The following is an 83,936-nucleotide window of genomic DNA, read 5'->3' as shown; positions in this document are numbered from 1 at the left end:
CCTTTCGCAGTTGCGCTTCGCTTCGTTCGCTGTGATCAACTTACGGTGGGACTTGCACCCACAAGAGTGCGCCCATGCTGGGCGCACAAAAAAAGAGCCGCCGCGCAGCCCGCGCGGCGGCTTTGCTTTGCTGCATGGCCCCGGGGCGAGGCGCCCCGGACGTGTGGATCAGGAACCCGACCCGACCTGCTGGATGACGCCATTGGGCGCCACCAGGTAATACTCGGCGCCGACTCCTACCCAGCGCGTGCCCTTGCGCGGCGCCGGCAAATTGTATTGCTTGTAATCGTCGATCACATACTGGCGGTCCCTGAACTCGGCCGGCAGGCGGTCGCCTTTCTTCCATTGCTGCACCTGCATATACGGCGAGCTTTGCGGGGCCGGCGGCGGCGCTGACGCCGCGGGTTCCGTCATCGGCCGGGTGGTCCGGCCAGTGCCTTGCGCCATGGCAAACGGCGCCGCCAGCACGCTTGCCGCCAGCAGCAGGACCGGCATCGCTTTCTTGGTATTCATCGTGATCTCCTTGCGTACGGAAAACCGAACTGCCGGAAGACCCGGACAGCATCTACCAGATTAGTCACAAAAGCGGGAAACCGTGGCATCCGTGGCCCGGCAGCCACGTCCCCGGCGTTCACAATTGTTTGCCCGGCGGCGGCAGGCGCCATGCGCCGCGTGTCGCGGTGGTGGCTAGAATGAGACCCGACGGAAACACTCAGCAGGCGGCGGCCAGGCGCCGCGCCTGCCCGGGCGCGCATGCGCCCTATAAAGTTCCCTGGCCCGCCCTCCGGCCGCGCGATGTTTTGACGCATGCGCGCCCTCGCCGGGGCTTCCAACCACCCCTGCCAGGGAACGACAAGAACAGGGGACTCTCGTGTTGCAAGACGCTGGTCGATTCCTGGCACTGGTCAATCCCGCCATCGCCATCGCATTCTCGCTGTGCTTCGTGCTGGCATGGCGCTATGAGCGCACCCGGCATTACCTGTTGCTGCCGGCTGCCGCGTACGGCATGTACGCGATCGCCATCACCCTGCAGATCGTCTGGTCCCCGCGGCCCGGCGGCGGACAGGCCACGGTGACCGGCCTGCTCTACCTGGGCAGCGGGATGCTGTTGCTGCGCGGCATGCTGGCGCGCATCGGTGCGCGGGTCGATACCTGCGCGCAGGTGGCGTTGCCGCTCGCGCTGCTCGGCGCGATTGCGTGGTTCGACCTGGTGCAGCCGCGGCTGGTGGCGCGCATCTACATCCTGAACGCCGGCATCGCCATGATCCTGCTGCTGGGCATGCCGGCGCTGGCCCGGCTGCGCGCCGGGCGCCTGGCGGACCGCGTGCTGTTCTGGGTCTACCTGGTGTTCGCGCTGCATTTCCTGCCGCGCACCGTGCTGACCGTGGTGCCGGCCGCATCGCACGATGCTGCCAGCTTTATCCAATCGGCCTACTGGCTGTGGCTGCAGGCCACGCTGGGGCTGCTGTTGATGGCACTGGCCCTGTCGTTGCTGGCCGCGGCGGTGCAGGACATCATCGTCGGCCTGCGGCACGAGCGCGACACTGACCCGCTGACGCTGCTGCATACCCGCCGCGGCCTGGCCGCGCTCGCCGTGCAGCAGATCCCGCCGCCGCCCGGGCAGCCGCTCAGCCTGCTGGTGTGCGACCTCGACTACTTCAAGTTCATCAACGACAACTACGGCCACAGCGCCGGCGACGCGGTGCTGGCGCAGTTCGGCCAGATCATCGCCGGCGGCATTCGCCGGCGCGATATCGCGGCGCGGCTGGGCGGCGAAGAGTTTGTCGTGCTGCTGCCCGATACCGCGCCGGACGCCGCACTGCAACTGGCCGAGCGCCTGCGCCATACGCTCGAACACACGCCGATGACGGTACTGCCCGGCGTGCACCGCGTGACCGCCAGCTTCGGCGTGGCGACGCTGCGGCCCGGCGAAGACCTGGATACGCTGCTGATGCGCGCCGACCACGTGCTCTACGCTGCCAAAAACCGCGGCCGCAACTGCGTCGCCTGGGAGCGGGACGAAGCCCCGCAGGCGTCCGGCGCCCTCGCCTGAGGCGGCGCTACAGGCCGCAGCGTAGCGCTTCGAAGCCGGTCGTCCGGATCATGGCGACAAGCGTGAATCGCGGTGGCCTGGAAAGCAGGCATCCAGCACCAGGCCGAGGTCGCCGATGCGGTCCTGCGTCGCCTGCACGGCCCACGCGGCGCCGGCCTCCAGTTCGCGGCACAGCTCCGCCGCGTCGCGCGCGGCATCGAAGTGCGCCAGCGCGCCGCGCATGCGCTGCGCGTGCGTCTGCACCGCGCCCAGGTCGCCGCTGGTGGCCGCCGCAAGCAAGGCATCGAGGTCGGCATACGCGCTCTGCGCCAGCAGCGCGGCGCTGGCTTCGGCGTTATCGCTGGCAAGCGGCGACGCCTGCGCGCACGCAGGCACCAGCTCTTGCAGGCACGCCGCCAGCGCTTGCAGCAGTACCGGCTTGACGAGGCAGCGGTCCATGCCCGCGGCATGGCAGCGACCCGCTTCGCCTGCGCCGGCGTTGGCAGTCAGCGCGACGATGCGCACGGGGTTGCCTGCCGCGCGCAGCCGGCGGCTGAGCGCGTAGCCATCCATGACCGGCATCTGCACATCGGTCAGCACGACGTCAAAGGCCCCTGCCGCGCAGGCCGCCAGCCCCTGAGCGCCGTCGCTCGCCAGTTGCACCGCGCAGCCAAGCCGCTCCAGCTGGCCACGCAGCAGTTGCCGGTTGTGCGGATGGTCCTCCACGACCAGCACGCGCAGTCCCAGGTGGGGCAGCGTTGGCATCGCGGACGGCGTATCGGCGCCGGCAACGCCGCGCGACGGCCGTGAGGAAGTGGCCGGCAACTGCAGCGCAACGGTAAAGCGGCTGCCCTGGCCCGGCGTGCTGTCAGCGGTGATATCGCCGCCCATCAGCCTGGCCAGATGCCTGCAGATCGCCAGGCCGAGCCCGGCGCCGCCGTGCCGGTCCGTGCCCGAAGCATTGCCTCGCGTGAACGGCTCGAACAGGTGTGGAAGCATCGCGCGATCGATGCCGACGCCGGTGTCGGCCACTTCCAGCATCAGCCTGACCTGATCAGCCGAGGGCAGCGGTTCCCGCCACATGCGCAGCGTGACGCGCCCTTGCGCGGTGAACTTGATCGCATTGCGCAACAGGTTGGCCAGCACTTGCCGCACGCGCAGCGGATCGCCCAGCAGCCACGGCACGCCCGGCTGCAGGTCGCAGTCCAGGGCCACGCCCTTGCGCATGGCCAGCGGCTCCTGCGCGCGCGCCACGGTTTCGGCGAGCGCCACCGGATCGAACGGCACCGCGTCCAGCCGCAGCTCGCCGGCTTCGATGCGCGAGAAGTCGAGCAGGTCGTCGAGCAACTGCAGCAGCACGCGCGACGAGGCGGTGATGGTCGCCACCTGCTGGCGCTGCGCCGCGTCCAGCCCGGTCATCGACAGCAGTTCCAGCGTGCCGAGCATGCCGTACAGCGGCGTGCGGATCTCGTGGCTCATCGCGGCCAGCAGGCGCGGGTTGGCGGGGCGCGGCGCGTCGGCCGGCGCGGGGCCCGCGCTGTCGTCGTTCGTCGTCATGGCATTGTCCGGGGCTGCATGCCCGCCTGAGGCGAGCGGAGATATGCCAAGCATAGTCACGCGCGGCCGCGCACGCATGGAATTCGCATCGCGCGCTGTCGATGTCGGACTCCTCCGGGCTTTGCGGCAGGGCATCGACAGCGAAGGGAAACTGCCCGCCAGCAGGTCGGCGTGGCACCAGGCTCAGGTCGAGCCCAGCCGGTCGCGCGTGCGCCGGGCCACATCCTTCGCCCACGGGAACGCGTCCCAGTAGCGGCGCGCAAATTGCTCGATCTCGTCGCGCTGCGTCAGCGACAGGCCGATCATGTCGAGTCCCTCGAGGAACATGCGGCGATGCCGCGCCGACAGCTCGAACGGGAAGTCGCCTACCGGCGTGCGCACCTGCATGGCTTCGACATCGATGCGGATCACGTTGGCGCCGTCGGCATCGGCCGCGTCCATCAGTCGCTCGATCACCTCGCGCGGCAGCATCACCAGCAGCAGCCGGTTGTTCATCGCATTCGAGTAGAAGATCTCGCCGAAACTGGGCGCGATCACGGCGCGGATGCCGAACTGCTGCAGGCCCCATACGGCATGCTCGCGGCTGGAGCCGCAGCCGAAGTTGGCGCCTCCGACAAGGATGCTTGCATCGGCGTATTCCGGCCGGTTCAGCACGAACTCCGGGCGTTGCGCGCCGGTGGCGTCGAAGCGGTGGTCATAGAGAATGCCTTCGGCCAGGCCCGACTTGTCGATGCCGCGCAGGAACTGCTTGGGAATGATCTGGTCGGTGTCGAGGTTCTCGAAACGGATCGCTGCGGCTTTGCCGGTGAGGCAGGAAACTTCAGGCATGGGACAGCTCCAGCTTGCGGACGTCGGTGATCGCCCCGGTAATGGCCGCCGCGGCCGCCATGGCCGGGCTCATCAGGTGGGTGATGGCACCCCGCCCCTGCCGGCCTTCGAAATTGCGGTTTGTGGTGGAGGCGCAGCGCACGCCGTCGGCGAGCACATCGTCGTTCATGGCCAGGCACATCGAGCAGCCGGGCTGGCGCCATTCGAAGCCCGCCGCGGTGAGGATGTCGGCGAGACCTTCGCGCTCGGCCTGTGCCTTCACGGCGCCCGATCCCGGCACCACCATGGCGCGCACGCCCGTGGCGACAGTCTTGCCGCGCACCACGCTCGCGACCGCGCGCAGGTCTTCGATGCGGCCGTTGGTGCATGACCCGATGAAGACGTGCTGGATCGGCGTGCCGGCCAGCGCCGCGCCCGGCTGCAGTTGCGTGTAGGCCAGCGCGCGCTCGACCGAGCGCTGCTGCGCCTCGTCGATCTGGTCTTCCGGGAAAGGAACCTGGGCCGACACCGGCAGCACCTGGTCTGGGCTGGTGCCCCAGGTCACGTGCGGCTCGACCTGGCTGGCGTCGAACACGTATTCCATGTCGAACTGCGCATCGGCATCGCTGTGCAGCGTCTGCCAGTACTGCAGCGCGGCGTCGCGCTGGGCGCCGTCGCCACCGATATCCGGCGCGCGGCGCAGCACGTAGTCGATGGCAGCCTCGTCCGGCGCGATCAGCGCGCCGCGCGCGGCGGCCTCGACCGTCATGTTGCACAGGGTGAAGCGGGCTTCGATGCTCAGGTCACGGATCGCTGAACCGCAGTACTCGACCACGTACCCGCGCGCACCCTGTGCACCGATCGCCCCGATGATGCGCAGGATCAGGTCCTTGGCGGTAGTACCGGGCGGCAGCCTGCCGTCCACGCGGATGCGCATGGTCTTTGCCATCCGGTACACCAGCGCCTGCGTGGCCAGCACGTGCTCGACTTCCGAGGTGCCGATGCCGAAGCCCAGCGCGCCGAGCGCACCGTAGGTAGTGGTGTGGCTGTCGCCGCAGATCACCACCATGCCGGGCCGGATCATGCCGTGCTCCGGTGCCACCACGTGCTCGATGCCCTGCAGCGTGTCGTTGGTGTCGAACAGCGGGATCGCGTGCCGCTCGCAGTTGGCGTGCAGGTTGGTGGCCTGCAGCGCCGACGCCGGATCGGCGATCACGCGGATGGCGCCGGGGTGCGTGGGAATGATATGGCTGACCACGGCCACGTTCTGCCCCGGCACCAGCACGCCGCGCGCCTGCTCGTGCAGGCCGGCGAAGGCCTGCGGGCTGGTGTACTCGTTCATCAGGTGCAGGTCGCAATACAACAAGACGTTGTCGTCGTCGATGCTGGCGACGGTATGGGAATCAACCAGCTTCTGGTACAGGGTGCGGGGTGTCATTGGCTAAAGCCTTGATAACGGTATGACGGTCATTCCGCGGTGATGCCGCGCTGCTTGATCAGGTTGGCCCACACGGGCATTTCTTTCTCGAGCCGCTGGCGTGCGGCCGCGGGCGTGGTAGGCGTCGGCTCGAAGCCTTCCTTGAGCATCCGGTCCCGCGTGGCAGGCGTAGCGAGCGCGGCGTTCAGCGAGGTGTTCAGCTTGTCGATGACCGGCTTGGGCGTGCCGGTGGGCGCGAACACCATGAACCAGGTTTCGAAGTTATAGCCGGGCAGGCCGGCCTCCGCCGCCGTCGGCACGTTCGGCAGCTGGGCGGAGCGCTTCGAACCGGTCACGGCCAGCGCCTTGAGCTTGCCGCCCTGCACATGCTGCTGGGCCGCGGACACCACCGGGAAGCTCATGTCGACCTGGCCGGCAATGGTATCGACCAGCGCCGGGCCGCCGCCGCGATACGGCACGTGGACGATTGACACGTTGGCCACCGACTTGAACAGCTCCGCCGACATATGGAAGGTGCTGCCATTGCCGGCCGAGCCGTAGGTCAGCTTGCCCGGCTGTGCCTTCGCCGCGGCGATCAGTTCCGGCAGCGTCCTGGCCGGGATATTGTTGTTGACCACCAGCACGTGCTGCGAGCTGGCGACCATGCCGATCGGCGCGAGGTCCTTCAGCGTGTCGTACGGCATGCGCGGGAACAGGCCGGGATTGATGGCCAGCGACACCGTCTGCAGGCCGACGGTGTAGCCATCGGCGGGCGACTTGGCGACCGCGTCGACGCCGATGTTGCCACCGGCGCCGGCGCGGTTCTCCACCACGATGGTGCCGCCCATGCTCTTGGCCCAGGCCTCCGCGACCAGGCGCGCGGCGATGTCGGCGCTGCCGCCGGGGGCATACGGCACGATCAGGCGGACGGGGCGCTGGGGATAGGACTGGGCGGCGGCGGTGCCGGCGGTGGCGGCGAAAGCCGCGGCACAGGCCAGCAAGGCAGTCAGGCGGACAAGTTTCACGGGCGTCTCCTGTGGGATGAATTGTTGTGGAAACGATCGTATCATTGCCCATAAGAAACATAATTCAAACACCGTTACTTCTTTAGTTCCTGTATTTCATCAATGGACCACTTCTCCGACCTCGCCTTCTTCCAGTGCATCAACAAGCACGGCAGCCTGGCCGCGGCCGCGCAGGAACTGGGCGTGACGCCGCCCGCAGTCAGCAAGCGGCTGGCCGCGCTGGAGGCGCGGCTGGGTGTGCGGCTGCTGCACCGGACCACGCGCCGCATCAGCCTGACGCCGGAGGGCGAAAGCTACCTGGTCGAAGGCGCGCGCATCCTGGCGGAGATGGAAGCGCTGGAACGCGCTATCGCCGGCAGCAGCAGCACGCCGCACGGCCTGCTGAAGATCGGCGCGACACTCGGCTTCGGCCGCCGTCATATCGCGCCGGCGCTGTCCGCGTTCGCGCGCGCGTTCCCCAGGATCGAGGTGCAACTGCACCTGAGCGACCGGCCGCTCAACCTGGTCGAACAAGGGCTGGATGCGCTGATCCATTTCGGCGAGCTGCCCGATGTACGGCTCACTGCGCGGCTGCTCGCCAACAATCGCCGCCTGCTGTGCGCCGCGCCTTCCTACCTGCACGACGCCGGCGAGCCGGCAAATCCGCGCGAGCTGGCACGGCACAACTGCATCTTTATCCGCGAGGCCGACGAGACCTTCGGCACCTGGCACCTGCGCAACGGCGCGCAGCAGGAAACGGTCAAGGTACGCGGCACCATGAGCACCAACGACGGCGAATCGGCGCTGGCGTGGGCGCTCGACGGGCAAGGGCTGCTGGTGCGCTCCGAATGGGACGTGGCCGAGCACCTGCGCAGCGGCGCGCTGCGCCGCGTGCTGCCGCAGTGGCAGCTGGCGCCGGCGGACATCTACCTGGTGTTCCCCGCGCGCAACCACCGGCCGGACAAGGTGCGGGCACTGGTGGATTTCATGCTGGAGCGGTTTGCCGGCCACCGCTCGCGCGGGCCGGGCGGCACGGACAGTGCGTGGTAGCGGGATAACGCCTGAACGCACTGCTGCGCCCCCGCTCAGAAGGTCTTCGTCAGCGATGCCCGTGGCCCATGCAGCGCCCTCTGGCATTGGCGTACACGGCCTTGTCGGCATTGGTGCCGGGATTGGCCCGGCCTGCCGTAGCGAAGGCATGCTCGATGCCGTCAGTCGACCTGAGCGAAGCCATCCGGCGCAGCGATACGCTGCAACTCGTCGCCACGGCATACCCCCATCTGGATTGGGGCACGAAGAAAAATTAGCCCTTGGTTAATTGCGGCAGCATACAGACATAGTTTCCGTTACCCAGCGCACGAACGGGCAGCGCCTTTCGTCGAGCAGCAATGTATCGTCCAGACAGCATGGGGAGTTTCTACTCCTTGTCCAAGGCCCCGGCAATTGGGACCGGGCCGGCAACTCCGTCGCGGAAGACCACCAAATGTTTGACGACCTGCGAAGTACCGATACCCGTGCCTACATTCCGTTCACAGGCCAAGAGTATTTGGATAGTCTGGATGATGCGCGCGAGGTGTGGATTTACGGCGAGCGGGTACGCAATGTCGCCGACCATCCGGCATTTCGCAATACAGCAAGGATGATCGCGCGGATGTACGACGCCCTGCATGACCCTGCGCGCCACGCCCTGCTTTGCGTACCGACTGAGTGGGGCGGCTTTACCCAACGCTTTTTCCGGGCGCCGCGAGACGTGGCGGAGCAGGTAGCACAGCGCGATGCAATTGCGTGCTGGCAGCGATGCGCTTGGGGCTGGATGGGACGCTCACCGGACTACAAGGGCGCCTTCCTCGCTACGCTCGGCCCGAATGCCGAGTTTTATAGAGGGTATGAGGAAAATGCCCGGCGCTGGTACCGCAAGGCTCAGGAGAAAACCTGGTATCTGGGACATGCCGTGGTCAATCCTCCGGTGGACCGCGAGCTGCCGCCGACCGCCACCTCAGATGTCTACGTGCGGGTGATCCGCGAAGATGATGCCGGCATATACGTGAGCGGGGCGAAGGTCGTTGCAACCGGCTCGGCGTTGACGCACTACACCTATGTGGCGAACGTTGACGCCACACCGGCGAGCGGTTCCAAGTTCATCGTGCCCACCAACGCTCCGGGGCTGAAGTTACTGTGTCGCGCCTCGAACGAATTCCGGGCTGCGGCTCTGGGCAGCCCGTTCGACTACCCGCTATCGTCGCGCCTGGACGAGAACGACGCGATCCTGGTGCTGGACAATGTTTTCGTGCCTTGGGAAAACATCTTGATGCACGGTGAAGTGGCATCGGAGGCCGCGCTGCAGTCCGGCTCCGGCTTCCTCGATCGCGCGTCGCTACACGGCTGCACGCGTGTTTCGGTCAAGCTGGACTTTGTCGTCGGCCTGCTTGCGCGAGCACTGGAAATCACGGGCACGCGTAACTATCACGGCGTGCAGGTCCAACTCGGCGAGGTCATCGCCTGGCGCAACGCCTTCTGGGCCCTGTCGGATGCCATGGCCAAAAGCGACGTGTCGTGGCATGGCCATGTCCGCCCTGCTCCGCATTTTGCCGGTGCGTATCGCGTGCTGAACCAGGAAGCACTGCCACGAGTGCGGAATATCATCGAACAGGTCGTGGCGAGTGGGCTGGTCTACCTTAACTCGCATGCGCGCGACTTCAACGTGCCGGAAATCCGTGTTCACCTGGACAAGTATCTGCGCGGGTCTGGTGGCGCCGGAGCGGAGGAGCGGGTGAAGGTGATGAAGATGCTGTGGGATGCCATCGGCACCGAGTTCGGTGGACGCCATGAGCTTTACGAGATCAATTACATCGGCAGCAACGACGCCACGCGCTTGACCAACCTGTCTGGCGCTCAGTGCAGCGGTGATCTCGACCGCATGAAGGCGTTTGCGCGCTCGGCGATGGACGAGTATGACCTGAACGGCTGGACTGTCCCGGACTTGATCAACCCTGACGACGTGAGCGTGCTATCGCGTCGATAAGTCTTCCGGCCGGCCGACTCGCTGACGAGGCACGAAGGGCTAGCCAACACGCCCGGAATGAAAAAGCCCGCAATCAAGCTGGCTCCAGGATGAAACTTTACAAAAGGAAGTAAGGTAGGACCTGGAACGGGGATGCAGCGGGCGATCCAGATCCTCGATACTGAGTCTGCGCTGCCAGCGCTGGAGCCATTGCGCTTCAGTGGTTTTCATACCAGCGGATCTTTGCGCGCAGGCTCTCCACACCGCAGGCAATGCTTACGACCTTCCCGTGTCACAAGCAGGCGATTGCAATCATTCTATTTTTCGACTATATTGGAACTATGGAAACAGATAACGCCCTTGAAGCACTTGCCGCGCTTGCCCACGCGGTGCGGCTGGCTGTATTTCGCCTGCTCGTGCAGGCCGGCCCTGAAGGCCTGCCAGCTGGCCGCATTGCCGAACTGATGGAGATGCCTGCTTCCTCGCTGTCGTTCCACCTCAAGGAACTGCACCGCGCGGAACTGCTGGCAAGCCGCCAGGAGGGCCGGTCGATCATCTACATGGCTCGCTTCGAGACCATGAATGACTTGCTTGGCTATCTCACGGAGAACTGCTGTGGTGGCAATCCGTGCTCGCCGGTATCCCGCTGTTCCGTTGCCTCGGAGTCCTGATCATGAAGCGCTTCCACGTCCACGTCAGCGTGGCCGACCTGCCAGCCAGCATCCGCTACTACTCCGCACTGTTCGCCGCGGAGCCGACCGTCGTCAGGGACGACTATGCGAAGTGGGCGCTGGACGACCCACGCGTGAACTTCGCCATTTCCAATCGCACGGAGAAGCTGGGCGTGGACCATCTGGGGATCCAGGTGGAGACAGATGCAGAACTTGCCGAGATGCAGACACGGCTGGCCAGCGCCAACCTGCCCATGCAGTCTCAGTCCGAGACGAACTGCTGCTACGCGACCTCGAACAAGCATTGGTCGGTTGACCCGACGGGTATCGCCTGGGAATCGTTCCACACGCTCGGCAATGCGCCGACCTATGGGGAATCACGCGATCGTAGCGCCGAAGCCTCCGCATGCTGCGTACCAGTTCAATTGAACGCCGCGCCAAAGCAATCCACCAAGACCGCCTGCTGCTCGCCGGAATCCGGCTGCTGCTGAGTTTTCTCTAACACGCCTCCTCTACCGATTCCTCGGACGAGGAGGCGGCCGTTCGCCCCAACGACCATGTCCGACAAGACTTTTAACGTGCTGGTGCTGTGCACTGGTAACTCCGCTCGCAGTGTCATGGCCGAAGCCCTGTTCAACGTGCTCGGCAAGGGACGCTTTCATGCCTACAGTGCTGGCAGCCATCCGTCCGGCACGGTGAATCCCTTCGCCATCGAGCGCTGCCAGTCGATCGGCTACGACACCTCGGGCCTGCGCAGCAAGAGCTGGGACGAGTTCGCTCTGCCCGATGCGCCCCGCATGGATTTCGTCATTACCGTCTGCGACCAGGCGGCCGGTGAGGTGTGCCCGATCTGGCCGGGCACGCCCATCACGGCACATTGGGGCTTTATAGACCCCGCAGCCATTCAGGGGTCCGACGACGAGAAGCGCAAGGTGTTCGACCAGGTCTTCCGTCAGATCCTGAATCGCGTCAGCCAGTTCGTGAACCTGCCGTTGCACGTACTGGATCGCAACGCTATCCAGAAGGAGATGCACGCGATTGGCGGGCAGCCTGTGGAGTCGGCGGAATGAGCACGTTGCAACGGACTGCCGGGACGGCGCAACTCAGCGCCATTGGCTTCTTCGAGCGCTACCTGACCGTCTGGGTGGGCCTCTGCATCATCGCCGGCATCTTCCTCGGCCAATGGCTTCCAGCCGTCTTCGAGGCCATCGGCGCTTTGGAAGTGGCACAGGTGAACCTGCCGGTCGGCGTGCTGATCTGGATCATGATCATCCCGATGCTGATCAAGATCGACTTCGGCGCGATGGGCCAGGTTGCAGGCCACTGGCGCGGCATCGGCGTGACACTCTTCGTGAACTGGCTCGTCAAGCCGTTCTCGATGGCGCTGCTGGGCTGGATCTTCGTGCGCCATCTGTTTGCCGGCTGGCTGCCGGCGGACCAGCTCGACAGCTACGTCGCCGGCCTGATCCTGCTGGCTGCGGCGCCCTGCACGGCGATGGTGTTTGTCTGGTCCCAGTTGTGCAAGGGCGATCCGTATTTCACGCTCTCGCAGGTGGCACTCAACGACGCCATCATGGTCGTGGCCTTCGCGCCTGTCGTCGCACTGCTGCTGGGCCTGTCGTCGATCACTGTGCCGTGGGACACGCTCATCACCTCGGTCGCGCTCTACATTGTCGTGCCCGTTCTGATCGCACAGGTCATCCGCAAGACATTGCTGGCGCGTGGCGAGGCCACATACAAGCGCGTTGTGGGCGCGCTGGGGCCCTACTCGATCACCGCACTGCTTGCGACGCTCGTGCTGCTGTTCGGCTTCCAGGGCAATGCCATCGTGGAGCAGCCCCTGATCATCCTGTTGCTGGCCGTGCCGATCCTGATCCAGGTTCTGGTGAACTCCGGCCTGGCCTACCTGCTGAACCGCAAGCTCGGGGTGGCCCACTGCGTGGCCGGCCCTTCGGCACTGATCGGCGCGAGCAACTTCTTCGAACTGGCCGTGGCCACCGCCATCAGCCTGTTTGGCTTCCAATCCGGCGCAGCGCTCGCCACTGTTGTCGGCGTGCTGATCGAAGTGCCCGTGATGCTGTTCGTCGTGGGCGTGGTCAACCGCTCGCAGCGCTGGTACGAATCGCACTGAAGCTTCCCATGACCGTCACCATCTATCACAATCCCGACTGCGGCACATCGCGCAATACGCTGGCCATGATCCGCAATGCGGGCATCGAGCCGACCGTCATCGAGTACCTGAACACGCCGCCCGACCGGCAGACGTTGCAGGCGATGATCCGCGATGCCGGCCTCGCCGTGCGCCAGGCAATCCGCGAGAAGGGCACGCCCTATGCGGAGCTTGGCCTTGGCGATCCCGCGTTGACCGACGACCAGTTGCTTGATGCGATGCTGGCCCACCCGATCCTGATCAACCGGCCCTTTGTCGTCACGGAACCTGGCGTACGGTTGTGCAGGCCGTCGGAAGTCGTGCTGGACATCCTGCCGGCGCCGCAGCAGGGGGCCTTCACCAAGGAGGACGGCGAGGCCGTCATCGACGCACAAGGCCGGAGAATCCGATGACCGCGGATTTGCCCAACGTCGTCCCTGCAGTGCTCGATACGCCAGACCTCCGCAAGCTGGAACCGGCACGCGTCAGCACCGACCCGCCACGCATCCTGCTCCTCTACGGCTCGCTGCGCGAGACGTCCTATAGCCGCCTGCTGGTCCAGGAGGCCGAACGGATTCTTCAGCACTTCGGGGCGGAGACACGCGTATTCGATCCGCGCGATCTGCCGATGGCGGACAGTGTGCCCGCTGATCACCCGAAGGTAGCCGAGTTGCGCAAGCTCTCCGAGTGGTCGGAAGGCCAGGTGTGGTGCAGCCCCGAGCGCCACGGCACGCTGACGGCCGTCTTCAAGAACCAGGTCGACTGGCTGCCGCTGGAGATTGGCGGAATTCGCCCGACGCAAGGCCGCACGCTGGCCGTGATGCAGGTGTGCGGTGGCTCGCAGTCCTTCAACGCCGTCAACGCGCTACGCGTGCTGGGGCGCTGGATGCGCATGGTGACGATTCCGAACCAGTCGTCGGTCGCCAAGGCGTACCAGGAGTTCGACGCCAACGGCCGCATGAAGCCGTCGTCTTACTACGACCGCGTGGTTGACGTCATGGAGGAGCTCTACAAGTTCACCCTCCTGGTGCGCGACCGCAGCGATTACCTCACTGACCGATACAGCGAACGCAAGGAAGCCGCGCCGGCCAATGCCACGGCGCTCGCTGCGGCCGCCATGAACTACGAGAACGAAGCCCAGACCGGCAACCGATAGCGGCGAAGCGGAATGCCGGCGCGCATTCACGTTCATGCGGACTCAACCGCACCCTGTTCGGATTGACACTCCGCTTCCTGACGGGAATCTCATACTTCGCCGGGGATCCGTCTTCGAATCTTTCCAATGCACCACCGTCCATAAGGTACTGAGCAGAATCGGGATAGGAGCGGACCTCGCGGCCCGGCCCCTCCCACACCACCGTGCATACGGGTCCGTACACGGCGGTTCGGTCTAGTTAATCGGTTTGCGTACTAATGATGGAAGTCCCAGTTCGTCGAAGTACCGATTAGGCAGGGCCATGTTGAGTGCGGGACTGCAGCTTAGTCGCCATGGCCCGTGTGAACTCCCCACAGTTTGGGCGCTCAGGTCGGGGCCAATGCCGCGGGCCCGCAGTTCTCGGAACCTTGCCGGGCTGACCTTCCACTGCTTCCAGAGGAAACAGCGCAGGCGTCGGCGCAGCCAGCCGTCGAGTTCGCGCAGCGTGCTTGGCAATTCACTGAAGCCAAAGTACCCCGCCAGCCAGTCAGGAAGCGGCGTAATTCTGCCACCATCCGCTCAAGGCCGATCCCGCGTGAGCGGCGCGTCAGTTCCCTTACCTTCGCCTTGAATCGCCGCACGGATTGGGGCGCAATCACACGCCACACTCGCGAGGTAATTCGAAAGCTGAAGCCAAGGAACTTCCGCTCCTCGGGCGGTGCTACTGCACTTTTCGAATCGTTGACTTTCAACTTGAGCTTATTGCTGAGGAAGGCTTTCAGCCCGCTCATCACCCGCTGGCCCGCCCGCTCGCTATGCACGTAGACATTGCAGTCGTCGGCATAGCGTACGAAGCAGAGCCCGCGTCGCTCCAGTTCCCGGTCAAGATCGTCAAGCAGCAGGTTGGAGAGCAACGGCGAGAGCGGGCCGCCTTGCGGCGTCCCTTCCTCCGTGGGGCCAACCAGCCCCTGCTCCAGTACCCCCGAGGTCAGGAAGCCACGAATCAGCTTCAAGACCCGCTTGTCGCTCACTCGCCTCGCCACCCGGCTCATCAAAAGATCGTGGTTCACCCGGTCAAAGAACTTTTCCAAGTCGAGGTCTACAACCCATCTGCACCCCGACTCAATATGGCCCTGTGCCCGAGCTACCGCCTGGTGCGCTGAGCGCCCCGGGCGGAAGCCATAGCTGGCATCCGAGAACGTCGGATCCCACTGCCGTTGCAGCACCTGCATCGCCGCCTGCTGGATGAATCGGTCCCTCGCCGTTGGCACACCCAATTTTCTGATGCCGCCGTCCGGCTTCGGTATCTCGACCCGCCTCACAGGTTGAGCCTTGTAGGTACCGCTTAGCAGTTGCTCCCGTAACTCAGCCCAGTGCGACTTCAGGTACGCCGGCAGCTCTTTGACGGTCATCCCGTCTACCCCCGGCGCGCCCTTGTTCGCCTTCACCCTCTTCAGTGCCTGCCTCAGGTTCTCCGGTTCACAGATTGCCTCCATCAGTCGGTCGCTTACCGACGGGCTTTCAGGCTCGGAGTTCGCCGCCATGGATTCAGCCCCTCGAGGGCCGGGCGCCGAGGCTTCACCCCTTCTCCCTTGCTCAAGGTCGCGGTGCGTTTTCTGCTGCGCTTCCATATCGAGTTCACCGGCTTACTTGCCGCTCTATTCCGTTCAGGCCTTCCGGCGTCGCCGCCGTACTATGCCCTATGCTGACTCCTGCCTAGCGGTCAATGGCCCTTGCGAGTCATTCAGTCCTGATTTCAGGACACCAAGCAGGCCTCCCGAGGTAATTCCAACCGCCTTCACCACACACCTGCCAGATTTACCATCCCGGCTCTTGATGGCTATGGACTTCGCGATCACTTGCTCGCTCGTCCAGCCAGGTAGGCCTCGTATCTGGTTTCTGTTCGTCAGGTCGTGGCTTTGTTCCACGCTTCCTTCAGACCCCGCCTCGCGACGACGCCCTTGCGCTTCACTAATCCTTCACCACCATCAGGTTGGATAGGGGACTTGCACCCCCGAGCTGTTGGACATGCTCGGCACACAGGAAAAACCCCGCACAAAGGCGGGGCTGGTCCTTACAACTACTGCTTGCACAAGATTAGAACGGAATATCGTCGTCCATATCCTCGAAACCATTCGACGGCGCCTGCTGCGGGCGACGAGCGCCGCCACCAGCCTGGCCGCCGCCCTGGCCGCCCTGGCCGCCCTGGCCGCCACGGCCGCCACGGCCGCCGCCGTAGCCACCACCGCCACCTCCCTGCGATTCACGGCTGTAGCCACCGCCACCACCGCCGAAGCCGCCTTCATCGCCACCACCACCGCCGCCCTGGCGCGAGCCCAGCATCTGCATCTGGTCGGCAACGATTTCGGTCGAGTACTTGTCCTGGCCGGACTGGTCCTGCCACTTGCGGGTGCGGATGCGGCCCTCGATATAGACCGACGAGCCCTTGCGCAGGTACTGGCCGGCGATTTCGGCCAGCTTGCCGAACATCGAAACGCGGTGCCACTCGGTGGCTTCCTTCATCTCGCCGGACTGCTTGTCCTTATAGCGATCGGTGGTCGCCAGGCGAAGGTTGGTGACCGCGTCGCCGCTGGGCATGTAGCGGGTTTCGGGGTCAGCGCCGAGGTTGCCGACGAGAATGACTTTGTTGACCGAGGCCATGTGAATGTTCTCCAAAAGCCACGCGCTGTGTTGAAAAGCGTGGCAATACGATGAGGGTGAAGCTGATAGTGTGATCCGATACCGCGCCGGCGGCTACCGTGGCCGGTTGCCTGGTTCAGCACTGCGCCGTCACTGCGGCGCCGCCGGGCGCAGCAACGTAACGAACATCGCGCCGCCCGGCCGGTGTCGGGTGGCGCGATCATGCTAGGCCATTTCCGGCCCGGAAAGCTTTACGGATTGATGCGATGCCAAGGCAACTTCAGGCAGCCGGCGCCGGTGCGGCCTCCTGCCCGCGGGCCGGGGGCGCCTTCATGCTCCAGGCGATTATAAGCCAGAGCAGCAGCACGGCCGCGCAGCCGACGAACACCGCGCTGCGGCCCTCGTGCTTCAGCAGCCAGCCGCCAACGGCACCGCCCAGGAACAGGCCCAGCGCCTGCGTGGTGTTGTACACGCCGAGCGCGGCGCCGCGCGCGGCCGCGGCGTAGCGCGACACCAGCGAGGGCTGCATTGCCTCCAGCACGTTGAATGCGACAAAGAACAGCAAGAGCACGCCAACGATGGCCCACAAGCCATGCACCGCTGCGAACAGCAGTTGCACCGCCGTCATCAGCGCCACCGCGCCGAGCAGCACCGGGCGCACGCGGCCGTAACGCTCCGCCGCCATCATCGGGCCCAGCATCAGCACGAACGACACCAGCACCACCGGCAGGTAGACCTTCCAGTGCTGGTCGAGCGGCATGCCGGCATCGGTCAGCATCGCCGGCACCACCATGAACATGGCCACCTGCGACGCATGGAGCGCCAGCACGCCAACGTTCAGCCGCGCCAGGTCGGCATTGAGCAGCACCTTGCGGAACGGCAGCCGCACCGGGTGCGGCGCTGGCGGCGCCGGGACCAGGAACAGCGTCACGCCGATGGCCACCAGCCCCAGCACCGACATCAGGCCGAAGATGCCCGCCATGCCGATGCTGTGCAGCAGCGGCGAGGCGATCACCAGCGACAGCGCAAAGGTCAGGCCGATGCTGCCGCCGACCATCGCCATCGCCTTGGTGCGATGGCGCTCGCGCGTGAGGTCGGCGATGCAGGCCGTGATGGCCGCCGAGATCGCGCCCATGCCCTGCAGCGCGCGGCCGGCGATGATGCCCGTCAGCGTGTCGGAGAACGCCGCCACCAGGCCGCCGGCGATAAACAGCAGCAGCCCGCCCACCATCACCGGCTTGCGCCCGATGCGGTCGGAGAGCCAGCCCAGCGGGATATGCAGGAAGGCCTGCATCAGGCCATAGATGCCCATGGCCAGGCCGACGCGCTGGGCGTCATGCCCGTCGGGCAGGTTGCGGGCGTATTCGGCGAATACGGGCAGGATCAGGAACAGCCCCAGCATGCGCAGGGCAAAGATGCTGGCCAGCGACACGCTGGCGCGCAGCTCGGTGCGCGTCATGCGTTCGCGGGCGGGAGCCTGGGACGCGCCGGCAGGGCTCGCGTCCGGGGAAGAAGACTGGATCGGCGGCATTGCGATCGTGAGGATCTCTGGAAAGCGGGTCGGCTGGCGGGGCCGGCCGGGTGGCCGTTTTGTGACGGCATCGGCCGGTATGGCCTCTGGCCGGTGTCCGCCCGCCTTCCGGGTCGCCCTGGAAATGAGGCCGGTGACGGCTCCGCGCCGGGGTTCCCGGCATGCGCCCGTTCTGGGCCGGCTACCCCGGAAACCGAAGTTGGGTATATTAACAGGTTTGCTCCTTCGCGCTTCCCGGGTCACCTGGCCTTGCCAGAGGGCCCCCGGGCGTGTGCCCGGATGCGCATTCCGCCGTCGCCAGCGGCAGGAAGTGCCAGCCAGCGCACCTGGACACTGGGGTTTGCCTTTCCTTCAGACAGCCTCGGCCAGCCCGGCCGGGGCGGCCTGCCTGGCGACGACTTTTCGGCATATGGAAGAAATCAAGATCCGTGGGGCGCGTACCCACAACCTGAAGAACATCAATCTCGACCTGCCGCGCAACCGGCTGATCGTGATCACCGGCCTGTCGGGCTCGGGCAAGTCTTCGCTCGCCTTCGACACGCTCTATGCCGAGGGCCAGCGCCGCTACGTGGAGTCGCTCTCCGCCTACGCCCGCCAGTTCCTGCAGCTGATGGAAAAGCCGGACGTGGACCTGATCGAAGGCCTGTCGCCGGCGATCTCGATCGAGCAGAAGGCCACCAGCCACAACCCGCGCTCGACGGTCGGCACCGTCACCGAGATCCACGACTACCTGCGCCTGCTGTACGCGCGCGCCGGCACGCCCTACTGCCCCGACCACAACCTGCCGCTGCAGGCGCAGAGCGTGTCGCAGATGGTGGACGCGGCCCTGGCGCTGCCCGAGGACACCAAGCTGATGATCCTGGCGCCGGTGGTGGTCGACCGCAAGGGCGAGCACTCGGACCTGTTCGACAGCATGCAGGCGCAGGGCTTCGTGCGCTTCCGCATCCGCTCGGGCGGCGGCACCGCGCATGAGGCCGAGGCCAGGGTGTACGAGGTAGACCAGCTGCCCAAGCTGAAGAAAACCGAGAAGCACAGCATCGACGTGGTGGTCGACCGCGTGAAGGTCCGCGCCGACATCAAGCAGCGCCTGGCCGAATCGTTCGAGACCGCGCTGCGCCTGGCCGACGGCCGCGCGCTGGCGCTGGAGATGGACAGCGGCAAGGAGCACACCTTCAGCTCGCGCTTTGCCTGCCCGATCTGCTCGTACTCGCTGCAGGAGCTGGAGCCGCGGCTGTTCTCGTTCAACAACCCGATGGGCGCGTGCCCGAGCTGCGACGGGCTGGGCCAGATCACGTTCTTCGATCCGAAGCGCGTGGTGGCTTTCCCCAACCTGTCGCTGGCTTCGGGCGCGATCAAGGGCTGGGACCGGCGCAACCAGTTCTACTTCCAGATGCTGCAGAGCCTGGCGGCGTTCTACGACTTCGATACCGAGACGGCGTTCGAGGAGCTGCCGGAGAACGTGCAGCAGGTGGTGCTGCACGGCTCGGGCGAGCAGGAGATCCCGTTCACCTATATCAACGAGCGCGGCCGCACCACGGTGCGCGAGCATGTGTTCGAAGGGATCATCCCCAACCTGGAACGCCGCTACCGCGAGACCGATTCCGTCGCCGTGCGCGAGGAACTGGCCAAGTACCAGAACAACCAGCCCTGCCCCGCCTGCCACGGTACGCGCCTGCGAACCGAAGCGCGCCACGTCAAGCTCGGCGAGAACGAGCAGGCGCGCGCGATCTATGAGATCAACGGCTGGCCGCTGCGCGACGCGCTGACCTACTTCCTGACGCTGGACATGCACGGCGCCAAGCGCGAGATCGCCGACAAGATCGTCAAGGAGATCACCGCGCGGCTGAACTTCCTCAACAACGTGGGGCTGGACTACCTGTCGCTGGAACGCAGCGCCGACACGCTGTCCGGCGGCGAGGCGCAGCGCATCCGGCTGGCGTCGCAGATCGGCTCTGGCCTGACCGGCGTGATGTACGTGCTGGACGAGCCTTCGATCGGCCTGCACCAGCGCGACAACGACCGCCTGATCGGCACGCTCAAGCACCTGCGCGATATCGGCAACTCGGTGCTGGTGGTCGAGCACGACGAGGACATGATCCGCGCCTGCGACTACGTCGTCGATATCGGCCCGGGCGCGGGCGTGCACGGCGGCATGATCGTGGCCGAGGGCACGCCGCGGCAGATCGAGGATTCGCCGGCTTCGCTGACCGGGCAATACCTGTCCGGCCAGCGCCGCATCGAAGTGCCGAAGCAGCGTGCCGCCCCGGACGAAGAACGGCTGCTGCGCATCGTCAACGCCAGCGGCAACAACCTGCGCAACGTCACCGCCGAGGTGCCGGTGGGCCTGCTCACCTGCATCACCGGCGTGTCCGGCTCGGGCAAGTCGACGCTGATCAACGACACGCTCTACCACGCGGTGGCGCGCCACCTGTACGGCTCGACGCCGGAGCCGGCGCAGCACGACCGCATCGAGGGGCTCGAGCATTTCGACAAGGTCATCAACGTCGACCAGAGCCCGATCGGCCGCACGCCGCGCTCCAACCCGGCCACCTACACCGGCCTGTTCACGCCGATCCGCGAGCTGTTCGCCGGCGTGCCCGCGGCCAAGGAGCGCGGGTACGATCCGGGCCGCTTCTCGTTCAACGTCAAGGGCGGGCGCTGCGAGTCGTGCCAGGGCGACGGCGTGCTCAAGGTCGAGATGCACTTCCTGCCCGACGTGTACGTGCCCTGCGACGTCTGCCACGGCAAGCGCTACAACCGCGAGACGCTCGAAGTCCTGTACAAGGGCAGGAACATCTCCGAGGTGCTGGACCTGACCGTCGAGCAGGCGCATGAGTTCTTCAGCGCGGTGCCGGTGGTGCGGCGCAAGCTGCAGACGCTGCTGGACGTGGGCCTGGGCTATATCCGGCTGGGGCAGTCGGCGACCACGCTGTCGGGCGGCGAGGCGCAGCGCGTCAAGCTGTCGCTGGAACTGTCCAAGCGCGACACCGGGCGCACGCTCTATATCCTGGACGAGCCCACCACGGGCCTGCACTTCCACGATATCGAGCTGCTGCTCAAGGTCATCCACAAGCTGCGCGACCAGGGCAATACCGTGGTCATCATCGAGCACAACCTGGACGTCATCAAGACCGCCGACTGGCTGATCGACATGGGCCCGGAGGGCGGCGCCGGCGGCGGCCAGGTGATCGCGCGGGGCACGCCGGAGGCTGTGGCGAAGAGCAAGGCCAGCTTCACCGGCAAGTACCTGGCGCCGCTGCTCAAGCGCGGCTGACCTGCTGAGCTGCCGACAGGCCGGGCTCAGTCGAGTCCGGCGGCCGGCAGCACACGCGTGCGCCGCGCCGTGCCGCCCTGCGGCAACTCTATCGCCACGCCGCCACCGCTGTCGGCACCGTGGCCGGTCAACGCGGTGATCACCACCTGGTGCGTGACCATCAGGTAGGGCCCGCCCCGCGGGTCGAGCCCGTCGATCAGGCGCGACAGCTGCTCGACCTGCGCGTCGCGGCGCCGCGCTTCCGCCCCGAAGAACGAATTGAGCAGCGGCTGCACCTGTACCGGTCCCAGGCCAATCAACCGCGCCGTGTCCTGGCAGCGGCACCACGCGCTGCTCCACACCTGCGTCGGCCGGAAGCCGGCCGCCCTCCAGGTCGTCCCCAGCCGCGCTGCCTGCTCGCGTCCGCGCGCATCGAGGTTACGCTGGGTGGCACAATCGGCCAGCCGGAAACCGGGCGGGTCGCCCACGCCCGGGGCGCTGGCATGGCGCAGCACCACCACGACATTCGGGCGCTGCAGTTCGCTCACCGCGATCTCGCCCTGTGATGCCGGAGCGACCTGCGCGGCAGCAAGCGCCGGCACGATGGCAAGCAGGGCAAGCAAGCGGCAAGAGGCAGGCATCGGCTGCTCCGGTGGTGAGCCAATCCCCTCCGGTATAGCAGGCGCCGGCTTGCTTTCGCCACCTCGCGCCCTACCATGAACCGGACGGCGACACGCATCGCACAGGAGCCCCGCATGGAACTCACGGTCGTACCGGTCAGCAAGCCGGAAGCCACCAACTTCATCTTTGGTCACTCGCATTTCATCAAGACCGTGGAAGACCTGCACGAGGCGCTGGTGGGCACGGTGCCAGGCATCCGCTTCGGGCTGGCGTTCTGCGAGGCCTCGGGCAAGCGGCTGGTGCGCTGGTCGGGCACCGATGAGCAACTGATCGACATGGCTTGCGAGAACGCGCGCGCCATCGGCGCGGGACACAGCTTCCTGATCTTCCTGGGCGACGGGTTCTTCCCGGTGAACGTGCTGGGCGCGGTGCGCGCGGTGCCAGAGGTGTGCCGGATCTACTGCGCGACGGCGAACCCGACTCAGGTGATCGTCGCGCAGACCGATGCCGGCCGCGGCGTGGTGGGCGTGATCGACGGCGCCTCGCCGCTGGGGATCGAGACCGAGGCGGATGTGGCGGAGCGCAAGGCGCTGCTGCGCAAGTTCGGCTACAAGCTGTAGCCGTGCCGCTCAATGCTGCGCCGCCTGTACCCGCGTGACGGGCGGCACATCGTCTACCTTCATCCGGCTGCGGTTCAGCACGCCGGCCTGCTCCAGCACCGGATAGGCCGTCGCGCAGAACAGCGAATTCAGCCGCTTCAGCTCGCTGATCACATCCAGGTGCAGCGAACTGGTCTCGACGCTTTCCGCCGTCTGCTCGGCCACGCGCTGCAGGTGGGTGTGGGCGTACTTGCGCTCCAGTTCGCGGAAGTTGGCCTTCTCCGCCATCAGCGCCTGCGCACTCTTCAGGTCGCCGTTGAGGAACACCGACAAACCCAGCCGCAGGTTGGCCACCAGGCGCGCATGCATTTCGGCGATTTCCTCCATGCCCGCTTCGGAGAACATCAGGTTGTGCGCGATCTTCTTGTCCTTGGTATCGAGCAGGATGCGCTCGATGATGTCGCCGGCATGCTCCAGGTTGATGGTCAGCGAGATGATCTCGGTCCAGCGCTGGCCGTCGCGCTCGTCCAGCGCTTCCAGGCTGATGCGGGTCAGGTAGAGCTTGATCGCGGTGTAGAGGTCGTCGACCTCGTTGTCGATGCGGCAGGTGGCGGTGGCCAGCTTGACGTCATTGGTCCGCATCACGCGCAGCATGTTGTCGAGCATCTGCTCGACACGGTCGCCGATGCGCAGCACCTCGCGCGCGGCGTTGGCCAGCGCCAGCGTGGGCGTGGTCAGCGCGGCCGGGTCGAGATGGCGCGGCGTGACCTGGCTGTCGCCGGTATTGCGCCCGGGCAGCACCTTTTCGCACAGGCGCGCCAGCGGCGCCGTGGCGCCCAGCAGCAGCACCGCCAGAGCGACATTGAACAGCAGGTGGAAATTGACGATCAGCCGCTGCGGATCATGGTCGATCAGCGCCAGCAGCTCTTCGGCCTGGGTCAGCAGCGGCAGCGCCACCAGGCAACCCAGCAGGCGCGACAGCAGGTTGCCCAGCGTCACGCGCTTGCCCGGCTGGTTGTTGCCCGAAGTGGTCAGCAGCGCCGAGATGCCCGAGCCGAGGTTGGCGCCCAGCACCAGCGCCAGCGCCACGTGGATCGACACCACGCCGGCCGAGGCCAGCGCGCCGCAGAACAGCACCACGGCCAGGCTGGAATAGCACAGGATGGTCAGGAACGCGCCCACCAGCATGTCCAGCCCCGAGTCGCCGGTCAGCGACGCAAACAGTACCTTGACGCCGGCGGCCTGCACCACCGGCCGCGTGGCGATCGAGATCAGCTCGAGCGCCAGCGTGATCAGGCCCAGGCCGATCAGCACGCGCCCGACGTGGCCGGGCTTGCTGCCCTTCCAGGTCAGGTGGCCGATCACGCCGACGAAGATCAGCAGCGGCGACAGCCACGACAGGTCGAGCGAAAACACCTGCACCATCAGCGCGGTGCCGACGTTGGCGCCGAGCATGATCGCCAGCGCCGGCGCCACGGCGATCAGGCCCTGGCCGACGAAGGAACTGACGATAACCGCGGTGGCGTTGCTGCTCTGGACCAGCCCGGTGACCCCGAGCCCGGCAAGGAAGGCGGTGAAGCGGTTGGAGACGCTGGTCGACAGCACGTGGCGCAGGTTGGCGCCGTAGACGCGCAGGATGCCGACCTTGACGATGTTGGTGCCCCATACAAGCAGGGCAACGCCCGAGAGCAGATGAAGAAGTACGCCCATTGTGCGCCTCAGTGTGACCGGTGCCGAATTACTGCCGGAGGCGGCCCTGCCCGGTCATCGTGTAGTTGTCAATGAGGCATTATGCGCCCGCCATGGGGCAGCGGCAACGGCACAGGGCAAGGGGTGGGGGCACCAGGCAACACATGCCGCGGCACGGCCGCGGCTGCGCTCAGGGCAGCGCGACCTTGATGCCCAGCCCGACGAAGATCGCCCCCGCGGCACGGTCGAGCCAGCGCCCCGTGGCCGGGCGGCGCCGCAGCCATGCCCCCAGCCAGCCCGCGCACAGGCCGAACAGCGAGAACACCACCGCGGTCTGCAGCATGAAGACCACGCCCAGCAGCAGGAACTGCAGCCCGGGATGCGCGGCATCGGCGCGCACGAACTGCGGCAGGAATACCAGGAAGAACAGCGTCACCTTGGGGTTCATGATGTTGCCGAGCACGCTCTGGCGAAACACGCGGCCCAGCGGCACCGCATCGACGTCGCCGCCCTGCGCCAGCCCGCCCCTGGCGCGCAGCGCCTGGATGCCGATCCAGATCAGGTAGGCGGCGCCGGCATACTTGATCAGCTGGAACGCCAGTGGCGAAGAGCGCAGCACCGCCGCCAGCCCGACCGCCGCGATCACGGTATGGAACAGGCAGCCGACCGAGAAACCCAGCGCCGCCACCAGCCCCGCGCGCCGTCCCTGCGCCATGCCGCGCGCGAGCACCTGCAGGTTGTCGGGGCCGGGCGCGACGGTGATCGCGACCGAGGTCAGCAGGAACAGCAGCAGGTCTGGCATTTGGTCTCCGTGTCGATCTCCGTATCGTTCTGTCGGTGAGCGTGGATCAGTGTCCGTCGAAGCGGCACACCGTGAACAGCGGCAGCCCGCCGTCCTGCAGCAGCTTCGAGCCGCCCAGCTCCGGCAAGTCGACGATGGCGGCACCCTCCACCACCGTGGCGCCCAGCCGCTCCAGCAGCTTGCGCCCCGCCATCATGGTGCCGCCGGTGGCGATCAGGTCGTCGACCAGCAGCACGCGGTCGCCGGCCTTGCAGGCATCGGCATGGATCTCGACGGTCGCGCTGCCGTACTCCAGCTCGTATTCCTCGGCCACCGTCTGGAACGGCAGCTTGCCCTTCTTGCGGATCGGCACGAAGCCCAGGTTCAGCTCGTACGCGACGATCGCGCCCAGGATAAAGCCGCGCGCATCGATGCCGGCGACGAGGTCGAGCTCGGCGTCCATGTAGCGGTGCACGAAGACGTCGATCAGCACGCGCAGCGTCTTGGGGTCCTGCAAGAGCGGCGTGATGTCGCGAAACATCACGCCCGGCATTGGCCAGTCCGGCACGGTCCGGATGCGGTCGCGCAAATAGCCGGTGACGTCGCCGAGGTCAGGGGACTGGATGATGGAATCTGCCATAGGGTTCGGAAAAAACAGAAAGCGCGCCTCGCGCGCCGGTGAAACATGCCTGCAACGGCTGCGGTAACGGGTTACCACCCGCGCCGCCGGAGCGGCCAGCACAATGGCCCTGCCGGCTGCCGCCGGACACCCGTAACCATACAGGAGACCGCGATGGCGAAGAAGATACTGATGCTGGTCGGCGACTACGCCGAAGACTACGAGACCATGGTGCCGTTCCAGGCACTGCAGATGGTCGGCCACACCGTCCACGCCGTATGTCCCGACAAGAAGGCAGGTGCCGCCTGCGCCACGGCGATCCACGACTTCGAGGGCGACCAGACCTACACCGAGAAACGCGGCCACAACTTCACCCTCAACGCCAGCTTTGCCGAGATCGACCCGGCCGCGTACGACGCGCTGGTGATCCCCGGCGGCCGCGCGCCCGAATACCTGCGCCTGAACGCCCGCGTGCTGGAGATCGTGCGCCACTTCGCCCAGGCCGACAAGCCCATCGCCGCGGTCTGCCACGGCGCCCAGCTGCTGGCCGCCGCCGGCGTGCTGGAGGGCAAGGGTTGCTCGGCCTACCCGGCGTGCGCACCGGAAGTGAAGCTTGCCGGCGGCACGTACGTCGATATCCCGGTCGACCAGGCGCATACCGACGGCAAGCTGGTCACCGCGCCGGCCTGGCCGGCGCACCCGGCGTGGCTGGCGCAGTTCCTTGCGGTGCTGGGCACGCGGATCGTACATTAGAGCCTTCCGCCACGCGGCGCCGCGCCATCACGGAGCGGCGCGGCATGCACCCGCGCGCCGCTCGCGGCGCAGCACGGAGAGCTTAGATGTGTGAGATCTTTATCCGCGCCAACCCGGCCTCGTACCAGACCCAGGCGCGTTCGCTGCGGCTGCATGGCGTGGCCACCAGCATCCGCCTGGAGAGCCTGTTCTGGGAAGTGCTGGAAGAACTGGCCACGCGCGACGGCATGACCGTCAACCAGCTGATCACGCGCCTGCATGACGAACTGACCGCCCACCGCGGCAGCGAAGCGGTAGCAGGCAACTTCTCTTCCTTCCTGCGGGTGTGCTGCCTGCGCTACCTGAAGCTGCAGGGCGCGGGGCGGATTCCGGCGGACCAGTCGGTGCCGATCCGTTCATTGGACGCGCGCTCAGTGCTGAACGACCTTCCGGAGTCCTGGGTGGAGGCGCGCCCACAGCAAGCGTTTTCCCACTGACTGGCGCCCGGCAAGGCAGTCAGCCGTTCAGGATCCGCATCTCGGCGGCTTCCAGCGCCTCCGGCTGGCCGCGCAGCACGACGATATCGCCCGGTTCCAGCACGGTCTCGGGCTCCGGATCGAAGGCGCGGATGCCGCGCCGGCGCACCGCGGTCACCTCCACGCCGATCCGCTCCAGCCCAAGCATGCCCAGGCGCCGCCCTACCGCGGTCGACTGCGGCCCCAGCGACACGGAATGCAGCCGCACCGAATCGCGCTCGACCATGTCTTCATCGTCGTCGCGGCCGTGGAAGTAGCCGCGCAGCAGGCTGTAGCGCGCGTCGCGCGCCTCCTGCACGCCGCGCAGCACATGCCGCATCGGCACGCCCAGCAGCACCAGCGCGTGCGAGGCCAGCATCAGGCTGCCCTCGATGATCTCGGGCACGACCTCGGTGGCGCCGGCCTTTTGCAGGACGTCCAGCTCCGAATCGTCGACGGTGCGCACGATCACCGGCAGCGCCGGCGCCAGCTCCTGCACGTGGTGCAGCACTTTGAGCGCTGACGGCGTGTTGGCGTAGGTGACGATCAGCGCCGCGGCGCGGTGGATGCCGGCGGCGATCAGCGCCTCACGCCGGCCGGCGTCGCCGTAGACCACGGTGTCGCCGGCGGCGGCGGCCTCGCGCACGCGGTCGGGGTCCAGATCGAGCGCGACATAAGTGATGCCTTCGCGCTCCAGCATGTGCGCCAGGTTCTGGCCGCTGCGGCCGAAGCCGCAGATGATGGCGTGTTTTTCCGTCTGCAGGCTCTGCGCGGCGATGCGGGTCATGTTCAGCGACTGCATCAGCCATTCGTTGGCGGCAAAGCGCAGCACGATGGCATCGCTGTACTGGATCAGGAACGGCGCGGCCAGCATCGACAGCAGCATCGAGGCCAGGATCACCTGGATCAGCACCGGGTCGACCAGGTTCAGGCCGTCGATCTGGTTCAGCAGCACGAAGCCGAATTCACCGGCCTGCGCCAGCCCCAGGCCGGTGCGGATCGCCACCCCCTGGCGCGAGCCGAATACCCGCGCCAGCACCGCGATCAGCACCAGCTTGAACAGGATCGGCCCCACCAGCAGCGCCAGCACCAGCCACAGGTGGTCCAGCACCACGCGGATATTGAGCAGCATGCCGATGGTGACGAAGAACAGCCCCAGCAGCACGTCGCGGAACGGCTTGATGTCTTCTTCCACCTGGTGCCGGTACGGCGTCTCGGAAATCAGCATGCCGGCCATGAACGCGCCCAGCGCCATCGACAGGCCCAGCCGCTCGGTCAGCGCCGCCATGCCCAGCGTCACCAGCAGCAGGTTCAGCATGAACAGTTCCTGCGAACGGCGCGCCGCCACGATGTGGAACCAGCGGCTCATCAGGCGCTGGCCGAGAAAGAAGATCGCACCCAGCGCCACCACGATCTTGACCGTGGCCAGTCCCAGCGCCATCACCAGGTCGCCCGGGTCGCGCGACAGTGCCGGGATCAGGATCAGCAGCGGCACCACCGCCAGATCCTGGAACAGCAGGATGCTGATGATGTTGCGGCCGTGCTCGCTCTCCAGTTCCATGCGCTCGGACAGCATCTTGGAGACGATCGCCGTGGACGACATCGCCAGCGCCCCGCCCAGCGCCACCGAGGCCTGCCACGTCAGCGGGAACAGCCAGTTGAAGGCCCAGCTGGCGGGCACTACCGCCAGCATCGACAGCACCACCTGCGAGCCGCCCAGCCCGAACACCAGGCGCTTCATCGACCGCAGCTTGCCCAGGCTGAACTCCAGCCCGATCGAGAACATCAGGAACACCACGCCGAACTCGGCCAGGTACTTGGTCTGCGCGGTGTCGCTGGCCAGCCCCAGCGCATGCGGGCCGATCAGGATGCCAACGGCCAGGTAGCCAAGCATCGGCGGCAGCTGCAGCATGCGGAAAGCGACCACGCCGAAAACGGCAGCGGCCAGCAGCACCAGGGTCAGTTCCAGCGGTGAGTGCATCAGGATGGTCGGGTAACCGGCCAGGTGCGCGTCCGACCCGGCACGGGCACCCTGCCGGGAAACGTGGCAAGCGCGGTGAATGCGGCAGGCGCCCGGGCGCTTGGAGGCAGCCCCGGACGCCAGCGCATTCGTTGGTATACTTCGACGCCATGATAGCCAATTTCGATGCGGATCGAGCACTCCGGCTCGCCCGCGATACCCTCCAGACCGAAGCCGATGCGGTATCCGCACTTTCGGGCCGACTGACCGATGACTTTGCCCGCGCCGTGCAGATGATCCTGCAATGCAACGGGCGCGTGGTGGTCTCCGGCATCGGCAAGTCCGGCCATATCGGGCGCAAGGTAGCGGCCACGCTGGCCTCCACCGGCACCCCGGCGTTCTTCGTGCATCCGGCCGAGGCCAGCCACGGCGACCTGGGCATGGTCACACGCGATGACGTGCTGATCGCCTTCTCCAATTCCGGCGAGACCGGCGAGCTGCTGTCGATCATCCCGATCGTCAAGCGCATCGGTGCGCGGCTGATCTCGGTCACCGGCAATCCTGAATCGAACCTGGCCAAGCTGGCTGACGCGCATCTGGACGCGGGCGTGGAAAAGGAAGCCTGCCCGCTGAACCTGGCGCCAACGGCAAGCACCACCGCCGCGCTGGCGCTGGGCGACGCGCTGGCCGTAGCGGTGCTGGACGCGCGCGGCTTCGGCGAGGAAGACTTCGCCCGCTCGCACCCGGGCGGCGCGCTCGGCCGCAAGCTGCTGACCCACGTGCGCGACGTGATGCGCACCGGCAATGCGGTCCCCAGTGTCCGCGAGAACACCCCGCTGGCCCAGGCGCTGATGGAAATCACGCGCAAGGGCATGGCCATGACCGCGGTGGTCGATCCCGACGGCCATGCCATCGGCGTCTTCACCGACGGCGACCTGCGCCGCCTGCTGGAAACCCCGCGCGACTGGAAGACCGTTCCCATCGGCGAGGTCATGCACCGCAACCCGCACGTGGTCAACCAGAACCAGCTCGCCGTCGAGGCGGTGCAGGTCATGGAAGCCAACCGCATCAACCAGTTGCTGGTGGTCGACGACGACGACCGCCTGGCCGGCGCGCTGCATATCCACGACCTGACCCGCGCCAAGGTCATCTGAACGGGGCGCGGGCAAGCACACCATGCAGGCACTCATCGCCTCCCTCAGCGGCATCGTCATGCGGCTGCTGCCGCTGCTGCTGATGGCCATCGTCGCCGGCAGCACCTTCTGGCTGGTGCAGATCAACTCGCCCAAGGAAAGCCAGGACACTCAGGCGGCCAAGAAGCACGAGCCGGACTATTTCATGGACCGCTTCTCGGCCACGGAACTGGCGCAGGACGGCAGCACCAAGATCCGCTTCACCGGCGAGCGCATGGTCCACTTCGAGGACGACCAGACCTACGAGGTCACGCGCCCCGCGCTGCGCGCCTATGAACCGGACCGGCCGCCGGTGACGGCACGCGCCGACCTGGGCCGCATGAATGCGGAAGGCTCGGTGATCGACCTGTACGGCAACGGCCATGTGCTGCGCCAGCAGGGCGCCGACCCGTCCAAGGATCCGCAGCTGAGCGCCGCGTCGAGCTATTTCCAGTTGCTGGTCAACGACGACATCGTCAAGACCGACAAGCCGGTGAAGCTGATGCGCGGCCCGTCGGTGATGACCGCGAACGGGCTGATCTTCAACAACGTCACCCGCGAAGTACAATTGCTCGGCAACGTACGCGGCACCATCGTCACCGGGCCGTCCCCGGGCCGTACGCCGGGGCCCTGACCTGGCTGGCGCGGCCGCCCGGCCGCCCGCCCGGACAACGGCCATGCCGCCGCGCGCCCTGCCCGCCCCGCACGACCCGCATCTGCATAATCCGCACCACCACGCCCTCTAGCTACTGCTGCCAACATGACTGCTTCCCTGACGACTTCGTCCCGTCGACATGCCGCCCCGGCCCTGCTCGCCACGGCCATGGCCTTCGGCCTGCTGCTGGCCCAGCCCGCGCTGGCCGAGCGCGCGGACCGCGACAAGCCGATGGTGCTGGAGGCCGACAATGCCAGCTACGACGACGTCAAGCAGATCTATACGCTGACCGGCAACGTGGTGCTGACCAAGGGCACCATGATCCTGAAATCGGATGCGGCCGAACTGCGCACCGATCCCGAGGGCTACCAGTTCGCGGTGGCCACGTCCAAGCCGGGCAAGCAAGCCTATATCCGGCAGAAGCGCGAAGGCGTCGACGAGTACATCGACGGCTGGGGCGACCGCATCGAATACGACGGCAAGCAGGAGCTGTCCAAGCTGATCGGCCACGCGCGCATGGCGCGCCTGCAGGGCGCCAAGATGCTCGACGAGATCCGCGGCGCGGTGCTGACCTACGACAGCCGCAAGGAGTTCTACACGGCTGCCGGCGGCGGCGACAACACCTCGGCCGCCAATCCGTCGGGCCGCGTGCGCGCGGTGCTGTCGCCTCGGCAGGACCCGAATGCGCAGGGTTCGGGCAGCGGCTCGCCGCTGGACCTGAAGCCGGCGCCCGCGCCCGCCAACAAACCCTGACGCCGGGCGGGGACCGCTTCCTCGCCTGAAACGCTGAACGCCAGACTGTGCCAATGACCGATACCGCCACCATCGCCGAAAAGCCTTCCGCCCAAGCCACGGCCGTCCTCGAAGGCGGCAGCACGCTGGTCGTGCGCCACCTGAAGAAGCACTACGGCTCGCGCACCGTGGTCAAAGATGTGTCGCTGGACGTGAAGAGCGGCGAAGTGGTCGGCCTGCTCGGCCCCAACGGCGCGGGCAAGACCACCTCCTTCTACATGATCGTGGGGCTGGTGAACCTGGACGAGGGCGATATCGTGCTCGACGGCGACCACATCAGCAGCCTGCCGATCCACGAGCGCGCGCGCATGGGCCTGTCCTACCTGCCGCAGGAAGCGTCGGTCTTCCGCAAGCTCAACGTCGAGGAAAACATCCGCGCCGTGCTGGAGCTGCAGGTGGAAAACGGCAAGCCGCTGGCCAAGGCCGAGATCGAGCGCAGGCTCGACGCGCTGCTCGACGACCTGCAGATTGCTCACTTGCGCAACAACCCGGCGCTGTCGCTGTCCGGCGGCGAACGCCGCCGCGTGGAAATCGCGCGCGCGCTGGCATCGTCGCCGCGCTTCATCCTGCTGGATGAACCGTTCGCCGGCGTGGACCCGATCGCAGTGGGCGAGATCCAGCGCATCGTCAGCTTCCTGAAGGCGCGCAACATCGGCGTGCTGATCACCGACCACAACGTGCGCGAAACGCTTGGCATCTGCGACCACGCGTACATCATCAGCGAAGGCACCGTGCTGGCCGCCGGGCGGCCCGAAGAGATCATCGCCAACGAATCGGTGCGGCGCGTCTACCTGGGCGAGAACTTCCGCATGTGATGTACTGGCCTGTCCACAGCGGCAGGCCATTGATTCTCCCTGCTTTCGGCCCCATGATCTGGGTGTGGGCCAGCCCACTGCCGGCGTCGATCGAGCCGCGACATTGATAGCAATTTCCGTTCCAACAACGGAAAGATGCGCATAAAATAGGTCGCATGAAACCGTCGCTACAGCTCCGCCTCTCCCAGCACCTGGCACTGACACCGCAACTGCAGCAGTCGATCAGGCTGTTGCAGCTTTCGACGCTGGAACTGCAGCAGGAAGTCGAACAGGCGCTCACGGAAAACCCCCTTCTCGAACGCGAGAACGACTGGATCGAAAGCCCGCTGCGCGTGGCCGCCGATGGTTCGGTCAATGTTCAGAGCGCGCCGGCGCCGGCACCTTCCGAGCCGCAAGGCAATGGCGAGGCGCGCACCGATGGCGCGGGCGACGACGACAGCTACGGCGACAGCAACAGTGGCGAAGACTATGGCGGCGACTGGAGCCTGGACGACTTCGCGCGCCGCCCGCAAGGCGACGAAGACGAGAAGACGCCGATGCAGCTGCGCGAGGCCGAGCCCACGCTGCGCGAATACCTGATGGAACAGCTCACGCCGCTGAAGATCTCGGTGCGCGACAAGGGCCTGGCCATCTTCCTGATCGAATCGCTCGACGACGACGGCTACCTCAGCGCGACACTCGAAGAAATCTGCGCCGAACTGCCGGAAGAGCTCGAATTCGAGATCGACGAAGTGCAGGCGATGCTGACGCTGCTGCAAAGCTTCGACCCGCCGGGCGTGGGCGCGCGCAATGCAGCCGAGTGCCTGGGCCTGCAATTGCGCCGGCTGCAGCACCCGCAGCGCGAACTGGCGCTGAACATCGTGCACAACCACCTCGAGCTGCTGGCGGTGCGCGACTACACGCGCCTGAAAAAAGCCCTGCAGGTAGACGAGCCTGCACTCAAGGCCGCGCACGAGCTGATCCGCTCGCTGGCACCCTATCCGGGCCAGGCTTACAGCCGACCCGAGGCCGACTTCGTCGTGCCCGATGTGTTCGTGCGCAAGAGCGGCAGCGGCTGGATCGCGCAGCTCAATCCCGATGTGATGCCGAGGCTGCGCATCAACGACATGTACGCGCAGATCCTGCGCGGCGCGAAGGGCGAGTCGGGTACCGCGGGCCTGCAGCAGAAACTGCAGGAAGCGCGCTGGCTGATCAAGAATATCCAGCAAAGGTTCGACACGATCCTGCGTGTCTCGCAGGCCATTGTCGAGCGTCAAAAGAACTTTTTCACGCACGGCGAAATCGCCATGCGCCCCTTGGTTTTGCGGGAGATTGCCGATACACTGGGATTACACGAGTCAACCATCTCCCGGGTGACGACCAATAAATACATGGCAACGCCGATGGGTACTTTCGAACTGAAGTACTTCTTCGGCAGCCACGTGTCCACCGAAACCGGTGGCGCGGCTTCATCAACGGCCATCCGCGCCTTGATCAAGCAACTGATAGGAGCCGAAGACCCGAGGAATCCCCTTTCCGACAGTCGCATCGCCGAACTGCTGGGTGAGCAAGGCTTCGTTGTCGCACGCCGCACCGTTGCCAAATATCGCGAAGCCCTGAAGATCCCCGCAGTGAATCTCCGCAAGTCTTTGTAGCCGAGCCCACCGCCTGCCTGGTGAGGCTCTTTCAGAAGGAGAAGCGCTATGAACTTCAAGATCAGTGGACACCACCTTGACATCACGCCGCCGTTGCGTGAGTACGTGGAAACGAAGCTGGAGCGAATCGTCAGGCATTTCGATCAGGTCATTGGCGTTAGCGTGCTGCTCTCTGTCGACAATCACAAGGAAAAGGACAGGCGGCAATATGCGGAAATCAATCTACATCTCAGGGGCAAGGACATCTTCGTTGAAGCGCATCATGAAGACCTGTATGCAGCGATCGACGCACTAGTCGACAAGCTGGACCGTCAGGTACTGCGCTACAAGGACCGCGTGCAAGGCCACGACCGCGAAGCGGTCAAGTACCAGATGGCCGCAGCGCAGATGCAGCAATGAGCGTGCCCGGTGGCCCCGCAGAGGGTTGCTGAATCAAGACTGAACAGGCAAGCCGCGCATAGCGCGGCTTTTTTGCGCCTGCGGCGCTGTGCGCTGTGGCGCCTGCGCAAAGGCGTGTCACCCGTTTGAGACGGAGTGTTCGCAACGGCCGCGGCAGGGTGTATGCTGCGCCATACATGCAGAGCCGCATCCTGCCCGCGCCCGCTTACGGTGCGGACGCCCACCGCGCGGCGCTGCGCTGCACAATCACGGGGAGGCCGCTGCTCTATAATGGCCGGACGCCTCGGCGTTGCCGGCGACCGGCAGCCTCTGAGCCATACTGCCCGGCGGAACGGCGGATCCGCCCGCTAACTGAAATCCTGCGCATCGCCCATGAATCGTTTGGCCAAATTGCTGCCACCCGGCAACATTACCCTCGACGTCAGCGTCACAAGCAAGAAGCGTGTGTTCGAGCAGGCCGGGCTCCTCTTCGAGAACAACCATGGCGTGGCGCGCGCCACTGTGACCGACAACCTGTTCGCGCGCGAGTCGCTGGGCTCCACCGGCCTTGGCGCCGGCGTGGCGATCCCGCACGGCCGGATCAAGGGCCTGAAGCAGCCGCTGGCCGCCTTCATGCGCCTGGCCGAGCCGATCCCGTTCGAATCGCCGGACGGCAAGCCGGTGTCGCTGCTGATTTTCCTGCTGGTGCCGGAACAGGCCACGCAGCAGCACCTGGAAATCCTGTCCGAGATCGCGCAGTTGCTGTCCGATCGCGACATGCGCGAAGGGCTGGCGACCTTGCCCACTTCCGAAGCCGTGCACCAGCTGCTGACCGAATGGCATCCCTGATTCACCGATTGACCTGAACGGGCCGGCACAGACCGGACAGGCGCAGCGCCTGGCACACCGCCCCACACGTCATACCCGCATGGAACTCACCGGCGTCACCTCCCAGTCCATCTTCGACGACAACGCAGCCGACCTCAAACTCTCTTGGGTGGCCGGTCTGGAAGGTGCGGACCGCGCCTTCGACGTGGAATTCGCCCGCGAAGCCACCTCCGCCGCAGACTTGGTGGGCCACCTGAACCTGATCCACCCCAACCGCATCCAGGTGCTTGGCAAGCCTGAGATCACCTACTACCAGCGGCTGGACGACGATATCCGCAAGCGCCAGATGGGCGAGCTGATCTTGCTGGAACCGCCTTTCCTGGTGGTGGCCGACGGCATGGAGCCGCCGCCGGACCTGGAGCTGCGCTGCACACGCTCTTCCACGCCGCTGTTCACCACGCCGGTGTCGTCGGCAGCGGTGATCGACCACCTGCGCCTGTACCTGTCGCGCATCTCAGCGCCGCGCGTGACCATGCACGGGGTGTTCCTCGACATCCTCGGCATGGGCGTGCTGATCATGGGTGAATCGGGGCTGGGCAAGAGCGAACTGGGCCTGGAACTGATCTCGCGCGGGCACGGGCTGGTGGCTGACGATGCGGTTGACTTCGTACGCCTGGGGCCGGACTTTATCGAGGGCCGCTGCCCGCCGTTGCTGCAGAACCTGCTAGAAGTGCGCGGCCTGGGCCTGCTCGACATCAAGACCATCTTCGGCGAGACCGCGGTACGCCGGAAGATGAAGATCAAGCTGGTGGTGCAGCTGGTGCGCCGCAACGACGGCGAGTTCGAGCGCCTGCCGCTCGATTCGCAATACCTCGACGTGCTGGGCTTGCCGATCCACATGGTCAAGATCCAGGTGGCGGCCGGCCGCAACCTCGCCGTGCTGGTCGAGGCCGCCGTGCGCAACACCATCCTGCGCCTGCGCGGCATCGACACGCTGCGCGACTTCATGGACCGCCAGCGCGCCGCGATACAGGCCGATGCGGTCTCGCGCGGCCAGGGCCGCCTGCTCTGACCGGGCCGGACACGCGTTTTCAATTGCTTACAACGGCGGCCTCCCCCGCCGTCAACGCCGACATCCATAGTGCCGTTTTGTGCTGTAATGGGCATCGAGCCCATTACAAGGCCGCCGCCAGCCCCTGACACCGTGCGGCCGTGATGTTTTCCATACCAAGGAGAGCAAGCATGAAGAAACTGATCGCGATGTGCGCGCTGGTCACCCCGCTGCTGGCATCCGTGGCCTTCGCCCAGTCGGCGTCGGCACCGGCGGCCCCGGCAAAGGACGCCGCCAAGGCGCCCACCGCGCAGCAGGAAAAGATGAAGACCTGCAATGCGCAGGCCGGCGACAAGAAGGGCGACGAGCGCAAGGCATTCATGAAGCAGTGCCTGTCGGCCAAGCCGGACGCGGTGCCCAAGACCCAGCAGGAAAAAATGGCGGCCTGCAGCAAGGAAGGCAAGGGCAAGAAGGGCGACGAATACAAGGCGTACATGAAGGAGTGCCTGTCGAAGTCGGCCTGAGGCAGGCCCTCTTCCGAGCAAGCAACGATGGCGAACCGCGAGGTTCGCCATCGTTGTTTCCGGGCCCGCGGTCATCCCGCTGTCATGACGCGGCCATCACGTGATGCTATGCTTCAGTTGCTATGCGCATCATCCTTATCACCGGCATTTCCGGTTCCGGCAAGTCCGTCGCATTGAATGTCCTCGAAGATGCGGGGTACTACTGCGTGGACAACCTGCCGGCGCAGTTCATCCCGGAACTGGTCCGCTACCTGTCCAGCCAGGGCTATACGCACCTGGGCGTTGCCACCGACATCCGCAGCCGCGAGTCGCTCGACCAGTTGCCCGATACCGTGCGTACGCTCGCCGGCGAGCACCAGGTCGAGGTGCTGTTCCTGACGGCCAGCACGGACGCTCTGGTGCAGCGCTACTCCGAGACGCGCAGGCGCCATCCGCTGTCGATCCGCACCGACGGGGGCGTGGTGAGCCCCGGCGGCGAGCCCGCCTTCAACGACACCGCGCTCATGGAAGCGATTGAAATGGAGCGCGAGCTGCTGAGCCCGCTGGCCGAGGCCGCGCACCGCATCGATACCAGCAATGTGCGCACCAATACGCTGCGCAGCTGGATCAAGGAGCTGATCCGCAACGACAGCGAGCGCCTCACGCTGCTGTTCGAGTCCTTCGGCTTCAAGCATGGCGTGCCCAGCGACGCCGACATGGTGTTCGACGTGCGCTCGCTGCCCAATCCCTATTACGACGTGGCGCTGCGCCCGCTGACCGGGCGCGACACGCCGGTGATCGATTTCCTGCAGGCGCAGCCGATGGTGCTGGCGATGGCCGAGGATATCCGCGCCTATGTGGAAAAGTGGCTGCCGAGTTTCATCGCCGACAACCGCAGCTACCTGACGGTCGCCATCGGCTGTACCGGCGGCCAGCATCGCTCGGTCTATATTGCTGAAAGGCTTGCCAACTATTTCCGCGCGCATGGTAATGTGCTGGTGAGACACCGAGAGCTCGCGCCGGCGGGCTGACGCCAAGCGTGCATGCCTGCGGGCATCGGCGGCGCGGCGTATGGTCCGGCGGCGCGCCGTTGCTGCATTCTGGCATCCCACTGCATCCCTTATGCACGCTGGCACCGCATGTCTTCCACCGACCTTTACCGCCCCACCTCGTCCGCCGGGTCCGACCCCGAGCCGCAGACGCTAGACAACCTCCCACTATTCCCGCTGCACACCGTGCTCTTTCCCGGTGGCCGGCTGCCGTTGCGCGTATTCGAGGCGCGCTATGTCGACATGGTGCGCAATTGCCTGCGCGACGGCACGCCGTTCGGCGCCTGCCTGATCGAGAGCGGCGACGAAGTGGCGCGGCCCGGCAAGGCCACCGTGCCGGAAACGGTCGGCTGCCTGGCCGAAATCGTCGACTGCAACATGGAGCAGCTCGGCGTGCTGCTGATCCGTGCGCGCGGGCGCGAGCGCTTCCAGATCATCAGCCACGAGACCCGCGACGACGGCCTGCTGGTGGCGCGTGCCAAAGTACTGCCCGCCGATATCATCGACTGCAAGCTCGAATTGCTCGGCGAATGCCTGGACGCGCTGCGCCGGATCGTGACGCGGCTGCATGCGGAGCAGCCCGACCGGATGCCGTTCGACGAGCCTTATCTGTGGGACGATCCCAGCTGGGTCGCCAACCGGCTGTGCGAACTGCTGCCGGTGCCGCTGAAAGCCAAGCAGATGCTGATGGCGCTGCCCGATGCGGGCATGCGCATCGAGATCGTGCACCGCTACATGCGGCAGAACCACATCGTCTGAGCGGCGCCAGGGCCGCCTTCAGAACAGGCCGCCGCGGGCCTGGTCCTCCAGCAGCCTGCGCACCGGCGCGGGCGTGCCCAGCGCATCGAGATCGTCGAGCGAAAGCCAGCGTTGTGTGGCTTCGGTGGCGCGGTCCTGCACCATCGGGTCGCCTGCGCCCACATCGACGCGAATCGCGCGGATCAACAGGCGGAAGTGCGTGAAAACATGGGTCAGTTCGCCCGCCATCGCGGCGCGCACGGGAGCGCCGTAGGCGCGGGCGTAGTCGAACGCGGCGGCTTCGGCCGCTTCAGCATCGAAGGGCAAGGTTTCGACCGGCATCTCCGGCAGGCTCCACAAGCCGCCCCAGATGCCGCTGCCGGGGCGCAGCCGCAGTAACACTTCACGCTCGCGCCGCACCATCAGCATTACCGTGCTGCGCTCGGGGATCGCGGCGCGCGGCTTGGGTGTGGGCAGCACGCCGGTCAGCCCGTCGCGGCGCGCCACGCAGTCTGCGGACAGCGGGCACGCGCCGGCATCGGCCAGGCACGCCGGCTTGCCGCGCGAGCAGACCGTCGCGCCGAGATCCATCAGCCCTTGCGTATAGGCGACCATGTCTTCGGCCTGGCGCGGGCCCGCTGCGGGCAGCGCGATCCCGGCCAGCTGCCACATGCGCGTTTCCACCGCGCGCTCGCCCGGATGGCCATGGATGCCGAAGCAGCGCGCAAACACACGCTTGACGTTGCCGTCGAGAATCGGCGAGCGCACGCCGGCGCTGAAGGCGGCGATCGCCGCCGCGGTCGAACGGCCGATGCCGGGCAGCGTCGCCAATACCGTGGGATCGGTCGGGAAAACGCCGCCGTGCTCGCTGACCACCTGCATGGCGCAGCGATGCAGGTTGCGCGCGCGCGAGTAGTAGCCGAGGCCGGCCCAAAGCGCCATCACCTGGTCCGCGGGCGCGGCGGCCAGTGCCTGCACCGTCGGCAATGTGGCGACAAAGCGCTGGAAATACTCGATCACCGCGCTGACCTGGGTCTGCTGCAGCATGATTTCCGACAGCCAGATGCGGTAGGCATCGCGCGTGTTCTGCCAAGGCAGGTCGTGCCGGCCATGGACGCGCTGCCAGTTGACGACCCGTGCGCCGAAATCGGGGGGCACGTGGATGTCGGCGGGGATGGCTGCGGTGGCGCGGGAGGCAGACTTGCGGGGCATGGGGTACGGCTTGTGGTGTGGGGACTGGTGGTGGCTACGGACGTTTCGTCACCGCTTGGAGTGCTCACTCTCCCGCTTGCGGGAGAGGGGAGCAAACCAGCAGCGTGCGAACGTTGCCAGCAAAAAAAGCGCCGCTATGCGCGGCGCTACATGATATACCGGCCCGTAAAAACGCTTCCCCTCACGCCACCGCCAGGCTCGCTTGCTCCGCCCCGGTCGCCGGACGCAGCAACCGCTGCGCAAACCCCTCGATCTTCCCGCTGCGCTCATCCAGCCCGTTCAGCACTTCCTCGAGCTGTGCAATTCGGCTTTCCAGCGTATCGGTCGCTTCATGGATGCGCTCGATCGAATCGACGCGCCGGCGCAGCTGCTTCTGGTGCTCGCGCACCTGCGCTTCCAGCGGCGTCATCACCGACTTGAGCCACACCTCGATATCGCGGTTCAGGTCGCGGAAGTTCTCCAGCACGCGGCTGGCCATGGTGCTGAATGCGTTCTGCACCAGCTGCGGCCGCGAGCGCGTCAGCATGCTGACCGTGCCGAAGTGCGCATGCACCAGCCGCAGCGTCTCCTGCAGTTCGGCCACATAGCGCTCGGCGGTGAACTGCATCGGCGCGGGCAGCGTGAAGCCGTGCTCGGCATTGAAGCGCCGGTACATGCTTTCGATCAGCTGGTGCAGCTGGCCGATCTTGTTGTCGGCATCGGCCACCAGCGCGGTCAGCTGGGCGAACAGCGCATCCATGTCCTCGCGCAGGCCGCGGGAAAAGAAGCGTTCCTTCATCTGCTCGCGCGCGGCCCGCATGGTCCGGCGCACGTCGCGCAGCTGCAGGCTCTTGATGATGTCGGCGCTGTGGCGGCCGAACACCAGCCGCAGCGCCTGGAACTTGCTGATGCTCTGCTCGAACTCTTCCTTCTCGGCCTGCACGCGCATCAGCATGTGCTTGACCATCGCGTGGTTCTTGCCACGCAGCCCGCGCAGCTCGAACAGTTGCTCGACGATATCGCGGCGGCGGCTCTGCAGCAGCTGCTGCGCGGCCCGCGCCATGTCCTGCGCCTGGCGGTGGACCTGGTCCGAGACGATGTCGCGCCGCCGCGGGATCAGCTGGTCGGACAGCACGTGCTCGAACTCCGGCAAGCCGCTGCGCCCCAGCAGCGCGTCGTCGTGCGTGACCTTGGCCACCAGGCCCTTCTGCGCCGACACCGGATAGACCCGCGCCTGCTCGATGCCCAGCACCTGCGCCGTGCTTGAGACCTGCCGCCCGATCTCGCCCGCGATCTCGGACGGCTGGCGCAGCGGGTCCCACAGCCCGTCGATCTTGTTGAGCACGGCCAGGCAGCCGCGCCGATGGCCGGCGTCCACGTGGGTGCGCCACAGCTCAAGGTCGCTCTTGGTCACGCCGGCATCGGCAGCCAGCACGAACACCACCACGTGCGCGTCGGGGATCAGGCGCAGCGTCAGTTCGGGCTCGGTGCCGATCGCGTTCAGCCCCGGCGTGTCGAGGATGACCAGCCCCTGGCGCAGCAGCGGGTGCGGGAAATTGATCACCGCATGGCGCCAGCGCGAGATCTCGACCATGCCCTCGGCATCGACCGCATAAGCGGCATCGGGGTCGCTCTCATGGTAGAGGCCCAGCGCCTCGGCTTGCTGGGGCGGCACGCGCACGGTCTGGACCACGTGCTGGAAGGCTTCGAGCATGCCCTCGGGCGAGGACGGGTCCAGCGGCACCGTATGCCAGTGTGCCGAGGGGCCGGCCTCGAGAAAATCCGCGGTCGAGGCGTCCTGAAGCCGGGTTTCGATCGGCAGCAACCGGATGCATGGGGGCTCGGCCTCGTCGTAGCGCAGCTCGGTCGGGCACATCGTGGTGCGGCCCGCCGACGACGGCAGGATGCGGCGCCCGTAGTCGGCAAAGAAGATCGCATTGATCAGCTCGCTCTTGCCGCGCGAGAACTCCGCAATGAAGGCGACCTTGAGCCGGTCGCTGCGCAGCACGTTCTGGATGCGCTGCACGCGGTCGTCGGCCTGCGCGTCGTACAGGTCGTGCTGCTGCAGCCACGACTGGAATTCCGCCAGGGACTGGAGGACCCCCGTTCTCCATGCGCCGTATTGTTCGAATTGGTGGGCGAGCGTTGTCATGAGCTGTTCGGCTGACTCGGTTTTTGCATCGGGGCCGCCGCCGGCGGAGGCGTGCCCGTGTTCCCGCACTGCCGGCCCGCCGCGGTCATCGGGGGAGCCAATCTGTTCCATTTTTGTAACTTTTTATGACTGCGCACACGATACAGGTTTCCACGGCGGTTTTGTGGAATTCGCGTCCCTTGCGGAAGGCATGCGGGCAGAGTGTTGCGCCAAGCCATCGACTGCCGCCGCCGGCGCGCATTGTGCGCCACACCGCGCATCTCAATGGCGGTCGCCGCTCAGTGCTGGCAGTTGGGGCAGTAGAAGGTGGAGCGCTGGCCTTGCACGATCTGCCGCACCGGCGTGGCGCAGACGCGGCAAGGCTGGCCGGCCCGGTCGTAGACAAAACAATCGAGCTGGAAGTAGCCGCTGGCGCCGTCGCTGCCGACGAAATCGCGCAGCGTGCTGCCGCCGCGCTCGATCGCCTGCGCCAGGGTCTCGCGCACCGCCTGTGCCAGCCGGTCGCAACGCGCGCGGCTGAGGCGGCCGGCCGGCGTGGTCGGCCGGATGCCGGCGCGGAACAGGCTTTCCGACGCGTAAATATTGCCGACCCCGACCACGATGCCGCCGGCCAGCAGGACCGTCTTGATGGCAGCACTGCGGCCGCGCGTGTGGCGGTGCAGCCAGGCGCCGTCGAAGGCAGCATCGAAGGGCTCGATGCCAAGCGTGCGCAGCAGCGGGTGGGATGGCAGTTCGTGCTCGGGAAGCGTGGTCCACAATACCGCGCCGAAGCGGCGCGGATCACGGAAGCGCAGCACCACCGGACCCTCGGCGCCCCCGGCACCAGCGGCCAGCACCATGTCGAGGTGATCGTGGGCGCCGGGCGGCGGCGCCTGCGGCAACACTCTCAGCGTGCCGGTCATGCCGAGATGCACCAGCAGCCAGCCGGCCGGTTCGGCGGCATCGTCGCTGACACATTCGAGCAGCAGGTACTTGCCGCGGCGTTCGATCCGGCGCACCACACGCTGCGCCAGGCGGGTTTCGAGGCCCGGCTCGACCGGCCAGCGCAGCCCGCGGTGGCGCACCGTCACCGCTTCAATGCGCCGCCCCACCACGTGCGGCAGCAAGCCGCGCCGGGTCACTTCGACCTCGGGCAATTCAGGCATCGAACCTCTCCGTTGGTTACCGCTCCAAACTCCTGCCGGCCTTGCTGGCCACAGGCCAGCGCGCCAAGCAGCGCATTGTAGCGGCAGGCTACAATGCCCTTATCCATTCCTTCGCCAGCGCGCGCCGGAGCACTAGATACATGTCGGACCTGAAGTTGGACCTGACGCCGGACCTGATGCCGGACGCCACATTGCAAGCCTCCATGTGCGGCATCCCCGTGCACGAGGGCGCATTTACGCGCACGGCAGGCGTCGCGGGAGCCTTTGCCAGAACCCGCCGCCACGCACGTGCGGTGGGCGCCGCGGCACTGCTCGCCCTGGCTGGCGCCGCGCATGCGGCACCTCCGGCCGGCGACGTGCCGCTGCCGCAGCTTGCGCCGATGCAGATCGCAGCCTCCGACGACGCGCGCCCCGCCGCCAGCACCGGCAAGTCGGCACGCAGCCAGCTGCCGTCGCTGGAGCTGACCGACGACATCGTCTATATGGTGCTGGCGGCCGAGATTTCCATGCAGCGCGGCCTGGTCGGGCCGGCCTACCGCACCTACCTCGAACTGGCGCGGCAGACGCGCGACCCCCGCTTCGCGCAGCGCGCCACCGAGATCGCCTTTAACGCGCGCATCCCGCAGCAGGCGCTGGACGCGGCGCGGCTGTGGCGCGAAATCTCGCCCAATTCGCCCGCGGCCGCGCAGGTCCTGTCGACACTGCTGGTGCTGAACGGACGTTGGGACGATGCCCGCCCGCTGCTGCAGCAGCAGCTGGCCGCCGTACCCGCCAGCCAGCGCGGCGACGCCATCCTGCAGATGCAGCAGCAACTGTCGCGCACCAGCGATCCCGCCGGCGCAGCCTCGCTGCTGCAGGAACTGACGCGCAACGATACCAAGCTGCCGGAAACCTACCTGGCGCTGGCGCGCGCGCGCGAAATCGCCGACGACGTGCCGGGCGCGATCACCGCGCTCGACCAGGCGCTGAAGCTGCGCCCGGGCTATGAGCCTGCCGCGCTGATGGCTGCCGAGCTGCGCGCCGAAAAGGAGCCCGACGAAGCCGTCGCCATCCTCAAGCGCTTCCTCGACAAGTCGCCCGAATCGGTCAACGGCCATATCACGCTGGCACGCCTGTACCTGCTGCGCAATGACATGCAGGCGGCCCGGCAAGAGTTCGAGACCTTGCGCAAGGTGGCGCCCGCCGATCCGCGCGTGCCACTGGCGCTCGGACTGACCAGCCTGCAGGCCAAGAACTACAGCGAAGCCGAGCAATACCTGCAGGAGTACCTGCAGCTGGTCGAGAAGCAACCCACGGCAAATCCAGACATCGCCTACCAGTACCTGGCGCAGATTGCCGAGGAACGTAAGGACTACGCCGGGGCGATCCGGTGGCTGGACCGCATCGAGGACATCCGCCTGGCGCCCGCGGCCACCGCCAAGCGCGCGCAACTGCTGGCACGCCTGGGCAAGCTCGACGATGCGCAGGCCCTGTTCGGCGAGATGCTTGCCGATGCCGAGGAAATCCCCGACCCGGGCCAGCGCGCGCAGCGCGTCATGGCGATCCGCCAGGCCGAGGTGGCCACGCTGATGGAGACCAGGGCCTACGACCGAGCGCGCAAGGTACTCGACGACCGCATCGCCGCCGAGCCCGACAACGCCGACTGGATCTACGAGCTGGCCATGCTCGACGAGCGCCAGAAGCGCTACGACAGCATGGAAAAAGGCCTGCGCCGCGTGATCGCGCTGCAGCCGCAGCAGAAGCAGGGCTACAACGCGCTTGGCTACTCGCTCGCCGATCGCAACGAGCGGCTGCCGGAAGCGCGCATGCTGCTTGAACGCGCAACCGAACTGGGCCCGGACGATCCCTACATCATGGACAGCCTGGCCTGGGTCAAATTCCGCATGGGCGAGCTGCGCCCCGCTGCGGACCTGCTGCGCAACGCCTACGCCAAGGCGCCTGAAGCGGAGATCGGCGCGCACCTGGGCGAGGTGCTGTGGCAGCTCGGCGAGCACGAGGAAGCGCGCAAGACGTGGACCGAGGCGATGCGCATCGATCCCGAGAACGAAACCCTGGTCGATACGCTGCGCAGGTACAAGTTCGAGGTGCAGCTGGCCAAGTAACCCCGTAACCCCGTAGCCCCGTAGCCCCGCTTGACTTGCGTTGTCCAGGCGCGGCACGGGATTTCCGTCAGTCCGGCGGCCGCGGCCGCGCGCCGCCGCTCCACGACCATGTCCATGAATCGAACCAGACGCCTGGCACTGCTTTGCCTGGGCGCCCCATTGCTGCTGCAGGCGTGCGCCAGCGTGGCACCGTCGCGCGGCTTCGATGCCGGTGAATCCAGCGCAAGCCGGCAATACACCGGCCGCTTTTCGGCCAACTACCAGCGCTACGGCCGCGACGAAGGCGTGACCGGCAGCTTCCGCTGGGAAGAGCAAGGCCGCAACGTGCGGCTCGACCTGGTCTCGCCGCTTGGCCAGACGCTGGCGGTGGTCACTGCCACGCCGTCCGGCGCCACGCTGGACCTGCCCAACCAGCCGCCGCGCAATGCGCCTGAGGTCGACACGCTGATGGAAGAAGCGCTCGGCTTCGCACTGCCGGTGGCCGGCATGCGTGACTGGCTGCATGGCCGCGCCGCGCAGGGATCGCCTGCGCGCACTACGCGCGACGACCAGGGGCGCCTGTCGACACTGGCGCAGAACGGCTGGACCGTGCGCTACGTCGCATGGCAGGACACGCAGGCCGCAACCGCCGCCGCGGCGCAGCCGCGCCGCATCGACCTCGCGCGCGACTCCGGCGGCAATCCGCTGTCGGTGCGGCTGGTCATCGATACCGAGACGCCATGACCCCTGACCGGACCCCGGCACTGCCGCCGCCCGAACTGCGCGACTGCCCCGCGCCCGCGAAGCTCAACCTGTTCCTGCACGTGACCGGGCGCCGCGCCGACGGCTACCACACGCTGCAGACCGTGTTCCAGCTGGTCGACTGGTTCGACACGCTGCATTTCCGCCGGCGCGACGATGGCATCGTGGCGCGCGTCACGGACGTGCCCGGCGTGCCCGCCGACAGCGACCTCGTCGTGCGCGCCGCGCGCGCGTTGCAGGCGGCCACGGGCACCCCCTTCGGCGCCGACATCGAGATCGACAAGGTGCTGCCGATGGGCGGCGGCATCGGCGGCGGCTCGTCGGATGCCGCGACCACGCTGCTGGCGCTGAACCACCTCTGGGGCCTGGGCCTGTCGCGCGCGGAACTGATGCGCATCGGCCTCGAGCTGGGTGCGGACGTGCCGGTGTTCGTGTTCGGCCGGAACGCGTTCGCCGAGGGCGTGGGCGAGCAACTGACCCCGGTGGAGTTGCCCGAAAGCTGGTTCGTGGTCATCCATCCGAAACAACATGTGCCGACGTCTGAAATTTTTTCGGACCAGCGCTTGACAAGGGATACGCCCGTCTCCATAATTGCGGTCTTCGCTGCTCGCACAAACAAATTCGATTTCGGTCGCAACGACCTGGAACCGATAGCAACAGCGAAGTTCGGCGAAGTTGCCCGAGCCCTGGAATGGCTGAAGCAATACAATCAGCATGCCAGGATGACCGGTTCCGGAGCCTGCGTGTTTGCGCGTTTTCCTGACGCAAAGACAGCGCAGCAGGTTTTGGAAAGGTTGCCTCCCGAATGGGATGGCAGGTGTGTGAGGAGTCTGGCGCATCACCCGCTCGCAGCGTTCGCATAGCAAGTTATCGTTCGGCGCGGTACGGCAGGTAGGTACCACGAAGAACGGCCCGGTTGTGTAGGGGAGTCGCCAAGTTGGTCAAGGCACCGGATTTTGATTCCGGCATTCGAAGGTTCGAATCCTTCTTCCCCTGCCATTACTTCCTATAGTGTCCTAACGGTACACGATATCTTCCAGGTCACCGGCTTCGCCGGTGACACCAAGCTCCCCCAGCAGCAAGACAGGTGCCCCGAATGCGCAGCGAAGGCTTGATGGTATTTACCGGCAACGCCAACCCCAAACTCGCGGAGGCTGTCGTACAGCACCTCGGCATTCCGCTGGGCAAGGCCCAGGTTGGTCGTTTCTCCGACGGTGAAGTCCAGGTAGAAATCCAGGAAAACGTTCGCGGCAAGCACGTCATCGTGCTGCAGTCCACCTGCGCGCCGACCAACGACAACCTGATGGAACTGATGGTGATGGTCGATGCGCTCAAGCGCGCCTCGGCACGCAGCATCACCGCCGCCATGCCCTACTTCGGCTATGCCCGCCAGGACCGCCGCCCGCGTTCGGCGCGCGTGGCAATCTCGGCCAAGGTCGTGGCCAACATGCTGGAAGTCGCCGGTGTCGAGCGCGTGCTGACGATGGACCTGCACGCCGACCAGATCCAGGGCTTCTTCGATATTCCCGTCGACAACATCTACGCATCGCCGGTCCTGCTGGGCGACCTGCGCGAGAAGAACTACGGCGACCTGCTGGTGGTCTCGCCTGACGTCGGCGGCGTGGTTCGTGCGCGGGCACTGGCCAAGGAACTGAACTGCGACCTGGCGATCATCGACAAGCGTCGTCCCAAGGCCAACGTCGCCGAGGTGATGAACATCATCGGTGAAGTCGAAGGCCGCAACTGCGTCATCATGGATGACATGATCGACACTGGCGGCACACTGTGCAAAGCCGCCCAGGTGCTGAAGGAACGTGGCGCGCTGAAGGTGTTTGCGTACTGTACGCACCCGGTGCTGTCCGGCGGCGCCGCCGCCCGCATCGCCGACTCGTCGCTGGACGAAGTGGTGGTGTGCGACACCATCCCGCTGTCGGAAGAAGCGGCCAAGTGCGGCAAGATCCGCCAGCTCTCGACCGCCCCGCTGCTGGCCGAGACCTTCACCCGCATCGTCAAGGGCGACTCGATCATGTCGCTGTTTGCGGGTTCCTGATAGAATTTAGGGCTTTACCGCGTTGGCAGCCGTTATGCGACGGCCAACGTGGCTTGATCGGCGCTGATTCTCATTGTTAGCGCCGCAACGAGGCTGTCTGGTCGCGGACAGCCTTCTTTACTTTTGGAGTCATCATGAAAGTTGTCGCTTTCGAGCGTAGCGTACAGGGTACGGGTGCGAGCCGCCGCCTGCGCAATTCGGGCAAGACCCCCGGCATCATCTACGGCGGCGCCGCCGAGCCGAAGATGATCGAACTGGATCACAACGCGCTGTGGCACGCCCTGAAGAAGGAAGCGTTCCACTCGTCGATCCTGGACCTGGAAGTCGCTGGCAAGTCGGAAAAGGCCCTGCTGCGCGCATTCCAGATGCACCCGTTCAAGCCGCTGGTCCTGCACGTCGATTTCCAGCGCGTGTCGGCCAACGACAAGGTCCACGTCAAGGTGCCCCTGCACTTCATGAACCAGGAAACCGCTCCTGGCGTGAAGCTGGGCCACGGCCTGGTCAACCACATCGTCAACGACCTGGAAGTGTCGTGCCTGCCGGCCGACCTGCCCGAGTTCATCGAAGTGGACGTTGGCACGATGGAACTGGGCCAGACCCTGCACCTGGCCGACCTGAAGCTGCCGAAGGGCGTGACCGTCATCACCCACGGTGACGACAATCCCGCCATCGCCAGCATCTCGCTGCCGGCTGGCGCCGCTTCGGCCGCCGAAAGCGCCGAAGGCGAAGGCGAAACGCCGGCTGCCTAAGCTGCTGCCACAGCGTCCGCGGCCCATGGGCCGCGCCACGGAGAAAACCGCCGCCCTTCGCGGCGGTTTTTTTTCGACTCTGCCGAACCGGCACCTGGCCGGATTTTCGGTATCCTTGGCGCCTGTGGCGCAGCCCTGCGCGCCAACGAATCAGTCAATCGCATGATCAAGCTCATCGTCGGCCTCGGCAATCCCGGTGCGGAATACGAGGCCACCCGGCACAACGCCGGCTTCTGGCTGGTGGACCAGCTTGCCCGCATCGGTGGCGCCACGCCGCGCGTGGAAGGGCGCTTTCACGGGCTGGCCGCGCGCGCGCGGCTGTGGGACCAGGACATCTGGCTGCTCAAGCCCTCGACCTTCATGAACCGCTCGGGGCTGGCCGTGGTCTCGCTGGCACGCTTTTACAAGATCCTGCCCGACGAGATCGTCGTCGCCCACGACGAAATGGACCTGCCGTCCGGCACCGTCAAGCTCAAGCGCGGCGGCGGCGCGGGCGGCCACAATGGCCTCAAGGACATCTCGGCCCACCTGACCACGCAAGACTACTGGCGCCTGCGCATCGGCGTTGGCCATCCGCGCAACGCGCCTGGCGGCGCCGGCGCCGGCGCGGGCCGCGAGGACGTGGTCAACTTCGTGCTCAAGCCGCCGCGCAAAGAGGAGCAGGAAGCGATCGACGCCGCCATCGACCGCTGCATCGATCCGCTGGGGCTGCTGGCTCGCGGCGATGCCGAGCGCGCGATGGCGCAGTTGCACACCACGCGCTGACCTGTCGGCGCAGGCACATTTCCGCGACGCCGATGTGACACGGGCCGCATATACGGCCCGTTTGTCGTTGGCGCGCTGCAACTCTTATGTTGCAGACAAGCTGTCATCAAACTTCCACGGGCAGTCCCTACATTGCGGGGTTTCCACCGCGCCGGATCACATCGTAGCCGGCGCGCATGACAAACCCACAAAGAGAGGAAAGCCCATGTCGTACCTGACCGACGAAGCGCGCGCCGCCGGCCGTGCCGCCAAGCCTGACGTTGACGTGCCCGGCCAGCGGCTGGAAGACATCGTTGCTGCCAACCCGGCCCGCCGCCGGGTGCTGCGCGGCGGCGTGGGCCTGTCGCTGTTCTCCGCATTCGGCAGCGGCCTGTTGGCTGCCTGCGGCGGCGATGACGATCCTGCGCCCGCACCGGCGCCCGCACCGGCGCCCGCCCCTGGCCCGGCACCCGGCTCTGTCACGCCAAGCTACGACGTCACCTTCGAGCCGGTCGCCAAGTCGACCGCCGACGCTGTGGTGGTGCCGAACGGCTACAGCGTCGACGTGCTGTTTTCCGCGGGCGATCCGGTCGAGGCCGGCGCCACCGGCTATGCCGGCGCGTTCCAGTCGTCGGCCGAAACCGAGCGCCAGGCCGGCGGCAACCATGACGGCATGCACTTTTTCGCGCTGTCGGGTGTCGATCCGCAGAAGGGCGGCCTGCTCGCCATCAACCACGAACTGCCGGACTACAAGATCCTGTTTGCGGGCGCCACCTATGACGAAGCCACGGCCAGCCCCGAGCAGAAGCGAATCGCGCTGTCAGCGGTCGGCATTTCGGTAATCGAGGTCGAACTGGCTGCCAGCGGCAAGTGGCAGGTCAAGCGCGACTCGATTTACAACAAGCGCTACACCGGCAACACGCTGTACCGTGTGGGCGGCCCGGCCGCTGCCACCGTGGGGTCGACCGTGGTAGGCATGCTCAACAACTGCTCCAGCGGGTACACACCCTGGGGGACCTACCTGACCTGCGAAGAAAGCACGGACAACTACCTGGATAGGAACCAGGACGAGAAGGGATACGGCTGGGTGGTCGAGATCGACCCGTATGGCACATTGGGCGCGCCGGCCAAGCGCACCGCAATGGGCCGCTTCGACCATGAGAACGTCGCCTTCCTGACCGATGCCGGCAACCGGGTCGCCTTCTATATGGGCGACGACGGCACGCCGGGCTGCATCTACAAGTTCATCCCGGCAGCGGCATTCGATCCGAACAACCGCGCGGCCAACGCCAACCTGCTGGACAGCGGCACGCTCTACGTGGCGAAGTTCAACGCCGACGGCAGCGGGCAGTGGGTCGAACTCACGCAAGGCAAGAACGGCCTGACCGTTGGCGCCTCGGATCCGGGCAACTGGACCCAGTTCGCCACCGCGCCGGCACCGACCACGGTCGACTTCGCCACGCAGGCCGACGTCCTGATCAACACCAAGTCGGCCGCGCGCGTCGCCGGCGGCACGCTGATGGACCGCCCGGAATGGATCACGGTCGGCCTGGACAAGACCGTCTACTGCACGCTGACCAACAACAGCGGCCGCCAGCAGACCGACGCCGCCAATCCGCGCGTGCAGAACCTGCACGGCCACATCGTCCAGTGGAAGGAAGCCGGCGACTCGCCGCTGGCCACCACCTTCACCTGGAGCATCCTGCTGCAGGCTGGCGACCCGTCGCTGGCCACGGACAACCTGAAGGGCAACATCAATGGCGATACGTTCTCGAGCCCGGACGGCCTGCGCGTGGATCCGAAGGGCCGACTGTGGGTGCAGACCGACTCCAGCACCAGCTCGACGTACACCAACACCTTCGGCAACAACAGCATGTATTACATCTCGCCGACCGGGCAGTCGAAGCGCTTCCTGGTCGGCCCGACCGGTTGCGAGATCACCGGCATCGCCTACACGCCGGATCTGACCACCTGCTTCATCAACATCCAGCACCCGACCGGCCAGTGGCCGGACGCCGCCAAGCCGCCGCGCTCGTCGACCATCGTCGTGCGCCGCACGGACGGCAAGCCGATGGGTGCGTGACCGCGTAGTACCGCGTAGTACCGTGTAGTGCCGTAGTACCGTAGTAACTGGGGAAAAGTTAAGCCCCCGCCACCTTGCGGTGACGGGGGCTTTTTTTTGCCTCTGAGCGCGGTGCGAAATGCGAAGCGGAGCAGGCCAGGCCGGCGGATCAGGCCGCGTGCTTGGCCGCCGTCAGCAGCCGGTAACGCTGCATCAGCACCTCTTGCGACTCCACCCGGTTCGGATCCTTGGGGATGCAGGCGACCGGACAGACCTGCTGGCATTGCGGCTCGTCGAAGTGCCCGACGCACTCGGTGCACTTGTTGGGGTCGATTTCATAGATCTCGGGCCCCATCGAAATGGCTTCGTTCGGGCACTCGGGTTCACAAACGTCGCAGTTGATGCAGTCGTCGGTGATCATCAGCGCCATGGTGTTTCCTTCCTGCGGACACGCCCGCGCCCGACTGGCCGCGGTCTGACGTGTCTGAAAACGTATTTTATTCCGGTTTGGCGATTTTCTCTTGCAGCCAGCGCTCCACCGACGGGAACACGAACTTGCTGACATCGCCGCCCAGCACCGCGATCTCGCGCACGAAGGTGCCGGAGATGAACTGGTACTGGTCCGACGGGGTCAGGAACATGGTTTCCACGTCGGGCAGCAGGTAGCGGTTCATGCCCGCCATCTGGAATTCGTACTCGAAGTCGGACACCGCGCGCAGGCCGCGCACTATCACGCGCGCATTGTTCTTGCGCACGAAGTCCTTGAGCAGCCCGGCGAAACCTTCCACACGCACGTTGGGATAGTGCCCAAGCACTTCGCGGGCAATGCCGATGCGCTCGTCGAGCGAAAAGAACGGGCGCTTGTTGGGGCTGTGCGCCACGCCGACCACCAGTTCGTCGAAGATATTCGACGCACGGCGGACCAGATCCTCGTGTCCCCGGGTCATTGGATCGAAGGTGCCGGGATAGACCGCGATGACCATACTTCCTCCTTGATCTGCCCGCTGCCGGCCGTTGTGGCCGCCTCGTTCGCCGGCCGGACCGGCGTGGGTGCTGCGTCGCGAGCGTTGTGACAGCGGCGTAGTGTAACCCTAAATGCGCCGCTTGGAAGGCGCGCGGCGTACCGTTTTGCGGCACTGCACCCACGAATCCGTTTCGCAATCGGAAAGGCGCCCTTAGCGCATGGCGAAACAGGGGCTTGGCGCAATGCCGGGGCACGCCGTCAATCCGCGCCGCTACCGTGCTGTGGGTGCTGGCGGTGCTGCAGCAAATGGAAATGCACCGCGCCGGCGCGCGCATGGCGCACGATCTCGAGCGATGCCGGGACCGGGGCGTCGACGCCGGTCAGGGCATGGTCGGTTTCGACATAGACTGCGCCACCGGGCCGCAGCAGCCGCGCGGCGTGCTCCAGCGACGGGCCGATCCAGTCTTCGGCAAAGGGCGGGTCCAGGAACACCACGTCGAAGCTGCCGTCGGGCAGCTGCGCGGCAACCGTAAAGGCATCGCCCTGCACGACGCGCACCTGGCTGGCATCGAGCCGGTACTGGTTGTCGCGCAGTTGCTTGGCCACGCGGGCATTGGACTCCACCAGCGTCACTGCGGCAGCGCCGCGCGACGCGGCTTCGAAGCCGAGCGCGCCGGAGCCGGCGAACAGGTCCAGGCAGGCGAGCCGCGACAGGTCCTGGCCAAGCCAGTTGAACAAGGTCTCGCGCACGCGATCGGGTGTCGGGCGCAAACCCTGGGCGTCGGGCACGGGCAGCAGCGTGCGCTTCCAGCGCCCACCGATGATGCGGACCTGGGAAGGCGCCTGTCGCGGCACCGGGCGCGGAGGCCCTGCTGGAGAACGTGCGCCGGCTGCAGCGGAAGCTGGCGCGGAGGAAGGGGTACGCCCGCCGGGAGCGGGCGAAGGCAATCGGGAACGCGAATTCATCCCGTGATTGTAGAGCCTGCGGGCCGGTTCGCCGCACTAGCGCGTGGGGCGGCGCGCATAGGCCACCCTGCGCCGTGCGGCGATTGCATCACTGGCGCGATGCCGTGGGCGTACTGCCGACCGGACCGCCGACGATCACCGTGGCCATGCCGTCCGGACGCACATGGCGCTGGAAGGCCGCCCTGACCTGCTCACGCGTGACCTTGCCGACCTGCGCGGTCCAGGTGTCGAGGTAGTCCAGCGGCAGCCCGTACCAGCCGATATTGGCGACATTGGTCAGCAGCTTGCGGTTGTTGTCGATGCGCAGCGGGAAGCCGTTGATCAGGTTGTCCTTTGCCGCGCGCAGCTCCTTCTCGGTCGGCCCTTCGGCGACAAAGCGCGCCAGCACCTGGCGCACCAGCGCCAGCGCCTCGTCGGTCTGCGCTTTCTTGGTCTGCAGGCTGATGCCGAACGGCCCAGCCTGCTTCGACGGAGCGAAGTAGCTGTCGACACCGTAGGTCAGGCCCCGCTTCTCGCGCACCTCGTCGGTCAGGCGCGAACTGAAGCCGCCGCCGCCGAGCACGTAGTTGCCCACCAGCAGCGCGAAGTAGTCAGGGTCGCCGCGCGCGATCGACGGCTGGCCGATGGCCACGCTCGATTGCTGCGCCGGATGCGGCAGGCGCTGCTCGCTGGCCGGGATGTTGAGCTTCACCTGTGGCAGCGCCGGGGCGGCACCGCCCTGCGGCAGCCCGCGCGTAAGCCGCTCGGCAAGGGCTTCGGCCTGCTTGCGGTCGATCGCGCCGATCAGTGTCACCACCGCGCTCTGCGCGCCGTAGTTGTCACGCCAGAATTTGGTGATGTCATCGCGCGTGATCGACTGCACGCTCTCCGGCGTGGCCGCAATGCCGTAGGGATGGTCCGGGTACATGGCCTTGGACAGCGCCTTGTCGGCGATCACTCCCGGCTTGGTGTCGGCCTCGCGGATGGCGGTGATCAGGCGCTGCTTCTCGCGCCCGACCACAGCGTCGGGGTAGCTCGGCGCCTTGATCAGCTGCGCGGCCAGCGCCACCGACTGGTCCAGCTCGGGTTGCGCGGTCAACGTGCGCAGCCCGATGCCGCCGCGGTCGCCGCCCGCCGCGCCGCCGAAAGCGGCTCCGGTATCGGCGAAACCGTCGGCGATCTGCGCCTCGTCGCGTGCCGGCTGGCCGTCCTGCGCGGCCGCGCCCTTGTCCAGCAGCGCCGCCGTCAGCGTCGCCAGCCCGGCCTTGCCCGGCGGGTCGTAGCGGCTGCCGGCATCGAAGTCGATATTGACGTCGAGCATAGGGATCGACGGGCTGTGGACAAAGTACACGCGCGCGCCGGTGGACGCGGTCCAGTGCTCGATCGGGATCGCGGCCTGGGCCAGCTGCGCGGCCAGCAGCATGGCGGCGCCGAGCGCCGCGCCGGCCAGCGCGCGCAGCGTGCGGGGCCGCGCGTTGAATGAAGTGGCGGACTGGGACATCGTCATTCCTCAGTGGCGCAGGCCCGACGGGGCCTGGGTCTTGGGCTTGTTCGGATCGATCGGCTGCGGCAGCAGCGTGGCCACGGTCAGGTTGTCGTCGTTGAAATACCTGGCGGCGACGGCCTGCACCTGCGCCGGCGTGACGGCCTTGATCTTGTCGAGCATACGGTCGATCTGGCGCCACGAGATATCAGAAATCTCGGATACGCCGATCTCCATGCCTTGCCCGAACACCGAATCGCGCTTGTAGATCTGCCCGGCCACCACCTGCGCCTTGACCCGCTTGAGCTCTTCCGGCGAGACCCCTTCCTTGGCGATGCGCTGGATCTCGGCGCGCAGCGCGCGCTCGATCTCGTCGGTGCTGTGGCCGGTCGCTGGCGTGCCGTCGAGGACGAACAGCGACTCGCCGCGGTTGATGCTGTCGTAGCCGACGTTGACGTCGTCGGCCAGGCGCTGCTCACGCACCAGCTCGCGCGTCAGGCGCGCGTTGTCGTAGCCGTTGAGCACGGCCGCCAGGACTTCCAGCGCGTAGGGGTCGACGTCCTTCTCGACATCGCGCAGCCGCGGCACCTTGTAGGCCATCACCATGTACTGGTTCTCGGCCGGTGCCTTGACCCAGATGCGCTTGATGCCCTTCTGCTCCGGCTCTTCCTGGTCCTTGCGCAGCGGCAGCGTACGCGGCCTGAGCTTGCCGTAGTAGCGCTCGGCGAGCGCGCGCACCTCCTCGGCCTTGACGTCGCCGGTGACGATCACCATCGCGTTGTTCGGCACGTACCACAGGCGGTACCAGTCCTTGACGTCTTCGACGCGCATGTTGACCAGGTCATCCATCCAGCCGATCACCGGATGGCGGTACGCCGCGGCGGTATAGACGGTGGCGAGCAGTTGCTCGTAGACGGTGCCGCGGGAGGAGTCGTCGGTGCGCAGGCGGCGCTCTTCCATCACCACCTTCATCTCGCGGTCGAACTCGTCTTTCTTGATAATGAGATTGGCCATGCGGTCGGCCTCCAGCTCCATCATCTTCGGCAGGTACTGCTTGCCGACCTGCTGGTAGTACATGGTGAAGTCGCGGTTGGTCAGGGCGTTCTCGCGCCCGCCCAGTGCCGCCACCTGCTTGGAAAACTCGCCCACGCCGACCTTAGGCGTGCCCTTGAACATCATGTGCTCGAGCATGTGAGCCACGCCCGTGGTGCCGCTGACCTCGTCGATGCCGCCGACGCGGTACCAGATCTGGTGCGCCACCGTGGGCGCCCGGTGGTCTTCCTTGACGATCAGCCGCAGGCCGTTGGAGAGCCGGTACTCGGTGGTGCCATGCGCGGTGGCGCCGGCGGGGGCGGTCTGCGCGGAAGGCATCGGCGATCCGACCACGCCTTGCGCGCCGGCCGGCAACGACCAGGGCAGCAGGCCCAGCAGCAACGCCGGGACCAGAGCCGGAACGATGCGCCGCACCAGGCGCGCGGCGCCGGCCGGAAGTGTTGAGGAGGTAGGCTGGCAGTGCCGTTGGATGCGTGCTTGGGCACCTTCGGCGCCCGCCGCGGTCAGGACAGCGCAATGGTTCATGCGACCCCGTCTGCTAGAATTTTGCCGATCGATCCGCGCGGGCAGCATGCGCGCGCGGATCAGCCATGTAGCGAACTGATGTAGCGAACTATACGCAATCGCCGGCCGGGACCACAACGGGTTCTCCCCGACCTTCGCGATGTCAGCGTAAGCCCTTGATTATTAACCGGTCGCCTGCCGGCAATGTGCCACCAGGGTATCGGCCCCGGTATTGACTCCATTCCCCAATGTTTAGTTTCTGGAAGAAGCGCAAGGCCGAGCCCGCGTCCGTCGAGACGCCAGCCCCTACGCCTGCGCCCACCCCCGCGCCTGCCCCGGTCCCCGCCTCCGTTCCGGTCCCGACGCCGACTCCGGTTCCCGCCCAGGTGCCGCCCCCGGCGCCGGCCCCCGTGGCGTCCGCACCGGCCCCCGCCATCGAAACGCTTGAACTGGTCCCTCCACCCGCCACCAGCGCCGAAGCCCGGCAGGGATGGATGCACCGGCTGCGCACTGGCCTGTCCAAGACCAGCCGCAACATCGGCACGCTGTTCGTCGGCGTCAAGGTCGACGAGGCGCTGTTCGAGGAGCTGGAGACCGCGCTGCTGATGGCAGATGCCGGCGTGGAAGCCACCGAATACCTGGTGGCCGAGCTGCGCAAGCGGGTCAGGTCCGAGCGCATCGAGTCGGCAGAAGGCGTCAAGGCCGCGCTCAAGACACTGCTGACCGACCTGCTGCGCCCGCTGGAAAAGACCATGGCGCTGGGCCGCGAGCAGCCGCTGGTAATGATGATCGCGGGCGTCAACGGCGCCGGCAAGACCACCAGCATCGGCAAGCTGTGCAAGCATTTCCAGCGCTACGACCAGAAGGTGCTGCTGGCCGCCGGCGACACCTTCCGCGCCGCCGCGCGCGAACAACTGTCGATCTGGGGCGAGCGCAACAATGTCACCGTGGTGGCGCAGGAAAGCGGCGACCCCGCGGCGGTGATCTTCGACGCGGTCAATGCGGCCAAGGCGCGCGGCATCGACATCGTGATGGCCGATACCGCCGGCCGCCTGCCGACGCAGCTGCACCTGATGGAGGAGCTGAAGAAGGTCAAGCGCGTCATCAGCAAGGCCATGCCGACCGCGCCGCATGAGGTGCTGCTGGTGATCGACGCCAATACCGGCCAGAACGCGCTGCAGCAGACGCGGGCCTTCGATGATGCGCTGGGACTGACCGGCCTGATCGTGACCAAGCTGGATGGGACTGCCAAGGGCGGCATCCTGGCGGCGATCGCGCGCCAGCGCCCGGTGCCGGTGTACTTCATCGGCGTGGGCGAGAAGGTGGAGGACCTGCAGCCGTTCAAGGCGGAGGAGTTCGCCGAAGCGCTGCTGGGCTGATACGGCTATCAGACAAAAACGCCCCGGCATTGACCGGGGCGTTTTGCTTGCGAGTGCGAATGCTTATTCCGCGTCCGGCTGCGACTTCGGCTCCGCCTTCTGGAATGCCTCCATCTCCATGCACGCCTCATAGATCTTCGCGATCGTCGGATAGCGGCTCACGTCGACATTGAAGCGCTGCGCGTTGAACACCTGCGGCACCAGGCAGACATCGGCCAGCGTCGGCGTATCGCCAAGGCAGAATCGCCCCGCCTTGCCGGCGCGCGCCAGGTTGGCCTGCAGCGACTCGAAGCCCAGCTCGATCCAGTGGCGGTACCATGCGTCCTTGACCTCATCGGTCACGCCTACCTTGTGCTTCAGGTATTTCAGCACGCGCAGGTTGTTCAGCGGATGGATCTCGCACGCGATTTCCTGCGCCAGCCCGCGCACATAGGCGCGGTCCAGCGCCGTGCCGGGCAGCAGCTTGGGCTCGGGATGGACTTCGTCCAGGTACTCGACGATGGCCAGCGATTGCTGCAGCACGTTGCCGTCGTCGGCCAGCGCCGGCACCAGGCCGTCCGGGTTCACCGCGCGGAATTCTGGCTTGAGCTGCTGGCCGCCGTCCTTGAGCAGGTGCACCGGCACGTATTCGTACGGCAGCCCTTTCAGTTCCAGCGCGATGCGCACGCGGAACGAGGCCGAACTGCGGAAGTAGCTGTAAAGCTTGAGCATCGGATCAGACTACCTTGATGGTGAGATCGCCCACGCCGCCGACGTGGCATTGCATGACATCGCCCTTGACCACCGGGCCCACGCCTTCGGGCGTGCCGCTGAAGATCAGGTCGCCCGGCTGCAGTTCGAACAGTTTCGACAGGTACGACACCATCTCCGGCACCGACCAGATCAGGTCGGACAGGTCACCGCGCTGCTTTTCCGCGCCGTTGACCGACAGCGTCACCTCGCCCTTCTGCGGGTGGCCGATGGCCGAGACCGGCACGATCGGGCCGATCGGCGCCGACTTGTCGAAGGCCTTGCCGGTCTCCCAGGGGCGGCCGGTCTTCTTGGATTCGTTCTGCAGGTCGCGGCGGGTCATGTCGAGGCCCACGGCGTAGCCGAACACGTGCTGCGCGGCGCTTTCCACCGGGATGTCGCGCCCGCCCGTGCCGATCGCCACCACCAGCTCCACTTCATAGTGGCAGTTGCTGGTGCCCGGCGGGTACGGGAACGCGCCTTCGGTGCCGTCGGCGACGTAGCTGACCGCGTCGGACGGCTTGCAGAAGAAGAACGGCGGCTCGCGGTCGGGGTCCGAGCCCATTTCGCGGGCATGGGCAGCATAGTTGCGGCCGACGCAGTACACGCGGCGGACCGGGAAGCTAGCGTCGCTGCCACGCACCGGCACGCCAACAGGAGCCGGCGGGGCGAACACGAATTCGGTCATGCATCTCTCCAGACTTTTTCTGATTGGTTCCGCGGCACGGGATGCGGGGTGTGCGTCGCGGCGTCGCCAGCAGACGCCCCCGGCGCGGCAGGGCAACAGGATACACCGCACGCGGTAGCCTGCGTACGACGGCATACAATGAATCCAGGCGCGCTGCACCATGGCAGTGCGGCGTGGACCGCCTCGCACCCGGCGCGAATCTTGCATGGCGCACTGCAACAGAATGAAGCCATGACCCGACGCCATCCGCCCCCATCACCATCGACGCCAGCCCCCGCCGCCGCCGGCAGGACGTTGCGTATCCTGCTGGTGCGCGATCCCCTTGACGCCAATCCGCTTAACGTCGAAACCATCCGCAACGGACTGGTCAGCGCCGGCTTCAGCGAGATCCAGATCGTCGACGCCGACCTGCACTTGCCGGACGTGATCACCGCCACCCAGCCCGACATGCTGATCATCGCCTCGGAATCGGCCGCGCGCGACACCATCGAGCACGTCTGCGTCTCGACCCAGCATGCCCCGCGGCCCATCGTGCTGTTCACCGACAACGATGACAGCCAGCGCATCAAGGCCGCGCTGTCGGCGGGTATCACGGCCTATATCGTCGATGGCCTGCGCGCCGAGCGCGTCAAGACGGTGCTCGACGTCGCCTACGCCCGCTTCGAGCTGGACCAGCAGCTGCGCGCCGAGCTCGACGCCACCCGCCTCAAGCTGGCCGAGCGCAAGGTGGTCGAGCGCGCCAAGGGCCTGCTGATGCAGGCGCGCGGCATCAGCGAGGACGAGGCCTACAAGCGTCTGCGCAGCATGGCGATGGAGCGTGGGCTGAAGCTGGTCGATGCCGCCCAGCGCGTGATCGACGTGATGGGCTGACGCCCACCCACCTGCCAGCCACGGGGCGCGCCAGCCCGAGGCTGGTGCAGGGCAGGATCCTGGCGCCGCCCCAAATCGAGCCGTCCACGCACCGCCCACGCACCGTCCCCGCACCGTCCCCGCACCGCCCCCCGCGACACTGCCCCGGGATGCGGCAGCGCAGCCGGCGCACGCACCGCGTTCGCTCATTTCGTTCAGAAGCGTCACTCCATCGGCACGGCGCCGCCCTGAAATGCTGCACCGCACAGGCTGGCACACGCCTTGCGATATGCACGCATCGGCCAACGGCGGCCGATCACAATTTAGGCGGACACAGCCAACGCAGGCTGCGTCACGCCATGGACAACGGCGTCCCTGCACCGTACGGACTTCTGGCGAAGCCGGCCACGGACGGGGACGCTTTTTTCTTGGAGTTTCGCAATGCCCTCTCGCCTCAGGATTGCCAAGCCGCTGCACGCGGCGGTGAACGCCTCTGAAGCCGCCTCGGCGGCCGCTGCCGACGCGGTGCCGGCCAGCAGCGGCCGCCGCCGCGCGCTGGCAACCATCGCCGGCGCCAGCGTGATGACGCTGGTCGACCCGCTGGTGCGCGCCGGGGCGTGGGCGGCGGGCTCGGACGCCCCCGAGAAGACCGACGTGCGCATCGGCTTCATCCCGCTGACCGACTGCGCTTCAGTGGTCATGGCGTCCACGCTTGGCCTCGACAAGAAATACGGCATCAAGATCACGCCGACCAAGGAAGCCTCGTGGGCCGGCGTGCGCGACAAGCTGGTCAACGGCGAACTCGACGCCGCGCACGTGCTGTACGGCCTGATCTACGGCGTGCAGCTCGGCATCGGCGGCCCCAGGAAAGACATGGCGGTGCTGATGAGCCTGAACCACAATGGCCAGGCCATCACGCTGTCGTCGAAGCTGGCCGAAAAAGGCGTGCGCGACGGCGCCAGCCTGAAGGCGCTGATGGTCAAGGAAAAGCGCGACTACACCTTCGCGCAGACCTTCCCCACCGGCACGCATGCGATGTGGCTGTACTACTGGCTCGCTGCCAACGGCATCAACCCGATGCAGGACGCCAAGGCCATCACCGTGCCGCCGCCGCAGATGGTGGCCAACATGCGCGTGGGCAACATGGACGGCTTCTGCGTGGGCGAGCCCTGGGGCGCGCGCGCCATCGCCGACAAGATCGGCTTTACCGCCGAGACCACGCAGTCGATCTGGAAGAACCATCCGGAGAAGACGCTCGGCACCACGGCGGAATTCGTGCAGAAGTACCCCAACACCGCGCGCGCGATGGTGGCCGCGGTGCTGGAAGCATCGAAGTTCATCGACGCTTCGGCCTCCAACCGCCGCAAGACCGCCGAGACCATCGCCGCCAAGTCCTACGTCAACACCGACATGGACATCATCCTGGACCGCATGCTCGGGCGCTACAGCAACGGCCTGGGCAAGACCTGGGACGATCCCGATGCGATGAAGTTCTACCAGGACGGCAGCGCCAACTATCCGTTCCTGTCGGATGGCATGTGGTTCCTGACCCAGCACAAGCGCTGGGGCCTGCTGAAGGATCATCCCGACTACCTCGCCGTGGCCAGGCAGGTCAACCGCATCGACATCTTCAGGCAGGCCGCCACCGCGGCGCAGGTGCCCCTGCCCAAGAGCGACTTCCGCACCGCGAAGCTGATCGACGGCGTGGTCTGGGATGCCACCAAGGACCCGAAGGCATATGCCGACGGCTTCAAGATCAAGGCCGGCGCACAGAACGCTTGACCACAGGCCACCACTTCCCCACCGATCCGCAGCGCCCCTGCATAAAGGAGCCCGACGTGAATGCCATCGCCCACACCGCGCCTGAAGGCGCCAATGCCGCCAAAGTCGCCGCCACCGAGACCGACACCAAGGAACGCGCACGGCGGCGCGAGCTGGAAATCGCCGCGCAGGAACGGCGCGCACAACGCCGCGCACAACACCAGGACATGCTCGGCGCCCTGGCGCGCAAGGCCGTGCCGCCCGCACTGGGCTTTGCCCTGTTCGTGCTGGCCTGGCACGGCATCGCCACGCTGATCCCGGCGATTCCCACGCCGGGCGCAACGTGGAACGCGGCGGTGCCACTGTTCTCCGACCCGTTCTACCGCAACGGCCCCAACGACCAGGGCATCGGCTGGAACGTGCTGGCGTCGCTGGCGCGCGTGGCCACGGGCTTCGGCCTGGCGGCCGTGATCGGCATCCCGGCAGGCTTCCTGATCGGGCGCTTTGCGTTCCTGAACGCGATGGCGTCGCCCGTGATCAGCCTGCTGCGGCCGGTCTCGCCGCTGGCCTGGCTGCCGATCGGGCTGCTGCTGTTCAAGGCCGCCAACCCGGCAGCGATCTGGGCCATCTTCATCTGCTCGATCTGGCCGATGGTGATCAACACCGCCGTGGGCGTCACGCGCGTGCCGCAGGACTACCTGAATGTCGCGCGCGTGCTCGACCTGTCGGAGTGGAAGGTGTTCACGCGGGTACTGTTTCCCGCGGTGCTGCCCTACATGCTGACCGGCGTGCGGCTGTCGATCGGCACCGCGTGGCTGGTGATCGTCGCGGCCGAGATGCTGACCGGCGGCACCGGCATCGGCTTCTGGCTGTGGGACGAGTGGAACAACCTGAAGGTGGAGCACATCGTGATCGCGATCTTCGTGATCGGCATCATCGGGCTGATGCTCGAGCATGCTTTGCTGGCACTGGCACGGCGCTTCAGCTACGGCGCCAACTAAGAGCGAGGGAGAGACGCCATGGACAAGTTTGTCAGCATCGAGAATGTCGGACAGACCTTCAAGACGCGCAAGGGGCCGTTCGTCGCCTTGCGCGACATCAACCTGCAGATTGCCGAGGGGGAGTTCATCACGCTGATCGGGCACTCGGGCTGCGGCAAGTCAACGCTGCTGAACCTGATCGCCGGACTGGCCACGCCGACCACCGGCGCGCTGATCTGCGCGGGGCGCGAGATCGCCGGCCCCGGGCCGGAGCGCGGCGTGGTGTTCCAGAACCATTCGCTGTTGCCCTGGCTGACCTGCTTCGAGAACGTCTACCTGGGCGTGGAACGCGTGTTCGGCGCCAGCGAGAGCAAGGCCGGGCTCAAGGCGCGCACGCGCGAGACGCTGGCACTGGTGGGCCTGACGCACGCCGAGGGCAAGTACCCGCATGAGATCTCCGGCGGCATGAAGCAGCGCGTCGGCATTGCCCGCGCGCTGGCGATGGCGCCCAAGGTGCTGCTGATGGATGAACCCTTCGGCGCGCTCGATGCGCTGACGCGCGCGCACCTGCAGGACGCGCTGCTAAAGATCGTCGACCAAACCCGCAGCACGGTGGTGATGGTCACGCACGATGTGGACGAGGCCGTGCTGCTCGCCGACCGCATCGTGATGATGACCAACGGCCCGGCCGCCACCATCGGCGAGATCCTCAAGGTCGACCTGCCTCGTCCGCGCGACCGCGTGGCGCTGGCCGACGACAAGGACTACCACGCCTGCCGTACCGCGGTGCTGGACTTTCTCTACCGCAAGCAGCGCAATCCCGCACTGCAGGAGGCAGCCTGAGCGTGCTCCCCGCCGTCGCGCCCGTCGGCGGCGATGGGCGCGACGGCGCTGCTCCGCTATCATGAACCCAGAACCGACTCCTCCCCACGCCGCCATGACCACGCCAGCCAACCCGTTTTCCGCCGCCCGCTATATCAAGGAGGTCGGCCGTGGCGTCAACGGCGCGCGGGCACTGCCGCGCGACGATGCCAAGATCCTGTTCGACGCGATGCTGGCCGGGCGCGTGTCCGACCTCGAGCTGGGCGCGATCCTGATGGCCTACCGCATCAAGGGCGAGGCCCCGCACGAGCTGGCCGGCATGCTCGAGGCGGCCCATGAACACTGCCAGCCGCTGCCCGCGCCGCCCGAGCGCCCGGTGGTGGTGATCCCCAGCTATAACGGCGCGCGCAAGCAGCCGAACCTGGTGCCGCTGCTGGCGCTGCTGCTGGCTCGCGAAGGCATCCCCGTACTGGTGCACGGGACGCGCGTCTTCAATGACCGCGTCACCAGCATGACCCTGTTCGAGGCGCTGGGTATTCCTTTGTGCGCCAGCACGGCCGAAGCCTCGGCACGGCTGCGCGAGACTGGCGGTGACGGACCGCTGGCGGTGCTGCCGGTCGATGTGCTGTCACCCGGCCTGTCGCAGCTGCTGGAGCGGCGCACGGTGATCGGATTGCGCAATTCCTCGCATACCGTGGCCAAGATGCTGCAGCCGGTTGGCGAGCACACGCCGGCCGAGGCATTGCGCCTGTACAGCTATACCCACCCGGAATACCGCGAAACGCTGACCGACTATTTCTCCCACGAGCCGGCCAACGTGCTGCTGGCACGCGGCACCGAAGGCGAAGTGGTCGCCGATGCGCGACGCAACAGCCGCATCGACTGGTTGCATGAAGGGCATCAGCAGACGCTGGTCGATCCCACCGGCGGTTCGCTGGCTGAAGTACCGGAACTGCCGCCCGGCAGTGATGCCGGCCTGACGGCAGCATGGATCCGGCGCGTGCTCGATGGCACCGTGCCGGTGCCGGCACCGATCGCCACACAGGTCGAAGCCATCCGCGAGTGCCTTAAGCTGGGCACCCGCGTCACCTGGGCCAGTCCGGTCTGAGCCAGGCGGCTCAGGGCTTGCGCGCTGGCAGCGGGATGCGCTCGCGCTCGTCGCCCGGCACGCGCGGGAACTGGTCGTCCTCCCAGAGTTTGGCGGCAGCCTCGATGGCCTCCTTGCTGCTGGCCACGAAATTCCAGTAGATAAAACGGCGGCCGTCGGTGGCATCGCCGCCCAGCAGCATCACGCGCGATGGCGCCGTCGCCATCAGCGTGGCCGGCTGCCCGGGCGTCAGCACCACCATGTGCTCGGCCGGCAGCGGCTCGCCGTCCAGGGACACCGCGCCGTCCACCGGGTAAATGCCGCGTTCCGCATGCTCGGCCGGAATTTCTACGCTCGCGCCGGCGTCCAGTTTGATCGCCACGTACAGGGTGCGGCTGAAGACCTTGACCGGCGAAGTCTTGCCGAAGGCATCGCCGGCGATCACCACCATGTGCACCCCTGGCCGCTCGACGCGCGGCAACGTTGCCGCAGGATGGTGGGAGAAGGAAGGTTCGTCGGTTTCGTGCGACTTCGGCAATGCCACCCATGTCTGGATGCCGTGCAGGCGCGCGCCTTCGGCTCGGACGTGATCGGGCGAGCGCTCCGAATGGACGATGCCGTGGCCGGCGGTCATCCAGTTGACGTCGCCCGGCCGGATCGCCTGCTCGCTGCCGAGGCTGTCGCGGTGAATGATCTCGCCTTCGAACAAGTAGGTGACAGTCGCCAGCCCGATATGCGGATGCGGACGTACATCGGCACCCTCTCCCGGCGGCATCTGCACCGGCCCCATGTGGTCGAAGAAGATAAACGGCCCGACCGTCTGGGTCGCAGCGGCCGGCAGCAGGCGGCGCACGGTGAAATCGCCCAGGTCGCGCACATGCGGCTTCAGCAAGTGTTCGATAGCAGACATAACTCCTCCAGTGTGAGAGAGGCTCGCAAGCATGCCAGCTTGCCGCCGCTTGCGTCGAGTGTAGGCGCTGGCGAAACGAAGCATTCCATTCGCATGCAGAACCGGCGGCCGCACACTCGCTCTAACCAAAGGTGTGCCAAGCCTCGGGTGTCCCTGGCGCCGCTTCATAGCTCATCAGCTATGTAATATGTAAAGTCGATCGAAGGGAACTATCAAGGTCATTGGGACTCCAATTAGCACTCACCCGGTTGGAGTGCTAAGATGTGTTTCAATGCCGCCGCCGCTCCCTCTCCCATAAGGAAGCGCGGGGCATGACCCGGCAATCCAACCGCCGGATGCGAAAGGAGCGATTGAGTGAACGCAGTCTTGTCTGCCGACCAAACCCTGACGACTACCCGTCTGCCGACGGCGCCCCATAGCGGGAGCAGCTTTGCGCTGACCTTCCCGGCGACCGTGGGCAATCTCGACAGCTATATCCAGGCTGTCCACCGGATTCCGTTGCTGACCGCGGAGGAAGAGCAGCGCCTGGCGCGCGATCTGCGCGATAACGATTCCGTCGATGCCGCCCGCCAGCTGGTGATGTCTCACCTGCGCCTGGTGGTGTCGATCGCCCGGCAGTACCTGGGCTATGGCCTGCCGCATGCCGACCTGATCCAGGAAGGCAATATCGGCCTGATGAAGGCCGTGAAGCGCTTCGATCCCGAGCAAGGCGTACGCCTGGTCTCGTATGCGATGCACTGGATCAAGGCCGAGATCCACGAGTACGTGCTGAAGAACTGGCGCATGGTCAAGGTGGCGACCACCAAGGCCCAGCGCAAGCTGTTCTTCAACCTGCGCAGCCACAAGCAGGGTTCGCACACGTTCACGCCGGAGCAGGTCGAGGCCGTGGCGCGCGAGCTGAACGTGAAGCCGGAAGAAGTGATGGAGATGGAAACCCGCCTGTCGGGCGGCGACCTCGCGCTGGAAGGCCAAGTCGACGACGGCGAAGAGGAATTCGCCCCCATCGCCTACCTGGCGGACAATCACAACGAGCCGACGCGCGTGCTGGAAGCCAAGCGCCAGGACCGCATGCAGGTCGAGGGCCTGGAAGAAGCGCTGGGCCGGCTGGACGAGCGCAGCCGCCGCATCATCGAGGCACGCTGGCTGAACGTGTCCGACGACGGCTCGGGCGGCGCCACGCTGCATGAGCTGGCCGCCGAGTTCGGCGTCTCGGCGGAGCGCATCCGCCAGATCGAAGCCGCGGCGATGAAGAAGATGAAAGGGGCGCTGCAGGCCTTTGCCTGATCCGGGGCACCCATGCAAAAAGCCGGTCCAGCAGGACCGGCTTTTTTTCGTCTTGGCCACCTTGGTGCGACGTTATGCCGCACCGCGCGGATACCTGAGGCGTCAGGAAAGCAGCTGCTTCAGGTCGTGCGCGATCGGCTCGGGCCCCTGGCCGTGGCGGATGAACAGCCGCAACCGACCCTCCGGATCGAACACATAGCTGCCGGCCGAGTGATCCACCGTGTAGTTGTTGGGCGAGCTGCCCGGCACCTTGGCGTAGAACACCTTGAAGTCCTTGGCCAGCTTCTGCAGCGCGGCGTCGTCGGCCGGGCGCAGCCCCAGGAAGCGCGGGTCGAACGCCGGCACGTACTGCGCCAGCAGCGCCTGCGTGTCGCGCTCCGGATCGACAGTGACGAACAGCACCTGGACACGGTCGGCATCCGGACCCAGCTGCTCCATCACTGCCTTGAGCTCGGCCATGGTGGTCGGGCACACGTCCGGACAATGGGTGTAGCCGAAGAACATCACCACCGCCTTGCCCTTGAAGTCGGCAATGGTGCGGACCTTGCCGTTGTGGTCAGGAAGCGAGAAATCCTTGCCGAAGTCCGCGGCGCCGCTGATGTCGACATTGCGGAACGATGCCTTCTGCTGCCCGCAGGCGGCCAGCGCCAGCGCGAGCGCGGCGAGCAGGGAAAAGCGGCGGAAGGCGGCGAACAGGCCGGAAGCGGGTCTGGGCATGCGCGAAAGCTTGTGGGTAGCGGTCAGCAGTGGAAACGTCGGCGAAAGCACCCAGTATCGCCGATGGCGCCGCAGCGCCGCGCCGGCCGCGACAAGATGCCGCAGCCCGCAGCGTGGCAAGGCAGGTCAGACCTGCGGCACGAACTTGAAGTAATGGTCGACCAGCAGCGCCGCGAACAGCAGCGACAGGTACAGGATCGAGAAGCGGAAGGTGCGTTGCGCCAGCTCGTCCGAGTAGTTGCGGTACATCTTCCACGCGTAGGCCAGGAAGCCGCCGCCCAGCGCCAGCGCGGCCGCCAGGTAGATGTAGCCGCTCATGCCGTAGACGAACGGCAGCAGCGTCGCCGCGATCATGATCAGCGTGTACAGCAGGATATGCAGCAGCGTGTAGCGCTCGCCGTGGGTCACGGGCAGCATCGGCAGGCCCGACTTGGCGTAGTCGGCGCGGCGGTACAGCGCCAGCGCCCAGAAGTGCGGCGGCGTCCACGTGAAGATGATCAGCACCAGGAACCAGGCCTCGGCCGGCACCTCGCCGGCAACGGCGGCCCAGCCCAGCGCCGGCGGCATCGCGCCCGACAGCCCGCCGATGACGATGTTCTGCGGCGTGGCCGGCTTGAGCAGGATCGTGTAGACCACCGCATAGCCCAGGAACGTGGCAAAGGTCAGCCACATCGTCAGGTCGTTGGCGAACTCGTGCAGCATCCACATGCCCGCGCCGCCCAGGATCGCGGAGAACACCAGCGTCTGTGCCGTGGTGATCTCACCCGTGGCGGACGGGCGCCAGGCGGTGCGGCGCATCAGCGCGTCGATCTTCTGCTCGACCAGGCAGTTGATGGCGAAGGCGGCGCCGGCAAGCAGCCAGATGCCGGCGGCACCGCCGATCAGCACGCGCCACGGAACCATGCCGGGCGTGGCCAGGAACATGCCGATGATGGCGCAGAAGACTGCCAGCTGCGTCACGCGCGGCTTGGTCAGGGCGGCATATTGTCGGGACAGGTGCCGTATCCGGCTCAGCTTGCCCAGCGAATGGGGGTGTGTAGCGGTAACCACGGAAGGGGTCTTGTCTTTCATGTGGCGCGGGCAGCGTTCGGCACAGGGGCGGGAGCGCGGGCAGCCCGGGTCGCGAGCCCTATATTGTAGTGGAGGCGGACCAGCAGCAGCAGGAGCACCGCCGCGCCGCCGTTATGGGCGACCGCGGCGACAAGGGGCCAGTCGAACACGATATTGGACATCCCGGTCGCGAGTTGCAGCACCAGCATGCCGAGCAGCCAGCCTGCCTGCCGGTGCAGCCCCTCCAGCCGGCGCGCACGCAAGCCGAACCACGCCAGGTAGCCCAGCACCACGAATGCGAAGCCCCGGTGCACCCAGTGGATCGCCACCAGCGCCGCGTGCGGAATGTAGTCCCCATCGGCCGTCATGCCAAGCTGGCGCCACAGCGTGAAGCCGTGCCGGAAATCCATCTCGGGCACCAGCTGCCCGTTGCACAGCGGGAAATCCGTGCAGGCAAGCACCGCATAGTTGGTGCTGACCCAGCCGCCCAAGAAGATCTGGACCGCCAGCAGCAGCAGGCCGATGCGCACCGGCCAGTGCAGCCGCACCGCCTGGGGCGCGACCGGGTGCGGCGGGTCGCTGCGCGAGCCCAGCCGGATCAGCGCCGCCAGCAGGCCCATGCCCAGCATCAAATGCGTGACCACGATGATCGGCTGCAGCTTCATGGTCACGGTGAACGCGCCGAACGCACCTTGCACGCACACCAGCACCAGCACGCCGGTGGCGAACCACGGCGACTGCTTCAGCTCGCGGCGCTTGACCCAGGCCAGCACCATCAGCGCGATGATCAGCACGCCCACTGCCATGGCGAAGTAGCGATGGATCATCTCGATCCACGCCTTCATCAGCGTCACCGGGCCGCTGGGCAGCGCGGTCTCGGCCGCATGGATCGGCTCCATCGCGGCGTGCGGGTTGGAGTGGCCGTAGCAGCCCGGCCAGTCCGGGCAGCCCAGGCCGGAGTCGGTCAGCCGCGTGAAGCTGCCGAACATGATCAGGTCCAGCGTCAGGAACGCGGTGATCCAGACCAGCTTGCGGTACTTGTTGCGATCGCCCTTGACCAGCACGTAGCTGAGCGGCAGCAGTGCGATCAGGACGCCGATGATGGCCAGTTGCAGCAGCATGCCCGTCCCCTTAGCCGATGCGCGAGACCTTGAGCAGCTTCTTCAGGTCGCCGCTCAGCTTCTTGGGGTCCGGATCCTGCGGGAAGCGCATCATCAGGTTGCCGAGCGGATCCACCAGGAAGATGGTGTCCTCGGCACGCTTGCCCGCTTCGGCCGGCAGCCATTGCTGCGCCACCTGCCGGTCGATGCGCAGGAAACGCACGCCGGCATAGGGCTCGTTGTAGGCGGCGCGCAAGCGCTCGTCGACCTTGCCGTCATCGGTGATCAGCCACACCGGCACGATGCGCTCGCGGTCCTGTCCCTGCCCGGCGCGGATCTGGCGGATGGTGAAGAGCTTTTTGGCGCAGGCTTCATCGCACGCGGATGGATCGGCCGTCACCAGCAGCCACTTGCCGCGGTACTGCTCCAGCGGCACGGCGTTGCCCTGCTCGTCGGTGACGCGCACCGGCGGCATCGGCCGTTGCGGATCGACCAGCGCGCCGTAGTTGGTGGCGCCGCCCCTGGGCTTGATGACGTAGTAGGTGAAGTAAGAGGCGATCACCGGCGAGGCGCACACCAGCAACAGCATCAGCATCTGCAGGCGGCCGCGGCGCGTGCGCGCGTCGATGCGGGGATCCTGCGGCGTGGCCTGGATCGCCGGGGCTGGGTCTTGCTGTGCCATGGGAGTACGTCCGTCCTTTTTCATCTGCAGTCAGGGCTCGTCCGGGAACCTGCCCGGGGCGAGCCTGCCCTTCGTTCATGCGTTGTTGCGGGCCACGGGCGATGCCGCGCGCCGGCGCGCGCGCCAGCCCAGCACGGCCACCAATACCACCGCCAGCGCGGCCAGGCCGAACCACTGGAAGGCATAGCCATAGTGCCGGTCCGCGCCCGCGTCGGCCGGCGCCCAGTCGCGAGCGAGGCCGTCGCCGGTATCGTTGCGCTGCGCTACCACCAGCGGCTGCAGCGCCAGCCCGGTTTCGGCGGCGTAGTCGGCGATTTCCAGGTTCTGGCGGATCTTGCTGCCGGCCTCGGCGCTGGCCGCCTGGCCCAGGCCATACACCCGCGGCACGGCCGCCAGTGCCGTGCCTTCGACGGTCACCTCGCCCTCGGGCGTCGGGAACGGTGCGATCCGGGTGCGGTCCTGTGCATCGCGCGGCAGCCAGCCGCGCAGCACCAGCACCGCCCGCCTGGCGCCCGCAGCCCCTTGTGCCGGGCCGATCACCAGCGGCGTGACCACCAGGAAGCCGGCACGGCTGTCGCCGCTGCGGCCACCCGTGCCGTGGGGGCGATTATCCAGCAATACGGTATGGGCCGTGTCGAAACGCCCCGTGACCCGGACCCTTCGGTCCGTCACAACTTGTGACAGCGGCGCGGCGCCCAGCTCCACCGGCGGCTGCGCCGCCAGCGCCTGCAGCCGCGCGGCGCGCGCCTCTTTCTCGTGCGCGCGATTGAGCTGCCAGTTGCCAAGCACGGCGGTCACGGCGATCACCACCAGCGCGGCGGCCAGCGGCAGCACGCCGAGGATGCGGCCCGCCTTCATTGCGCCGACATACCCGGCGGCATGCACGCGGGCACGGTGCGATAATGTGCAGAACCGTCATCCATCGCGGCCACTACTACGAGACTGCGGCAAGCTCCGCTGCCAACCCGCCCCGCCATGCGCTTCGTCATCATCGTCGCCTTCATCCTGATCATCGCCAGCCTGGCCTCCGCCCTGTTCTTCATGATGCGCGACCGCGGCAAGACGCCCAACATGATGCGCTCGCTGATGCTGCGCGTAGGCTTCTCGGTGGCGCTGTTCCTGTTCATCCTGTTCTCGAGCTGGATGGGGTGGATCCACAGCACGGGCATCCGCATGGCGCCCTGACGGGCCGCATGGCTTGAGGCCAGCGCAAAAGAGAAACGCCGCAGGCTGCCGGGCCTCCTGCGGCGTTTCTCTTTTGCGCTGGCGCCGGTCGTCCCGCTGCTGGGACGACCGGCGGGTACGGCAGCTTACAGCCAGTACACCACGACGTAGAGCAACAGCCACACCACGTCAACGAAGTGCCAGTACCAGGCGGCGCCTTCGAAGGCAAAGTGGTGATCCGGCGTGAAGTGGCCCTTGAGCACCCGGCCCAGCACCACCGCCAGCATGATCGCGCCCATGGTCACGTGGAAACCGTGGAAGCCGGTCAGCAGGAAGAAGGTCGAACCGTAGATGCCCGAGGTCAGCTTCAGGTTCAGGTCCTGGTAGGCGTGCATGTACTCGTACACCTGCAGGCACATGAAGATCGCGCCCAGCAGGATGGTCAGCACCATGCCCTGGATCAGCTGGTTGCGCTTGCCGGCCAGCAGCGCGTGGTGCGCCCAGGTCAGCGTCAGGCCCGACATCAGCAGCAGCGCGGTGTTGATGGTCGGGATCGGCCACGGCCCCATGGTCTGGAAAGATTCCACCACGCCGGCCGGTCCCACGTTCGGCCACACCGCGGCGAAGTCGGGCCACAGGATCTTGTTGTTCAGGTCGCCCAGCCATGGCATGGCGATGGCGCGGGCATAGAACAGCGCGCCGAAAAAGGCCGCGAAGAACATCACCTCGGAGAAGATGAACCAGCCCATCGACCAGCGGAACGAGAGGTCGATGTTCTTGCCGTACATCCCGCCTTCGGACTCGCTGATGGCGTCGCCGAACCAGCTCTTGAGCACGAACAGGAACCACAGCAAGCCGAAGACGCACAGGTACGGCGCCCAGGATTGCCCGTTTACCCAACCGGCGGCGCCCGCACCTGTCATCAGCAGGCCGAAGCTTGCGGTGATCGGGTGGCGCGACGGGCCCGGTACGAAGTAGTACGGAGCGTTTGCGCGATTCGCACTCATTCTTTTATCTCCAGCTCAGAGTCTTTGATTCAGTATTCGTTATCCGTGCCGGTTTCCCGGGGCCGCCCGCCTCCTCTGGACGGCCGCGCCGGCGCGGTTGTTTTTCTGCGACTGCCTTGTTGTCTACCCTTCCTGCCTTGCTACCCTGCCGCCTGGCTGACCACCATCCGCACGATGACGATCAGCACCGCGATAAAGACTGCCACGGCGATCAGCCCGGCGATGACCACATGCACCGGGTTCAGCCGCGCCATGTCGCGCTCGTGCTCCGCGCCCTTGCGCAGGCCGATAAACGACCACAGCACCGCGCGCATGGTCTGCGCGAAAGACATCTTCCGTTTGGCGGCGTCCTTCAGTTCGTCCATCGCGCCCCTCGCCTCAGCTGCCCTTGCCCGCCGGCGTCGGTGCCAACTGGCCCTCGGGGGCCTGCGCCACCGGCGTGCCCACCTCGAAGAAGGTGTACGACAGCGTAATGCTCTTCACATCCTTGGGCAGCGCGGGATCGATCACGAACACGACCGGCATCTCGCGCGCCTCGTTCGCCTTGAGTGTCTGCTGCTTGAAGCAGAAGCACTCCAGCTTCTTGAAATACTGGGTCGCCTGCTTGGGGGCGTAGCTCGGGATGGCCTGCGCGGAGATATCGCGCGGCTGCCCGTTGGCCACCTCGTAGACGATGGTCATCATCTCGCCCGGATGCACTTCCATGCTGTTCCTGACCGGACGGAAGGCAAAGGGCCCGCGCGCGTTGGAGTCGAACTCCACCGTGACCGTGCGGCTCTTGTCGACCTGCGTGTTCTTCACCGAGCCGCCATGCAGCTCGCGCGTGGTCACCACGTTGATGCCGGTGATGTCGCAGATCTTCTTGTACAGCGGAACCAGCGCATAGCCGAAGCCGAACATCACGGCGACGATCACTATCAATCGCACCATCATGCCGCGGTTGAAGCGCTTGTCGGCTTCCCGCGCTCCCTGCGCTTCCCTGCCCTGCTGGTCGACGCTCATCTCGCTACCCTGCCACCTCAGCCCAGGAACACCATCTTGGCGAAGAACCCCAAAAAGAAAACCACCACGATCGACAGCAGGATCAGGCCAAGGCGCCGGTTGGCGGCCTTCGGGTCCGGGTGTGATGGGTTTTTGTCTGGAGCCTGCATCGTTTGCTTACCTGCCGGCGCGGGAGGCGGACGCTGCCGCCCCCCGCTGCCTTGTTGCGCAATACCGCTTCAGCGGACCTGCGGGGGCACTTCAAAGGTGTGGAACGGCGCCGGCGACGGCACGGTCCATTCCAGGCCTTCCGCGCCTTCCCACGGCTTGTCCGCGGCCTTCTCGCCGCCACGGTACGACGGCAGCACCACGAAGAAGAAGAAATACACCTGCATCAGGCCGAAGCCGAGCGCACCGATCGACGCAACCGCGTTGAAGTCGGTGAACTGGGTCGGGTAGTCGGCGTAGCGGCGCGGCATGCCGGCCAGGCCCAGGAAGTGCATCGGGAAGAAGGTCACGTTGAAGAAGATCAGCGAACCCCAGAAGTGGACCTTGCCGCGGGCTTCGTTGTACATGAACCCGCTCCACTTCGGACCCCAGTAGTAGAAGCCCGCGAACAGCGCGAACAGCGAGCCGGCCACCAGCACATAGTGGAAGTGCGCCACGATGAAGTAGGTGTCCTGCAGCTGGATGTCGATCGGGGCCACCGCCGGCATCAGGCCGGTGAAGCCACCGATGGTGAACACGAAGATGAAGCCGATCGAGAACAGCATCGGGGTCTCGAAGGTCATCGAGCCGCGCCACATCGTTGCGATCCAGTTGAAGATCTTCACGGCGGTGGGCACCGCGATCAGCATGGTCGCGTACATGAAGAACAGCTGGCCGGTCACCGGCATGCCGGTCGTGAACATGTGGTGGGCCCACACGATGAACGACAGGATGGCGATCGAGGCGGTGGCGTACACCATCGAGCTGTAGCCGAACAGGCGCTTGCGGGCGAACGCCGGCACCACCTGCGAGATGATCCCGAAGGCCGGCAGGATCATGATGTACACCTCGGGGTGGCCGAAGAACCAGAAGATGTGCTGGTACATCACCGGATCGCCGCCGCCGGCGGCCGAGAAGAAGCTCGTGCCGAAATGGCGGTCGGTCAGCACCATGGTGATGGCGCCGGCCAGCACGGGCATCACGGCGATCAGCAGGTAGGCGGTGATCAGCCAGGTCCAGCAGAACATCGGCATCTTCATCAGCGTCATGCCCGGGGCGCGCATGTTGAGGATGGTCACGATGATGTTGATCGAGCCCATGATCGACGACGCGCCCATGATGTGCATCGCGAAGATGGCCATGTCCATGCCCGGGCCCATCTGCACCGACAGCGGCGCGTACAGGGTCCAGCCGGCGGCGGTGGCGCCGCCCGGGGCGAAGAACGAGCCAGCCAGCAGCAGCGCGGCGGGCGGCATCAGCCAGAAGCTGAAGTTGTTCATGCGCGCGAATGCCATGTCGGACGCGCCGATCTGCAGCGGGATCATCCAGTTGGCGAAGCCGACGAAGGCCGGCATGATCGCGCCGAACACCATCACCAGGCCGTGCATGGTGGTGAACTGGTTGAACAGCTCGGGGCGGAAGAACTGCAGGCCCGGCTCGAACAGCTCCAGGCGGATCAGCAGCGCCAGCAGGCCGCCCGACAGCAGCATGATGAACGAGAACAGCAGGTACAGCGTACCGATGTCCTTGTGGTTGGTGGCGAACAGCCAGCGGCGCCAGCCATGCGGGTGATCGTGCGCGTGGTCGTCATGCGCGTGATCGTGCGGATGGGCGAGCGCGTCCGGGGTAGCAGTACTCATCGCAAATGCTCCTCTAATCCTGTTCTGTCTTCAGCGGGTCAGCCTGCGACGCGGTTGTCCGCGAGGCTGGCCTGCTTGGCGCCGGTCTTGTCCGCGGGCTTGGCGTCGGCCTTGGGGGCCTCGCCGCCTGCGCCGCCACCTTCGGGGAACTTGCCCGCGCGGGCACCCACGAAGTCGCCCGGCTGGATCACTTCACCCGTCTTGTTGCTCCAGGCGTTGCGCGTATAGGTCATGACCGCTGCCAGCTCGGTATCCGACAGCTGCTTCCACGACGGCATGCCGCCCTTGCCTTCCAGCAGGATGTGCATCTGGCCGGCCTTCGGGCCATTGACCAGCTTGGAACCGTCCAGCGCCGGGAAGGCGCCGCCGCCCTTGCCGTTGGGCTGGTGGCAGACCGCGCAGTTGGCGGCGTAGACCTTCTCGCCACGGACCTTGGATTCATCCAGCGTCCAGGTCTTGTTGGGATCGTCGGCCTTGGCCATCAGCTCTTTCTTCTTGCCGTCGACCCACTTGGTGTAGTCGGCGTCCGACACCACGCGCACCACGATCGGCATGAAGGCGTGTTCCTTGCCGCACAGCTCGGCACACTGGCCGCGGTACACGCCGATCTTCTCGGCCTTGAACCAGGTGTCGCGCACGAAGCCGGGAATCGCATCCTGCTTGACGCCGAAGGCCGGGATCATCCAGGCGTGGATCACGTCGTTGGCGGTGGTAACGATGCGGATCTTCTTGTTGACCGGCACGACCAGCTCGTTGTCCACCTCCATCAGGTAGGTGTTGCCCTTGGGCTGCTCGTTGTTGATCTGCTCGCGCGGGGTGGTCAGGGTCGACACGAACGAGATGCCCTCGCCTTCGCCCTTCAGGTAGTCATAGCCCCACTTCCACTGGTAGCCGGTGGCCTTGATGGTGATGTCGGAGTTGGTGGTGTCCTTCATCGCGACCACGGTCTTGGTCGCCGGCAGCGCCATCGCGATCACGATCAGGAACGGGACGATGGTCCAGACCACCTCGACCGTGATGCTTTCGTGGAAGGAGGCAGGCTTCGAGCCCTTCGCCTTGCGGTGCGTGAAGATGGAATAGAACATCACGGCGAACACCGCGACGAAGATCACCGTGCAGATGATCAGCATCATCCAGTTCAGCCAGTGAATCTGTTCGGCGATCTTGGTAACGGGCTCGGTCAGGTTGAGCTGGCGCACGGCGGGCCCGCCGGGCATGTCGCTGACCGCGAACGCCGCGTGGCTGGCAAGCAGGGACGCACCTGCCAGACAAGCTGCGGATGCCTTCTTCCACATTTTCATTTGTTATCTACCCAATTTACAGATTCAAATCTGTCCCCGCCGCCGCCCTGCCCCCCTCTCAGAGGTGGCGCAACGCCGCTGCGAGCTCCTGCGCGAACTTGCGTCGCCGGTACGGGTCCACGTAACACCCCACCTGTACCTCACGCCCGCCCGAGCGCAGCGTCACCAGCGCGCGGAGCGATTCACCCAGTTCGACCCGCACCCAGCGCGGGTTGAATTCGTGGCGCGTCACCTGCGTGCCGCTGGCTGTCTCCACGACCAGCATGCCGTCGGTAATGCTGACGCGCTCATAGTCTGTCGCATGGCGCGCATACACAAGCAGGGCGATCCCCAGCCCCGCCAGCTCGATGCTTGCAAACGGCAGCACGAGCCAGGACCCTTGCCACGCGAAAAACAACGCAATGACAAGCGAGACAGTGAGGATCGAGAGGTAAAACCAGCCGACCTGGCGTGGACTCAGCGAGCAATTCCGCTTCATCAGCCAGTCGTGGGGCGGGGGGAAAGGTCCGTCGTGATTTCCGCCGGAGTCACCACCTGCCGTCTGGAATGCGATACCCAAGTCTTGCATCGCCAACCACTCTGCATCGGATGCACACCCGGGACGTTGGCGCCCGGGCTGCACAGTGCAGGTGCAAAACCAGGACGTTCTTGTGCCAGGGGACCACTGCGACAAACTGGCGCATTATAGGGCGCTTCCCATACACGGACAAGGGCGGTCCTTGACCAGGGCGCTTGCGCGCCGCTCGATTCTGTGCCTGCGGAACTGCCCGGGACCCCGCGCCAGCACTCGGCCTGCGGCAATCTGTCGCATGCGCAAGTTAACTCTGTTTTAACCTGTCCTACGGGGCCTGGCACGGCCGATCTGGTCCAGCGGCACCACGGCACGGCCCTGGTCGTCCAGCGCCTGGCCGCCACGCGGCGCCAGCTTCCACGCATGGCCGTAGACGATCTCGAAGGTCAGCGGGATCACCCCGTCGGCGTTGCGGCGCCGCTCCAGCGCCTGCGTCAGCGCCTGGTACCAGCAGCGGCCGCGCAGGCCTTGCGGCAGCGCGCCGGCCGGGCCGCGCAGGCCGCCGAAAGCCTGCACCTCATGCAGCAGCGTAGCGGGCGACTCGTAGGTCACGGTCAGCGTTTCCATGTCCATCACCGGCGTGGACCAGCCGCCGTGGACCAGCATGTCGCCAATGTCGTGCATGTCGACAAAACGCAACGTATGGGGCGCGTCGTCGACTTCGGCAAAGGCCGCGCGCAGTTCGCCCAGGGTGTCGGGGCCGAACAGCGAGAACAGCACCAGCCCCTCGTCGCGCGTCACGCGATGCCATTCCGGGAATACGCGGTGCGGCTCGGGATGCCAGTGCAGCGCCAGGTTGGACCACAGCAGGTCGAAGCTCGCGGGCGCAAACGGCAGTGTGGCAAGATCGCCCTGCACCAGGTCGAACAGCGGCCGCTTGCCCAGCATGCGGCCGAGCCAGCCCGGATGGCGCTGCGGGTCGCGCTGGCCGGCTTCGGCCAGCATCGCCCCGGAGATGTCGAGGCCGGCGATCTGCGCATCAGGGAAGCGGGCGCGCAGCGCCGCCAGCCCCTGGCCGTGGCCGCAGCCGATGTCCAGCGCACGCTGCGGCGCCAGCCGGATCACCTCCATTCGCTCCTGCATGCGGCGGCCGATCTCGCCCAGCAGGAAGTCCAGCTGGCCGAAGTTGCGGCTGCGCCGGTCGAAGGCGAGCCGGGTCAGGCGCGCGGGCGGCAGGAAGGCATCGGGACCAGCGGAGCTATCGGGGAGATCGGCGGCATGCAGGGACACGGACAGGCAGGGCAGCAAGAAAACCAGGAAACGGCGCGCGCGCCGGACGAACGCGGCCGCCGCGCCCGATGGGCCGCGGCCGGACGGCAAGTATACGCGCGCGCCGCGATGGGCGCCGCGATGGGCGCCGCGATGGGCGCCAAGTGGGCCCTCGGCGCCTGGCAAGCCGCCGCCCCGGCACTGCTGCCAAGCGCCTGCGCGCTGTGCGGCAGCGTGCAGCGCGACGTGGTGTGCGCGCCGTGTGCCGCCGACCTGCTGCGGCCGCTACGGCGCTGCCCCGTTTGCGCGCTGGCGCTGGGCCGCCATGCCGGTTGCGCGGCCTGCGCCGCCATGCCGCCGGCGTTCGACCATGCCTGCACGCTGGGCGACTACGCCAGCCCGCAGGACAGCCTGGTGCTGTCGCTCAAGTTCGGCCACGCGCTGCCGCTGGCCGACTGGCTGGCGGGCTGCCTCGCCGCGGCGCTGCCGGCGGCTTGGGCGGCGCAGGGGCTGGCGCCGCCCGACCTGCTCGCCCCCGTCCCGCTGGCGCCGCAACGGCTGGCCGCGCGCGGTTTCAACCAGGCCTGGGAAATCGCCCGCCCGCTGGCGCGCCGGCTCGGCCTGCGCGCCGACCCCGTGCTGCTGCAGCGCCGGCGCGATACCGGCAGCCAGCGCGCGCTGGACCTGGCCGCGCGGCAGGTGAACCTGCGCGATGCGTTCCGGCTGACGCGGCCCGCGCGGCTGGATGGGCTGCATGTGGCGCTGGTGGACGACGTGATGACTTCCGGCGCGACGCTGCATGAGGCAGCGCTTGTCCTCAAGGCGCACGGCGCGGCACGCGTCAGCGTGATCGTTGCGCTGCGTACGCCCTAGTCCGGATGACAGCGCCTGGTGCGCGCGTTAAAGTGCGCACCGTTTCTCTAGAACCTCCGCACATGTTCAACGTCGTCCTGGTCGAACCCGAAATCCCGCCCAATACCGGTAATGTGATCCGCCTGTGCGCCAACACGGGCGCGCAGCTGCACCTGGTCAAGCCCCTGGGGTTCCCGCTCGACGACGCGCGCATGCGCCGAGCCGGCCTGGACTACCACGAATATGCGGCCATGCGTGTGCATGAGAACTGGGATGCGCTGATGGCCAGCGAGCAACCCGATCCCGCGCGCATGTTCGCACTGACCACGCGCGGCTCGACACCGTTCGGCCAGGTGGAATTCCGGCCGGGAGACTGGTTTGTGTTTGGCTCGGAAACGCGCGGGCTTTCACCGGAGCGGCGCGAGTGGTTCCCGCCGGCGCAACGGATCCGGCTGCCGATGCGGCCAGACAACCGCAGTCTGAACTTGTCTAATACGGTGGCGGTGGTGGTGTTCGAAGCGTGGCGGCAGAACGGGTTCGCGGGGGGTAGCTAGGCGCCCTGCCCGGCTACTCCGGCTGCACGCCCGCAGCGCGGATGACCTTGTCCCAGCGCGCTCTCTCGCTGACCATGGTCTGGCGCAGCGACGCCGGCGCAGTCCCGGCAGGCACGAAATACTGCGCCCGCATCTTGTCGCGCACGTCGGCGCTGCCGATGATCGCCACCAGTTCACGATATAGACGGTCGATCACCGCCTGCGGCGTACCGGCTGGCGCCAGCACGGCCTGCCAGGAGATCGCCTCGAAGCCGGGATAGCCCGACTCCGCCACCGTCGGCACCGAGGGCAGCACCGCGGTGCGGCCGGTCGTCGTCACCGCCAGCACGCGCAGCTTGCCCGCATTGACCTGCGGCATCGCTATGGCCGGCACCATGAAGGCCGCCTGCACCTGCCCGCCCACCATCGCAGTCGTGATCTGCGGGAAGCCGGGATACGGCACGTGCTGCAGGTCGAGCCCGGCCATGGCCTTGAGCTGCTCCATTGCCAGGTGCGACGCGCTGCCGTTGCCGGGCGAGCCGAAGTTCAGCGCGCCCGGTTTCGACTTGGCAAGCGCCACGAATTCGCGCAGGTTATTCACCGGCAGCCGCGCGTCGACCACCAGCACATTGGGCGACGTGGCCACCAGCGTCACCGGAGCGAGCTGGCGGAACGGGTCGTAATTGAGGTTGCGCGCCAGCGTTGGGGCGGTCACCAGCGGGCCGTTGATCGTGAACAGCAGCGTATAGCCGTCCGGCGCGGCGCGCGCCACCATGCCGGTGCCGATATTGCCGCCGGCGCCGGGCCGGTTCTCGATCACCACAGGCTGGCCCAGCGCGGCGGCCAGCTTCTCGGTGACGATGCGGGCGATCAGGTCGGGCGACGAGCCCGGCGGGAACGGCACCACCATGCGGATCGGGTGCGCGGGCCACGGTTGCGCCAGCACGCTGGCGGATGCGCCGGCAGCGCAGGCGGCGGCAAGCGCGATCAGCGCGTGTCGGCGGGTAGGCATGCGGAAAATTTAACTTTCTTCAGGAGGATTGGAGCGCGCGCGGGGTCATTCATCGCGCGCATCGCGCTGGAGCAATTGCGCGACCGCATCGGCGACACCCAGGCCATCGAACAGCACGGCGCACACCGCGCGCGCGATCGGCATCTCGACGCCATGCGCGGCGGCCAGCTCGGCCACTGCCTGCGCGCAGCGCACCCCTTCGGCCACGTGGCCCAGGCCGGCCAGGATCTGCTCCAGGCTCTGTCCGGCGGCCAGTTGCTGCCCGACCTTGCGGTTGCGCGACAGGTCGCCGGTCGCGGTCAGGATGAGGTCGCCGACGCCGGCCAGCCCCATGAAGGTCTCGATCCGCCCGCCCAGCGCCAGCCCCAGCCGCGTCATCTCGGCCAGCCCCCGCGTCACCAGCGCGGCCCGCGCATTCAGGCCGAGGCCGAGCCCGTCGCTGGCCCCGGTGGCGATCGCCAGCACATTCTTGACGGCGCCGCCGACCTCGACGCCGGTCAGGTCGTCGCTGCCATAGATGCGCATGGCGTGGTGGTGGAAAGCCTGCTGGACCCGCTCCGCCAGCGACGGCACGCTGCCCGCCACCGTCAGCGCGCACGGCAGGCCTTGCGCGACTTCGCGCGCGAAGCTGGGACCGGTCAGCACGCCGTAGTCGAAGCCTTCGGTGCGGCCGGCGGCGTCCAGTTCGGCGCGCACCATCTGGTGCGGCAGCAGGTGCGTGCCGGCCTCGAAGCCCTTGCACAGCCACAGCATGGACACCGGGCGCGCGCTGCGCGTGGCCAGCCTGCGTGTCATTTCGCGCAGTCCGGAGACCGGCGTGGCGACCACCACGATGCCGTCCGGGTCATCCGCGGCATGGGCCACCGCCTGCTCGAAATCAGCTTGCACCGCCAGCCGACGGGACAGCTTCACCCCGGGCAGATAGGCCGCGTTTTCACCCGTTGCGGCGATGGCCGCCAGTTGCGCGGCATCACGCCCCCACAGCACCACCTCATTGGTGGCCGCGGCATGGCTGGCGAGGGCGGTGCCCCAGGCGCCGGCACCGAGAAAGGTCAGTTTCATGGCAGCTCGATCGGAGAGAAATCAGGCGCTAGTGTCATGAGTTGGGGGTTCGTTGCGGAAATAAGCCTGTCGAGAAGGCGTGCGAGACTAGGAGCGAAGCGCAGCAAGGCTGGAGCCTTGCGAGCATTCGCGACGACGGATCGTGCGTCTTATCGGCAGACTTATGCAACGAACCTCCAAGTCATGACACTAGAACATGCGCACAAGCAAAACGGGGCCGCAGCCCCGTTCCGTAGCATGGCGCGGCAGGCCGCTCGCTCAGTGGCGAGCCTGGCTGCCGTCGGGCATCACGATGCCGCTGTTGCCACCTTCGGCCGCCTGGGCTTCCTGCATGGCCGCCTGCAGGCGTTGCTCGTACAGCGCCTGGAAATTGATTTCCGACAGGTGGATGGCCTGGAAGCCGGCGCGGGTGATCACGTCGGCGATGTTGCCGCGCAGGTACGGGTACAGGATGGTCGGGCAGGCGATGCCCAGCAGCGGGTCCAGCTGCTCCACCGGCACGTTGCGGATATCGAAGATGCCTGCCTGGTGCGCTTCCACCAGGAATGCCACCTTGTCCTGCACCTTGGTCGTCACGGTGCCGGTCACGACCACCTCGAAGATGCCTTCCTGCAGCTGCGAAGCGCCAACGTTGACTTGCACTTCCACCGACGGGGCCTCCGATTCCAGGAAGATGCCGGGCGAATTGGGCTGCTCCAGCGACATGTCCTTCAGGTAGACGCGCTGGATGTTGAAGAAGGGTTGATCGTCCTGCTGGGTGTTTTGCTGGTCGCTCATGAAAGGCTTCCGGGAGGATGGGCGTTGGGCGCGGCGGCGGCATCGTCTGCGAGGCGCAAGGACTGGCCGGTGCCCGGTTGGAAAAGTGGAAAGCGCATATGGTACATGACGAGGGTGGCGATTTCACCCGCGCCGGCGCCTGGCCGGCCAGGAATCAGAGAGTTCTGACCGGCAGCGCGCTCAGGCCGCCAGCAGCGGCATCAGGCCGCCCTTGCGGTCCAGCGCCGAGAGGTCGTCGAAGCCGCCCACATGGGTCTCGTCGATGTAGATCTGCGGCACGGTACGGCGCCCCGTACGCGACATCATTTCTTCGCGCTTGCCCGGTTCGCGGTCGATCAGGATCTTCTCGATCGTCTCGACCCCGCGGGACTTGAGCAGGCGTTCAGCCATATTGCAATACGGGCACACGACGGTGCTGTACATGACGACGCGGGCCATGTGGACTCTCCTTGAATACAATGCGGCGCGCCAGGCGGACCGGGCGCGCTGTGACGGATGCGGCGGAATTGCCTGCGGGATCCGCGACTTTCCTGGCCGGGCTTACTTGACCAGCGGCAGACCCGCCTGCTGCCAGGCGGCGATGCCACCCTCGAGCGCATAGATCTCACTGTAACCGGCTTCTTTCAGCGCTGCCTGGGCCTTGCCCGCGCGCTGGCCGTTCTGGCATACCACGATGATGGGGGCCGCCTTGTCCTTTGCAAGGCCCGCGGCGCGCGACGCCAGGTCGGCCAGCGGGGCGCTCTTGGCCTGGGGCAGGTGGCCCTTGGCGTACTCGGCGGGTTCGCGGATGTCGACCACGACGGCGCCACGCTTGTTGATCAGCTGCGTGGCGGCGGCCGTATTGACGGACTTGGCACCGGTGCTGCGCGAGATCGCAGGCCAGGCCAGCAGGCCGCCGGAGACCACGGCCAGGGCGATCAGGGCGAGGTTGTTGTAGTCGGCAAAGAAATTCACGTTGGCTTTCCGGTAGGTTGGGTCGGCGGCATTATAAAATACGCGGTTTGGCGTCCGGGCCCTGTTGCAGCGGGTCACCCGTCATTGTCGCCTGTCCGATACATGGGGTGCCCATTAAGCACTTCGGATCAGGTGACGGCGCGGACGCACGCAGGTTACCTACTCTCTCTGGAAGCAGCAGCATGTACAAGCTTGTCCTTATCCGCCACGGCGAATCCACCTGGAACCTTGAAAACCGCTTCACCGGCTGGGTCGACGTCGACCTGACCGATACCGGCGCTGCGCAGGCCCGCCAGTCCGGCAAGCTGCTCAAGGAAGCCGGCTTCGGCTTCGACATCGCCTACACCTCGGTGCTCAAGCGCGCCATCCGCACCCTGTGGCACGTGCAGGACGAGATGGACCTGATGTGGATCCC

The 83,936-nt window shown here is 66.7% G+C and carries 83 protein-coding genes, 1 tRNA gene and 2 pseudogenes (1 of these 86 only partly in view); 43 read left to right on the top strand and 43 right to left on the bottom strand.

Annotation, left to right across the window (positions count from 1 at the left end):
- Positions 1-168 precede the first annotated feature (168 nt).
- Positions 169-513, bottom strand: coding sequence for an RcnB family protein (locus K309_RS0112905; RefSeq protein WP_029046808.1), 345 nt, complete (start codon positions 511-513; stop codon positions 169-171).
- 358 nt (positions 514-871) lie between these two features.
- Between K309_RS0112905 and K309_RS0112900 the strand changes: the two genes are divergently transcribed.
- Positions 872-2,053 (top strand): GGDEF domain-containing protein, encoded by a 1,182-nt coding sequence (locus tag K309_RS0112900; protein ID WP_029046807.1) that lies wholly within the window; start codon positions 872-874, stop codon positions 2,051-2,053.
- A gap of 48 nt (positions 2,054-2,101) precedes the next feature.
- On the opposite strand, the gene K309_RS36465 is transcribed toward K309_RS0112900, so the two are convergent.
- From K309_RS36465 to K309_RS0112880, 4 genes are all read right to left on the bottom strand, one after another.
- Positions 2,102-3,589: an ATP-binding protein gene (locus K309_RS36465; protein WP_029046806.1), complete on the bottom strand. Its 1,488-nt coding sequence runs from the start codon at positions 3,587-3,589 to the stop codon at positions 2,102-2,104.
- A 183-nt stretch (positions 3,590-3,772) separates the two neighbouring features.
- Positions 3,773-4,417, bottom strand: coding sequence for a 3-isopropylmalate dehydratase small subunit (gene leuD / locus K309_RS0112890; RefSeq protein WP_029046805.1), 645 nt, complete (start codon positions 4,415-4,417; stop codon positions 3,773-3,775).
- Positions 4,410-5,834: a 3-isopropylmalate dehydratase large subunit gene (gene leuC / locus K309_RS0112885; RefSeq protein ID WP_029046804.1), complete on the bottom strand. Its 1,425-nt coding sequence runs from the start codon at positions 5,832-5,834 to the stop codon at positions 4,410-4,412. The genes leuD and leuC overlap by 8 nt, the downstream gene beginning before the upstream one ends.
- A 29-nt stretch (positions 5,835-5,863) precedes the next feature.
- Complete coding sequence (locus K309_RS0112880; RefSeq protein WP_029046803.1) at positions 5,864-6,838, bottom strand: tripartite tricarboxylate transporter substrate binding protein; 975 nt, start codon at positions 6,836-6,838, stop codon at positions 5,864-5,866.
- Positions 6,839-6,940: 102 nt separating this feature from the next.
- On the opposite strand from K309_RS0112880, the gene K309_RS0112875 reads away from it, so the two are divergent.
- Positions 6,941-7,867, top strand: coding sequence for a LysR family transcriptional regulator (locus K309_RS0112875; RefSeq protein ID WP_029046802.1), 927 nt, complete (start codon positions 6,941-6,943; stop codon positions 7,865-7,867).
- A 49-nt stretch (positions 7,868-7,916) separates the two neighbouring features.
- Here the strand turns inward: K309_RS0112875 and K309_RS43780 are convergent, their stop codons facing one another.
- Positions 7,917-8,051: a hypothetical protein gene (locus tag K309_RS43780; RefSeq protein WP_255360110.1), complete on the bottom strand. Its 135-nt coding sequence runs from the start codon at positions 8,049-8,051 to the stop codon at positions 7,917-7,919.
- Positions 8,052-8,300: 249 nt separating this feature from the next.
- On the opposite strand from K309_RS43780, the gene K309_RS0112865 reads away from it, so the two are divergent.
- The 7 genes and pseudogenes from K309_RS0112865 to arsH all read left to right on the top strand — a co-directional run.
- The gene (locus K309_RS0112865; protein ID WP_035877345.1) at positions 8,301-9,839 is read left to right on the top strand and encodes a 4-hydroxyphenylacetate 3-hydroxylase N-terminal domain-containing protein; all 1,539 of its coding nucleotides are present in this window, start codon (positions 8,301-8,303) and stop codon (positions 9,837-9,839) included.
- Between the two features lie 320 nt (positions 9,840-10,159).
- Positions 10,160-10,489: an ArsR/SmtB family transcription factor gene (locus K309_RS0112860; RefSeq protein ID WP_029046800.1), complete on the top strand. Its 330-nt coding sequence runs from the start codon at positions 10,160-10,162 to the stop codon at positions 10,487-10,489.
- Between the two features lie 2 nt (positions 10,490-10,491).
- On the top strand, positions 10,492-10,980 hold the full coding sequence (locus K309_RS0112855; RefSeq protein WP_029046799.1) for an ArsI/CadI family heavy metal resistance metalloenzyme: 489 nt from the start codon (positions 10,492-10,494) through the stop codon (positions 10,978-10,980).
- A 66-nt stretch (positions 10,981-11,046) separates the two neighbouring features.
- Complete coding sequence (locus K309_RS0112850) at positions 11,047-11,559, top strand: arsenate reductase ArsC (protein WP_029046798.1); 513 nt, start codon at positions 11,047-11,049, stop codon at positions 11,557-11,559.
- Positions 11,556-12,620, top strand: a complete 1,065-nt coding sequence (gene arsB / locus K309_RS0112845) for an ACR3 family arsenite efflux transporter (RefSeq protein ID WP_029046797.1) — start codon at positions 11,556-11,558, stop codon at positions 12,618-12,620. The genes K309_RS0112850 and arsB overlap by 4 nt, the downstream gene beginning before the upstream one ends.
- A gap of 8 nt (positions 12,621-12,628) precedes the next feature.
- A complete protein-coding gene (arsC, locus tag K309_RS0112840; RefSeq protein ID WP_029046796.1) occupies positions 12,629-13,051 on the top strand; it encodes an arsenate reductase (glutaredoxin) in 423 nt (140 codons plus the stop codon).
- Positions 13,048-13,807, top strand: a pseudogene (gene arsH / locus K309_RS0112835) (arsenical resistance protein ArsH); the annotation flags it as partial. The gene arsC and the pseudogene arsH, both read left to right, overlap by 4 nt.
- A gap of 221 nt (positions 13,808-14,028) precedes the next feature.
- On the opposite strand, the pseudogene ltrA reads toward arsH, so the two are convergent.
- The 3 genes and pseudogenes from ltrA to K309_RS0112820 form a co-directional block, all read right to left on the bottom strand.
- Positions 14,029-15,269 (bottom strand): annotated as a pseudogene (gene ltrA / locus K309_RS36460) (group II intron reverse transcriptase/maturase).
- 601 nt (positions 15,270-15,870) lie between these two features.
- Positions 15,871-16,434: a single-stranded DNA-binding protein gene (locus K309_RS0112825; RefSeq protein WP_029046794.1), complete on the bottom strand. Its 564-nt coding sequence runs from the start codon at positions 16,432-16,434 to the stop codon at positions 15,871-15,873.
- Positions 16,435-16,693: 259 nt separating this feature from the next.
- A complete protein-coding gene (locus tag K309_RS0112820) occupies positions 16,694-17,944 on the bottom strand; it encodes an MFS transporter (RefSeq protein WP_029046793.1) in 1,251 nt (416 codons plus the stop codon).
- 409 nt (positions 17,945-18,353) lie between these two features.
- On the opposite strand from K309_RS0112820, the gene uvrA reads away from it, so the two are divergent.
- The gene (gene uvrA, locus K309_RS0112815; RefSeq protein ID WP_029046792.1) at positions 18,354-21,218 is read left to right on the top strand and encodes an excinuclease ABC subunit UvrA; all 2,865 of its coding nucleotides are present in this window, start codon (positions 18,354-18,356) and stop codon (positions 21,216-21,218) included.
- Between the two features lie 26 nt (positions 21,219-21,244).
- Here uvrA and K309_RS0112810 read toward each other — a convergent pair whose 3' ends face one another.
- The gene (locus K309_RS0112810) at positions 21,245-21,838 is read right to left on the bottom strand and encodes a histidine phosphatase family protein (RefSeq protein WP_029046791.1); all 594 of its coding nucleotides are present in this window, start codon (positions 21,836-21,838) and stop codon (positions 21,245-21,247) included.
- Positions 21,839-21,952: 114 nt separating this feature from the next.
- On the opposite strand from K309_RS0112810, the gene K309_RS0112805 reads away from it, so the two are divergent.
- Positions 21,953-22,438 carry an adenosine-specific kinase gene (locus K309_RS0112805; protein WP_029046790.1) on the top strand — a complete coding sequence of 162 codons (486 nt, stop codon included), beginning with the start codon at positions 21,953-21,955 and terminating at the stop codon, positions 22,436-22,438.
- Positions 22,439-22,447: 9 nt separating this feature from the next.
- Here the strand turns inward: K309_RS0112805 and K309_RS0112800 are convergent, their stop codons facing one another.
- From K309_RS0112800 to K309_RS0112790, 3 genes are all read right to left on the bottom strand, one after another.
- Entirely contained in the window at positions 22,448-24,127 is a 1,680-nt protein-coding gene (locus K309_RS0112800; protein WP_029046789.1) for a Na/Pi cotransporter family protein, read from the bottom strand.
- Between the two features lie 169 nt (positions 24,128-24,296).
- Positions 24,297-24,908 carry a LysE family translocator gene (locus tag K309_RS0112795; RefSeq protein WP_029046788.1) on the bottom strand — a complete coding sequence of 204 codons (612 nt, stop codon included), beginning with the start codon at positions 24,906-24,908 and terminating at the stop codon, positions 24,297-24,299.
- A gap of 46 nt (positions 24,909-24,954) precedes the next feature.
- Positions 24,955-25,527, bottom strand: coding sequence for an adenine phosphoribosyltransferase (locus K309_RS0112790; RefSeq protein WP_029046787.1), 573 nt, complete (start codon positions 25,525-25,527; stop codon positions 24,955-24,957).
- 153 nt (positions 25,528-25,680) lie between these two features.
- Between K309_RS0112790 and K309_RS0112785 the strand changes: the two genes are divergently transcribed.
- The gene (locus tag K309_RS0112785; RefSeq protein WP_029046786.1) at positions 25,681-26,259 is read left to right on the top strand and encodes a DJ-1/PfpI family protein; all 579 of its coding nucleotides are present in this window, start codon (positions 25,681-25,683) and stop codon (positions 26,257-26,259) included.
- A gap of 86 nt (positions 26,260-26,345) precedes the next feature.
- Positions 26,346-26,735, top strand: coding sequence for a ribbon-helix-helix domain-containing protein (locus K309_RS0112780; protein WP_029046785.1), 390 nt, complete (start codon positions 26,346-26,348; stop codon positions 26,733-26,735).
- Between the two features lie 19 nt (positions 26,736-26,754).
- Here K309_RS0112780 and K309_RS0112775 read toward each other — a convergent pair whose 3' ends face one another.
- Positions 26,755-28,734, bottom strand: coding sequence for a monovalent cation:proton antiporter family protein (locus K309_RS0112775; RefSeq protein WP_029046784.1), 1,980 nt, complete (start codon positions 28,732-28,734; stop codon positions 26,755-26,757).
- 149 nt (positions 28,735-28,883) lie between these two features.
- Between K309_RS0112775 and K309_RS0112770 the strand changes: the two genes are divergently transcribed.
- The 11 genes from K309_RS0112770 (at position 28,884) to K309_RS0112720 (ending at position 38,349) form a co-directional block, all read left to right on the top strand.
- The gene (locus tag K309_RS0112770) at positions 28,884-29,867 is read left to right on the top strand and encodes a KpsF/GutQ family sugar-phosphate isomerase (protein ID WP_029046783.1); all 984 of its coding nucleotides are present in this window, start codon (positions 28,884-28,886) and stop codon (positions 29,865-29,867) included.
- A gap of 22 nt (positions 29,868-29,889) precedes the next feature.
- Complete coding sequence (gene lptC / locus K309_RS0112765) at positions 29,890-30,519, top strand: LPS export ABC transporter periplasmic protein LptC (protein ID WP_029046782.1); 630 nt, start codon at positions 29,890-29,892, stop codon at positions 30,517-30,519.
- 126 nt (positions 30,520-30,645) lie between these two features.
- Positions 30,646-31,293: a lipopolysaccharide transport periplasmic protein LptA gene (gene lptA / locus K309_RS0112760; protein WP_029046781.1), complete on the top strand. Its 648-nt coding sequence runs from the start codon at positions 30,646-30,648 to the stop codon at positions 31,291-31,293.
- Between the two features lie 53 nt (positions 31,294-31,346).
- The gene (gene lptB, locus K309_RS0112755; RefSeq protein ID WP_029046780.1) at positions 31,347-32,147 is read left to right on the top strand and encodes an LPS export ABC transporter ATP-binding protein; all 801 of its coding nucleotides are present in this window, start codon (positions 31,347-31,349) and stop codon (positions 32,145-32,147) included.
- Positions 32,148-32,302: 155 nt separating this feature from the next.
- On the top strand, positions 32,303-33,781 hold the full coding sequence (locus tag K309_RS0112750; RefSeq protein WP_029046779.1) for an RNA polymerase factor sigma-54: 1,479 nt from the start codon (positions 32,303-32,305) through the stop codon (positions 33,779-33,781).
- A gap of 48 nt (positions 33,782-33,829) precedes the next feature.
- Entirely contained in the window at positions 33,830-34,180 is a 351-nt protein-coding gene (gene hpf, locus K309_RS0112745; RefSeq protein ID WP_029046778.1) for a ribosome hibernation-promoting factor, HPF/YfiA family, read from the top strand.
- A gap of 372 nt (positions 34,181-34,552) precedes the next feature.
- On the top strand, positions 34,553-35,008 hold the full coding sequence (ptsN, locus tag K309_RS0112740) for a PTS IIA-like nitrogen regulatory protein PtsN (protein WP_029046777.1): 456 nt from the start codon (positions 34,553-34,555) through the stop codon (positions 35,006-35,008).
- 79 nt (positions 35,009-35,087) lie between these two features.
- The gene (gene hprK / locus K309_RS0112735; protein ID WP_029046776.1) at positions 35,088-36,059 is read left to right on the top strand and encodes an HPr(Ser) kinase/phosphatase; all 972 of its coding nucleotides are present in this window, start codon (positions 35,088-35,090) and stop codon (positions 36,057-36,059) included.
- Between the two features lie 170 nt (positions 36,060-36,229).
- Positions 36,230-36,562, top strand: a complete 333-nt coding sequence (locus K309_RS0112730; protein ID WP_029046775.1) for a PsiF family protein — start codon at positions 36,230-36,232, stop codon at positions 36,560-36,562.
- A 122-nt stretch (positions 36,563-36,684) separates the two neighbouring features.
- The gene (rapZ, locus tag K309_RS0112725) at positions 36,685-37,572 is read left to right on the top strand and encodes an RNase adapter RapZ (RefSeq protein ID WP_029046774.1); all 888 of its coding nucleotides are present in this window, start codon (positions 36,685-36,687) and stop codon (positions 37,570-37,572) included.
- 108 nt (positions 37,573-37,680) lie between these two features.
- A complete protein-coding gene (locus K309_RS0112720) occupies positions 37,681-38,349 on the top strand; it encodes an LON peptidase substrate-binding domain-containing protein (RefSeq protein ID WP_029046773.1) in 669 nt (222 codons plus the stop codon).
- An 18-nt stretch (positions 38,350-38,367) separates the two neighbouring features.
- Here the strand turns inward: K309_RS0112720 and mutY are convergent, their stop codons facing one another.
- The 3 genes from mutY to mutM all read right to left on the bottom strand — a co-directional run bounded on the left by mutY (position 38,368) and on the right by mutM (position 42,816).
- Positions 38,368-39,540, bottom strand: a complete 1,173-nt coding sequence (gene mutY / locus K309_RS0112715) for an A/G-specific adenine glycosylase (RefSeq protein ID WP_029046772.1) — start codon at positions 39,538-39,540, stop codon at positions 38,368-38,370.
- Between the two features lie 181 nt (positions 39,541-39,721).
- Entirely contained in the window at positions 39,722-41,671 is a 1,950-nt protein-coding gene (locus K309_RS0112710; protein ID WP_029046771.1) for a dynamin family protein, read from the bottom strand.
- A 278-nt stretch (positions 41,672-41,949) separates the two neighbouring features.
- Complete coding sequence (gene mutM, locus K309_RS0112705; protein WP_029046770.1) at positions 41,950-42,816, bottom strand: bifunctional DNA-formamidopyrimidine glycosylase/DNA-(apurinic or apyrimidinic site) lyase; 867 nt, start codon at positions 42,814-42,816, stop codon at positions 41,950-41,952.
- A 140-nt stretch (positions 42,817-42,956) separates the two neighbouring features.
- Between mutM and K309_RS0112700 the strand changes: the two genes are divergently transcribed.
- The 8 genes from K309_RS0112700 (at position 42,957) to K309_RS0112665 (ending at position 51,285) form a co-directional block, all read left to right on the top strand.
- On the top strand, positions 42,957-44,918 hold the full coding sequence (locus K309_RS0112700) for a tetratricopeptide repeat protein (RefSeq protein ID WP_232232372.1): 1,962 nt from the start codon (positions 42,957-42,959) through the stop codon (positions 44,916-44,918).
- Positions 44,919-45,032: 114 nt separating this feature from the next.
- Positions 45,033-45,641, top strand: coding sequence for a lipoprotein insertase outer membrane protein LolB (gene lolB, locus K309_RS0112695; protein ID WP_029046768.1), 609 nt, complete (start codon positions 45,033-45,035; stop codon positions 45,639-45,641).
- The gene (gene ispE, locus K309_RS0112690) at positions 45,638-46,522 is read left to right on the top strand and encodes a 4-(cytidine 5'-diphospho)-2-C-methyl-D-erythritol kinase (protein ID WP_029046767.1); all 885 of its coding nucleotides are present in this window, start codon (positions 45,638-45,640) and stop codon (positions 46,520-46,522) included. The genes lolB and ispE overlap by 4 nt, the downstream gene beginning before the upstream one ends.
- Positions 46,523-46,581: 59 nt before the next feature.
- A tRNA-Gln gene (locus K309_RS0112685) sits at positions 46,582-46,658 on the top strand.
- Positions 46,659-46,755: 97 nt separating this feature from the next.
- Entirely contained in the window at positions 46,756-47,709 is a 954-nt protein-coding gene (locus K309_RS0112680) for a ribose-phosphate pyrophosphokinase (protein ID WP_029046766.1), read from the top strand.
- 134 nt (positions 47,710-47,843) lie between these two features.
- Positions 47,844-48,458, top strand: coding sequence for a 50S ribosomal protein L25/general stress protein Ctc (locus tag K309_RS0112675; protein WP_029046765.1), 615 nt, complete (start codon positions 47,844-47,846; stop codon positions 48,456-48,458).
- Between the two features lie 162 nt (positions 48,459-48,620).
- The gene (gene pth, locus K309_RS0112670; protein ID WP_029046764.1) at positions 48,621-49,223 is read left to right on the top strand and encodes an aminoacyl-tRNA hydrolase; all 603 of its coding nucleotides are present in this window, start codon (positions 48,621-48,623) and stop codon (positions 49,221-49,223) included.
- Positions 49,224-49,428: 205 nt separating this feature from the next.
- Positions 49,429-51,285, top strand: a complete 1,857-nt coding sequence (locus tag K309_RS0112665; RefSeq protein ID WP_029046763.1) for a PhoX family protein — start codon at positions 49,429-49,431, stop codon at positions 51,283-51,285.
- A gap of 148 nt (positions 51,286-51,433) precedes the next feature.
- Here the strand turns inward: K309_RS0112665 and K309_RS0112660 are convergent, their stop codons facing one another.
- From K309_RS0112660 to K309_RS0112640, 5 genes are all read right to left on the bottom strand, one after another.
- Positions 51,434-51,694: a YfhL family 4Fe-4S dicluster ferredoxin gene (locus K309_RS0112660; RefSeq protein WP_029046762.1), complete on the bottom strand. Its 261-nt coding sequence runs from the start codon at positions 51,692-51,694 to the stop codon at positions 51,434-51,436.
- A 67-nt stretch (positions 51,695-51,761) separates the two neighbouring features.
- On the bottom strand, positions 51,762-52,247 hold the full coding sequence (coaD, locus tag K309_RS0112655) for a pantetheine-phosphate adenylyltransferase (RefSeq protein WP_029046761.1): 486 nt from the start codon (positions 52,245-52,247) through the stop codon (positions 51,762-51,764).
- Between the two features lie 239 nt (positions 52,248-52,486).
- Positions 52,487-53,194, bottom strand: coding sequence for a 16S rRNA (guanine(966)-N(2))-methyltransferase RsmD (rsmD, locus tag K309_RS0112650; protein WP_029046760.1), 708 nt, complete (start codon positions 53,192-53,194; stop codon positions 52,487-52,489).
- 88 nt (positions 53,195-53,282) lie between these two features.
- Positions 53,283-54,674, bottom strand: coding sequence for a M16 family metallopeptidase (locus K309_RS0112645; protein WP_029046759.1), 1,392 nt, complete (start codon positions 54,672-54,674; stop codon positions 53,283-53,285).
- 9 nt (positions 54,675-54,683) lie between these two features.
- Positions 54,684-56,234 carry a M16 family metallopeptidase gene (locus tag K309_RS0112640; protein ID WP_029046758.1) on the bottom strand — a complete coding sequence of 517 codons (1,551 nt, stop codon included), beginning with the start codon at positions 56,232-56,234 and terminating at the stop codon, positions 54,684-54,686.
- A gap of 227 nt (positions 56,235-56,461) precedes the next feature.
- Between K309_RS0112640 and ftsY the strand changes: the two genes are divergently transcribed.
- The gene (ftsY, locus tag K309_RS0112635) at positions 56,462-57,592 is read left to right on the top strand and encodes a signal recognition particle-docking protein FtsY (RefSeq protein ID WP_029046757.1); all 1,131 of its coding nucleotides are present in this window, start codon (positions 56,462-56,464) and stop codon (positions 57,590-57,592) included.
- Between the two features lie 63 nt (positions 57,593-57,655).
- Here the strand turns inward: ftsY and maiA are convergent, their stop codons facing one another.
- Together maiA and K309_RS0112625 are read right to left on the bottom strand one after the other, a co-directional pair.
- Complete coding sequence (gene maiA, locus K309_RS0112630; protein WP_029046756.1) at positions 57,656-58,303, bottom strand: maleylacetoacetate isomerase; 648 nt, start codon at positions 58,301-58,303, stop codon at positions 57,656-57,658.
- 4 nt (positions 58,304-58,307) lie between these two features.
- The gene (locus K309_RS0112625) at positions 58,308-59,009 is read right to left on the bottom strand and encodes a fumarylacetoacetate hydrolase family protein (RefSeq protein WP_029046755.1); all 702 of its coding nucleotides are present in this window, start codon (positions 59,007-59,009) and stop codon (positions 58,308-58,310) included.
- 231 nt (positions 59,010-59,240) lie between these two features.
- On the opposite strand from K309_RS0112625, the gene K309_RS0112620 reads away from it, so the two are divergent.
- The 5 genes from K309_RS0112620 to ybiB all read left to right on the top strand — a co-directional run bounded on the left by K309_RS0112620 (position 59,241) and on the right by ybiB (position 64,529).
- Complete coding sequence (locus K309_RS0112620) at positions 59,241-59,879, top strand: ANTAR domain-containing response regulator (RefSeq protein WP_029046754.1); 639 nt, start codon at positions 59,241-59,243, stop codon at positions 59,877-59,879.
- 420 nt (positions 59,880-60,299) lie between these two features.
- Entirely contained in the window at positions 60,300-61,640 is a 1,341-nt protein-coding gene (locus K309_RS0112615) for a CmpA/NrtA family ABC transporter substrate-binding protein (RefSeq protein ID WP_029046753.1), read from the top strand.
- A gap of 56 nt (positions 61,641-61,696) precedes the next feature.
- On the top strand, positions 61,697-62,620 hold the full coding sequence (ntrB, locus tag K309_RS0112610; RefSeq protein ID WP_029046752.1) for a nitrate ABC transporter permease: 924 nt from the start codon (positions 61,697-61,699) through the stop codon (positions 62,618-62,620).
- An 18-nt stretch (positions 62,621-62,638) separates the two neighbouring features.
- Positions 62,639-63,442, top strand: a complete 804-nt coding sequence (locus tag K309_RS0112605; RefSeq protein WP_029046751.1) for an ABC transporter ATP-binding protein — start codon at positions 62,639-62,641, stop codon at positions 63,440-63,442.
- 94 nt (positions 63,443-63,536) lie between these two features.
- Complete coding sequence (ybiB, locus tag K309_RS0112600) at positions 63,537-64,529, top strand: DNA-binding protein YbiB (RefSeq protein WP_029046750.1); 993 nt, start codon at positions 63,537-63,539, stop codon at positions 64,527-64,529.
- 10 nt (positions 64,530-64,539) lie between these two features.
- Here the strand turns inward: ybiB and K309_RS0112595 are convergent, their stop codons facing one another.
- Positions 64,540-65,418 (bottom strand): pirin family protein, encoded by an 879-nt coding sequence (locus K309_RS0112595; RefSeq protein ID WP_029046749.1) that lies wholly within the window; start codon positions 65,416-65,418, stop codon positions 64,540-64,542.
- Positions 65,419-65,772: 354 nt separating this feature from the next.
- Here K309_RS0112595 and rpoH point away from each other — a divergent pair, with 354 nt between their 5' ends.
- Positions 65,773-66,702, top strand: coding sequence for an RNA polymerase sigma factor RpoH (gene rpoH / locus K309_RS0112590; RefSeq protein WP_029046748.1), 930 nt, complete (start codon positions 65,773-65,775; stop codon positions 66,700-66,702).
- 102 nt (positions 66,703-66,804) lie between these two features.
- Here rpoH and K309_RS0112585 read toward each other — a convergent pair whose 3' ends face one another.
- The 5 genes from K309_RS0112585 to K309_RS0112565 all read right to left on the bottom strand — a co-directional run bounded on the left by K309_RS0112585 (position 66,805) and on the right by K309_RS0112565 (position 71,109).
- Complete coding sequence (locus K309_RS0112585; RefSeq protein WP_029046747.1) at positions 66,805-67,419, bottom strand: SCO family protein; 615 nt, start codon at positions 67,417-67,419, stop codon at positions 66,805-66,807.
- A 126-nt stretch (positions 67,420-67,545) separates the two neighbouring features.
- On the bottom strand, positions 67,546-68,490 hold the full coding sequence (gene cyoE / locus K309_RS0112580) for a heme o synthase (protein ID WP_029046746.1): 945 nt from the start codon (positions 68,488-68,490) through the stop codon (positions 67,546-67,548).
- Positions 68,487-69,590, bottom strand: a complete 1,104-nt coding sequence (locus tag K309_RS0112575) for a COX15/CtaA family protein (protein WP_029046745.1) — start codon at positions 69,588-69,590, stop codon at positions 68,487-68,489. The genes cyoE and K309_RS0112575 overlap by 4 nt, the downstream gene beginning before the upstream one ends.
- A gap of 10 nt (positions 69,591-69,600) precedes the next feature.
- Positions 69,601-70,251, bottom strand: coding sequence for an SCO family protein (locus K309_RS0112570; RefSeq protein WP_029046744.1), 651 nt, complete (start codon positions 70,249-70,251; stop codon positions 69,601-69,603).
- A gap of 75 nt (positions 70,252-70,326) precedes the next feature.
- Positions 70,327-71,109: an SURF1 family protein gene (locus K309_RS0112565; RefSeq protein ID WP_029046743.1), complete on the bottom strand. Its 783-nt coding sequence runs from the start codon at positions 71,107-71,109 to the stop codon at positions 70,327-70,329.
- A gap of 117 nt (positions 71,110-71,226) precedes the next feature.
- Between K309_RS0112565 and K309_RS0112560 the strand changes: the two genes are divergently transcribed.
- Positions 71,227-71,436, top strand: coding sequence for a twin transmembrane helix small protein (locus tag K309_RS0112560; RefSeq protein ID WP_029046742.1), 210 nt, complete (start codon positions 71,227-71,229; stop codon positions 71,434-71,436).
- A gap of 125 nt (positions 71,437-71,561) precedes the next feature.
- Here K309_RS0112560 and K309_RS0112555 read toward each other — a convergent pair whose 3' ends face one another.
- The 8 genes from K309_RS0112555 to K309_RS0112520 form a co-directional block, all read right to left on the bottom strand.
- Entirely contained in the window at positions 71,562-72,422 is an 861-nt protein-coding gene (locus tag K309_RS0112555; RefSeq protein WP_029046741.1) for a cytochrome c oxidase subunit 3, read from the bottom strand.
- Between the two features lie 140 nt (positions 72,423-72,562).
- A complete protein-coding gene (locus tag K309_RS0112550; RefSeq protein WP_029046740.1) occupies positions 72,563-72,787 on the bottom strand; it encodes a DUF2970 domain-containing protein in 225 nt (74 codons plus the stop codon).
- Positions 72,788-72,800: 13 nt separating this feature from the next.
- Positions 72,801-73,424 (bottom strand): cytochrome c oxidase assembly protein, encoded by a 624-nt coding sequence (locus K309_RS0112545; RefSeq protein ID WP_029046739.1) that lies wholly within the window; start codon positions 73,422-73,424, stop codon positions 72,801-72,803.
- A 17-nt stretch (positions 73,425-73,441) separates the two neighbouring features.
- Entirely contained in the window at positions 73,442-73,573 is a 132-nt protein-coding gene (locus K309_RS42910; protein WP_209756341.1) for a cytochrome oxidase small assembly protein, read from the bottom strand.
- Between the two features lie 69 nt (positions 73,574-73,642).
- Positions 73,643-75,250: a cytochrome c oxidase subunit I gene (ctaD, locus tag K309_RS0112535; RefSeq protein WP_029046738.1), complete on the bottom strand. Its 1,608-nt coding sequence runs from the start codon at positions 75,248-75,250 to the stop codon at positions 73,643-73,645.
- A 38-nt stretch (positions 75,251-75,288) separates the two neighbouring features.
- A complete protein-coding gene (coxB, locus tag K309_RS0112530) occupies positions 75,289-76,551 on the bottom strand; it encodes a cytochrome c oxidase subunit II (protein WP_029046737.1) in 1,263 nt (420 codons plus the stop codon).
- A gap of 58 nt (positions 76,552-76,609) precedes the next feature.
- Positions 76,610-77,119, bottom strand: coding sequence for a DUF2244 domain-containing protein (locus K309_RS0112525; RefSeq protein WP_029046736.1), 510 nt, complete (start codon positions 77,117-77,119; stop codon positions 76,610-76,612).
- 261 nt (positions 77,120-77,380) lie between these two features.
- Positions 77,381-78,352, bottom strand: coding sequence for a methyltransferase domain-containing protein (locus K309_RS0112520; RefSeq protein ID WP_232232371.1), 972 nt, complete (start codon positions 78,350-78,352; stop codon positions 77,381-77,383).
- Here K309_RS0112520 and K309_RS0112515 point away from each other — a divergent pair.
- Both K309_RS0112515 and trmL read left to right on the top strand, forming a co-directional pair.
- On the top strand, positions 78,341-79,204 hold the full coding sequence (locus K309_RS0112515; RefSeq protein ID WP_084402412.1) for a ComF family protein: 864 nt from the start codon (positions 78,341-78,343) through the stop codon (positions 79,202-79,204). The genes K309_RS0112520 and K309_RS0112515 overlap by 12 nt on opposite strands.
- Before the next feature lie 62 nt (positions 79,205-79,266).
- Positions 79,267-79,737 (top strand): tRNA (uridine(34)/cytosine(34)/5-carboxymethylaminomethyluridine(34)-2'-O)-methyltransferase TrmL, encoded by a 471-nt coding sequence (gene trmL, locus K309_RS0112510; RefSeq protein ID WP_029046733.1) that lies wholly within the window; start codon positions 79,267-79,269, stop codon positions 79,735-79,737.
- A gap of 13 nt (positions 79,738-79,750) precedes the next feature.
- On the opposite strand, the gene K309_RS0112505 is transcribed toward trmL, so the two are convergent.
- From K309_RS0112505 to K309_RS0112485, 5 genes are all read right to left on the bottom strand, one after another.
- Complete coding sequence (locus K309_RS0112505) at positions 79,751-80,728, bottom strand: Bug family tripartite tricarboxylate transporter substrate binding protein (RefSeq protein WP_029046732.1); 978 nt, start codon at positions 80,726-80,728, stop codon at positions 79,751-79,753.
- Positions 80,729-80,773: 45 nt separating this feature from the next.
- Entirely contained in the window at positions 80,774-81,790 is a 1,017-nt protein-coding gene (locus tag K309_RS0112500; RefSeq protein WP_029046731.1) for an NAD(P)H-dependent glycerol-3-phosphate dehydrogenase, read from the bottom strand.
- A gap of 258 nt (positions 81,791-82,048) precedes the next feature.
- Positions 82,049-82,567, bottom strand: coding sequence for a protein-export chaperone SecB (gene secB / locus K309_RS0112495; RefSeq protein ID WP_029046730.1), 519 nt, complete (start codon positions 82,565-82,567; stop codon positions 82,049-82,051).
- A gap of 180 nt (positions 82,568-82,747) precedes the next feature.
- Entirely contained in the window at positions 82,748-83,005 is a 258-nt protein-coding gene (grxC, locus tag K309_RS0112490; protein WP_029046729.1) for a glutaredoxin 3, read from the bottom strand.
- A 102-nt stretch (positions 83,006-83,107) separates the two neighbouring features.
- The gene (locus K309_RS0112485; protein ID WP_029046728.1) at positions 83,108-83,521 is read right to left on the bottom strand and encodes a rhodanese-like domain-containing protein; all 414 of its coding nucleotides are present in this window, start codon (positions 83,519-83,521) and stop codon (positions 83,108-83,110) included.
- Between the two features lie 182 nt (positions 83,522-83,703).
- Here K309_RS0112485 and gpmA point away from each other — a divergent pair, with 182 nt between their 5' ends.
- Positions 83,704-83,936: the 5' end (the start) of a 2,3-diphosphoglycerate-dependent phosphoglycerate mutase gene (gene gpmA / locus K309_RS0112480; protein WP_029046727.1), read on the top strand. Its footprint extends 514 nt past the window's final position; 233 of the gene's 747 nt are visible here — the first part of the coding sequence; it begins with the start codon at positions 83,704-83,706; its stop codon lies off the right edge, out of view.

Origin of the sequence: Cupriavidus phytohabitans (assembly GCF_000426345.1) — a bacterium.
Lineage (GTDB): Bacteria > Pseudomonadota > Gammaproteobacteria > Burkholderiales > Burkholderiaceae > Cupriavidus.
Note: the sequence above shows the minus strand (reverse complement) of the source record. Positions and strands in the feature narration are given on the sequence as shown.

Bases quoted from the DNA above. Each gene is read 5' to 3' on its own strand.
- K309_RS0112905 (WP_029046808.1), bottom strand. From the start codon at position 513: ATGAATACCAAGAAAGCGATGCCGGTCCTGCTGCTGGCGGCAAGCGTG.
- K309_RS36465 (WP_029046806.1), bottom strand. From the start codon at position 3,589: ATGACGACGAACGACGACAGCGCGGGCCCCGCGCCGGCCGACGCGCCG.
- leuD (WP_029046805.1), bottom strand. From the start codon at position 4,417: ATGCCTGAAGTTTCCTGCCTCACCGGCAAAGCCGCAGCGATCCGTTTC.
- leuC (WP_029046804.1), bottom strand. From the start codon at position 5,834: ATGACACCCCGCACCCTGTACCAGAAGCTGGTTGATTCCCATACCGTC.
- K309_RS0112875 (WP_029046802.1), top strand. From the start codon at position 6,941: ATGGACCACTTCTCCGACCTCGCCTTCTTCCAGTGCATCAACAAGCAC.
- K309_RS43780 (WP_255360110.1), bottom strand. From the start codon at position 8,051: ATGGCTTCGCTCAGGTCGACTGACGGCATCGAGCATGCCTTCGCTACG.
- K309_RS0112865 (WP_035877345.1), top strand. From the start codon at position 8,301: ATGTTTGACGACCTGCGAAGTACCGATACCCGTGCCTACATTCCGTTC.
- K309_RS0112860 (WP_029046800.1), top strand. From the start codon at position 10,160: ATGGAAACAGATAACGCCCTTGAAGCACTTGCCGCGCTTGCCCACGCG.
- K309_RS0112855 (WP_029046799.1), top strand. From the start codon at position 10,492: ATGAAGCGCTTCCACGTCCACGTCAGCGTGGCCGACCTGCCAGCCAGC.
- K309_RS0112850 (WP_029046798.1), top strand. From the start codon at position 11,047: ATGTCCGACAAGACTTTTAACGTGCTGGTGCTGTGCACTGGTAACTCC.
- arsB (WP_029046797.1), top strand. From the start codon at position 11,556: ATGAGCACGTTGCAACGGACTGCCGGGACGGCGCAACTCAGCGCCATT.
- arsC (WP_029046796.1), top strand. From the start codon at position 12,629: ATGACCGTCACCATCTATCACAATCCCGACTGCGGCACATCGCGCAAT.
- K309_RS0112825 (WP_029046794.1), bottom strand. From the start codon at position 16,434: ATGGCCTCGGTCAACAAAGTCATTCTCGTCGGCAACCTCGGCGCTGAC.
- K309_RS0112820 (WP_029046793.1), bottom strand. From the start codon at position 17,944: ATGCCGCCGATCCAGTCTTCTTCCCCGGACGCGAGCCCTGCCGGCGCG.
- uvrA (WP_029046792.1), top strand. From the start codon at position 18,354: ATGGAAGAAATCAAGATCCGTGGGGCGCGTACCCACAACCTGAAGAAC.
- K309_RS0112810 (WP_029046791.1), bottom strand. From the start codon at position 21,838: ATGCCTGCCTCTTGCCGCTTGCTTGCCCTGCTTGCCATCGTGCCGGCG.
- K309_RS0112805 (WP_029046790.1), top strand. From the start codon at position 21,953: ATGGAACTCACGGTCGTACCGGTCAGCAAGCCGGAAGCCACCAACTTC.
- K309_RS0112800 (WP_029046789.1), bottom strand. From the start codon at position 24,127: ATGGGCGTACTTCTTCATCTGCTCTCGGGCGTTGCCCTGCTTGTATGG.
- K309_RS0112795 (WP_029046788.1), bottom strand. From the start codon at position 24,908: ATGCCAGACCTGCTGCTGTTCCTGCTGACCTCGGTCGCGATCACCGTC.
- K309_RS0112790 (WP_029046787.1), bottom strand. From the start codon at position 25,527: ATGGCAGATTCCATCATCCAGTCCCCTGACCTCGGCGACGTCACCGGC.
- K309_RS0112785 (WP_029046786.1), top strand. From the start codon at position 25,681: ATGGCGAAGAAGATACTGATGCTGGTCGGCGACTACGCCGAAGACTAC.
- K309_RS0112780 (WP_029046785.1), top strand. From the start codon at position 26,346: ATGTGTGAGATCTTTATCCGCGCCAACCCGGCCTCGTACCAGACCCAG.
- K309_RS0112775 (WP_029046784.1), bottom strand. From the start codon at position 28,734: ATGCACTCACCGCTGGAACTGACCCTGGTGCTGCTGGCCGCTGCCGTT.
- K309_RS0112770 (WP_029046783.1), top strand. From the start codon at position 28,884: ATGATAGCCAATTTCGATGCGGATCGAGCACTCCGGCTCGCCCGCGAT.
- lptC (WP_029046782.1), top strand. From the start codon at position 29,890: ATGCAGGCACTCATCGCCTCCCTCAGCGGCATCGTCATGCGGCTGCTG.
- lptA (WP_029046781.1), top strand. From the start codon at position 30,646: ATGACTGCTTCCCTGACGACTTCGTCCCGTCGACATGCCGCCCCGGCC.
- lptB (WP_029046780.1), top strand. From the start codon at position 31,347: ATGACCGATACCGCCACCATCGCCGAAAAGCCTTCCGCCCAAGCCACG.
- K309_RS0112750 (WP_029046779.1), top strand. From the start codon at position 32,303: ATGAAACCGTCGCTACAGCTCCGCCTCTCCCAGCACCTGGCACTGACA.
- hpf (WP_029046778.1), top strand. From the start codon at position 33,830: ATGAACTTCAAGATCAGTGGACACCACCTTGACATCACGCCGCCGTTG.
- ptsN (WP_029046777.1), top strand. From the start codon at position 34,553: ATGAATCGTTTGGCCAAATTGCTGCCACCCGGCAACATTACCCTCGAC.
- hprK (WP_029046776.1), top strand. From the start codon at position 35,088: ATGGAACTCACCGGCGTCACCTCCCAGTCCATCTTCGACGACAACGCA.
- K309_RS0112730 (WP_029046775.1), top strand. From the start codon at position 36,230: ATGAAGAAACTGATCGCGATGTGCGCGCTGGTCACCCCGCTGCTGGCA.
- rapZ (WP_029046774.1), top strand. From the start codon at position 36,685: ATGCGCATCATCCTTATCACCGGCATTTCCGGTTCCGGCAAGTCCGTC.
- K309_RS0112720 (WP_029046773.1), top strand. From the start codon at position 37,681: ATGTCTTCCACCGACCTTTACCGCCCCACCTCGTCCGCCGGGTCCGAC.
- mutY (WP_029046772.1), bottom strand. From the start codon at position 39,540: ATGCCCCGCAAGTCTGCCTCCCGCGCCACCGCAGCCATCCCCGCCGAC.
- K309_RS0112710 (WP_029046771.1), bottom strand. From the start codon at position 41,671: ATGACAACGCTCGCCCACCAATTCGAACAATACGGCGCATGGAGAACG.
- mutM (WP_029046770.1), bottom strand. From the start codon at position 42,816: ATGCCTGAATTGCCCGAGGTCGAAGTGACCCGGCGCGGCTTGCTGCCG.
- K309_RS0112700 (WP_232232372.1), top strand. From the start codon at position 42,957: ATGTCGGACCTGAAGTTGGACCTGACGCCGGACCTGATGCCGGACGCC.
- lolB (WP_029046768.1), top strand. From the start codon at position 45,033: ATGAATCGAACCAGACGCCTGGCACTGCTTTGCCTGGGCGCCCCATTG.
- ispE (WP_029046767.1), top strand. From the start codon at position 45,638: ATGACCCCTGACCGGACCCCGGCACTGCCGCCGCCCGAACTGCGCGAC.
- K309_RS0112680 (WP_029046766.1), top strand. From the start codon at position 46,756: ATGCGCAGCGAAGGCTTGATGGTATTTACCGGCAACGCCAACCCCAAA.
- K309_RS0112675 (WP_029046765.1), top strand. From the start codon at position 47,844: ATGAAAGTTGTCGCTTTCGAGCGTAGCGTACAGGGTACGGGTGCGAGC.
- pth (WP_029046764.1), top strand. From the start codon at position 48,621: ATGATCAAGCTCATCGTCGGCCTCGGCAATCCCGGTGCGGAATACGAG.
- K309_RS0112665 (WP_029046763.1), top strand. From the start codon at position 49,429: ATGTCGTACCTGACCGACGAAGCGCGCGCCGCCGGCCGTGCCGCCAAG.
- K309_RS0112660 (WP_029046762.1), bottom strand. From the start codon at position 51,694: ATGGCGCTGATGATCACCGACGACTGCATCAACTGCGACGTTTGTGAA.
- coaD (WP_029046761.1), bottom strand. From the start codon at position 52,247: ATGGTCATCGCGGTCTATCCCGGCACCTTCGATCCAATGACCCGGGGA.
- rsmD (WP_029046760.1), bottom strand. From the start codon at position 53,194: ATGAATTCGCGTTCCCGATTGCCTTCGCCCGCTCCCGGCGGGCGTACC.
- K309_RS0112645 (WP_029046759.1), bottom strand. From the start codon at position 54,674: ATGTCCCAGTCCGCCACTTCATTCAACGCGCGGCCCCGCACGCTGCGC.
- K309_RS0112640 (WP_029046758.1), bottom strand. From the start codon at position 56,234: ATGAACCATTGCGCTGTCCTGACCGCGGCGGGCGCCGAAGGTGCCCAA.
- ftsY (WP_029046757.1), top strand. From the start codon at position 56,462: ATGTTTAGTTTCTGGAAGAAGCGCAAGGCCGAGCCCGCGTCCGTCGAG.
- maiA (WP_029046756.1), bottom strand. From the start codon at position 58,303: ATGCTCAAGCTTTACAGCTACTTCCGCAGTTCGGCCTCGTTCCGCGTG.
- K309_RS0112625 (WP_029046755.1), bottom strand. From the start codon at position 59,009: ATGACCGAATTCGTGTTCGCCCCGCCGGCTCCTGTTGGCGTGCCGGTG.
- K309_RS0112620 (WP_029046754.1), top strand. From the start codon at position 59,241: ATGACCCGACGCCATCCGCCCCCATCACCATCGACGCCAGCCCCCGCC.
- K309_RS0112615 (WP_029046753.1), top strand. From the start codon at position 60,300: ATGCCCTCTCGCCTCAGGATTGCCAAGCCGCTGCACGCGGCGGTGAAC.
- K309_RS0112605 (WP_029046751.1), top strand. From the start codon at position 62,639: ATGGACAAGTTTGTCAGCATCGAGAATGTCGGACAGACCTTCAAGACG.
- ybiB (WP_029046750.1), top strand. From the start codon at position 63,537: ATGACCACGCCAGCCAACCCGTTTTCCGCCGCCCGCTATATCAAGGAG.
- K309_RS0112595 (WP_029046749.1), bottom strand. From the start codon at position 65,418: ATGTCTGCTATCGAACACTTGCTGAAGCCGCATGTGCGCGACCTGGGC.
- K309_RS0112585 (WP_029046747.1), bottom strand. From the start codon at position 67,419: ATGCCCAGACCCGCTTCCGGCCTGTTCGCCGCCTTCCGCCGCTTTTCC.
- cyoE (WP_029046746.1), bottom strand. From the start codon at position 68,490: ATGAAAGACAAGACCCCTTCCGTGGTTACCGCTACACACCCCCATTCG.
- K309_RS0112575 (WP_029046745.1), bottom strand. From the start codon at position 69,590: ATGCTGCTGCAACTGGCCATCATCGGCGTCCTGATCGCACTGCTGCCG.
- K309_RS0112570 (WP_029046744.1), bottom strand. From the start codon at position 70,251: ATGGCACAGCAAGACCCAGCCCCGGCGATCCAGGCCACGCCGCAGGAT.
- K309_RS0112565 (WP_029046743.1), bottom strand. From the start codon at position 71,109: ATGAAGGCGGGCCGCATCCTCGGCGTGCTGCCGCTGGCCGCCGCGCTG.
- K309_RS0112560 (WP_029046742.1), top strand. From the start codon at position 71,227: ATGCGCTTCGTCATCATCGTCGCCTTCATCCTGATCATCGCCAGCCTG.
- K309_RS0112555 (WP_029046741.1), bottom strand. From the start codon at position 72,422: ATGAGTGCGAATCGCGCAAACGCTCCGTACTACTTCGTACCGGGCCCG.
- K309_RS0112550 (WP_029046740.1), bottom strand. From the start codon at position 72,787: ATGGACGAACTGAAGGACGCCGCCAAACGGAAGATGTCTTTCGCGCAG.
- K309_RS0112545 (WP_029046739.1), bottom strand. From the start codon at position 73,424: ATGAGCGTCGACCAGCAGGGCAGGGAAGCGCAGGGAGCGCGGGAAGCC.
- K309_RS42910 (WP_209756341.1), bottom strand. From the start codon at position 73,573: ATGCAGGCTCCAGACAAAAACCCATCACACCCGGACCCGAAGGCCGCC.
- ctaD (WP_029046738.1), bottom strand. From the start codon at position 75,250: ATGAGTACTGCTACCCCGGACGCGCTCGCCCATCCGCACGATCACGCG.
- coxB (WP_029046737.1), bottom strand. From the start codon at position 76,551: ATGAAAATGTGGAAGAAGGCATCCGCAGCTTGTCTGGCAGGTGCGTCC.
- K309_RS0112525 (WP_029046736.1), bottom strand. From the start codon at position 77,119: ATGCAAGACTTGGGTATCGCATTCCAGACGGCAGGTGGTGACTCCGGC.
- K309_RS0112515 (WP_084402412.1), top strand. From the start codon at position 78,341: ATGCAGGGACACGGACAGGCAGGGCAGCAAGAAAACCAGGAAACGGCG.
- trmL (WP_029046733.1), top strand. From the start codon at position 79,267: ATGTTCAACGTCGTCCTGGTCGAACCCGAAATCCCGCCCAATACCGGT.
- K309_RS0112505 (WP_029046732.1), bottom strand. From the start codon at position 80,728: ATGCCTACCCGCCGACACGCGCTGATCGCGCTTGCCGCCGCCTGCGCT.
- K309_RS0112500 (WP_029046731.1), bottom strand. From the start codon at position 81,790: ATGAAACTGACCTTTCTCGGTGCCGGCGCCTGGGGCACCGCCCTCGCC.
- secB (WP_029046730.1), bottom strand. From the start codon at position 82,567: ATGAGCGACCAGCAAAACACCCAGCAGGACGATCAACCCTTCTTCAAC.
- grxC (WP_029046729.1), bottom strand. From the start codon at position 83,005: ATGGCCCGCGTCGTCATGTACAGCACCGTCGTGTGCCCGTATTGCAAT.